The following is a 113,865-nucleotide window of genomic DNA, read 5'->3' on the forward strand; positions in this document are numbered from 1 at the left end:
CGGTCAGGCGGTCGCTCAAGGTGGTGCCCGACTTGTCGTCGGCGAGCGAACGCGTGTCCGACACCGTCAGCACGGCGATGTTGAGGGGAATGAAGCTCTTGCTCTCGTCGATCGCCATGAGCGCGTCTCCTACAGCGAACCGGCGCTGAACGTATTGCAGGCCTGCACCGTGCCCTGCTGATAGCCGACCATGAACCAGCGCTTGCGCTGCGCGGCAGAGCCATGGGTGAACGAATCCGGCACCACGCGTCCGGTCGCCTTCCGCTGCAGGGTGTCGTCGCCGATCGCCGAGGCCGTCGTCAGCGCGGCGTCGATGTCGCCATCCTCGAGGAAGCCCGGACGCTTCTTGGCCTCACGATTGACCCACACCCCGGACAGGCAATCGGCCTGCAGCTCGACCTTGACCTGCAGCGCGTTGGCTTCGGCCTTGTTGTCCGACTGCTGCTGCATCCGCGTGACGCGCGGCAAGATGCCGAGCAGGTTCTGGACGTGGTGTCCCGCCTCGTGGGCAATGATGTAGGCCGCGGTGAACTTGCAGGCGCTGCCCGAGCAGCCCCGGAAGCGCGTCTCGACCTCGCGGAAGAAGTTGGTGTCGAGGAAGATCTGCCGGTCCGGCGGACAGTAGAACGGCCCCATCGCCGACTGCGCCATGCCGCAGCGGCCGCCATTGGTGCTGTTGCGAAACAGCACGATCTTGGGCCCGGTATAATTCTGGCCGCTGGCCTGGAAGATCTCGCTCCAGCGGTCGTCGATCTCGCCGAGCACGCCGGAGATCATGTCACCCATCTCGTCCTTCGGCGCGCCGGTCTTGCCGGGCGACCGCCGGTCGGCCTGCTCCATCGGCGCGCCGCCACGGGTGATCATCTCGGCGCCGCCGATCAGGATACGCGGGTCGATGCCGAAGGCGTAGCCGATCAGGCCGAGCACGATGATGGTGCCAATGCCGAGCCCGCCGCCGCCGATCGGCAGACCCATACCGCCGCCCATCCCGCCGCCTTCGTCGCGACGGTCGTCGATGTCGTCGCTGCGACGGAAATCATCGTAACGCATGGCGGCCTTTCCTCACTGTCCTTGCGCGGCTCTGCGCGAAATGCCTAACGCGGCAAACAGGTAAAATTTCCACTGTGTTAATCAATAACCCGGCCGGCAAATTTTGCCTAGCGCGAGCCGAAAAATCCGGCATGTGCAACCTCCCCTCGCCGGGCGGCGGCGTGCGCGCGAAGCGAAAAAGCCCATCGCAATCGCCACGTTGCGCAGAGATCATCGCGCATCGACGAACGGCTCATCATCGTCGGTGCGCGTGATGAACGCGTGCGCATCGATGCGAAAAATTTTCCCGATTAAGTCCATTTTTACTTTGCCACGTCAATGTGTGGGCAGTCGGTTGTTAGGTCCCGCGTCGCCGACAGCGTCGCCTGAGTCAGAGTTCTTGAGTCATGGTAGAGTCGCGTCGCGGGGCGTCTGCAAAGGCGCCCCGCACTAAATTTCAGCCGCTTGAAGAGCAACGAATCATCGTCGGCGACTGCGTCGCCGAGATGTCGAAACTGCAGGCCGCATCCGTCGACCTGGTGTTCGCGGATCCTCCCTACAATCTGCAGCTCAAGGGCGAGCTCAAGCGTCCCGACGAATCGCAGGTCGATGCCGTCGACGACGATTGGGACAAGTTCTCCTCGTTCGCCGCCTATGACGACTTCACCCGCGCCTGGCTGCTCGCCGCGCGCCGCGCGATGAAGCCGAGCGCGACGATCTGGGTGATCGGCTCCTATCACAACATCTTCCGCGTCGGCGCGATCATGCAGGATCTCGGCTTCTGGATCCTCAACGACATCGTCTGGCGCAAGTCCAACCCGATGCCGAACTTCCGCGGCCGCCGCTTCACCAACGCGCACGAGACCATGATCTGGGCCGCGCGTGACGAGAAGGCGAAGGGCTACACGTTCAACTACGAAGTGCTGAAGGCCGCCAACGAGGACGTTCAGGCGCGCTCGGACTGGCTGATTCCGTTGTGCACCGGCGAGGAGCGGCTGAAGGACGGCGACGGCAAGAAGGTTCATCCGACGCAGAAGCCCGAGGGCCTGCTGGCGCGGGTGCTGCTGTCGTCATCGAAGCCCGGCGATCTCGTGATCGATCCGTTCAACGGCACCGGCACGACCGGGGCCGTGGCGAAACGCCTCGGCCGCCGCTACATCGGCTTCGAGCGCGACAAGGTCTATGCGAAAGCGGCAGAGCGGCGCATCGCCGCGGTCGAGCCGCTGCCCGAGGCCACGCTCGCACCGTTCATGACGGCGCGCGAAGCGCCGCGCGTCGCCTTCTCGGAGCTGATCGAGCGCGGCATGATCGCGCCCGGCACCAAGCTCGTCGACTCCAAGCGCCGCCACGGCGCGCTGGTGCGCGCCGATGGGGCCATCATGCTGGGCGACAAGGTCGGTTCGATCCACCGCATCGGCGCGGTGGCACAAGGTCTGCCGGCCTGCAACGGCTGGACCTTCTGGCATGTCGAGACGAAGGGCGGCCTCAGGCTGATCGACGAATTGCGCGCCGAGATTCGCTCCGAGATGTCCGTCGCCTGACGCTCACGAATTCCGGCGTTCCTGTCCGGAATAACGCGCCAGCAGGTCTTCGACCTCGTACTGCTCATCGTAGCGAGCGTCGTCGCGCGGCACGACCGAGACCTGCGCAGTCGACTGCGACGATTTACCCCTGCGTCCCGCCAGGGCCGGATAGTAGCTGTCCACCGGCGGCAGCTGCATGCGATCGAGCTCAGGCTCCGCCGGCCAACGCGTGACGCGCCGGGCGGCCGCCGGCTCGATGCGGAGCTGCCGCCTGCCCCGGGCGCGCGCAAACAGCACGCTGATCGAGAAGCCCGCAATCGCGACTGCGCCGAGGAAAGCGAACATCCGCGTCTTGGACGCATCGTCCCCGGACATGCCGATCGTCACGGCCGGCGACGCATCCGCAGCGGCCAGCGCCGGCGTCGCGGGAGCAGCCGCTTCCGCGGCGCTGGTGTCGCTGGCGGCAGCGAGCGTGTAGGAGGATGCGCGCGGCGCGCCGGGCTCCGCCGCTGCCTGCAGCGTGCCGGACTGGTCGGGCCAACGCGTCGCAACAGCAGATTCGTTCACAGCCGCGCCGACCGGGTCGGGCGCACCCGCCGACGCTGACGCGACGGGCGCCGGCGCGGCGACCGGTGCAGGCGCGGCCGGAAATGCAGCAACCGACGGAAACGCAGACGTCGCCGGCACAGACGCCGCAGCGGTCGGCGTCGAGGACACGACCTTCACCTCATCGGCGGCGTCCTTGGACGACGATTGGATCTCGGCACGTGCATTGGCCGCGGTCGACGAGAGCTGAGCCCGCTCCTTCTGCGAGGCGAGCTTGCGCGTGACCAGCGACGCGCCCTTCGCTTCGCGATCGTCGTCGCGCAGATACCAGCACTGCTTCTTGGTCGCGCGATCGATGCGATAGAACCAGTGCTTCCCCGCCGGCGTCCCCGCAGGCTTTGCAAGGCATTCGTCTGCAGCCGATGCCGGTGTAAACTCGATTGTCGTCGCAGCCGCTCCCGCCAGCACGGCGATAGCAACGCACGGCAACAAACTCGTCGTTCGATTCGTCATCAGACCTCCGACGATTCAACGCGCCCCCGTTGCGCCGTTTCGGCGATGACTTCGTTCGGAATAAGGCTGCGGAGGTTCCATTTGTCGAAACAATGTTAGAACAGCGGTGTCCTTTGGATGCGTTCTAATATTTTCGGGCTGTTTTGTCGCAGCAACAGTGGGATAGTCGATGCTGTGTCTCCCATCGTGCGTTATGTCGCTCACGACAAACACGCGGATGTGAGAAAACCCAAGACTGCAATCATGAATGCCAATCACCGCGACGCGCAAAGCCGACTTTGATGCGCGTGCGACTCATTTGATCTTCATCAATGCCTTCTCGACGACTTCGCGCGTGTACGGCTTCTGAATCACCGGCATGTCGGACAGCTCCACCGGAATCGGCGCACGCTCGCCATAGCCGGTCGCGAACATGAAGGGCACGCCGAGTTCCTTCAACCGGTGCCCGACCGGCAGGCTGCTCTCCGCGCCAAGGTTGATGTCGAGCAGCGCGAAGCTCGGCACCGCGCGCTCGATCGACTTCAACGCCTGATTGACGGAGGCCGCGGTGTCGATGTGCCGCGCACCCAGCTCGAGCAGAATCACTTCGGCGCCCATCGCGATGATCAGATTGTCCTCGACGATCAGCACCGTACCGGACAGCCGCGGCGTGTCCTCTTCCTTGAACTGATGACGGGAGGGAGCGCCTGTCATCGCCGGCACCATCTGGACGAAATTGGCAGGGATCACGAAACGCGCCTGCACGCCGAGCAGGTCGAAGCGGATCTCGGCGTCGCCCTTGAGGTCGAACGGCACCGAACGCTCGATGATGGTGGTGCCGAAGCCGCGCCGCGACGGCGGCTGCACAGGCGGGCCGCCGCTCTCCTTCCAGTCGATGACCAGGCTCGAGCCGGGATCGAGCCGCCAGATCACCTGCACCTGTCCGGTGGAGTCGGCCAGCGCGCCGTATTTCGCCGAGTTGGTCATCATCTCGTGCACGACGAGCGCGAGCGTTGCGAACGCCTTGGGGTCGAGCGCGACATCCGGCCCTTCCATCAGCACCCGCCCTGCCCGCGAACCGAGATAGGCCCCCGCTTCCGATTCGAGCAGTGCGCGCAACGCGACCGGCGCCCAATTGAGATTGGTGATCTGGTCGTGGGCGCGCGCCAGCGACTGGATGCGACCGCCGAGCACGGAAGCGAACTCCTCGACAGAGCTCGAGGTCTCCTTGCTGTGCGCGACCAGGCCGCGCACGAGGCTGAGGATGTTGCGGACGCGGTGATTCAGCTCCGCGATCATCAGCTCCTGCCGCTCCTGTGCGCCGCGGCGCTCGCGCGCGGCGAGCTCCGAAAGCTGCAGAATCACTTCAAGCAGAGTGATGCGCAGGCCCTCGGCGATGCGCAGGTCCGCCGAAGACCATGGCTTCGACTGGCCGGCCACCGTCTGCTGCCACAGCTCGAAGCTCTTGCGCGGCGTAAGGCGCGGCCCGAGCGGCCCCTCGGCATAGGTCTTGTTCGGATCGCCCGCCCAGTTGACCGAGCGCAACACCTCGCGGCGGAAGAAGATCAGGCAGTCGCGCGGCGTGCGCGAGATCGGGACGGCGAGGAAGCCGGCGGCGCGATCGCGGAATACCTCGCCGGCCGCGTACACCTTGGCAATCTCGGCGCTGGCGCAGATGCGGCCGGGGGAGGTCCGGTTGATGAAGCCGATGAGGTCCTGCACCTCCTCTTCGGTCGGCGTCTCGCCCTCGAGCGTGATCTCGTCGTCGGACCACACGGCGATGCCGTCGCACTCGATCATCTGCCGATAGTCGGCGACAAGGTCGAGGATCGCGCGCTTGCTGTGCGCCTGCGCAGCCGCGCGCTCGATCAGCCGTTCCTGGATCTGATGCGCACGCGCCTCATAGGCGACGTCGGTCTCGCGCTCGCGCGCCTCGAGCAGCCAGGAGTACATCTGGCCGAACAGCTCGGCCGCGGTACGCTTCTCGAACGACAGATGATGCGGCGCATAGTGATGGCAGGCGAACAGGCCCCACAGCTTGCCTTCGCGCAGAATCGAGACCGACATCGACGCGGCGACGCCCATGTTGCGGAGATACTCGATGTGAATGGGCGAGACCGCGCGCAGCACGCTCATCGACAGGTCGAGCAGTCCGGCATTGTGCGTAGGCGTCGACTGCAGCGGCGCAGGCGCGGCGTTGATGTCGGCGATGATCCGGAGCCAGTTGCGCTGATAGAGCTGCCGCGCCTGCTTGGGAATGTCCGAGGCCGGATAATGCAGCCCGAGGAACGGCTCCAGGCCGGAGCCCGCGACCTCGGCGATCACCTCGCCCGAGCCGTCGGGATGAAACCGATACACCATCACACGATCGAAGCCGGTCAACAGCTTGAGCTGGCGCGCCGCCTCCTGCGCCAGATCCATCATCCCCGTCGTCTTGCGGATGCGGCCGAGCATCAGCCGCACCAGTTCGCCGGAATTGACGCCGGGCTCGATCAGACTGGGCTCGGCCTCGACGACGAGATACGCACCGGAAAAGTGGATGGCGAGGTCGAAAAGCTTGCCACGACCCTGCAGATCGACGCCGAACACGCGCTCGACCGCATCCGGGCCGCTGAGATAGTCGACCCTGGCACGGATCGCGGCCGCGGCCGCCTCCGAGAGCACGGCATCGAGCGGCCGCTGCAGCAGCCACCCGAGGTCGCCGCCGAGAAAGTCCGGCGCGTTCTCCGAGGCCATGCATATGGTGAAGTCCGACACCAGCGCCAGCAGGAATCCGAACGGCTGCACCGTTCCGGGGACATGGATCGGCTCGCGATCGCAATTGGTGAGGTTGACCGGCTCGTTCATGCTGCTGCCATCGCCTTCGCAAACATCGCGAACGCTTCGCGTGCACTCATGATCACTCTGACATCGTCGCCGGGAGGAAGCGGCTCTTCCGCAAGCTGTGACAGGAAGCTGCGCCACAGCCCCTGCCCCGCGCCGTGACGCAGATAGCGCGTTGCCCGTCGCACGCGGGGGTCGGCCGAAGCCGCGACGATGCGCAGCAGATAGGCCGCCCCGAGACGCGAGCCTTCCAGAACATAGAGCGTGCCGAAGACGAAGGCACGATCGAGCGGCCGCGCCGGCAGGTCCATGGGAACGATACGGCCGTTGAGATCGGCAAGATCGGCGCGGATCGCCTCCGCGCGCCGCCGCCGGGTCCAGTCGCCGAGCATCGCGTCGGCGCCGGCACGGTCGAGCATCTGTTCCAGCGGCAACAGCACGGCCGCGCTCGCCTGCAGGAAGCGGCGATAATGCGCCGTCGTGGTCAGGTCGAAGCAGCTGAGGCGCTCGTCGAGGGCATGATGAGCCGCCGACGTGGCGGCCTTCAATCTGTCGCGAATGCCCTCGGTGCCGTCAGCGGGAATTGGATCATCGGAAATGGCAGCCAGCGACATCAAGGGGCTCAGAAAAAGGAGATGGGGCCGCACGGCGCGCCACGGCCTCATGCAACGTCACTGGAACGGGTGAGTTCCCGCTCCAAGCGACGTTTTTTCTGGCATCCCCGGGGGCCTTGGCATTCCTCAGGCCGAGACCTCGGCAAGCGCCTTCTTCACCGCCGGCCGTTCAGCCATGCGCTTGAAATGAGCGGCGACCTTCGGGAAGGCGTTGATGTCGACGCCGTCGCCCTCGAGCCATTGCGCGATCGTGAACAGATAGGGATCGCAGATCGTGTACTGCTCGCCCATCACCCAGGGACCGCGCAACATCTTCTGCTCGATCAGGGCGAAGCAGGCGCCCATCGTCTCCGGCACCTTCTTCTTCATGTCGGCGAAGGAGGATTCTTCGGTCGCCCAGCGATACCCGCGCATCTTGTGCGCGTGGGCGATGTGGACCGTCGAGCAGAGATAGCTGGTGAAGGACTGCACCTCGGCGAAGGCGAAGACGTCGTCGAGCGGCGCAAGACGAGCCTCCGGGAAGCGCTGCGCGATATAGGCGAGCATCGCCGGCGTCTCGGTCAGACCCCCCTGCTCGGTCACCAGCGCCGGAACGCGCCCCTTGGGATTGATCGCGAGATAGTCCGGGCTGTTCTGCTGGTTGGTCTTGAAGCTGAGCTTCTCGGCGACGTAGTCGGCGCCGGTCTCGGCCAGCGCGATGTGTGAAGCGAGCGCGCAGGTGCCTGGCGCCACATAGAGCTTGAGCATGGTGATCCCTGACAAGACGAGACCCAAAACCTAGCGGCGGCGGCATCGGCCGTCCATCCCGCTGTCGAGGGAACACGTCTGCGCAGCCAGCATGCGCCGGCGGTCGGGCAAACGGCAAGGCGGCCTCAGGTCACAGCGGCGCCACATCCATCGTGTGGACCGCCGTCGGGAAGTAGCGGAAGCCGTCACCGGCCTTGCCGATGTGCCCGATGCCCGGCCATGGGAAGTGATAACCGAGAATCCGCGTCCGGTTGGCGGCGAGCATGTCGAGCACGCGGACGCGGGTCTTGGCGGCCTGCTTCGGGTCGGTGTCATAGGCGAACTCGATCAGCGGCTTTTCGATCAGCAGCACCGGATGATGGGAGATGTCACCGATATAGGCGAGCTGATCCTTGCCCGACTGGATCAGGAAGATCGTATGCCCGACGGTGTGGCCGGGCGTGAACATCGCCTGGACGCCCGGCAGGAACTCCTGGCCGTCCTTGAAGAAGGTGATGCGGTCCTTGACAGGCACGAGATTGCGCACCGCCTGCTCGTAGAACGCCTTGTAGTTGGGGCCGACCTTGGCCTCGTCGGTCCAGAAGGTGAAGTCGGCTTCGGAGATGAACAGCTCGGCATTGGGGAAGCTCGGCTTGCCGTCCGGCCCGATGACGCCGCCGCAATGATCGATATGGGCATGCGTCATGACCAGCGCATCGACGTCCTTGGCCTCGATGCCGGCCTGCTTCAAGGTCGTCAGCATCTTGCCGGTGGTGTCGCCGAACAGCTTCGAGACGCCCATGCCGTTGTCGAAGATGATGATCTTGTCTCCCGTGTTGAGCACCAGGATGTTCTGCTCGAGGGTCGCGGCGCCTGTCGGCAGAAAGTTGCTCGTCAGCATTCCATCGAGATCACCGGGAGAAATGCCGAGGAACGCCGCATGGGGATCGCCGAGCGGCAACACGCCGTCGGAGATGATGGTGGCCTCGGCCGAGCCGAGCTTGAAGCGGAAGAACGTCGGCGCCTGCGTGTTCAGGAACGGGCCCTTGGCCAGGACGGGACTCGTGAGACCGTACAGCCCGGCCGCAGCGCCAAGGCCCAGCATCGAACGACGTGAAAATCCTGTTAGCTTTGTCATCTTTGCCTCCCCAAATCGATCTTATTCCTTGCTCGCGTTGGTCCGAGCTGCCGATCATGATGTTGTCACTTCAACAAGGTGCCGACGCTTTCCCCTTCTCGATCAGCACGCCCGTTCTCGATGAGCACGCCGCTCATGGTCATGTGCAGCACCGGTTTCCGCGCTCAACCCTCATGGTGAGGAAGCGCGCAGCGCCGTCTCCGGACGATGCTACGCATCGCCGGGAGAACCATGAGGCCCCAGGGTGGCCTCGCCCTTCGAGACGCCCGCCGTCGGCGGGCTCCTCAGGGTGAGGAGCAGCAGCTCGGAACAGGTCTGCGCGCTCAAAGAGCACGACCATCAAACACAATCTAAGATTATCTACATCTGCAATGCAGTCGCAACGTAAAAGACAAGCCAAGCGAAAGGATTCAGCGCTACAGTCGCGAAACTTGGCGCAGCATCGGCGGTTGCTTGCAGAATGATCGTTCCAGGCGACGCGACGCAGGGTCCATCGGCGCGGATCGGATGTCTGGCTATGCGAGTCAGGCACGCCCCTGCCATTGAGAAACAGTGTTCCTGTCGATCGATGGCGAAACACGACAGACGCGACCTCGCCGTCTCGCGGCGCGAAGCGCCCGAGCTGTTGCCGAGAAGGACCCTCGCAAAGAAGAGGGCGCAGGGAATGCCGGGTGCTGGCCGCAACCCATGGCCCGCCTGCAACAAAGAAAGCAGGCGGCAGTCACCACAGGTCCAGCCGGATCATCCGGCATTCCCTGCGCGATGGGCTTCCGTCTTATACGTGATCTCCCCGGGGACCGGCTGTCTTGCCCCCGTCACCGGCGGATCATCATCACCGCCCGCTTGGCATCAGCACCGGGATGCCAGGACCACACGATTTCAACGTCCGCGAAAGACCCCGCACCCGCTTCACGCCGGCGAGCCGACGCAGCGCTGCACGAGACCGGTCGACGTCGTTCGTCGGACGACGCCGTCGCAGCCACCGCATCCCGCCCCGCGTGTCGTGACGACGCGTACGCCCCTCCTGCCGGGACGGAACGGGTGGATAAGACACCTGATTTGGGGGGAGAGTCAAGAGGAATTCTGAAAAACGGAACTTGCGTCTGGATGACTGCCAGGGTTGGCCCGCTGCAGTTGCCTCGTCGCCTCCCGCTCGTCGGAGCCGGTTTTATGCAGCGTCACCGTAGCTCTGTAACTCTCCAATCCGCTCCCTGGGGCATGGATGCCGGCGTTCGCCGGAACGACGGCGGAGCGTGTCGGTACGGTCGCCGGAGCAAGATATCTCGGAACGTCCTGCGTATCCGGCAAGCTTGAGGTTATTTGGCGAGCGCCTTCGTCGCCTCGACCAGCCGGGCACTCGCGCTTGCGGTGGCGAGCAATACACCGGCATCGCCAGTGAGGCGTGCCTCCATGAAGGCTATCGTCCTGCCGAGTTGGAGCACCCGCGCCTCGCCGACGATCGGTCCAGGTTTTGCCGGCGCAAGAAAGTTGACGGTCATGCTGACGGTCGCCGTGTAGAGCCGGCCCTCGGTCTTGATGAAGACCGCAGGTCCCATCGTATCGTCGAGCATCGATGCGAGTATGCCACCCTGGATGAATCCGGCCGGGTTGCAGAACTCCGGCTTGCCGTCGAAGCCGATCTTGATCCAGCCGTCAGCCGGGCGGCCGTCGATCAGCCGCCAGCCGAGCAACATGGCGCAGGGCGGCGAAGCGAGCGTGTCGATTGCGGTTGCGATCATGGGTGCCTCCTCGTTGCGCCCAAGTTCTAAATGTCCGCTGCTGCCAGCCCTGTGTCAGCAGCCGAAGTCGCCATCGCCGAGCGCTGTCCAGGCGCGGCTGCCGGGCGCTGATCCAGGTCGTTGTTCGAGGCGTGAATCCGCTCTCTCTCACCCGGGCCCCTCACGCCGGCGCTTCCGCTCAAGCTTCGCGACCATGCGCGCGCCAAGCCTACGCGCAATCGATGGGAAGAGCCGAAGGCCGAGGACGGCCAGCCGGGCACGCCCACCCGGAACGATGAAATGCCGATCGCGCTGGATTCCCCGCAATGTATCCGCAACCACGAGGTCCAAGGGAGTTCTCGGGATGGTCAGCGTATGTCTCCGGTTCTCCAGTGTCCGATAGGAATCGAGCTCCGCGACCATCGGCGTCTCGAACTCTCCCGGGCAGACGAGATGAACCTTGATACCTTGGCGCAGCAGCTCGTAGTGCAGGCATTCGGTGAAGCCGACCAAGGCATGTTTCGCAGATCCATAGGCGGTGAAACCGAAAATGCCGGTTAAACCAGCGATCGATGCTATATTGATCAACCGCCCGCCAGTGGCGCCCAGATGGGGTAAAGCAGCCCTGGTGACGTTCACCACACCAAAGAAATTGGTTTGCATCACGTCCCGGAAGTCATTGTCGGTGAGGGTCTCGAACCGCCCCTCGCGCATCACGCCGGCATTGTTGAACACCATGTCGATCCCGCCTCGGCGACGAGCAACCTCCCCGATGGCCTGGAACGTCGCAATTGGATCGCCAACATCGACGGCCTGAACCTCGATATCGGCGCCGGCGTGTCGCCGACGAAGTTCCTGAGCCGCGAGGTCCAGATTATCGGTCCGCCGCGAGAGGAGCGTCAGCCGAGCGCCTTGAGGGGTAAGCGCGTTCGCTATCGCAAAGCCCAGGCCTGTCGCTCCCCCGGTGATGACAATGCTAAGTGAACGAAACATGTGAGAATCCTTGCTGAGCTTCCCAGGTGCCGTTGCTGAGCAGGACTTCGGACAAGCTCCCAGTGCTTGAAGCCTCCGGTGAGACCCCGCAGGGCGACGGCGCGTCGCCGCAAGGCATGACCACATCGTCTTCGTGCTGCCACATCCGAGCTATTCCGATCGGTATTTGAGCGACAGCGGACCGCATGCCGGGCTGCGGTCAATCGAGCGCAGCGGCGATGCGGTCGGCGAGGGCGAGCAGGGTTTCTGGTTTACCCATCGGCGCCTCCCCGTGGCCCTTCATCGGCACGTCAGCCCAGCGAGGTATGATGTGGAAATGCAGGTGGAAGACGGTCTGACCGCTGGCAGCCCCGTTCAACTGCACGATCAGGAAACCCTCGGGTGCGAGCGCCTTGACCACGGCCCGGGCGGTGCGTCGGGTGGCTACGGCCATCCGAGCGAGCACGTCCGGCTCCACGTCCAGCAGGGTGCGGGAGGTCGAGGTCTTCGAGATCACCAGGATGTGCCCCTCCGACTGCGGAAAGGCGTCCATGAACGCGAGGACGTGATCGTCCTCCCAGACCTTGGCGGCGGGAACTTCGCCGCGAAGGATTCGGCCAAAGATGTTGTTGGGGTCGTAGGGGGCGGTGAGGGTCATCTGGTGCTCCGGAGTATGGGAGAGGCTGCGGTGGGGCGTTTTGTGTGACGGCGCGGCGCTCCATCGGCCGAGGACGTGTGGTCCGCGGCACGGGGGCGCAATCGCTGAGGGGGTCTCGCGTGCCGGGCGCGGCGCGCGTGACACGGACCGTCGTCTCTTAGTCTGGCCGAGGCTGACCGGGTGCGTGTTGCAAGCGGGCTGTACCGTGTAGGCGGCATTTCCAGATGCCGGCCACGGCAAGAAGCCGCCACAACTCAACAGTCGCAATCAAGAGAGCGTTGGACATCATTTCCCCAAACAGATCTTTCCGCTATGGACGCCGCGTACGACAAGAGCTTGCGCGCCCAGGTCGCTGGATTGCGTCGGCGTGATCTTCTCGCAGCATAGACGTGTGGAGGAATGGTCGCTTGCCAGAATCGGCTACCAACTTCGACGAGAGAGCTTTGTTGTGCCTCTGGCCTCAGCGAATGATGTTCATCGGGCGTCCAGGTGCGCTGCCGCTGCACCGGCATCCAATATCGGTCTGCCTGGTGGCGCTTCAGGGGCCTCTGCGGATCGGCACCACAATGGCCGGGGAAAGCCTGACCTGCCTTACGGCCATCGTCCCCGCAGGCTTGTCGCATACCCTTGATCCAAGCGGGGCGCCGGTCGCCGTGATATACAACGATCCTGACGATCCTTACTATCGGCGCCTCTCGCCCCATCAGGGATGTGGCCTAAGCTCACTGGCCCCTGACGTCGAAAGCTCGCTTATCGTCGCTGTGCGGAATCTCTACGCGTTGCATCAGGCCGGTCATAGACTACGCTTCGACGATTTCGATTTCGCGGCTGAGCAGGCATTGGGGATCGAACCGCGTCCACCACGAGTCGATGCGCGGGTCGAACATATCGTGTCTATCATAAGGGCTGACATCGCCCGCAATCACTCGATCCAGGAACTGGCCCGGCGAGTCGACCTTTCCCCCAGCCGCCTGCAGCATCTGTTCGTCCAAGAGATTGGGGTGCCATTGAGGACGTTCAGGATTTGGATTCGTTTCCGGCACGCTGTGGAGCGTGTGGGAGGCGGCGACTCCATCACGTCGGCGGCCCTCGATGCAGGCTTTGCGAGCTCCAGCCATTTCAGCCACGCCTTCAAGGCAACCTTTGGCGCGACCGCGGCCAGCGTGCTCAAGGACGCTCCGTCCAGGGTCCAGATTCAATTGATCGGGTAGCTACAATGGCCGCCATGGGCGCGGCGGTCGAGCGTCGCGATCGGCCGAGATCAGGTAGGGTGAACAAAGCAGCCGCCCGCCAGGGCGGCAGCGTGCCTGCCGCGTCACCGCGCACCCAGAGACGGACGATGGGCACGGCGCGCGAAACAGCGCGGCCGTGGCGAGCTGTGGTGATGCGCACCTTTGCCCACTCTACGTCAGCTAGCCGGGTTCTTCAGCCTCCGTCACAGACGCATCCTCAATCACCCAACCCATGCGCCACCACCTTGCGCATCACGTTGGGCAGCGCCTCGCCGTCGAGCGTCGCGATCGGCACCCAGCGCATGCCGTCTGGCGCGCGCGTGCGGGCCGGCACGCGGGCCGCGTAGACCACGAGCTCCAGCGGAAAATGCGTGAAGACATGTGTGACGACGCCGAGCTTGCGGTGCCAGCCTTTCACACCGGCCAACTCTGGCGCCTGCGCCAGCGCGTCGGCGTCGTCCTGGCCGGCGCGCCACTCCGAGCCGGGGACCTCGGTCATCCCGCCGAGCAGGCCCTTCGAGGGACGCGAGCGCACCAGCAGCTCATCGCCCCTGACGACGACGAAGGCGGCGCCACGCCGCAGCGCGCCGGTCTTCTTGGCGCCTTTGCGCGGGAACGTCTCCTGGTCACCGCGCTCGCGCGCCGCGCAGTCGTCGTTCAGCGGGCACAGCGCGCAGGCCGGCTTCTTCGGCGTGCAGATGGTGGCGCCGAGGTCCATCAGCGCCTGCGCGCTGTCGCCGGCGCGGGACGGTCCGAGCAAGGTAGCGGCTAGCGCCTGGATCTGCGGCTTGGCCTGCGGCAATGCCTCCTCCACGGCGAATAGCCGCGAGACGACGCGCTCGATGTTGCCGTCGACCGGCATGGTCAGGCGATCGAACGCGATCGCGGCGATGGCCGCGGCAGTATAGGGACCGATGCCGGGCAGCGCGCGCAAGCCCTCCTCCGTGTCCGGGAAGGCGCCGTCATGCTCGCGCATCACGGTGACGGCGCAGGCATGCAGGTTGCGCGCCCGCGAATAATAGCCGAGCCCCGCCCACATCCGCAGCACGTCGTCGAGATCGGCGCTGCCGAGCGCAGTGACATCAGGCCAGCGGGCGACAAACTTCTCGAAATACGGCCCGACCGCCTTCACCGTGGTCTGCTGCAGCATGATCTCCGACAACCAGACCCGATACGGATCGGAGCGCTGTCCGGCTGGCGCACGCCATGGCAGCCGCCGGCGATGGCGGTCGTACCAGGCGAGAAGCTGTGCGGGACGCCCTGCTTCCCCGACAGCGATATCATGTTTGCGAGAAGCCTTGAGTTGAGCCACCCCTCCTCCATACGAGGAAACGAGCAACGAGACCAGAACCCTGATCCGGAAGTCCCCAACTCGTGGCAGAGCCAAATAGAATGCGCTCGCATTCTATAACGTCCCGCGTTATAAGTTCCGGATGATCCAGAGCTTCGCGGATCGCGAGACGGAGCTGATATGGAGCGGCCGACGGAGCCGGAGATTGCCGTCCGACATCCAGGATGTCGCGCTTCGCAAACTTCGTCTTTTGAATCAGGCGCGGGTTCTCGACGATCTCCGCGTGCCGCCGGGCAACCGTCTCGAAGCCTTGAAGGCTGACCGCGTCGGCCAGCATTCGATCAGGATCAACGATCAATGGCGAATTTGCTTCGTCTGGGATGATAGAGGACCGGCGCATGTCGAAATCGTCGACTACCACCGCTAGAAGCAACCTGCTGCACAATCCCCATCCCGGCGAAATCCTGCTGGAAGAGTTCCTCAAGCCGATGGGGCTGAGCCAGAACGCGCTGGCGCGTGCCGTTCACGTGCCGCCCCGGCGGATCAATGAAATCGTGCTGGGCAAGCGCGACATCACTGCCGACACCGACCTGCGCCTTGCCCGTTATTTCCGGATCTCGGAGGGCTTTTTCCTCGGTCTCCAGATGGATTATGATCTCATGCAGCGGCGCCGCGAGATTGCGCCGGACCTGAAGGCCATCCGGCCGCGTGCGGCCTGACGCCCGCGCCGTTGCGAGCATTGATCATGGCAAAGCCCGGCCGTCTCACCGCAAAGCCTCTCTCGCTGATGATGGGCGACGTGCTGACGGCCGCCTATGCCAAGCAGGGGTTTGCCGCACGTGAACTCGTGACACGCTGGCCGGAGATCGCGGGCCGCGACATCGCCGAGCATGCCCAGCCGTTGAAGATGCAATGGCCGCGGCCGGTCGAGGGCCAGCCGCAGGAGCCGGCCACCTTGATCCTGCGCGTCGAGGGGCCGATGGCGCTGGAGATCCAGCATTCCTCGGATGTGATCCTGGAGCGGGTCAACCGCTTCTTCGGCTGGCATGCCGTCGGCAAGCTGGCGCTGCGCCAGGGCCCGTTGACCCGGCCGCCGGTGAAGCACCGCCCGGCCCCGCCCGATCCGAAGACGGTGGCGAAAGTCGCGCAGACCCTGACCGCGATCGAGGACGACGCGCTGCGTGACGCGCTGGCCCGGCTGGGCGCGGCTATCAAGCGAAATTGACGTTCGCCGTTTGATCCCGGCTTGAGCGCCGGCATTGCCTCCAACTGGGTTTCAAGCTAGCGAAAAGCCACGTCACGAGTGTTTCAGGCGCGAGATGCGCCCATTTCGGAGCAGAGCCTTGATCATCACCCGCCGCGCCTTCACCGCAGCCTTGTCGCTGACCGGCCTCGCCGCCCTGGCGGGCCTGTCCCCGCTGCGGCTGATCTCGGACGCGATGGCGCAGAGCGCCGCCGATGTCGCCAAGCCCCAGTCCTTGCCCGACATGGCGATCGGGCCGGCAGACGCTGCGGTGACCATCACCGAATACGCCTCCATGACCTGCCCGCATTGCGCGGCGTTCAACGCCACCGTGTTCCCGAAGCTGAAGGCCGAATACATCGATACCGGCAAGATCCGCTACATCTTCCGCGAGTTCCCGCTCGACATCAAAGCCGCCGCGGGCTCGATGCTGACGCGCTGCATCGCCAATGGCGACGCACAGAAGTATTTTGCCGTCACCGACATGCTGTTCCGCTCGCAGAACGACTGGGTGGTGAAGAACACCACGGAGACCCTGACGCGGATCGGCAAGCAGGCCGGCCTCAGCCAGCAGCAGGTCGAGGCCTGCCTCAAGGACCAGGCGCTGCTCGACAAGATCGCCGCCGACCAGAAATACGCGAGCGACATTCTCAAGGTCGATTCGACGCCGACCTTCTTCATCAACGGCGAGAAGATCAAGGGCGAGGCTTCGATCGAGGAGTTTCAGAAGAAGATCAACCCGCTTCTGAAGAGCTGATTCGAGAGACTGAGTCCGACAAGACACAGCGCGGCCCCTTCGTGGGGCCGCTTCTGATTCGTGGGCCGTTCGCCGCGAGAAAGCCTTGGAAAAGCGGGGCCGCCGGGTTGCCCTCGCGGGCGGCCATCGCCATTGTCCGGCCCCTAGAATGGGGCGCAAAGGCGACTCAGTCCACATTGACATTGCCTTCCATGGTATTGTCGGGGTTGGGAGATTCGTCTCCCGCCAACAGAGAATCTGTGCATGAAACTCACGCGTCTTCGTCTTCACGGTTTCAAGACGTTCGTCGAACCGACTGACTTCGTGATCGAACCCGGTCTCACCGGCGTCGTCGGTCCGAACGGCTGCGGCAAGTCGAATCTGGTCGAGGCGCTGCGCTGGGCGATGGGCGAGACCTCGCACAAATCGCTGCGCGCGGCCGACATGGACGCCGTGATCTTCTCCGGCTCGAACACGCGGCCCTCGCGCAACCACGCCGAAGTGGTGATGACGATCGACAACAGCGATCGCACCGCGCCCGCCGCCGTGAACGACCGCGACATTCTCGAGATCTCGCGCCGCATCGAGCGCGAGGCCGGCTCGGTGTATCGCATCAACGGCCGCGACGTGCGCGCCCGCGACGTGCAGATCCTGTTCGCCGACGCCGCCACCGGCGCGCGTTCGCCGGCGCTGGTCCACCAGGGCAAGATCGGCGAGATCATTCAGGCCAAGCCCGAGCAGCGCCGCCGCGTGCTGGAAGACGCCGCCGGCGTCGCCGGCCTGCATGCGCGCCGCCACGAGGCCGAGCTGCGGCTGAAGGCGGCCGAGACCAATCTGCTGCGCGTCGAGGACGTCATCGGCCAGCTCTCCGGCCAGATGGAAGGCCTGCGCAAGCAGGCGCGGCAGGCGATCCGCTATCGCGAGGTCGCCGCCAAGGTGCGCAAGGCCGAAGCGACGCTCTATCATCTGCGCTGGATGGGCGCGCATGCCGACCTCAACGACGCCGCGCATGTGCACGATGTCGCAGTGCGCGAGATGGCCGAGCGGACCCGCGAGCAGGCCGAATCCGCCCGCATCCAGGCCATCCGCTCGTCGCATCTGCCGGCGCTGCGCGAGGCCGAGGCCCGCGCCGCCGCGACGATGCAGCGGCTGAAGAACGCCCGCGACCTGCTCGACCGCGAGGAGGTGCGCGCCAAGGAGCGCGTCGGCGAGCTCGACCGCCGCCTGATGCAGCTCACCGCCGACGTTGCGCGCGAGCAGCAGCAGAACCAGGATGCGCAGGTCGCGCTGCAGCGCCTGGAGACTGAAGACGCGGAGCTGAAGGAAGAGATCAAGGCGCGCGTCGAGATGCGCAGCGGCGTCGACGAGCGCGTCGCCGAAGCCGAGGCTGATCTGGCCGAGACCGAGCGCCAGTTCACCGAGCTGACGACGCAGCTCGCCGATCTCACCGCCCGCCGCAACCAGCTCGAGGCCAACGTCCGCAGCCATCGCGACCGTCTCGCCAGGCTCGACCAGGACATCGCCAATGTCCGCGCCGACGAGGAACGGCTGGCGCAGGAGACCGCCCATCTCGGCGATCTCGACACGCTCGCCGCTTCGCTCGAAGCGGCGGAGGAATCCGAGGCGCAGGCCGAGGCCGCCGTGCAGACCAACGAGTCGGCGCAGGCCAATGCGCGGCAGAAGCTCGAAGCCTCGCGCGCCCCGCTCGCCGAAGCCGAGAAACGCGTGCAGCGGCTCGAGACCGAGGCGCGCACCATCTCCAAGATGGTCAACAGCGAGACCAAGAACCTGTGGCCGCCGATCATCGACGGCGTCACCGTTGCCAAGGGCTTTGAGAAGGCGCTCGGCGCCGTGCTCGGCGACGATCTCGATGCCCCGGTCGATGCGTCCGCGCCGATGCACTGGACCGTCGCCGGCGCCGAGGTCACCGACCCCGCGCTACCCGACGGCGTCGAGCCGCTCGCCGCCTATGTGCAGGCGCCGCCGGAGCTGTCGCGCCGTCTCGCCCAGATCGGCGTGGTGTCGCGCGACCGCGGTGCCCAGCTGGTGTCGCAGCTGCGCACCGGCCAGCGGCTGGTGTCGCCGGAAGGCGACGTCTGGCGCTGGGACGGCTTCATCGCCGCCGCGCATGCGCCGACCGGCGCGGCCCGCCGGCTCGCCGAGCGCGCCCGCCTGATCGACATCGAGGCCGAGCTGGAGCAGGCGCGCATCGATGCCACGAACAAGCGCCAGGCGCTGGAGAGCGCCGAGGCCGAGGTGAAGGCTGCGACCGCCGCCGAGAGCGCCGCACGCGAAGCCTGGCGCGCCGCGCAGCGCGAGGTGAACTCCGCGCGCGAGCGCCACGCCAACGCCGAGCGCGAAATCAACCGCCATTCGGCGCGCAAATCGGCGCTGGTCGAGGCGTCCACGCGCCTCGCCCACGACCGCGCCGAGATCGCCGAGCTGCACCAGAATGCGCTGGAGGCGATCGAGGAGCTGCCGGCGACGACCGAGGCCGACGGCCGGCTGGCGGCCGTGCGCGCCGAGATCGAGACCAAGCGCCGCGCCGCCGCGCAGGTGCGCGCCGAAGCCCAGGCGCTGGCCCGCGAGGCCGAGCTCGCCGATCGCCGCGTGCAGGCGATCATCAGCGAGCGCAACGACTGGTTCAACCGCATCCGCGGCGCCGGCTCGCAGATCGCCACCATCGAGGCGCGCATCGCCGAGGTCCGGGACGAGCGCGCCGAACTCGACAACGCGCCGGAGATCTTTGCCGAGAAGCGCAGCGCGCTGATCGACGAGCTTGCGATTGCCGAGGAGGAGCGCCAGGTCGCGGCCGACGCGCTGGCCGAGGCCGAGACCGCGATGGGCGACACCGACCGCGCCGCCAAGGCGTCGCTGGAAGCGTTGTCGAAGTCGCGCGAGGCGGCTGCGCGCGCCGAGGAGCGGCTGGAGAGCGCCAAGCGCCGCATCGGCGACGTCGAGCGCGAGATCCACGACATGCTCGAATGCGAGCCGCAGGCTGTCGCGGCGATGGCCGAGATCGGTCCGGACACGCAACTGCCGCCGCTGCACGAGATCGAAGAGACCCTGGAGAAGCTGCGCCGCGACCGCGAGCGGCTCGGCGCCGTCAACCTGCGCGCCGAGGAGGAGCTCACCGAGGTCGAGGGCTCGCACACCGCGCTGACCACCGAGCGCGACGATCTGGTCGAGGCCATCAAGCGGCTGCGCCAGGGCATCCAGAGCCTGAACAAGGAGGCGCGCGAGCGCCTGCAGTCTTCGTTCGAGACCGTCAACGACCACTTCAAGCGTCTCTTCACCGAGCTGTTCGGTGGCGGCGAAGCGGCGCTGCACCTGATCGAGAGCGACGATCCGCTCGAGGCCGGCCTCGAGATCATCGCCAAGCCGCCGGGCAAGAAGCCGCAGACGCTGTCGCTCTTGTCGGGCGGCGAGCAGGCGCTGACGGCGATGGCGCTGATCTTCGCGGTGTTCCTGACCAACCCCTCGCCGATCTGCGTGCTGGACGAGGTCGACGCGCCGCTCGACGACCACAACGTCGAACGCTTCTGCAACCTGCTGCACGAGATGAAGGGCTCGACCGAGACCCGCTTCATCATCATCACCCACAACCCGATCACCATGGCGCGCATGAACCGGCTGTTCGGCGTCACCATGGCCGAGCGCGGCGTGTCGCAGCTCGTCTCGGTCGCGCTCGACGAGGCCGTGAAGATCCTCGACCAGCAGGTGGCGTGATCGTGCTTCCTCATTCCGGACCGCCGCTCGCGCGGCGCCCGGGATGACGCATGGAGAGGACGATGATCTCTCCCGATCTGCCCGCCGCGCTGAAGGCGTCCCTCGAAGCCAGGCTGCACGGGCAGTCGCGGCAGGATGCAGCGGCCCGAGCGGCCCGCATCTCGGCCGCCTATCGCAGCGGCGGCAATTCCGGAACGATCACGAGCGACGCCGACGCCATCGCCTATGCCACCGTGCGGATGCCGGCGACTTATGCCGCGATCGCGGCGAGCCTGAACGCCGTGATGCAGGCCTGCCCGGACTTCGCACCGGCCTCGCTGCTGGACGTCGGTGCCGGGCCAGCGACCGCGAGCTTCGCTGCGGCGGAAGCCTTTCCGTCGCTGACCTCGTTCAGCGCCGTCGATTCCAATCCAGCGTTGCGCGGGTTGGCGCTGACGCTCGCTGAGGACACGATGCGCCTCAGCGGCCTCTCTTATGCGCTGGGACCGGCGCGAGGGCTGCTCGATCGTGCCGGACGTGCCGATCTCGTCATCGCCAGCTACATGATCGGCGAGTTGGCGGACGCTGAACGCTCCGCGATCGTGGACGCGCTGTGGGCGACGACCGGCGATACGCTCCTCATCGTCGAGCCCGGCACGCCCGCCGGCTATCAGCGCATCATCGCGGCGCGCGACCGCCTGATCGCGGCCGGGGCTCATGTCGCGGCGCCCTGCCCGCACGCAGCCCCCTGCCCGCTGGTCGCACCGGACTGGTGCCACTTCGCGCAGCGGCTGGCGCGGTCCCGGGCGCATCGCGAGCTGAAGGGCGCCGACGTCCCGTTCGAGGACGAGAAGTTCAGCTTCATTGCCCTCACTCGCAAGCCAGCAACGCATCGGCCCGCCGCACGCGTGCTCGCGCCGCCGTCGGTCACCAAGGTCGCGACAGCCGCGAAGCTGTGCCAGGCGGATGGCGCTGCCCGCGTCGTCAGCATCCCGCGCCGCGACAAGCCCGCCTTCGCCGCCGCCCGGCGCTGGGACTGGGGCGACGGCGTCGAGCCGCCGCCGCGCCACTGAATACCTGCCCGGCCGCCGATGGTTAACGACAGGTCGAGTTTGTCTCTCATTTTCGCGATTTCGCGAAACCGGCGAGAAATCCGCGTTTGCTACGGTGAGCTGCAACGGGCGCTGACATGCGCTGCTCACAAGGGAATGCATTTCGATGTTCAGGACGATGACGATCGCTGCGATGCTGCTGGCTTCGGCAGGGACCGCCTTCGCGGGCGGCCATGGCGGCGAGTCCTCGGCGCCGCCGCCGGCTCCCAAGCAGGAAGGCCCGCCGGCCAGGGCGATCATCGGCAAGAACGGGCCGGTTCTGACGGACCCGAAAGGCATGACGCTGTACTATACCGAGCGCGACACGACCGGGAACAAATCGACCTGCGACGGCGACTGTGCCCAGAAGCGCCCCCCGCTGGCGGCGCCCGACAACGCGGTCGCGACCGGCGACTTCACCGTCATCACCCGCAGCGACGGCAAGAAGATGTGGGCCTACCGCTACCGGCCGCTCTACACCTCGCAGCTCGACAGCGCCCCCGGCGATATCAAGGGCAACGACCCCACGCAGCAATGGCGGGTCGCCCGTCCCTATTGAGCCTTGCGCGTCGTTGCCTCCGGTGCCAATTCGGCCGCTTGGGCGTCCATCGAACGGAGCGGTCAGGTTCAAGCGACTTGAACGGGCATCCACCCTGATGCGACCAATGCACGCCGGTCCACCTGCGGACCGGCGGCGCCGTCGCGTGTCGGCCGCCTCGTTCTCCCGCCCCCTCCCTCGGAGCCCGTCATGTCCGGCTGGATCGTCCTCGGCATCATCGTCATTCTCGTGCTGTTCGCCCTTGGCGCCTACAACCGGCTGGTCGCCCTCAGCCAGCGGGTCGGCCAGGCCTTTGCCGACATCGACGTCCAGCTCAAGCAGCGCCACGATCTGATCCCGAACCTGGTCGAGACCGTGAAGGGCTATGCCGCGCATGAGCGTGGTACGCTGGATGAGGTGATCAAGGCCCGCAATGCGGCCATGTCGGCCCAAGGCCCGGCGCAGATGTCGGCCGCCGAAGGCCAGCTCTCCGGCGCGCTCGGACGGCTGATTGCGCTGTCCGAGGCCTATCCGGATCTGAAGGCCAATGCGAACTTCCAGCAGCTCGCCAGCGAGCTGTCCGACATCGAGAACAAGATCGCCGCGAGCCGCCGCTTCTTCAACAATGCGGTCCAGGAGTACAACACCGGCATCCAGCAGATGCCCGCCGCACTGTTCGCCGGCACCTTCGGCTTCACCCGCAAGGAGTTCTTCGATCTCGGCGCCAGCCGGGCCGACGTCGAGGCCGCGCCGAGCGTCAAGTTCTGATCCCGCGCCTTCCGCGCTGAAGGGTCTGACGCCATGGCCGCCTACGGTCTCTACACCCACATCGCATCGAACAAGACCCGTTCGGTGCTGCTGCTCGGCGGCCTGTTCCTGCTGATCTATGTGCTGGTGTTCGCCGGTGCGCTGATCGCGGAGGTCATGATCAACGGCAATGGCAGCGTCGCCTATTACATGAACGCTGCCACCCGCGACCTGATCAAGGCGCTGCCCTGGGCCACGCTGGGCGCGGCGGCCTGGATCGTGATCGCCTATTTCTTCCACCAGACGATGATCGACGCCGTGACCGGCGGGACCGCGGTCACGCGTCAGGAGCAGCCGCGGCTGTACAATCTGCTCGAGAATCTCTGCATCTCGCGCGGCATCACCATGCCGAAGCTGAAGATCATGGACAGCCCAGCGCTGAATGCCTTCGCCACCGGCCTCAATCAGCGGCAATACGCCGTCACCGTCACGACCGGCCTGCTCGCTGCGCTCGATGACCAGGAGATCGAGGCGGTGCTGGGTCACGAGCTCACCCACATCCGCAACGGCGACGTGCAGCTGATGGTGGTGGCCGTCATCATCGCCGGCGTCGTCGGCTTCTTCGGCGAATTGTTCTTCCGCCTGTTCACCAACATGAGCTGGGGCGGCGGCTGGGGCCGCTCGTCGTCGTCCTCCTCCTCGTCCGACTCCGACCGCAAGGGCTCCGGCGGCGGGGCGATCATCGTCGTGATCATCGCGGTCGTGCTGATCGTGGTGGCCTGGCTGTTGTCCCAGGTGGTCAAGCTGGCGCTGTCGCGCACCCGCGAATACCTCGCCGATGCCGGGTCGGTCGAGCTGACCAAGAATCCGGACGCCATGATCAGCGCCCTGCGCAAGATCGAAGGGCGCGGCGAGCTGCCCGGCGCCACCTCCGCCGTCATGGAGTTGTGCGTCGACAATCCGCGCGAGGGCTTTGCCGACCTGTTCGCCACCCACCCTTCCGTCGATGCCCGGGTCCAGACGCTGATCAAGTTCGCCGGCGGCCACGATCCGGGCCCGCTGGCGCTGCCCACGGACGAGGCACCGCCGGACGACACCGGCGCCAACGCGACCGAAAGCGACGCTCCGCCACCGCTGCCGTCCGGCGGTCCCTGGGGCCAGGCCGATGGCCCGCCTACGCCATCCGGCCAGGGACAAGCCGCTCCCGAGGGACCTTGGAGCACACCCGCAACCGGTCCCTGGGGCCGGCACTAGACCCCTCCTTCGCAGCGGAATCGGGGGCGAATGCCGTGCGACGGGCAATCGTGCTGCCACTCGCTTGCAAGTGCTTCCTCGCCGGCACGAACGTTTGGCCGGAATGCCTCCGATTGCTCCGGCCCGCGGCGGCGAAGGCGCAAATTTCCCCGGTCCCGTGCTGCAATGAATTTGAATTCTCCAGCGTTTCTGCCATGTTCGCGCCCAAAGCAGAATGCAATGCGCCGGCCCCCTGGCCGGCCTCAGGGCTGAAGGACTTTCCATGGCGAAACCGGCAGTGGTTGTGGTGGGCGCGGACAAGGGCGGGGTCGGCAAGACCACGGTGTCGCGGACGTTGCTCGATTATTTCAGCGCCAACAACGTCCCCACCCGGGCGTTCGACACCGAGCATCCGCGCGGCACCCTGAAGCGCTTCCACCCGGAGATCACCGAGATCGTCGACATGAACTCGACGCCGGACCAGATGAAGATCTTCGACACATTGAGCGCGGTGGCGCCCTCGGTGACCGTGATCGACGTCCGCGCCGGCCTGATGTCGCCGACACTGGCCGCCTTGCGCGACATCGGCTTCCTCGACGCCGCCCGCTCCGGCCAGATCACCTTCGCGGTGTTCCACATCCTGGGCTCGTCGATCGCCTCGCTCGACGAGATCGCCGAGACCGCGAGCTACATGATCGGGGCGAAATATTTCCTGGTGAAGAACTTCATCAACAACACCAGCTTCTTCGAGTGGGACCAATCGACCTATAATTCCTACTTCCACCGCATCAAGGACGCGACCGAGCTGACCATCCCCAAGCTCAACGAGATGGCGTTCGAGCAGGTCGAGGTGGCGTCGGTGCCGTTCCTCAAATTCGTCGCCAACAAGGGGCCGCGCGACGAGGCCGCCAACTACTCCTTCGTGCTGCGCGGCTATGTCCGGCATTGGCTCGCCAATGTCTGGAGCGAGTACGACCGGATCAAGCTGACCGACATCGTCGGCTCGACCAAGGCGGCGGCGCCGCGGCCGGCCGGGGAAAAATAGCATTCCCGTGACTGATGGGACTTTATCGCAACCGCATTTGACCTGATATAGGTCGGATGCCCGCGACGCCCGTCTACATCGTCTGCTCGCCCCGGCCGCAATCCGGGAAGACGCTGCTTGCGCGGGTCCTGAGCGAGTTCCTGCTGCTCAAGAACGGCCAGGTGCTCGCCTTCGACGTCACCCTGCGCGAGCCGTCGCTGCTCGACTTCCTGCCGCAGATCACGGAAACCGCGACGATCGAGGACACCTACGGCAAGATCCAATTGATGGACCGGGTGATCCTCAACGACGGTATCCCCAAGGTGATCGACCTCGGCTACTACTCGTTCGACGAGTTCTTCAAAATGTCCGAACAGATCGGCTTTTTGAAGGAGGCCGCACGGCGGAACGTGGTCCCGATCGTGCTGTACTGCGCCGAGGGCGACCGCGTCTCGATGCGCGCCTATGACGCCCTGCGGCGGCAGATCCCGAAGGCACAGCTGATCGTGGTCGAGAACGACCACGTGCTGCGCGAGGAGCTCCCCGACCTCTACAGCCGCAGCAAGCATCTGCGCATTGCCGCCCTGCCCGCCTTCCTCCGAACCTACATCGAGCGCTTCTCGTTCTCCTTCACCGGCTATCTGCGCCAGGAGAAGGACCCCTCCACCGAGCTCTATCAATGGATCCGGCGCAACTATTATGCGCTGCGCGAGATCGAGAACGAGCTCCTGATGCAGCGGTCCTGACGCCGCCGCGCGCGTTTCAGTGCCCTTCGAACGAGATCAGCGTGCGCACGGGCACGTCGAGCGCGCGCAGCTTGGCGGCGCCGCCGAGATCCGGCAGGTCGATGATGAAGCAGGCCGCCACCACGGTCGCGCCGATCTGGCGCAGCAGCTTCACCGCGCCCTCGGCCGTGCCGCCGGTGGCGATGAGATCGTCGACCAGGATCACGCGCTCGCCGGGCTGCACCGCGTCGACATGCATCTCCATCTCGTCGGTGCCGTATTCCAGCGCGTAGGACATGCTGACCGTCTTGTGCGGCAGCTTGCCCTTCTTGCGGATCGGCACGAACCCGGCCGAGAGCTGATGCGCGACCGCGCCGCCGAGGATGAAGCCGCGGGCCTCGATGCCGGCGACCTTGTCGATCTTCGATCCGGCCCAGGGATGCACCAGCTCGTCCACCGCGCGGCGGAACGCGCGCGCGTCCGCCAACAGCGTCGTGATGTCCCGGAACAGGATGCCGGGCTTCGGATAGTCCGGAATGGTGCGGACCGTGTTCTTGATGTCCAGATCGAACGTCATCGTGCTCTCGCTACCTTGTTTTGCCGTGACCGCGAGGAATTCGTCATTGCGAGCGAAGCGAAGCAATCCAGGGCCGCGAAAACAACTCTGGATCGCTTCGTCGCTACGCTCCTCGCGATGACGGCGACCACCTGTTACGCCGGCTGCTTCAGCCGGAATGCATTCTCCACGATCCGCAAACCGACGGCATCGCCGAGCGACATCAGCGATTCCGGATGGAACTGCACGCCGCCGACCGGCAGCGTCTTGTGCTCGATCGCCATCGCCACGCCGTCCTCGGTTGCCGCCGTCACCGTCAGCACCTCGGGCATGCTGTCGCGCTCGACGAACAGCGAGTGATAGCGGCCGATCACGATCTCATTCGGCAGCCCCTGCATCAGGCGGCCGCCGCGCACCTGGACCCGCGAGGGCCTTCCATGCGCGGGCTGGGCGAGCTGGCCGAGCTGGCCGCCGAAATACTCTCCCATCGCCTGCACGCCGAGACAGACGCCGAAGATCGGCAGCTTCTTTTGAAGCGCGGCATCGATGGTGGTCGAGATCTTGAAGTCCTCGGGACGGCCCGGCCCCGGCGAGAGCACGATCAGATCCCAGCTGCGCTCGGCCAGCATCTTCAGTGCATGGACATAACGCACCACCGTGACGTTGGCGCCGACCTGGCGGAAATAGTCGGCCAGCATGTGCACGAACGAGTCGTCATGATCGATCAGCAGCACGTTCTTGCCGGAGCCTGTCGCGTCCGGCGCCGTCGACGACAGCGGCTTCGGCGGATCGCCGCGCAGCGCCTGGAACAGCGCCGCCGCCTTGACCTGGCACTCGCGATCCTCGGCCGCGGGGTCCGAATCGAACAAACAGGTGGCGCCAACGCGCACCTCGGCGAGCCCGTCCTTCATGCGGATGGTGCGGATGGTGAGGCCGGTGTTGATCGAGCCGTCGAAATTCACGGCGCCGATCGCGCCGGCGTACCAGCGCCGCGGCGAGCGCTCATTGTCCTCGACGAACTGCATCGCCCACAGCTTTGGCGCGCCGGTGACGGTCACGGCCCAGGCGTGGGTCAGGAACGCGTCGAGCGCGTCGAAGCCCGGCCGCAGCATGCCCTCGACGTGGTCGACGGTGTGGAACAGCTTCGAGTAGGTCTCGATCTGGCGGCGCGCCAGCACCTTGATGGTGCCGGGCACGCAGATGCGCGCCTTGTCGTTGCGGTCGACGTCGGTGCACATGTTGAGCTCGAACTCGTCCTTCTCCGAGTTCAGGAGCTGACGGATCTGCTCGGCATCGCCGATGGCGTCGCGGCCGCGCGCGATGGTGCCGGAGATCGGGCAGGTCTCGACGCGGCGGCCGTCGGAGCGGACGAACATCTCGGGCGACGCCGACACCAGGAACTCGCCGTCGCCGAGATTCATCAGCGCGCCATAGGGCGACGGGTTGATCCGGCAGAGCCGCTGGAACACTTCCGCCGGCGAGCGCTCGCACGGCTCGGCAAACAACTGGCCGGGCACCGCCTCGAACAGGTCGCCGCGGGCAAAGGCGGCGCGGGCCTTCTCGACCGTGGCCTGGTACTCGCCCGGCGCGTGGTCGGCAAAGCCCTGGCGCGGCTCCTTCAGATAGACGCTGGCGTCGGTGTCGCGCGGCAGGCCTGATGTCGACTGGCCGTTCCAGGAGAAATCATAAGACAGCACGACGCCGCGGCCGGTGGCGCGGTCATAGGCCAGGAGGCGATCGGGCACGTAGAGCACGATGTCGCGCTGGTCCTTTTCGCGCGGCCGCTTCTGCACGAGGTCCTCGATCTGGAAGACGAGGTCGTAGGCGAAGGCGCCGAACAGGCCGAGCAGCGGATCGTCATTGGCGGACAGCGCGGCGATCATCGCCCGCACCAGCGACATCACGCTGGCGCGGCGGGTGCGTTGGTCCTCCTCGACCGGGGCAGGCCCGCGGACGATGTGTCCGGCCAGCCGCGCCGGCGAAGCCGCAGTAATGACCACGCAGGGCTCGCGCAACGTGTCCTTCAGGAACGCGATCAGCACCTCGCCGCGGCGGTTGAGCGCCTGCAGGGTGAAGTCGGTGCCCTTGGTTTCCAGCACCAGCGGTGGGTCGGCGAAGCCGAGGTCAAAACTCTCGTAGCGGCCGGGCACGGTCGTGCCCGAGGACAGCACCACGCCGCGGCGGCGGTCGAGCAGGTCGATCAGGTCGTCGAGCCGGCTGGCATTGCCGGAAAACTGCTCGACGGCGCGCGTGATCGCGAGCCCGCTGGAGGTGCGGTAGTCGCTGCGGGCCGGAAGGGCGAAAACGGTCCTGTTCATGGGGTCCTCTTGGGCGTCCTCTTACGGAATTTGCCGAGGAAACGCCACACAGGACCAACCGGAAGCCGCCGCTGCGTGGCGGCCCTCTGCGATCGAATGTCAAATGAATCGCACCGGCCACCTCTTACAAGGTGCGCCACCAGAGACGGGCTGGGCGGACAAGGGTGCTCATGCGGCGGAACTGACCACGGGCGGCGGGCGGGGTCAAGGGGCGGCGGGGACACAGGTGGGGGTGGCGCTTACGTGTGCGCGTCTTTCTCCACCTCGTCATGGCCGGGCTTGTCCCGGCCATCCACGTCGTCCGGCATGCTGAGAACGATGTGGATGCCCGGGACAAGCCCACGGCTGTCCGGTTCAGGCAGGCTGGACAAGGCGCATGGCGTGGATTCTTCTGCGATCTTGAGCATCGCCAAATGTTCGAGACACACGAGGAGGATCCCGCCATGCGCCACCACAATACTGTATTTCACGGTCTGCAGAAGCTCGTTCCGTGGAGGGTTTTTGACCGGCTTGTGGAAACACATGGAGGAGACAAGCGGGTGCGCCGGCTCAGTACCCGGAATCAGTTTTGTGCTTTGCTCTATGCGCAACTGGCTCGCGCTGAGAGCCTGCGTGCCATTGAAGCTGCTTTCGAGAGCCACGCTGCACGGCTCTATCACGTAGGCGCCAAGGTGGTTTCGCGTTCGACGCTGGCCGATGCCAATGCAAAGCGACGGCCCGAGGTCTTTGCCGGTCTGTTGGCAGAGATGATGAAACGCTGTGAGCGGAAGCTGGCAAACGAGGTGGCGGATGCGGTCTACCTGGTCGATTCGACCAGATTTCCCCTGAACTCTCTCAGCGCCAGCTGGGCCAAGTTCAGCAGCGGCATCAACTGCTTCAAGCTGCACATCGTTTATAATCCGGATACCGGAAATCCGGTTACGGCCGACGTGACCGCGGGAAACGTCAACGACATCACCGCGGCAAAATCTCTTCCGATCCGCCCGGGCGCGACTTACGTCTTCGACCTCGGTTACTATGACTACGGCTGGTGGGCCAATCTCAACGAGCAGGGGTGCCGTCTCGTCACCCGTCTCAAGGCGAATACTAAACTCAGAGACGTGACTGAGAAGACAATCCCGGAGGGCTCGTCCGTGTTGTCCGATCGGATCGGCCTGCTGCCTGGCAGATTGGCTGTCTCGCGAAAGAACCCGTTCCAGGATCCCGTCCGTGAGGTCAGAGTTGCCACGGAAACCCGCAAGGTCCTGCGCATCATAACCAACGACCTCGACGCATCTGCCGACGAAATTGCCGACCTTTACAAGCGCCGCTGGCAGATCGAGCTGTTCTTTCGCTGGGTCAAGCACACGCTGAAGATCAGACACTTCCTCGGAACGTCCGAGAACGCCATACGCATCCAGATTGCAGTGGCGCTGATCGCTCATCTCCTGCTGCGCGCGGCCCATAAGCTGCAAAGCAGCGTGGAAAGCCTGCGGACCTTTACCGGCCTGGTCGCGCAAAACCTCATGCACCGCAGGAGGATCGATGGACTGCTCGATCCTCCACAGTCTCTCACCCGAGACGACCGCCAGCTGAGCCTTAGTATATGCTAAAACCTCAACCGGACAGCCGTGGGACAAGCCCGGGCATGACGGAGCAACTAGTCGGCAGGATAGTTCGCTGGGATAGCTCCGCATCTCCATATGCGACAGCCCTGCCCTGGAGTGCCCCTTGCAGGGAGCGGGGCTCACCGCTGTTGGGCGAGCGGCAACTCACAACTTGCGAAGCTGAGTACTCGCGCGGCAATTGCCCTATAGCAGCCCGCGCGCGGCTTGCTTGAGATGGGCGGCGATGGCGTCGCGGGCTTCGGGTGAGGCGACGCTGCGCGCCATGGTCACGCCGCCCGAGAGAAGCGCCATCAATGCCCAGGCCTTTTGCAGCCGCGCCTCGTCGGTCTTTCCCTGCAACCCTTTCGCGATCTGCCGGGCGACCCGTTCGAGCGCCGCGCCGTAGCTGGCCTTGATGGCCGCGCTGGCGCGCGTGACGTCCGGGGTCAGGCTCTGCAGGCCGCAGCTCGCATCCAGCGCGCAAGTGAGGCGCTCACCGAGATAGAAGGCGACGAACGTCTCGGCCCAGCGGGCGCCCTGCTCCGCCTGAAGGGCTGCAATGCCGGCTCTGAGTTCCTCGAGTCCGGCCAAGGCGGCGGATTCGAACGCGGCGTCCTTCGACTTGAAATGACCGTAGAATGCGCCGGAGGTGACCCCGGCCTCCTTGGCCAGACCATCGACGCCGATCCCGCCATAGCCGAGCCGGCGAAATCCGCGGCCTGCGGCCTCCAACAGTTTTGCCTTTGCTTCCAGCTTATGTTCGGCCTGATACCGCATCTGGCGCCTCTCATAGCGATCGTTATTTCATGATTTGACTCATAACGATCGTTATTCTATTAATACATCACGGTCGTTATATAATGGCCGCCATTCCCCGGACAACCGCCATAGCGCGGGCACAGGAGGACTCATGCCGATCAGTCTCACACTCACCGAAGGCGTCATCGCTGCCGACAAGGCGCCGATCGCCGTCGCGCGGATCACGGAAGCGTTCCTGAGACATCATGGTCTCGCGGGAAACAGGATCATGACGGCGAACGTCACAGCCCATCTGAACATCCTGCCGAAGGGCCAGACCTTCGCCGGTGGCACGCCTGTCGACGGAGCCTGGATCGAGACCAAGACGCCGTCCTTTGCGCTCGCCAGCCACGACATCCAGACGGCGTTCTTCGGCGAAGCCACCGACATTCTGCATGACCTCTCCGGCGGGGCGCTGGCGAGGGACCGGATCTGGTCCAACGGCGTCCACGCCGTCGACGGCACCTGGAATCTGCACGGCAGGCCGATGACCAACGAAGCGCTTGTGGGGGCCATCACCGCAGGCTGACCACGGCCATCGCGGCCGCTGCCGCATCGCGCGGCGGCGGCCGTGACCGAATGCCGAGCGCTCACGTCCCCGGCTTCACCAGCCCGAGCTCCGCAAACTTCTGCTCCGTGGCCACCACCGCGTTCTCATACACCTCGCCGCGCTCGACGAAGTAGTTGAAATAGCCGGCCGGCGTCTCCGGCTGGATCTCGACCAGCTCCACGGTCTTGTATTTGGGATCGGTGATGGCGCCGCTCGCGATCAGGTCGTTGATGCGCTTGAGCGCATCGACCTCGGCTTTGTAGCCGACCGAGAACCACATCTCGGTGGTCCAGTCCTGCACCTCGAACCAGTTGGCCGGCGCCTGGCCCTGCCACCCCTGGGCGAGCGGGCGGACGGCGAAGACGCGGTCGAAACCGTGCAGCTCGGAGATGATGCTGGCACGGTGATAGGCGCCGTCCATCTGTCCCTGCGGCAGCTTGGTGAAGCCGTAGAGCGACAACCACAGCGCGGCCTTGACCGCCTCCGGCGTGATCGGGCGGATGGCGCGCTCGGCCAGCACCTCGGAGGCGTAGCGCAGGTCGCGCTTCGCCGCCGATTGCCGCGCCTTGACGGCATGAGCATTGGGAACCGACTTCTCCGACGGCAGCAGCGCCCGCGCCGCCTCGTTGCCGTAGAGATAGCCGGTGCCGGTCTCGGGATCATAGGTGTTGAACACGACGCCGATCGGCGTGGCGTTGAGCGTCTCCGCCGCGTGCGCGAAGTCGGCCTCGCTGCGCACCGGGACATATTGCTGCGCCGGCCACAGCCGGTCGGCGAGGGCGTTGAACGGGCCGTCGCGCCAATCCGGCCAGGAGACGAGGCGCGCCAGCGCCTCGGCATAGGCGGGACGGAACACCCCGGGATAGCCGAACATCACCGTGCGCAACTGCGACGCCGGATCCCGGTGGCGGTCGGAGGACATCAGCTCGTTGCGCAGATCGAGACCCTGAAGCCACGCCGACAGCACCAGGATCTGGCCGGATGTCGCGGTGACGAGATCCGGCGTCACGCCCCAGGCGCGGGCCGTATCGAGGAAGCCGGCGCCATGGGCGTTCAAGCCGCCCAGCCCGGCCAGCGCAAAGGCCACACGCACGGCTTTCTCCATCAGCAGAGGGATCGGGGAATGCTACCTCAGATTGTTTCTGCGACGCAACCGGCGACGAGACGCGGCGAATTCGAACATCGAACGAAGCGACGCGTTTCGAACATGATCAACGCTCATATCCCGGCGAAACAACGGTGATTCGCGGAAACCTCGCAGCGCCAGGCGGCGGAAGGCTGCAGCCGGCGGCTGTGCGGCCCGTCACAACCTCATGTTGCGCGCGTGCATGAGGCCTCTCCTGTCGATCGGCGGTTGTCACAACCGCAAAAAGTTACATAACTTGACCGTGCGTGAGGGCAACACCTGTTGTCTATCTGCCATAGTATGGCAATGATTGGTTAACCATATTGAATTACCTTGGTTAACATGGCTCGCGGCAAACAGCCTTCTGTGTCGCATGCGCTTCCGAAGCAGCAGACGCTGCTCGATTGCTTCCTGGAAGCGCAGGCGAAGAGGACGAAGCGTCGACGGCGCTCCGCCGACGCGGCGACCAGCATCGATCCCGCCCGTCCCTTGGAGCCGACCGACGACGCCTCGTCCCGCGACGAGGCCGAACAGACGCCGGCCGAGATCAAGGCCGTCCGCGCGGTGTAAAGTCCGCGCGGCACCGCTTCGGACCGGTGCGCCCCTGCCCTCAGCTCAGCCGAGATGCTTGTGGAAGAACGCCGTGGCGCGGCCCCAGGCGAGCTCGGCGGCCGCGCGGTCGTGCACGGTCATGCGCTGCTCGTTCACGAAGGCATGCTCGGCGTCGTAGCGGTAGAGCTCGAGCGACTTGCCGGCGGCCTTCATCGCCGCCTCGAAGCCGTCCACCAGCGCCGGCGTGCACCAATCGTCCTTGTTGGCGAAATGGGCCTGCAGCGGAATCTTGACGTCGGCGGGCTTGGCTGCCTGCTCCGGCGGAATGCCGTAGAACACGACGCCCGCGGTCAGCTCAGCGATCCGGGTGGCGCCGATGATCGTCACCGCGCCGCCGAGACAGAAGCCGGTGAGGCCGACCTTGGCGCCGTTACGGGCGAGATATTGCGCGGCGCCGCGCACCGTCTGCGTGGTCGCGTCCATGAAATCGAGCGAGTTCATCTCGCGGCCTGCCGCATCCGTGTCGTGATACGGCACCACCGTGCCCTTGTAGAGATCCGGCGCCAGCGCGTTGAAGCCGGCCAGCGCGAACCGGTCGCACATGCCCTTGATCTGATCCTGCAGGCCCCACCATTCCTGGATGACGACGACGCCCGGCGCATTGCCCTGCGCCGCCTTGGCGAGATAGCCCTTGGCCTCCTGGCCGTCGGGGCGCTTGAAGCTGATGAGTGTGCCCATGATGGTCCTCCGCAATTTCTGTTTGGGACGTTGGGAATGCGGTTTACCGCAAATGCGCGTCCGGCGCGACGGGAGGGGATCGGGTTCGCTTCAACGTGACCGCCTTCGTAGCCGGATGTCGCCGCGCTCGGCCACGGGTCGCCGCGCTACACCGGCAGCGACCGTGGCGCGAACAGGATCACGGCCATGCCGGCGAGGCAGATCAGGGCGCCGGCGGCGTCCCACAGATCGGGGCGATGGTCTTCGACCAGCCAGCCCCACAGCAGCGCCGACGTGATGTAGATGCCGCCATAGGCGGCGTAGGCGCGGCCGGCGAGCGGGCTGTCGGCGAGGGTCAGCAGATAGGCGAAGCCGGCAAGCGCGACCATCCCCGGCAACAGCCATAGCGGCGAATGGCCGAGCCGCAGCCAAGCCCAGAACGCAAAGCAGCCGCCGATCTCGAGCACGGCGGCGCCTGCGAAGGCCAACAATGACGTCATTGCGTCCCCTCCTCTGCCGCGCCTCGTCAACGCTACGACGGCCAGAGCGGCCAAAAGCAAAAAAGCCCCCAGAGGGGGCTTTTTCAATCGCATGCGGCGATGGCTCGCGCTCCGCTCAATGCGCGGCGGCCCAGACCCGCTTCTTGGTGAAGTACATCAGGCCGGCGAAGATGATCAGGAAGATGAACACCTGATAGCCGAGGCGCTTGCGCGCTTCCATGTGCGGCTCGGCGGTCCACATCAGGAAGGTCGCGACGTCGTGGGCATACTGCTTCACGGTGGCCGGCGAGCCGTCGTCGAACGTCACCTGGCCGTCGGACAGCGGCGGCGGCATCTTGATCGCGTGGCCGGGGAAGTACTTGTTGTAGTACGAGCCCTCCGGGATGGTGACGCCGTGCGGCGGGGTCTCTTCATAGCCCTGCAGCAGCGCGTTGACGTAGTTCGGGCCCTGCTCCTGGAACTGGGTGAAGAAGTCGATCAGGAACCAGGGGAAGCCGCGCTTGTAGGAGCGCGCCTTGGCGATCAGCGACAGGTCCGGCGGCGCCGCACCGCCATTGGCCGCACGGGCCGCCTGCTCGTTCGGGAACGGCGCCGGGAAGTAGTCGGCGGGACGGCCCGGGCGCTCGAACATGTCGCCGGCGTCGTTCGGACCGTCCTTGATCTTGTACTCGGCGGCGAACGCGGCCGCCTGGGCGGGCGAGTAGCCCGGGCCGCCAGGCTCGGCCAGGTTGCGGAACGCCACATAGTTCAGCGAATGGCAGTTCGAGCAGACTTCCTTGTAGATCTTCAGGCCGCGCTGCACGGCGCCGCGATCGAAGGTGCCGAACGGACCTGCAAACGACCACTTCACCGACGGCGGGTTCTCCTGGCCTTCGCTGGCACGGGCATCGCCCATGCTGCCAGCGAGCAGCGACACCGCGGCGACCAGCGCAATCGCGGCCGAGGCCACCACCTTGCGGCCGGACTTCGCCAGCACGTCGTCGGCGATCGAGTTCGGCAGCGGCCGCGGCCGCTCGATGCGGGCGAGCAGCGGCAGCACGATCAGGAAGTAGGCGAAGTACAGCACGGTCAGGATACGGCCGAGCACGACGTAGACGCCCTCCGGCGGCTGCGCGCCGAGATAGCCGAGGCCGACGCAGACGACGACAAAGATCCAGAAGAACTGCTTGCCGAGCGGACGGTACTTGTTCGAGCGGGTCTTGGCCGAGTCGAGCCAGGGCAGGAACACCAGCACGATGATCGCCGCGAACATCGCGATCACGCCGGCGAGCTTGTTCGGCACCGAGCGCAGGATGGCGTAGAACGGCAGGTAGTACCATTCGGGCACGATGTGCGCCGGGGTCACCGCCGGGTTGGCCGGGATGTAGTTGTCGGCGTCGCCGAGATAGTTCGGCATGTAGAAGATGAACCAGGAATAGAAGATCAGGAAGCAGGCGACGCCGAAGAAGTCCTTGATCGTGGCATAGGGCGTGAACGGCACCATGTCCTTCTCGGTCTTCGGCTCGACGCCGGCCGGATTGTTCTGGCCAACCACGTGCAGCGCCCAGACGTGCAGCACGACCACGCCGGCGATCAGGAACGGCAGCAGGTAGTGGAGCGCGAAGAAGCGGTTCAGGGTGGGATTGCCGACGGAGTAGCCGCCCCACAGCAGGGTCACGATGCTCTCGCCGAAATAGGGCACCGCCGAGAACAAATTGGTGATGACGGTGGCGCCCCAGAAGCTCATCTGGCCCCACGGCAGCACGTAGCCCATGAAGCCCGTTGCCATCATCAGGAGATAAATGATGACGCCGAGGATCCAGAGCACCTCGCGCGGCGCCTTGTATGACCCGTAATACAGGCCGCGGAACATGTGGATGTAGACGGCAAGGAAAAACATCGACGCGCCGGAGGCATGCATGTTGCGCAGCAGCCAGCCGTAGTTCACGTCGCGCACGATCAGCTCGACCGACTTGAAGGCCATGTCGGCGTGCGGCGTGTAGTGCATCGCCAGGATGACGCCGGTGACGATCTGCACGCCCAGCATGATCGAAAGGATGGCGCCGAACGTCCACCAGTAGTTCAGGTTCCGCGGCGTCGGATAGGCAACGAAGGACGAGTGGACCAGGCCGATGATCGGAAGTCGTTGCTCGAGCCACTTCAAGGCGGGGTGGCTCGGCTGGTAGTCAGAAGGTCCACTCATGATGCGTTCCTGAAGAAATTATCTTGCACGATCGAGCGTGAGCTCAAGACAAACGTCTGCTCAGCCGATCTGGATCTTGGTGTCGGAAACGAACTGATAGGGCGGGACGGGAAGGTTGAGCGGCGCCGGTCCCTGGCGCACGCGGCCGGAAGCGTCGTACTGCGAGCCGTGGCACGGGCAGAAGAAGCCGTCGTAATTGCCTTCATGCGCGATCGGGATGCAGCCGAGATGGGTGCAGATGCCGATCACGACCAGCCACTGCTCGTGGCCGTCCTTGGTGCGGGACTGGTCGGTCGCCGGATCCGGCAGGCTCGACACCGGCACCGCGCGCACTTCCTCGACCTGCTTCTTGGTGCGGTGGGAGATGTAGATCGGCTTGCCGCGCCAGAACACCTTGATGTCCTGTCCTTCGGCGACGGGCGCGAGATCGACCTCGATCGGCGCACCGGCCGCGATGGTCGAGGCATCGGGGTTCATCTGGGAGATGAAGGGCCACAGGGCGAGCACACCGCCGACTGCCGCGGTAGCGCCCGTGGCGACGAAAAGAAAATCCCGGCGTGTCGGATGATCCGCAGTAGACGCTGTCACGATTCCAACCCTTTCTTCGTTGCAGCCGGTGGAACCGCCCCGCTCGACGTCTGACGATCTCGACCTGGGAGATCACGTGACCGGGAGATCCTGCCGGCGCCCGCGTCCCCCGCGGCGGCAGAAAACGGCTCGCTCCACCGCCCCTGGGGAACAAGCCGTCCAGAATCGTTCTATTGGCACCCTTGCGATACGAGCGCAAGCCCGCTATCGGCCCTGCAGCACGCCATGCACCAATTCCCGCTTCCGAAGCGGACTTTCAGCCTCAGTCTTAAGACCAATTCGCATGCAGATCGCGCTCTATCAGCCCGACATTCCGCAGAACACCGGAACGATTCTGCGCCTCTGCGCCTGCCTCGGGCTCGCGGCCCACATCATCGAGCCGGCGGGCTTTCCGGTGTCCGACCGCCAGTTCCGCCGCGCCGGCATGGACTATCTGGACCAGCTGAATTGGCGGCGGCACGATTCCTGGAGCGCGTTCGAGGCCTGGCGGTCCGGAGCGGGCCATCGCCTGCTGCTGCTGACGACCAGGGCCGCGACCTGCTATCTCGACGTCAGCTACCGGCCGGACGACATCCTGCTGCTCGGGCGCGAGAGCGCCGGCGTGCCGGACGGCGTGGCGGCAGCGGCCGATGCGCGGTTGCGGATTCCGCTCAAGCCCGGACTGCGCTCGCTGAACGTGGCGATGGCGGCGGCGATCGCCACCGGCGAGGCGCTGCGCCAGACCGGACAATTCGTCCAATTGCAGTCACAAGGAGCCGGAGCGTGAGCTACGCGGTGAAGGAAATCTTCATGACCCTGCAGGGCGAAGGCGCCCAGGCGGGCCGTGCCGCCGTGTTCTGCCGCTTCGCCGGCTGCAACCTGTGGAGCGGCCGCGAGGCCGACCGCGCAACCGCGACGTGCCGGTTCTGTGACACCGATTTCGTCGGCACCGACGGCACGCTAGGCGGCCGTTACGCCAATGCCGCCGACCTGGCCGCGGCCATCGCCGGGCAATGGACAGGCGGGGCGGCCGACCGCTATACGATCCTCACCGGCGGGGAGCCGCTGCTGCAGGTCGATGCCGACCTGATCGAAGCGCTCCACGCCCGCGGCTTCGCGGTCGGGGTCGAAACCAACGGTACGCTCATTCCGCCTGACGGGATCGACTGGATCTGCGTCAGCCCGAAGGCCGGCGCCGAGCTGAACCTGCGGCAGGGCCACGAGCTGAAGCTGGTCTATCCGCAGCAGGGAGCCGAGCCGGAGCGGTTCGACGGCCTCGCCTTCGAGCGCTTCTCGCTGCAGCCGATGGACGGGCCCGAGGCGGCAGCGAACACGGCGCGCGCCATCGATTACTGCCAGCATCATCCGCAATGGCGGCTCAGCCTGCAGACGCACAAGATGATCGGCATCAGATAGGACTGTGACTGACACGATGTGGGAATTGACCAAGTCGTTCACCTTCGAGGCCGCGCATACGCTGCCGATCACGACGCTCGGCGAAGCCAGCCAGGAGATCCACGGCCACTCCTTCCGCGCCGAGGTGACGTTGCGGGGCGATGCGACCAATCCCGAGACCGGCATGGTGGTGGATTTCGGCGTGCTGACGCAGCGCCTGGGCGAGATCCAGACCATGCTCGACCACAAGTTCCTGAACAAGATCGAGGCGATCGGGCTGCCGACGCTGGAGAACCTGTCGCGCTTCATCTATGAGCGCGTCCGCTCCATCGGCCATGTCACCAAGGTCAGCGTCCACCGCGACAGCTGCCGCGAGACCTGCACCTATTTCGGTCCGCAGGCCTGATCGATTGTGGTAGGACCGAACCGTAGCGACAACAGCGCTGTCACCTCCGGCTGTCATGGACTCTTGACGGCGGGGTGACCGCCAATGTGCCAGGGGGGAGCGTCCATGACCATCGCCGCCATCGAGGATCGCAAGGCCCGCGCCCGCGCCTGGTTCGAGAGCCTGCGCGACCAGATCTGCGCGGCGTTCGAGCGGCTCGAGGACGAGGCGCCGGCTGCGCTCTATCCGCGCGCACCGAGCCGGTTCGTGCGCACGCCGTGGGAGCGCACCGACCATGGCGGCGGGCATGGCGGCGGCGGCGTCATGAGCATGATGCACGGCCGGCTGTTCGAGAAGGTCGGCGTGCACTGCTCGACCGTGCATGGCGAGTTCGCCCCGGAATTCCGCAGCCAGATTCCCGGCGCCTCGGAAGACCCGCGGTTCTGGGCCTCCGGCATCTCGCTGATCGCGCATCTGTGGTCGCCGCACGTGCCGGCGGTGCACATGAACACGCGCTTCGTCGTCACGACAAAAGCCTGGTTCGGCGGCGGCGCCGATCTGACGCCGGTGCTGGACCGCCGCCGCACCCAGGAGGACCCTGACACGGTCGCCTTCCACGCCGCGATGAGAGGTGCCTGCGACGCGCACGCGGCTGTCGCCTCCTATGACAAGTACAAGCGCTGGTGCGACGAGTACTTCTACCTGCCCCACCGCAAGGAGCCGCGCGGCATCGGCGGCATCTTCTACGACCATCACGATTCCGGCGACTGGGAGGCCGACCTGGCCTTCACCCAGGACGTCGGCCGCGCCTTTCTCGCCATCTATCCCGAGCTGGTCCGGCGCAATTTTGCCGCCCCCTGGACCGAGGCGGACCGCGAGGAGCAGCTGATCCGGCGCGGCCGCTATGTGGAATTCAACCTGCTTTATGACCGCGGCACCACATTTGGGCTGAAAACCGGTGGCAATGTGGAGTCCATTCTGTCGTCGATGCCGCCTGAAGTGAAATGGCCCTGAAACCCTTGTTTGATTGACCCGTAAGCTCATTATGACCGCCGCCCTGCCCCGCGCCATGCTGATCGACATGGATGACACCATCCTGTCGGCCTATGGCCGTCCCGAGATCGCCTGGAACATCGTCGCCACCGAGTTCGCCGACGAACTCGCGCCGCATACGCCGCAGGCCGTGGCCGCCGCGATCCTGGCCTCGGCCCGCAGCTTCTGGTCGGTCGCGGGCGCGGAGTGGCGGATGAAGCTGATCCAGGCGCGGCAGGAGGTGGTGAAGGGCGGCTTCGCGGCGCTGACCAGCGCCGGCGCCGCCCTGCCGACCGAGCTCGCGATCCGCATCGCCGACCGCTTCACCGGCTATCGCGACGAGCAGATGTTCGTCTTCCCCGGGGCGCACGAGGCGATCGACGCATTCAAGGCGCGCGGCGTCAGGCTGGCGCTCGTCACCAACGGCGAGGCCGGGCAGCAGCGCGCCAAGATCGAGCGCTTCGCGCTGGCGCATCGCTTCGACCACATCCAGATCGAGGGCGAGCACGGCTTCGGCAAGCCCGAGGAGCGCGCCTATTGGCATGCGATGGAGCGGCTCGGCGTCGGCCCGGACGACACCTGGATGATCGGCGACAATCTCGAATGGGAGATCGTCGCGCCGCAGCGGCTCGGCATCTATTCGATCTGGATCGACGTCCATGGCGACGGCCTGCCCGAAGGCACCGACGTCAAGCCCGACCGCATCATCCGCTCGCTGACCGAGCTGGTGCCGGCCTGAGCGTTAGCCCGTCGTTCACCTTGACGGGACACGCGCCTTTAACCGCGCGCGCCGTTCGTGCCCTCCCCCGGTGACCTGCGGCCTGCCCGTAACCGAATCGAAATTCGCACAAGCGTCTATTCGCTGCGGGGCTTGGAGGGGAATAGGCGCCAGTCCTTGCGCGCCGCTTCGACCGATCGCAAGCCGGTTCGAGCAGCGTCGGTGTCATGGCTCTCAATCTGCCGCAGATCTCCCTGGGCGTGTCGATCAAGAACTCGCTCCTGACGTCCGTCTTCCTGCTGCTGGCGATCCTCGCCGGCGTGTCGGTCATGGCGACGATGCGGCTGTCGGCGCTGCAGGACGCGATCGAGAACATCAACCGCGACCGGCTGCCGAAGATTCACACCCTGGGTGATCTCAACGTCAGCATCGCCCACACCCATCTCGTCGCGATCCGCGCAGCCCTCTCCACCGCGGCCGAGCCACGCGCCGCGTCCGAGCAGGAGCTGAGACGCCGTACCACCGACGTCGATGCGAAGATCGCGCGCTTCCAGGACACGATCGGCACCGACGCGCCGTTGAAGATGGCGTTCGACGAGTTCGTCAACAAATGGGACCTGTACCAGAAGCAGCAGGCGGTGATGCTCGAGCCGGAGGTCGGGGCGAGCCGCGACCGCCTGGAGCATGTCGTCAACATCGAAACGCCGCCGGTCTTCCAGGCCGTGGTCGATGCAATCGGACACGGCATCAGGCTCGCCGACCATCGCGCCGACAGCGCGATCGAGAGCGCGACGCTGGATGCCCAGGTGTTTCGCCTGGTGCTGTGGTCGGTCAACGGCGTCAGCGTGCTGATCGGGCTGGCGACGCTGCTGTTCGTCGTCCACGATGTCTCGATGCCGATCTTCCGCATCACCCGCAGCATGGAGGCGATCGCCAGGGGCGAGCTGCAGACCGAGATTCCCTATGCCGGCCACAGCAACGAGCTCGGCATGATGGCGCGGGCGCTGGCCGTGTTCCGCAAGAGCCTGGTCGAGAACGAACGCCTGAACGCGGCGACACGAACCCTCTCGGAGCTCAGCGAATGGCTGCAGTCGGCCAAGTCCGAGAGCGAGCTCTACGGAATGATCTCGACCGTGCTCGGCGGACTGATGCCGGAATGCACGGGCGCGCTCTACATCTACGCCGACAGCCGCGACGTGCTCGAACTGGCCGCCGAATGGAACGGCACGCTGCCCACCCGGACCCTGCACCCCGACGATTGCTGGAGCCTGCGCCGCGGCCATGTCTACGTCCATGGCACGAGCGAGGTCGAATTCCGCTGCGACCACGTGCACCACGAGACCAATGAGAACTACTGCTGCATCCCGATCCTGGCCCATGGCGAGACCGTCGGACTGCTGCACGTCGCCTACAATTTCGACGACCGCGACACCGCGGCCGAGGCCAAGGCGCGCTTCGCCGATCGGGCTCGTCTCGCGCTCGCCTGCGCCGAGCACCTGTCGATTGCCATCGCCAACATGAAGCTGCGCGAAGGCCTGCGTGACCAGTCGCTACGCGATACGCTGACCGGGCTGAACAATCGCCGCTATCTGATCGAGACGGCACGCCGCGAACTGCTGCGCGCCGCGCGCAATCAGACGCCGCTGAGCGTGGTGACCTTGGACATCGACCACTTCAAGTCGTTCAACGACAATCACGGTCACGAAGCCGGCGACACCGTGCTGCGCCATGTCGGAGAGATCCTCAAGACCACGTTCCGCGGCGACGACGTGCCCTGCCGCCTCGGCGGCGAGGAGTTCGTCGTCATGCTGCCGAACTGCGGAATCGAGGAGGCCGCGCTGCGCGCGGAGGAGCTGCGCGCCCGCGTCGAGGCGCTCAACATCAGCTATGGCGAGGGCATGCTGCCGCGAGTGACGATCTCGGTCGGCGTCGCCGCCTATCCCGAGGCCGGCCTCGACCTGACGGAGATCCTGCGCGTCGCCGACGGCGCGCTGTACCGCGCCAAGCACAAGGGCCGCAACCGGGTCGAGCTCGCCTCCGGCGGCATGGTGCCGCCGCTCGACGAGGTGACGAACCGGGCCGTCGCCGCGCTCGATGCCATCGTGGCACGTGCGGAGACCGACACCATCACGCCATCCGATCGGGAGACGGGCCAGCAGGTGGCCTGACGCCGGAAAGCTACCCCGCCGGCAGCAGGTGTCGCAGCGCCGACGCGATCATCACGCCGCCGCCGGTGATGACGGCGGCATCGAGGATGGCCGCGTGGATGTGCACCGGCATGCGGGCGACGAAGGCCTTGGCAAGGAACGCGCCGGGCACCGCGACCGCGCCGATCAGCAGCGCGAAGGCCAGCACTTGCGCCGTGACGACGCCTGCCAAACCGAACACCGAGATCTTGATGACGCCCGTCGCGACCGAGATCATCGCGTCGGTGGCGATGACCGCGGCGCCTTCGAGGCCGGCGGCCATCAGCAGCGACAGCAGGATCACGCCGGAGCCGGAGGTGCCGCCGACCAGCACGCCATAACCGACCGCGCCGGCAGCAAGCCCGCCATTGCCGATCCTGACCTCGCGCTTGCGCAGGATCCGCCGCAGCGGAACGCTCATGATCAGCATCGTGCCGATCACGAAGGCCGCGCCGGCATTGGTCAGCCGGGTGTAGCCGTAGGCGCCGAGCGCCGTCGTGAGCGCGGCTGCCGCGATCACGATTCCGGCGCGGGTACGGTCGGCATGGCTGACATAGGCGACGACACGGCTGAGATTGGTGAGAATCGCCGAGATCGCGATGATCGGCACCACCGGCTCGGCCCCGACCATCGGCACCAGCACGAGCGGCATGAGGGCGCCCGTGCCGTAGCCGGCAAGACCGCCGATGATGGAAGCGAACAGAGCGACGGAAGCGACGAGCAGGAGTTGCAGCAGCGAAATGTCGGCAAAGCCTGCCAGAAAATTCATGAACGTCCGTCGCGGTTGACGCGCGCCGCCGCCTGGTCGGCGATCGCGTTCAGAGATGCCTCGTCGAGCGGAAAGTCCGCCGCGAGCCAGGCATCTTCTGCGAGGGTGAGCACATGACCAAGAAGCGGTCCCTCCGCAACCCCTCGCGCGATGAAATCGGCCGCCTTCAACGGCAATTTCGGCGGCGTGAAGCGCTGCGGCAACAGCGCACGCTCGCGCCAGCGCCGGTCGTCGCGATCGCGCGCCCGCGCCCAGCCGAGCATCAGCCGGTCGCGATAGACGGTCTCGCCGAGACGATACAGCAGACGCCGGACCCGCGCCTCGTCGGCGGAAGCGAACCGCCACCAGCGATGGCCCATGCCGTCGAGCGCCTTGGTCTCGGCATTGGAGAGCTTCAGTCTGACGCCGAGACGGCGCGCATCCTCGGTCACGGCGACCGCAAGCGCAGCGAGACGGCGGACCGCGTTCGGCGGCAGCTCCAGCTCGCGCTCGATGCCGATCATCGCGGCGAACGGACCGAGATAGGCGACACCGCCGAGGATCGCCGTCAGCAACCCGCCATCCGCCATCGCCGTGACCGCGCCGACCGCGCCGTCGGTGACGAGCAGCTTCAGCATCTCCATGCGCACGCGCTCGGCCGACAGGGAGGCGAACCCGGCACGGCCGGCGATGCAGGCCAGATAGCCGTCGCGATCAGGGGCGCCATGACCGAATGCCGAATGGATGCGGAAGAAGCGCAGGATGCGTAAGTAATCCTCGGCGATGCGCTGGGCGGGATCGCCGATGAAGCGCACGCGGCGCTGGGCGATGTCGGCGAGGCCGCCGACGTGATCATGCACCACGCCATCGGGCCCGACGGACAGCGCATTGATGGTGAAGTCGCGCCGGTGCGCGTCGCCGACCCAGTCGCGGCCGAACTCGACCTTGGCCTTGCGGCCGAAGGTCTCGGTGTCCTCGCGCAGGGTGGTGACCTCGAACGGATGCCCCTCGAGCACGAGGGTCACGGTGCCATGGTCGATGCCGGTCGGCACGCTCTTGATCGACGCCGCCTTGGCGCGCCGGAGCACCTCCGCCGGCAGCGCCGTGGTCGCGATGTCGATGTCGCCGATGGCGATGCCGAGCAGCGCATTGCGCACGGCGCCGCCGACCACCCGCGCCTCCTCGCCGTCGCAATTGAGCAGCGCAAGCACGCGCGCGGCGGGACCAGACGAGAGCCAGGGCGCGTGCAGCACCCGCGCGCCGGTCATTTCTCGACCCCTGGAACGAGCCTGCCGTTCTCGACATGAGCGGGGACGTAGGTCGAACGCGGCGGCGCGCCGGAGAATTCGGCGACCAGGACCAGACTTGCAATCACCAACACCAGCGCCGCCACCGTCAATTTTGTGATCAGATGAAAGGGCCAGCTGGCCGGCACCAACAGCCCCGATTTGGTCGCGAGCAAGAACAACACATAAACCGCAAAAGGAATGAGGAAAATTCCGATTTCCGTCAACACGCCACGGATCATGGCCGGCATATCCGTTCGTACAAGACCCGAAGGATGCCGGCTGTGGCGCCCCATATGTAGCGCTCGGCGAACGGCATCGCGTAATACGAGCGCTCCATGCCGCGAAACTCCTTGGAATGCAGCTGATGATTGGCGGGGTCCATCAGGAAGGCCAGCGGCACCTCGAAGGCGTCGTCGACCTCGCCCTCGTTGATCTTGAGCGTGAATCCGGGCCGCACCCGCGCCACCGTGGGCAGGATGCGGAAGCCGAAGGCGGTGCCGTAGACGTCGAGATAGCCGATCGGGTCGACGAAGCTGCGGTCGAGCCCGACCTCCTCCTCGGCCTCGCGCAGGGCGGCATCGAGCGGCGAGGCATCGGTGACGTCGATCTTGCCGCCGGGAAAGGCGATCTGTCCGGCATGGCTCGAGAGGTTCGGCGAGCGCTGGGTCAAAAGGACCGTCGGCTCGGGATGGTCGACCACCGGGATCAGCACTGCCGCGGGGCGGATCGGCTGCTCGCGGGAGATGATCTCGAGCATGCGGTCGGTGCCGGAATCTCCGCTGGCCGGAATGACATCGGGATCGAGCAGGGCCTGCGGAACGTCGAAGCCCAGCCGCGCGCGGCCCCGCGCGAAGAAATCCGCTGAATTGAGCACAGCGGCGGCCCCGTTCCTCACCATGGGCTGGTTCAAAGCGCCGCCCTCACCTCTTCTGCATCGGCCATGGGGAAGAACGCGCCGCCGGACCCCACGCCGAACATGACACGCCCATCGATCATCCGCTCCTCACCCATGTCAACAAGCTCGTAGTAGAGCGCCCGCGTCACCTTGGCCCAGAGATCGGCTCGCACATGCAGATAGGGCGTCAGGCCGCCGCTCTCGCCGGGCTCGAAGCGCAGGCGGTGCTCGGCATCGCACCCGACCCAGTCGTCGACATTGGTGCGGAAATGCAGCGACGGCCCGCGCGCATCGCTCTCCGTCCGCATTTCTACGGCCGTGAAGGGGACATCATCGACGCGGATGCCGACCTTCTCCACCGGCGTGACCAGGAAATAGCGATCACCCTCGCGCTTGAGGATCGTCGAGAACAGTCGCACCAGCGCCGGCCGACCGATTGGCGTGCCCATGTAGTACCAGCTACCATCACCGCCGATTCGCATGTCGAGATCGCCGCAGAATGGCGGATTCCACAAATGCACCGGCGGCAGTCCTCTTGCGGATGTGCCAGCCTGCGTTGCCGCCGACGTCAGCCGATCGAGTCCGTTGACGGTGCCGAGTGCGTTGTCGGTGGTCTGCCCTTGCTTCGCCATGGTTTGCCTTGAGTTTGCGTCCACCTTGGCACGATTGGTGCAAGATTCCATCGCCGTCGTCTGTGCAAAAGTTCCTGGCGGCCCTGCAGGTCATGTAAGGTCGCCATAACGTGATGCCGTCAATACCCCGTAATGCCGATAATATGGGGATAGTTTAACTCAACGAATACAGCGCCTTCGCATAGATTGGCATCCGCTTCCCCGGCAAACTGGAGCGGAACGTCCGTCCGAAAGTCGAAGACGCGGGGCAGAAGGAGCGACGGGAATGGCTGAGAGTGCCGAGAAGCTCGAGGATGCGATCGTCCGGTCGGCCGAACAGGTCTCCGGCCAGATCCGAGCGGCAAAGGATGCGATCTCCAGCGTCATCTTCGGCCAGGACCGCGTGGTGGAAAACACGCTGGTGACCATCCTGTCCGGCGGCCACGCGCTGCTGATCGGCGTCCCCGGCCTTGCCAAGACCAAGCTGGTCGAGACCCTGGGCGTCACGCTCGGCCTCGATGCCAAGCGCATCCAGTTCACGCCCGACCTGATGCCGTCGGACATCCTCGGCGCCGAGGTGCTCGACGAGAGTGCCGGCGGCAAGCGCTCGTTCCGCTTCATCGCCGGCCCGGTGTTCGCGCAACTCCTGATGGCGGACGAGATCAACCGCGCCAGCCCGCGCACGCAGTCGGCGTTGCTGCAAGCCATGCAGGAGCAGCACATCACGGTTGCAGGCGCCCGCCATGACCTGCCCAAGCCCTTCCACGTCCTCGCGACCCAGAATCCGCTGGAGCAGGAAGGAACCTATCCGCTGCCCGAGGCTCAGCTCGACCGCTTCCTGATGGAGATCGACGTCGACTATCCCGATCGTGACGCCGAGCGCCGCATCCTGTTCGAGACCACCGGCGCCGAGGAGAGTGCCGCCAAGGGCGCGATGACGGCGGACGCACTGATTGCGGCGCAGCGGCTGGTGCGGCGGCTGCCGGTCGGCGATTCCGTCGTCGAGGCGATCCTGTCGCTGGTCCGCTCGGCGCGTCCCGGTCCGGAGGCCGGCGAGGCCGGCAAGCTGATCGCCTGGGGCCCCGGTCCGCGCGCCAGCCAATCGCTGATGCTCGCGGTGCGCGCGCGCGCGCTGCTCGACGGCCGCCTCGCGCCCTCGATCGACGACGTGCTCGATCTCGCCGAGCCCGTGCTGAAGCACCGCATGGCGCTGACCTTCCCGGCGCGCGCCGAGGGACGCACCATTCCGGACGTGATCCGGCAACTGAAGAGCCGGATTGGCTGATGGCCGCAGCGACAGGGCACGCCGACAAGGAGATTCTCGCGATACGGCGTGCCGATGGCGAAAGCCGAACGCTCGCGGCGTCACTGCCGCGGCTGGTGCTGGAAGCGCGCCAGATCGCCGCCAATGTGATCCACGGCCTGCATGGACGGCGGCGTGCCGGCTCCGGCGAAAGCTTCTGGCAATATCGCCGCTTCGTTTCCGGCGAGCCGTCGCAGCGCGTCGACTGGCGCCGCTCCGCGCGCGACGATCATCTCTATGTCCGCGAGCAGGAATGGGAGGCGGCGCACACGGTGTGGATCTGGCCGGACCGCTCGCCCTCGATGGCCTTCGCGTCGAAGGGCGCGCGCGACAGCAAGCTCGAGCGCGCCCTGATCGTGACCTTCGCCCTGGCCGAACTGCTGGTCGCCGGCGGCGAGCGCGTCGGTATTCCCGGCCTGATCAATCCGACCGCGAGCCGCAACGTGATCGACCGCATCGCGCAAGCGATGCTGCACGATGAGACGGTCAGGCCGAGCCTGCCGCCGTCCTTCGTCCCCTCGGCGCTCGCCGAGATCGTCGTGCTGTCGGACTTCTGGTCGCCGATCTCGGAGATCAGCACCATGCTGGCCGGCCTGTCCGCATCGGGCGCACACGGCACGATGGTCCAGGTGGTCGATCCCGCCGAGGAGACCTTCCCCTATTCCGGCCGCGTCGAGTTCGTCGAGCCGGAAGGCGGCGAGGTGATCACCGCCGGCCGCGCCGAGAGCTGGGCGCAGGACTACGTCGCCCGCGTGGCGCTGCATCGCGACCAGATCCGCGCCGAGACCGGCAGGCTCGACTGGCTGTTCACCACCCACACCACCAGCCGCTCGGCCGCCGAGCTGCTGCTGTTCCTGCACGCCGGCATGACGACCGCGAAGGTCGGCGCGCGCGGCGGCGTCAAAGTGGGCGCTGGCCCCGGAGGGCTCGGCGCATGATGGGCCTGCCGCTGTCGTTCGCCGAACCGCTGCTGCTGACCGGCCTCGTCAGCCTGCCGGTGCTGTGGTGGCTGCTGCGGGTGATGCCGCCGCGGCCGCGCCGGATCGAGTTTCCGCCGACCCGCCTCCTGTTCGACATCACGCCCAAGGAAGAGACACCGTCGCGCTCGCCCTGGTGGCTGACCCTGCTGCGGCTGATCGCGGCGGCGCTGGTGATCTTCGCCGCGGCCGGTCCGATCTGGAATCCGCGCACCGAGGCCGTCGGCAGCAAGGCGCCGCTGGTGCTGCTGCTCGACGACAGCTGGAGCGCGGCCGCAAGCTGGGACACCCGCATCAGGGCCGCCGACGAGATCATCGCCAATGCCGATGCCGACCGCCGCGGCGTCGCGCTGCTGCCGCTGTCGGAGCCCGCGCGTGACCTCACCTTGATGGCGGCCGGCGCGGCGCGCGTCGCGCTGCGCCAGATCACGCCCAAGGCCTACACGACCGAGCGCGCCGATGCGCTGCCGCAGCTCGATCGCTTCCTGAAGGCGACCGGCGATGCCGAGATCATGTGGTTCTCCGACGGCGTCGATCCCGGCCGCGGCAGCGAGTTCGTGACGGGTCTCGCCAAGACCATCGGCGACCGCAGCCTGACGGTGTTCGAAGGCGGCACGCCCTCGCCGCTGGCGCTCGCCGGTGCTGAGAACGCCGCCGCCAAGATGACGGTGAAGGTGCTGCGCGCCGATCTCTCCGTTCCCGGTGGCATCGTCCGCGCGCTCGATGCCAAGGGCTCGCCGCTCGGCGAGGCACAATTCAGCTTCGCCGCCGGCGCGCACGACGCCGAGGCGAGCTTCGACCTGCCCGTCGAGCTGCGCAACGACATCACCCGGCTGGAGATTGCGGGCGAGCGCTCGGCCGGAGCCGTGCAGTTGCTCGACAAGCGCTGGCGCCGCCGCGCCGTCGGCATCGTCTCCGGCGCCACCAGCGACACCGCGCAGCCGCTGCTCGCCCCGACCTTCTACCTCACCCGCGCGCTGTCGCCGTTCGCCGATCTCCGGCTCGGCGACCGCGGTGCGCCGCAGCAGGTCATCACGCAATTCCTCGACCAGAAGGTGCCGATGATCGTGATGGCCGATGTCGGCACGCTGTCTCCGGAGCTGCGCGACCGGCTCAATGGCTGGATCGAGAACGGCGGCGTGCTGGTCCGTTTCGCCGGACCGCGCCTCGCGCAAGGCGACGACGATCTCGTGCCGGTCAAGCTGCGCCGCGGCGGCCGCACGCTCGGCGGCAGCCTGACCTGGGAGAAGCCGCAGCATCTGGCAGCGTTTGCTGCCGACGGCCCGTTCGCCGGCATCACTGTCCCGAGGGACGTCACCGTCAACCGCCAGGTCCTCGCCGAGCCCGACGCCGTGCTGGCGACCAAGAGCTGGGCATCGCTGGAGGACGGCACGCCGCTCGTCACCGGCGAGCATCGCGGCAAAGGCGTGATCGCGCTGTTCCACGTCAGCGCGGACATGCGCTGGTCCGATCTGCCGATGTCCGGCGCGATGGTCGAGATGCTCCGCCGCATCGTCGACATGTCCGGCTACACCTCGACGCCGGGACCGGGTCCCGCTGGCGAGACCGCCAAGGCCACGCTGGCACCGCTGCACATCCTCGACGGCTTCGGCGCCTTCGGACCGCCGCCTTCGACCGCCAAGCCGCTGCCGGCCGATTTCAACGACCGGGCTTCGCTGGATCATCCGCCCGGATTCTATGGCCCAGCCGAGGGACCCACCGCAGTGAACACGCTGAGCCCCGCCGATCGCATTCTTCAGCTCGACACGTCGGCGCTGCGCGCCAACCGCGCCAGCTACACCACCGCCGAGCCGCGCGATCTCCGGGGCATCCTGCTGTCGACCGCACTGCTGCTGTTCCTGATCGACGCGGTCATCGTCGCTCTCCTCGGCGGCGCGCTGGCCTCGCTCGCACGGCGGCGACGCGCGGCACCCGCGTCCATCGCGCTTGCGGTGCTTGCAACCGGCGCCCTGCTCGCCGTCGCAATGCCGACCACCGCGCGCGCCGATGCGGCAAGCGATGATTTCGCGATGCGCGCGGTGTCGCAGACGCGGCTTGCCTATGTCGTGACCGGCAATGCCGACGTCGATTCCATCGTCAAGGCCGGGCTGACCGGACTGACCTTGTTCCTGGCGCAGCGAACGGCGCTCGAAGCCGGCGATCCCGTCGGCGTCGATCCCGCCCATGACGAGCTTGCCTTCTTCCCGCTGATCTACTGGCCGATCGTGCCGGGCGTGCCGAAGCCGCCGCAGGACGCGATCAACAAGATCGATGCCTACATGAAGCAGGGCGGCACAGTGATCTTCGATACCCGCGACGCGGTCGAGGCGCCCCCCGGCGAGAACGGCGCGCAGCAGACCCCGGGCATGCAGTCGCTGCGCGAGATCCTGTCGTCGCTCGATGTGCCCGAGCTCGAGCCGGTGCCGCGCGAGCACGTGCTGACCAAGACGTTCTACCTGCTGCGCGACTTCCCCGGCCGCTTCACCACAGGACAGACCTGGGTCGAGGCGCTGCCGAAGGACGAGGACGAGGACAGCGCCTCGCGCCCGGCGCGCGGCGGCGACGGTGTCTCGCCGATCATCATCACCTCCAACGATCTGGCCGGTGCCTGGGCCATCCGCCCCGACGGCCAGGCCATGCTGCCGATGGTTCCGGGCGAGCCGCGGCAGCGCGAATTCGCCTTCCGCGCCGGCGTCAACATCGTGATGTACACGCTGACCGGCAACTACAAGGCTGATCAGGTGCACGCACCGGCGCTGATCGAACGGCTCGGGCAATGATGCCAGTTATGCGCGTTGATCGCGCCAAAACCTCCACCATCATGCCCGGGCTTGTCCCGCCTGCGCGGCCGAAGCCGCTTCGGCGCGGCGAAGGCCCGGGCATCCACGTCCAACCTTTCATGCGGCTCGACGTGGATGGCCGGGACAAGCCCGGCCATGACGAAGCCAGCGAGTTTGCCTCATGAACTACGGCATCGCGTTCACACCTCTGGTCCCGCCGATCGTGCTGTGGCTCGCGATCGGCGCGATCGTCGTCATCGCGGCGCTGCTGTTGCTCGGCCGCTCGCGTTCGGCCTGGATCCGCGTCACCGCGCTGGCCTTGATCGCGCTCGCGCTGGCCAATCCGCAGTTCACGCGCGAGGACCGCGAGCCGCTGAGCTCGGTCGCCGCCGTCGTGGTCGACAAGAGCCCGAGCCAGAATTTCGGTGACCGCAACAAGCAGACCCAGGCGGCCCAGGAGTCGCTGGTCGACAGCCTGAAGAAGATCAAGGGCCTCGAGGTCCGCGTGGTCGATGCCGGCCAGGCGGACGGCGAGACCGACGGCACGCATCTGTTCAGCGCGCTGACATCGGCCCTGTCGGACGTCCCCGTCGATCGGGTCGCGGGCGCCTTCATGATCACTGATGGCCGCGTGCACGACATTCCCGGCAACCTCGCCGCGCTCGGCTTCCAGGCTCCGCTGCAGGCCCTGATCACGGGCCAGAAGGCCGAGCGTGACCGCCGCGTCGCGATCACCGCGGCCCCTCGTTTCGGCATCGTCGGCCAGCCCCAGACCATCAGCTTCCGGCTCGATGATCAGGGCATCGCGGGCGCCAGCGCGAAGGTCGTGATCCGCCGCGACGGCGAGGTCATCAGCGAGCGCACCTTGACCAGCGGCCAGGCTGCCAATGTCGACGTCGACGTCAAGCACGAAGGTCAGAACATCGTCGAGATCGAAGCCTCGCCGCTCGACAACGAGCTGACCCTCGTCAACAACCGCGCGGTGGTCTCGATCGATGGCGTCCGCGACAAGCTGCGCGTGCTGCTGGTGTCGGGCGAGCCGCATTCGGGCGAGCGTACCTGGCGCAACCTGTTGAAGTCAGACGCCAGCATCGATCTCGTCCACTTCACGATCCTCCGGCCACCGGAGAAGCAGGACGGCACCCCGATCAACGAGCTGTCGCTGATCGCGTTTCCGACCCGCGAGCTGTTTCAGCAGAAGATCAACGAATTCCAGCTGATCATCTTCGACCGCTATGCCCGCCAGGGCGTGCTGCCGGTCGCCTATTTCGACAACATCGCGCGCTACGTGCGCAATGGCGGCGCGGTGCTGGTCTCGGCCGGCCCGGACTACGCCTCCAACACCAGCATCTGGCGCACACCGCTCGACTCGGTGCTGCCCGCCGAGCCGGTCGGCGTCACCGAGAAGCCGTTCTATGCGCATCTGTCCGACGCCGGCAAACGGCATCCGGTGACGCGCGGCCTCGAAGGCTCGGGCTCCGAACCGCCGCGCTGGAGCCGCTTCTTCCGCACCGTCGAGACGCGCAATGCGGTCAGCCCGCCGGTGATGACCGGCGCCGACGGCAAGCCGCTCTTGCTGCTGTCGCGCTTCGGCGCCGGCCGCGTCGCGCTGCTGCTATCCGACCACATCTGGCTGTGGGCGCGCGGCTACGAGGGCGGCGGTCCGCATCTCGACCTGCTCCGACGCACGTCGCACTGGCTGATGCAGCAGCCTGACCTGGATGAGGAGGCGCTGCGACTCCAGATCCAGGGCAAGGATCTCGCCGTCATCCGCCAGACCATGGGCGACACCGTGCCGCCGGTCACCGTGACTTCGCCGTCCGGCCAGACGCGTGAGCTGACGTTGAGCCAGGGCGATCCCGGCGAATGGCGCGCGACCTTGCCGGCCAACGAGCTCGGCCTGTGGCAGGCCACGGACGGCACCTTGAAGGCGCTCATCAATGTCGGCCCGACCAATCCGAAGGAATTCTCCGAGGTCACTTCGACCACCGAGACGCTGAAGCCGCTGGCACAGGCCACCGGCGGCGACGCCCGCCGCATCGCCGACGGATCCGGCATCGACATGCCGCGCATCGTCCCCGTCAGGTCATCGACGCTGTTCAGCGGCGACGGCTGGATGGGCGTGCGGATGCGCGACGCCAGCGTCGTCAAGGGCGTCGGCGTGCTGCCGATGTTCGCCGGCGTGATCGGCCTGTTGCTGCTGCTCGGCGCGCTCGCCGCCACCTGGGTGCGCGAGGGTCGCTGACACAACGACACGAGCACGCGCCACCGCCTCGTGCGACGTGGCGCGAAGGGCACAGCGACGGGGATTCCACCCGCCGTCGCAGTGCGCTGATTGACAGGTGTGAAGCCCCCTTGCGATGTTACATTGTAACAACGGCTGATCATCCTCCCAGCCGAACGGGGTGGCCTATTCACATGAGGCCGATTTACATGAGCCAGAGCTGGCGATGAGCTGGTTTCGCGCGAACATCAAGGATGTCTCGCGGCTGGCGCTGTTTGCGCTGGTGCTGCAATTCGCGCTCGCGTTCGGCCACGTTCATTGGCTCTCCGCGCAGGCGCTGGGCGGCGGCCGTCTCACGACGGCGCAGGCCCATACCGGCTCCTCTCCCGCAAGCCAGGACCCCGACCAGCAGCCATCCGCTGACGGCTGCGCCATCTGCGCCGTCATGGCGATGGCGCAGTCGATCCTGCTGTCACCGGCGCCCGTTCTGACGCCTCCTGAAGCGGTCGCATTCCGGCTGCCCGATGCGATCACCGCCACTGTCGCGGCCGTCGTCGTCGACACCGCCTTCCAGCCGCGCGCTCCTCCCACCGCCTGATCTGAGCCGCTCGAAACGCTGCCCCGCTGCGCGAGCGCACGGCGGCCGCGTGCAGGAATGGGTCCGTCGCAACCCGACGGCAGGCGCATCCCGCCAGCAACGAAAGACGTGGGACGCCTGATCAGGATCAGGAATTGAAAGATGTTGTCGAGAGCCTTGATGTCGGGCTGCAGCGCCGCAGCCATGTTGTGCGTTTTGAGTGCGCCCGCGCGCGCTGACGATCCGGCGAAGCCGGCGGCCGAACTGCCCGAGGTCACAGTGACCGCACCGAGCCCGATCCGTGCCCGCAAGCCGGTGGTGCCGCGGCCCAATCCCACCGCGCGCGTGGCGCGCAGCGGCCCACGCACGCCGGCGCCCGCGCGCGAGGCACAGACCGCGCCGCCCCCGCCGCAGCAGGGCGTGACGCCCATCATCACCGACCAGTTCGCGACCGTCACGGTGGTGCCGAACGAGGAGCTGCGCCGCTCCGGCGCGGCAACGCTCGGCGATCTCCTGAATTCCAAGCCGGGCATCACCGGCTCGAGCTTCGCGCCGGGCGCATCGAGCCGGCCGATCATCCGCGGCCTCGACGTCAACCGCGTCGGCATCGTCGAGAACGGCATCGGCGGCGGCGGTGCGTCCGATCTCGGCGAAGATCATTTCGTGCCGATCGATCCGCTCACCAGCGACCAGATCGAGGTCGTCCGCGGCCCCGCGGCGCTGCGCTACGGCTCGACCTCGATCGGCGGCGTCGTGAGCGCCACCAACAACCGCATTCCCAATGCGGTGCCGACCTGTTCGACAGCGCCGTTCCAAACCTATGGCCTGCCGGCGAGCGCGCCGGCCGTGGGCAGCGCGCCTTGCGTCACCGCGGAAACGCGCACCTCGTTCAGCTCGGTCGACCGCGGCGTCGAGGGCGGCGTGCTGCTCGATGCCGGCGGCGGCAATTTCGCTGTCCATGCCGATGCCTACGGCCGCAAGACCGGCGACTACTCCATTCCCGGCTACCCCTATCTGTTCGACCAGACCCGCCCGGTGAACGGCCGGCAGCCGAACTCCGCCGTGCAGAACGATGGCGCCTCGCTCGGCGGCAGCTACTTCTTCTCAGGCGGCTTCGTCGGCGCTGCGATCACGCAGACCGATGCGCTCTACCATATCCCCGGCATCGACGGCGCCGACAGCCGGACCCGGATCGACGCGCACCAGACCAAGATCACCGCCAAGGGCGAGTACCGCCCGGACTCCGCGGCGATCGATGCCATCCGCTTCTGGGCCGGTGCGACCGACTATCGGCACAACGAGATCGGTCTCGCCGATGTCACCGATCCGACCACCGACGGCGTGCGGCAGACCTTCACCAATCGCGAGCAGGAAGCGCGCGTCGAGATGCAGATGATGCCAGTCAATCTGCGCTTCGCGACGCTCACGACCGCCTACGGCGTGCAGGCCGGACACCAGGAGCTGAATGCGCCGAGCCCCGACAATCCCGGCTCGGTGTTCAACGGACTGTTCGGCCCCAACACCAACAACCGCGTCGCCGGCTACGTCTTCAACGAGTTCGCCTTCACACCGGCGACCAAGGCGCAGGTCGCAGCCCGCATCGAGCACGTCTCATTGAACGGCTCCACGCCGAACTTCCCGGTCGACTATCTGCCGGACGGCACGCCACAGGCCAACATCGCCCGCAATCCGTCGTACACGCCGAAGAGCGCCAGCGTCGGCCTGTTGCAGAACCTGCCGGGCGATCTCGTGGCGAGCGTCACCGCGCAATATGTCGAGCGCGCGCCGAAGCCAGCCGAGTTGTTCTCGCGCGGCGGCCATGATGCGACCGCAACCTTCGACATCGGCAATCCGAACCTGACCATCGAGACGGCCAAAACCGTCGAGGCCGGACTGCGCAAGGCCACCGGCCCTTTCCGCTTCGAGGCCACCGCCTACTACACGCAGTTCAGCAACTTCATCTATCGGCGGCTGACCGGCGTGATGTGCGGCGACGATTTTGCCTCCTGCGGCACCACCGGCACCGAGCTGAACCAGGCGGTCTACTCGCAGCGCAACGCGCTGTTCCGCGGCTTCGAGTTCCAGAGCCAGTTCGATGTCGCTTCGCTCGGCACCGGCATCTGGGGCATCGAGAACCAGCTCGACGTCGTCCGCGCCACCTTCGCGGACGGCACCAATGTGCCGCGGATTCCGCCGATGCGCGTCGGCGGCGGCCTGTTCTGGCGCGATGCCAACTGGCTGACCCGCATCAATCTGCTGCACGCCTTCGCGCAGAACGATATCGCGCCGATCGCGGAGACGCCGACGCCAGGCTACAACCTGCTCAAGGCCGAGGTCAGCTACCGGACCAAGCTCAACCCGAACATGTTCGGCGCGCGCGAGATGCTGGTCGGCCTCGTCGGCAACAATCTGCTCAACGAGAAGATCCGCAACTCGGTCTCCTACACCAAGGACGAGGTGCTGCTGCCCGGCATCGGCGTGCGGATCTTTGCCAATCTGAAGTTCTGATTGCGAATTCGGTGGGGCGTGGAGGAAAGCAACCTGCGCTCCCCCTCGTCATTGCGAGGACCGAAGCGACGAAGCAATCCAGATTTCCGTCGGGAGTCTGGGTTGCGTCGCTTCGCTCGCAATGACGGAAAACGTCAGCGCGCGTAATCCCAATCGGGCCGGATCGCGCCCTCGACGCCCTCGAACGCGCCCTCGATCAGCTCGTTCACCAGCAGCCGGTTGTAGTCCACCGGTCCCGGCATGATCGCCCTGCCCTTCGGCACCGGCTTGAAGCCGACGCGCGTGTAGTAGGCCGCGTCCCCCACCAGCAGTATCAAGCGGTGGCCCTGCGCCCGCGCGTCCGCGACCGAACGCTCCATCAGCATGCGGCCGATGCCGTGCTTGCGGAACGGCGGCTCGACCGTCAGCGGCCCGAGCATCAGCGCCTTGGTGTCGCCGACGCAGATCGGCAGTTGCCGCACCGAGCCGACCAGCAAAGTGCCGATATGAGCGGTGAACGACAATGCGAGCAGATGATCGACATGCTCGCGTAAGCGGTAGGCGCTCAGCACGAAGCGGCCGGGGCCGAAGGTGCGCTCATGCAGCCGCTCGATCGCCTGCGCGTCGCCCGGCTTTTCGGCGGAGATCGTAATGGACAGGTCACTCATGTGGGGTGGCGAGATAGCATTCTGGAGCGGCGCGGTCCATGGGCGGGCCGTCCACGTGTTGACAGCATTCTCCCGCTCCGGGGGGCACCGATGCTAATTTTCTGAGCATTCGCGCGGCATGACCGAAGATTGTGCTAAGATGTCAAGTTTCCGGAGCTGCCCTCGCTTAACCTGTCCCAGGTCATGAGCGTTGTGGTCGCCGTCGCGGCCGCTTGGACCGCTCTCACGAGCAGCAGGTCGAAGATGACGGGTGCGTTCAGGTCGCGCCATCGCGGCGAAACTCATGTGTTCGATGATCTCAAGACGCTGCTGGCCTGCGCCTCGCCGCGCCGGTCCGGCGATGAGCTGGCTGGCATCGCAGCCGACAGTGCCGCGCGGCGGGTTGCGGCGCGGATGGCGCTCGCCGACGTGCCGCTGCGGCGTTTCCTCGACGAGCCGCTGATTCCCTATGAGAGCGACGAGGTCACGCGCCTCATCCTCGACAGCCACGATGCCGCCGCATTCGCGCCCGTCGCATCGCTGACCGTCGGCGAATTGCGCGAATGGCTGATGTCCTGGGAGGCGGATGCCGGCCGGCTGGCCGCCCTCGCGCCGGGACTGACGCCGGAGATGGTGGCCGCGGTCTCCAAGCTCTGCGGCAATGGCGATCTCGTCGCCGTCGCCGCCAAATGCCGGGTCGTGACCCGCTTCCGCTCCACGATCGGCCTGGAGGGGCGGCTGTCGTCGCGGCTGCAGCCGAACGATCCGACCGACGATCCCCAGGCGATCGCCGCCGGCACGCTCGACGGCCTGCTGTTCGGCATGGGCGATGCCGTGATCGGCATCAATCCCGCGACCGACAATGTCGAGGCCTGCATCCGCCTGCTCACGATGCTCGATGATCTCAGGCTCAAATTCGAGGTGCCGACGCAGTCCTGCGTGCTGAGCCACGTCACGACCTCGATCCAGGCGATCGAGAAAGGCGCGCCGCTCGATCTCGTCTTCCAGTCGATCGCCGGCACCGAGGCGGCCAATGCCGGCTTCGGTGTGACCCTGAAGCTGCTGGCCGAGGCCCAGGACGCAGCCTTGTCGCTGAAGCGCGGCACGGTCGGCAACAACGTCATGTATTTCGAGACCGGCCAAGGCGCGGCCCTGTCCGCCGATGCGCATCACGGCCTCGATCAGCAGACCGTCGAGGCCCGCGCCTATGCCGTCGCGCGCGCCTTCTCGCCACTGCTGGTCAACACCGTCGTCGGCTTCATCGGTCCTGAATATCTCTACGACGCGAAGGAGATCATCCGCGCCGGCCTCGAGGATCATTTCTGCGCCAAGCTGCTCGGCGTGCCGATGGGCTGCGATGTCTGCTACACCAACCATGCCGAAGCCGATCAGGACGACATGGACGACCTGGCGCTGCTGCTTGCGGCGGCGAACGTCAACTTCCTGATCGCGGTGCCCGGCGCCGACGACATCATGCTCAACTATCAGAGCCTGTCGCATCACGACGTGATGCGGCTGCGGCATCTGCTCGGCCGCCGCCCGGCGCCGGAGTTCGAGGCGTGGCTAGCGCGGATGGGTCTCCTCGACCACAGCGGCCGCGTGCCGCCATTGCCGGGCAGCGCGCCTTCCGTAGCCCGGCTGATCGGCCAGGGGGCGCGGGCATGAGGGACGATCCGTTCGACCTGCTGCGCAGGATGACGCGTGCCCGCGTCGCGCTCGGCCGCGCCGGCGACGGGCTTCCGACGGCGGCGAAGCTGGAATTCCAGATGGCGCATGCGCGCGCGCGCGATGCCGTATGGGGCAAGGTCGATTTCGACGGCATCGCCGGCGCGCTCGCGCCGCGCGAGGTGATCAAGGTCGCGAGCGCAGCGCCGGACCGCGCCAGCTATCTGCGCCGGCCAGATCTTGGCCGCCGTCTCGCCACGGGCGAAGCGTCGCGGCTGCCATCAGGCCCATACGATCTCGTCTTCATCATTGCTGACGGGCTGTCGGCGGATGCGGTCGAAAGCCATGCCGCCGCTGTCGTGATCGCCACCGAGGCTCGTCTGACGGGCCTGTCCATCGGACCGATCGTGCTGGCTTCGCAGGCGCGCGTGGCGCTGGGTGACGATGTCGGTGCCGCGATGCGCGCCCGGCTCGTGGCGGTCCTGATCGGCGAGCGTCCGGGTCTGTCGGCCGCGGATTCCCTCGGTGTGTATCTGACGCTGCACCCGGCCCCAGGCCTGCGCGACAGCGCCCGCAACTGCATGTCCAACATTCACGGCCACGGGCTCTCCGCCGAGCGCGCCGCCGACAAGCTGGCCTGGCTGGTGCGCGAGGCGCTGCGGATCGGCGTCACCGGCATCGGCCTCAAGGAGGCGGCGCCGGACGCCGCGATCGCGACGACACAACCAACAACACAAATCACCCATCACAAGCCGACAGGAGCGAATGGACATGAGTGACGAGGCCAAGCCGACGCTTTCGAAGAGCCTGACCGGACTCCATCTGTGGGGCATCGCGGTCGGGCTGGTGATCTCCGGCGAATATTTCGGCTGGAGCTACGGCTGGGACAAGGCCGGCACGCTCGGCTTCCTCATCACCACGATCTTCATCGCGGTGATGTATACGACCTTCATCTTCTCCTTCACCGAGCTCACCACCGCAATCCCCCATGCCGGCGGTCCGTTTGCCTATTCCTACCGAGCCTTCGGCCCGCTCGGCGGCTTCGTCGCCGGCTTCGCGACGCTGATCGAGTTCGTGTTCGCACCGCCTGCCATCGCGCTCGCCATCGGCGCCTATCTCAACGTCCAGTTTCCGGCGCTGTCGCCAAAGACCGCCGCGCTCGGCGCCTATCTGGTGTTCATGGCCCTCAACATCGCAGGCGTATCGATCGCCGCAACATTCGAGCTGTTCGTCACCGTGCTGGCGATCGCCGAGCTCCTGGTGTTCATGGGCGTCGTGTCGCCCGGCTTCTCCTTCGCCAATTTCGCCGCCAACGGCTGGGCCGGCGAGAATTCATTCTCGCTGGCGAGCATCGGCGGCATCGTCGCCGCGATCCCGTTCGCGATCTGGTTCTTCCTGGCGATCGAAGGCGCCGCCATGGCCGCGGAAGAGACCAAGAATCCGACCAAGACGATTCCGCTCGCCTACATCGCGGGGATTCTGACGCTCGTCGTGCTCGCCTTCGGCACCATGATCATGGCCGGCGGCGTCGGCGACTGGTCGAAGCTCGCCAACATCAATGATCCGCTGCCGCAGGCGATGAAGATCGTGGTCGGCGAGAACTCCGGCTGGCTGCACATGCTGGTGTGGATCGGCCTGTTCGGGCTGATCGCCTCGTTCCACGGCATCATCATGGGCTACTCGCGGCAGATCTTCGCGCTGTCGCGCGCCGGTTTCCTGCCGGCCAAGCTCGCCGCGCTGCATCCGACCTGCCGCACGCCGCATTGGGCCATCCTTGCCGGCGGCGTGATCGGCATCGCCGCGATCTACTCCGACGAGCTGATTCAGTTCGCCGGACAGACGCTGACGGCGAACATCGTGACGATGAGCGTATTCGGCGCGCTCGTGATGTACATCATGAGCATGGCCGCTCTCTTCCGCCTGCGGGCCACCGAGCCCCATCTCATCAGGCCGTTCAAGGCGCCAATCTATCCCGTGCTTCCGGCCGTGGCGCTGGTCTGTGCGACGCTCTCGCTGCTCACGATGATTTGGTTCAATCTGCAGGTGTTCGCGGCCTTCGTGGTGCTGTTCGCGGCCGGCCTGCTGCTCTATCGTCTGACCGCCGGCAAGCGCAGCATGGCGGCGAACGACAGCCTGCTCGACATCGCCTTGACCGAAGCCCGCGCCATGGCCGACTGATCCGGCCGGATCGCGACAGTCTCGATCGAGGGCCCTCCGCGCCATGTGCTTGCGCGGAGGGGTCATGAATGGCCGCTCCGGCAGGCACGTGACTTGCATAACTACGAGGTGTGAAACAACGGCGCATTTCCTCAAAGGTGAGGATTTCATGGCACAGCATCCGACAGCCGAAAGCCAGCATCCGCGCGATCGGAGCCGCAACATTCTGGCCGCCGCGGCCACCGGCGTCGCTGATTTCATCGCCCAGACAGGCGGCCGTCCGGAAGCGGTGTTCGAGCGGATCGGCATCGATGCCAGCTGCCTCGGCGAGACCCGCCGCGCGCTCGACCTCGCCGACTATGTCGCGATGATGGAAGACGCCGCACAGGAGACCGGCAACGACAATTTCGGCCTTTGGTTCGGCCAACGCTACCAGCCGCGGATGCTCGGCCTGATCGGCGAGATCGCGCTGGCGGCGCCGACGCTGGGCTCGGCGATCGAGCATCTCGCGCTGTGGTTTCCCTGGCATCAGCAGGCGACCGAAACCCGCCTGACGCGCCACGACGGCTTGCTGCGGCTCGAATATCGCATTCTCGACGGCTCGATCGTCGATCGCCGGCAGGATGCCGAATTGACCATGGGCATGTTCGCGAACGTCTTCCGTGCGTGCCTGCCATCGGGCTGGGCGCCTGACATGGTGCTGTTCGAACACGCCCGGCCGGCGGCCTGGCGCGATCATGAGGCAGCCTTCGATGCCGACGTCGGCTGGTCGCAAGGCACCAATGCGCTGGTGTTTCGCGATCGCGGCCTGGACCGGGCGATGCCGGGGGCGGATCTTCCACGCCTGCAGCGGCTGACGACGGATCTTGCCGGTGTCGCCGGCTCCTGCGGCACGCCGGCGTTCCTCGATCTGGTCCGTGGCGAGATCCGGCGGCGGTTGTCGGCCGGCGCGCTTCATCTCGAGGAGGTCGCCGATGCGCTGTCGACAACGTCGTGGACGTTGCAGCGCCGGCTTGCCGAGTTCGGCGCCACCTTCTCCGACCTGGTCGAGGCGACGCGGCTCGACCTCGCCCGCCACTATCTGCGCCAAGCGCATCTGCCGCTCGGCGACGTCGCCTTCCTGCTCGGCTATTCCGAAGCCTCAGCCTTCTCCCGCGCGTTCTCGCGCTGGACCGGCTGCAGCCCGCGGCATTGGCGCCAACGGTCATTGCAGGCGACGGCTCGCAGCTAAAGCCGCGCCACCGGCATCAATCTGCCGGCATCGTCTTCTCGACCAGCCGCACCCAATAGGAGGCGCCATGGCCGAGGATGTTGTCGTTGAAGCGATAGGCCGGATGGTGGCAGTCCTTGCCGTCGCCCATGCCGAGGAAGACGAAGGCGCCGGGGCGGGCCTGCAGCATGAAGGCGAAGTCCTCGGCGCCCATCAGCGGCGGCGCATTGTCGACCACCCGCTCCGCACCGACGACGTCGCGGGCGACATCGGCGGCGACCCCGGTCTCGCGCGCATGGTTCATCGTAATCGGGTAGAGCCGCGTGTATTTCGTCGTCGCCTCACCGCCATAGGTGCGGGCGATGCCGTCGGCGACCTCGGCAATGCGGCGCTCCACCAGGTCCTGCACCTCGGGATCGAGCGTGCGCACGGTCCCCTTCAGTTCGACGGTCTCCGGAATGACGTTCATCGCCGTGCCGGCCTCGACGACGCAGATCGAGATGACCGCCGACTTGATCGGATCGACGTTGCGCGACACGATCGACTGCAGCGCGGTGATGATGTGCGCGGCGATCAGCACGCTGTCGACCGCCTTGTGGACCCCGGCACCGGCATGCCCGCCCTTGCCGCGGACGGTGATCTCGAGCTGGTCCGACGACGCCAGCATCGGGCCCGGCCGCAGCGCGAAGACGCCTTCGGGCACGCCCGGCGCGTTGTGCAGGCCGTAGACCTCCTGGATGCCCCAGCGGGTCATCAGCCCGTCGTCGACCATCGCCTTGCCGCCGGCGCCGCCCTCCTCGGCCGGCTGGAAGATCACGATCGCCGTGCCGTCGAAATTGCGCGTGTCCGCGAGATGCTTGGCGGCCCCCAGCAGCATCGCGGTATGGCCGTCATGGCCGCAGGCATGCATCAGGCCCGGCGTCTTCGACGCGTAGGGCACGCCCGAGGCTTCCTCGATCGGCAGCGCGTCCATGTCGGCGCGCAGGCCGATGGTGCGACCTGAGCTGGTCCGACGGCCGCGGATGACACCGACCACGCCGGTGCGTCCGATGCCGGTCACCACCTCGTCACAACCGAATTCGCGCAAGCGCTCGGCGACGATGCCGGCGGTGCGGTGCACCTCGTACATCAGCTCGGGATGTTCATGGAAATCATGGCGCCAGGCGGCCATGTCGTCGGTGAGCGCGGCGATGCTGTTCAGGATGGGCATGGAGGCGGTGTTCTCGTTCGGGAGGGTGATGCCCGAACCATGACCGGAACGGCGGATGGACACAAGCTCTCGCCCGCATCAGCCCTCGATCGGTGCGTGTGACAGGTACGCCAGCAGCTTCATCTCGCGGCGGCCGCGGGTGACGGTGTCGAGCACGAGGCCCGAGGAGGCCGACAGCAGCGCCATGATCATCAGGCCCATCGAGAGCACCGCGGTCGGCAGCCGCGGCACCAGCCCGGTCTCGATATAGGTGACGAAGATGGGAATCGCGAAGCCGATCGAGACCAGCGCGAGGAAGATGCCGATCGCACTGAAGAAGCGCAGCGGCTTCTCCGAACGATAGAGCTTCAGGATCGTGCCGAGGATGCGGAAGCCGTCGCGCCAGGTGTTGAGCTTGGAGACGGAGCCTTCGGGCCGCGCGTAGTATGGCGTCGCGAGCTCGGCGACCGGCAGCGCCAGCTCCAGCGCATGCACGGTCAGCTCGGTCTCGATCTCGAAGCCGTCGGAGAGGACGGGGAAGGATTTGACGAAGCGGCGCGAGAACACGCGGTAGCCGGACAGGATGTCCTTGAAGGCCTGGCCGAATACCTCGGCAAGGAAGCTCGTCAGCATCCAGTTGCCGGTGCGATGGCCCATGCGGTAGGCCGCCTGCTCCTGGTCGACGCGCAGGCCCACCACCATGTCGAGCCGCTCGCTCAGGAGACGCGCGACCATGCCGGGCGCGCTCGGCGCGTCATAGGTCGCGTCACCGTCGACCAGCACGTAGATGTCGGCATCGACATCGGCGAACATGCGCCGGACGACGTGGCCCTTGCCCTGCCGCCGCTCGCTGCGCACCTCGGCGCCGGCCGTGCGCGCGACCTCGATGGTGCGGTCCTTGGAATTGTTGTCATAGACGTAGACGGTGGCCGTCGGCAGCGCCTGCTTGAAATCGCGGACCACGGTGGCGACCGCGGCCTCCTCATTGTAGCAGGGCACCAGCACGGCGATCCGCATCGAAGCTGAACTCATCGACCCCTCTCCCCCAGGGACGGGAGACTGCCCTCATTCGGTGCAGAAATTCATAATGATCCGGCGACAACGCGCTGTTCCGGCCGCCAGGTGGGAATGACCTTAACGCCGTCCAGCACCTCCCGCAGGCGGGACCGCGTGCCGAGCGTGGTTCCCTCCGGCAGCGCGTCCGGTGCGAAGAAGCCGGTCTCCACGATCTCGAGGTTCGGTTCCGGCGGCCGGTCCTGCGTGAACCTTTTGATAACGAAGACGGCAACGTGGTCGCGCGGCGAGACGTGGCTGTTGAGGAAGATGCCGTGCAGCTCCGGCTCGCCTTCGAGCGCGATCCGGCCCTCCTCGAACAGCTCCCGCGTCAGCGCCTCGATGAACGTCTCGCCGACCTCGACGCCGCCGCCCGGCAGGTGCCAGCCCGAGACATAGCCATGCCGGACCAGGAACACGCGGTTCTCGGCATCCAGCACCACGCCGCGGACGCCCAGCGTCATGCCGCGGGCGAAGCGCCAATAGAGGTGGAAGCCGCGCCGGAGCACCGGCTCGAACCGGATCCGCAGCCGGCTCAGATGTGTCGTCATCGCTGTCGTCGTCCTGGTTGTTCTTGCGCTCGCAGGCGGGGCTTGTCATGAGAGCCGGGACATCACGAGGGATAGCACGAGATGACATCTGCTGGGCGCGCCTGCATCCGCCATCGGCACCGAGGGGCGTAATGGCTGCCTTCACCCTCGCCCACCTGTCCGACCCGCACCTCGCTCCCCAGCACAAGCCGCGCCTGTCGGAGCTCGCCGGCAAGCGCGCGCTCGGCTATCTCAACTGGACGCGCAATCGCTACAAATATCACCGCCGCGACATCCTCGATCTGCTCATCTCCGATCTGCATGCGCAGATGCCGGACCAGATCGCCGTCACCGGCGATCTGGTCAATTTCGCCCTCGAATCCGAATTCCCGCTCGCCCAGGCCTGGCTGCGGACGGTGGGGCCGCCGGACAAGGTCACCGCGATTCCCGGCAATCACGACGCCTATGTGCGCTCGACGCGGCTGCGCTTCGCCGAGAGCTTTGCCGACTATTTCGGCGGCGATGCCGAGGGACCGGCTACGTTCCCGTCGCTGCGCCGGCGCGGGCCGCTCGCGTTGATCAGCCTGTCCTCGGCCGTGCCGTCGGCGCCGTTCATGGCGACGGGACGGCTCGGCAGCGCACAGCTCGCCGCGCTGGAGCAGATGCTCGAATCGCTGGCCCACGAGCAGCTGTTCCGCGTGCTGCTGGTGCATCATCCGCTGCGCTCGGCCCACCGGATGAAGCGGCTGACCGACGCCGGGAAGCTGATCGCGCTGCTCGCGCGCCACGGCGTCGAGCTGATCCTGCACGGCCACGACCACGTGCATTCGACGATCTGGATCGACGGCCCGGAGCGCAAGATCCCGGTCGTCGGCGTGCCCTCGGCGTCGTCGATGGCGCATGGCCACTATCCGGCCGCGGCCTACAACATGTTTGCCATCAGCAGCGACGGCAATCACTGGCGCTGCGACATGACCGTGCGCGCGGTCAACGAGGCGCTGCGGGTGCGCGAGATCCGCGAGGTCCGCCTGCTTTGAGGCGCGGCCACGCCGTCAGATCTGCTGTAGGCTCGCATAGAATGCGACGCCGAACAGCGACAGCGCGCCGAGCACGAAGCCGAGCACGAACGGCCAGACCCCACCGCGCCGCCGCGGCGCCTTGGCGCTCGTCTTCGCCTGAGCCCTTGCGACGCTGAAGGCGCGCTCGCGCTCGACCATGCGGCGGGCGACGTAGTCGGTGACGGCCTTCACGATCGCCGCGATGTCGTGCGACTCGGCGAGCACGACGCGGCCGTTTCGGGTGTCCTGCACGAAGCGATACTGCCGCTTGTCACGCCCCATCACGACGTGGGCGACGACGTCGATCCACAGCCGCGGCGTCTCGCCCTGGCTGATGCCGCGATCGAACAGATCGAGCTGGATCGGGATATCCGCGAACAGCGGGTCGAGCGCGTCGTTGAGGATCTCCAGCCGCGCCACCTCGGCGTCGCGCAGATCAACCACCACGCCCGTTCGGTCTGCGGCCTCGATCCGGGCCTGGCGCAGCGCCTCGCGCAGGCGCACGGGGCGGGCTTCAGTGCTGCTGTCGGCGGCCTCGGACATCGGTCACGCTTTCACGGTTCGGCCCTGGTTTCGCCAGGTTCCCACCGTGTTAACGTAGCAGTAACCCAGTATTCTGCAATCCCCTTTCATCTTCAATGGGTTATAAGCACGCTGGCGTAACCACGAAACGGACGTGGGCGGCCTCCTCCGGCATGACCCGGCTGAGACCGCCCCGTCCTTGGGCTCTTTCCTCGAGCTTAATCAAATACCCGGCAATGCATTCCTTCCCAGCGATCAGGCCGCCGGCGCGCGCTGCGGCTCCTCGACGATCGAGAAGCGGACGCCGGCCTTGTGGCGGTTCTCCTCGGACACCTCGCGCCAGCAGTCCTCGGCCTCCTTGCGCGACTTGAACGGCCCCTTCACCTGGGCCGAGCCTTCCACCAGCTTGTGGAAATTCATCGAGCCGAACTCGCCGCCGATCACCCAGAAATTGCTGGTCATGAGACCCTCCTTCAACCGTCACAACTTTGACAGTGCATTGCGAATTGCGTGACAGGAGATAAACGCGAAACTGGCAGCTTCGTATAGAGGCCTTGTTTTCGAATGGTGATGTCATGTAACATCATCACTTGTCATAAATGTCATTTTGTCAATTTTGTCACAATCCGAGGGCCGGTCGGCCATGAGGGGATCGCGATGCCCGGTGAGTCCGGAAAGAAGCTGTTCGTCGGGCCCCGCTTCCGGCGCATCCGCCAGCAGCTCGGGCTGTCCCAGACCCAGCTCGCCGAGGGCCTCGGCATCTCGCCGAGCTATGTCAACCTGATCGAGCGCAACCAGCGCCCGGTCTCGGCCCAGATCCTGCTGCGGCTGGCCGAGGCCTATGATCTCGATCTGCGCGATCTCGCCACCGCGGACGAGGACCGCTTCTTCGCCGAGCTCAACGAGATCTTCTCCGATCCGCTGTTCCGGCAGATCGAGCTGCCCAAGCAGGAACTGCGCGACCTTGCCGAGCTCTGCCCCGGCGTCACCCATGCGCTGCAGCGGCTGTACGCGGCCTACGCCGAGGCCCGGCGCGGCGAGACCCTGGTGGCGGCGCAGATGGCCGACCGCAACGACGGCGCCCGCTTCGAAGCCAACCCGATCGAGCGGGTGCGCGACCTGATCGAGGCCAACCGCAATTATTTCGCCGAGCTCGAGCAGCAGGCCGAAGCCTTGCGCGACGCGCTCGACGTCCCGGCCGAAGGACTCTATGCCGCGCTCGCCGCGCGGCTGCGCGAAAAACATTCGGTGCAGACCCGTGTGATGCCGGTCGACGTCATGCGCGAGACCTTGCGCCGCTACGACCGCCATCGGCGTCAGCTGCTGATCTCCGAGCTGGTCGACGGGCCCGGCCGCACCTTCCAGCTCGCAGTCCAACTCGGCATGGCCGAATGCCTCCCACAGTTCGAGATCATCATCGGCCGCGCCGGCGCGCTCGACGACACCTCGCGCCGGCTCTACCGCATGACACTCGCGAGCTATTTCGCCGCCGCCGTGATGATGCCCTACGCACCGTTTCTCACTGCTGCCGAGGCGCTCAGCTACGACATCAACGTGCTGGCGCAGCGCTTCAACACCGGCTTCGAGCAGGTCTGTCACCGCCTCACCACGCTGTCGCGCCCGAACGCGCGCGGCATTCCGTTCTTCATGCTGCGCGTCGACAATGCCGGCAACGTCTCCAAGCGCTTCTCGTCGGGCACCTTCCCGTTCTCCAAGTTCGGCGGCACCTGCCCGCTGTGGAACGTGCACTCGACCTTCGACACGCCGGACCGGCTGCTGAAGCAGATCATCGAGCTGCCCGACGGCTCGCGCTATTTCTCGATCGCCCAGATGGTCCGCCGGCCGGTGGCGCCGCATCCGCTGCCGCAGCCACGCTTCGCGATCGGCCTGGGCTGCGAGATCCGCCACGCGTCGCGCCTCGTCTACGCCGCCGGCATGGATCTCGAGACGGCCGAGGGCACCCCGATCGGGGTCAACTGCCGTCTCTGCGAGCGCGAGAACTGCGCCCAGCGCGCCGAGCCGCCGATCACGCGGACGCTGATTTTGGATGAGACCACCCGGCGCGTCAGCTCGTTCGCGTTCAGCAATGCGAGGGAGTTGTGAGGGCTCCACTCTCGCCTCCGTCATTCCGGGGGCGGAGTGTGTAGCCCCGCTCTCGCAATGACACTGAAAAAACAACGCACGGACGCGAGCACACGTCACGCGGAGACACGTGAAGCTCGGATATCCGGTGCGGAGAGACATGCAGTCACCTCCTCGCGGCGCATCTGCGCCCGAGCTTTTCTGTTAGTTTGCCCCCTTTGAACACAGAGGGCGCAGGGAAGACCGGGAGCTCGCCGCCCCCATGGCCCCCGTGCGGAAAAAATGCACGGGGCAGGAACCACAGGTTCGGCTGGGACATCCCGGCCTTCCCCGCGCGATGGCTTTACGGCTTACTCCGTGCTCTCCCCAGGGACCGGCTGTCTTGCCCCTGTCATCAGCGCCATCGCAGGCGCAAACTTGATCTCAGCACCGGGAGATCAGGACCACACGGCTTGACCGTGCGCATCGAACCGTTCGTCGGCACGATCGCTCGCGCTGCAGTTCGATACGCCCATCGCATCCCGCACCCAACGCTCGTGACGACCGCGAAACGCCCCTCAGATCGAGGCGGGACAAGCGGAGTGAACATCAAATTCTGAAAAATGGAAACAGCAATATTTTTGCCGATAGGACTGGACACGAGTGATCCAGCTGAACTCGCTGACGAAATCAGTCCATCGGCGCACACGGAATTGACAGCTCGACAGGCCATGAGCCGGTAGCGCGCGCCGCAAATCCAACAAATATGCGCGGCCGATTTGCCCGACGGGCGGGCGGGGGTCGCGTAACAAGAGACGCGAGGGGAGGAGACCAGATCGCGCTGGAGCTGAACGTGATCAAGAACTCGGTATCGATAAGGCCTCCAGCTCCTCGATGCCGACAGGAGGCCTGCTTCGCCACCCCATGATGAAAGCGCGCTTGGCCAGGCCGTCCTGAACACGAGCGATCTGGGTCCGCTCTCTGGCAATCCGCGCTTGCAGCAGGGGATCGCGAGTTCCGGAGGCGGCGAGGCATTTGTTGATCACCCAACCGAACGGCTCGATGCCGGCGCGCCGCAGGTCCTCTTGGAGAGCGGCGGCCTCCGAAACGGGCGTCGTTTCCGGCAGGGTCACCAGGATGATCTGCGTGTAGCTGGAATCCTGCAATCGCATCAGCGGCGTGATCAGCCGGCCGGCGGCGCTCGGCTCCAATTGGCTCGTCATCTGGCGATGATAGGCCCCGGTCGCATCGAGCAGGAGCAGAGTATGACCGGTCGGCGCCGTATCGAGCACCACAAAGGCGCTCCGGGCTTCCGCAACCACGTGCGAGAAGGCATGGAAAACGGCGACTTCCTCCGTGCAGGGCGAAGCCAGGTCCTCAAGCAGGAGCGCCTTGCCCTGCTCATCCAGGTCGCGGCCACGGCTCGCCAGTATCTTCGCGACATAGCGCTCCGTCTCGCGCCGAGGATCGATCCGATCCACCGTCAGCCCGGGCATCGCGGCATCAACGACATCCGTGACGTGGGCCGCTGGATCGGTCGTGCTGAGATGGACGGCATGTCCGCGTCTCGCAAGGCCGACAGCGATGGCAGCGGCAACCGTCGTCTTCCCGACGCCGCCCTTGCCCATGACCATGATGAGGCCGCTATTGCGGTGAGCAATGTCATCGACCAAACGGTCGAGGCCCTGCAGGCCGACCGGCACTCCGACTTGCTCGCCAGTCGACGTCTCAAGCCGTGGACTGGACGACGACGACAACACGGCCCTGAGCGCCGCGAGACCCACAATGTCGAACCCAACCAATGGGACGTCGTCCCGCGGCAGCTTTCGCAGCGAATCCGGCATCGAGGCGAGCGCCTCATCCTGATCCCGCTCGAGTGCGCTTGCGACCGCGTCGGCAGGGTCAGTGGCGTGAAAGCGTCCGTTCACGACGAGTGTCTGATTGGAGAGGTTGAGTGCATCAAGTTCGCTCGACGTTCGCGCCGCCTCCCGGATTGCACTCCGGTCGGCGCGGGTCACCAGGACCACGGTCGTCCGCCGAGGATCGCCCAGCGCTTGAAGCGCTTGTCGAAAACGATCCTCCTGCATCTTCAAACCCGAATGTGGGCCGAGGCACGATGCTCCGCGGTCGTTGTCCTTCAGGAAACCAATCCAAGCCTTCGGCAGGCTCAGAAGCCGCAAGGTGTGGCCGGTCGGGGCCGTATCGAAGATGATATGGTCGTAACCCGCTCTGTCCCCGTCCAGCAATCCGACGAACTCGTCGAATGCGGCAATCTCGGTGGTGCATGCGCCGGAAAGCTGCTCGCGTATGGTCGATCTCTCCTGATCCGTCACCGTGGTCTCGAGCTGTTCGAGCACGCGAGATCGGTAGCTCTCGGCTGCGGCCTCAGGGTCGATATTCATCGCGAAGAGCCTTGCCGCGTTCGGCACCGGCACCGGGCTGTCAGTTAGTTCAACTTCCAACATCTCGTCGAGGTTCGACGCAGGATCGGTGCTGACCAGAAGGACACGCAATCCACGGTCCGCGAGACTGATGGCGGTCGCACAAGCGAGCGACGTCTTGCCCACACCGCCCTTGCCAGTGAAAAAGAGAAAGGGCGTCGGAGCGTTCAGCGCGCGCAATCGAAGCATTCAAATCCCTTCCAGGTGATCGTGTGCGGCATTGCCGACCCGGGAGTCGGTAAGATTTTTCTCGCCGGCGTTCGCTCGATTCGGTGCATGAACTTGGCGCGGAGTGCTAAACCGACTTCGACGTCCTTTCGGGTCACCAATCATGGTCCCTTTTCGTGCCTTGATCGGTTGCCGCAGACCAGTTGATTCGTAGAGCCCCGGCTGGAAACCTTGTTGCGATGGATCAATAATCGTGTTGCAGGAGCGCACCCATCGTCGGCATTGCGGCAGCCGCCGTGTGCGAGTCAGGACGTGGAAGATCCCAGCCCTGGATGTAGCCCCGCACCTTCCGGCGTAAGACACGAGAAGCAAAATTGCTGTGGCTGACGCGAGCAGGTCGAATGCTCACGTCTCGGCTCCATGTCCGTCACGCGGGACCGTCGCTCACGCTGCGTTCAGAACGCCGCGCACATGCTCTGCACGCGCCGGACGGATCGCCGTTGGCGCATTCAGCAGGTCGGAACTCCAAAGCCGCCTCTTGTTGGCTTGCGGTGGAACCGCAGGCCTCCAGAAGGGTTGCTCCGCAGTTCCACGCAACAGAGTGAGAATAAGTTGCATCGCCGTCAGTTCATTCAATCTGCGGCTGCGATCCCGGTCGCCGCGTCCCTGGCGCGGAGCGCGTCCGCAGCGCCGCCTGCGGCTCAGCCGTTCAGTGCAGCCACCGTGCGCGACCTCGCACGCGCCCTCGCGGCCAAGCCATTCGCCGCGCCGGACGACAAGCTGCCGGACGCGCTGGCGAAGCTCGACTACGATGCCTATCGTTCGATCCGCTTCCTGCCGGACCACGCGCTATGGCGCGGCGACGACCTGCCGTTCCAGGCGCAGTTCTTCCATCGCGGCTCGATCTACAAGGACCGGGTCGACATCTACGAGGTTGCGGACGGACAGGCCAGGCCCGTGGCCTATCGTCCCGAGGACTTCGCATTCGGCCAGCAGGTCGCGGCGTTCCCGGCGGCCGACCTCGGCTTCGCCGGCTTCCGCATCCATGCGCCGATGAACCGGCCGGACTACTATGACGAGGTCTGCGTGTTCCTCGGCGCGAGCTATTTTCGCGCGGTGGCCAAGGGTGAGATCTATGGTCTCTCCGCGCGGGGACTTTCCATCGACACCGGCGAGGCGAAGGGCGAGGAATTCCCCGTCTTCAAGGCGTTCTGGCTGGAGAAGCCGACGCCGGGCGCCACCGCGATGGTGGTGCACGCGCTGCTCGACAGCAAGAGCGCGACCGGTTCCTACCGCTTCACCATTCGTCCCGGCGAGACCACCGTGTTCGACGTCGAGGCCTCGCTGTACCCGCGCGTCGAGATCGGCCATGCCGGGCTGGCGCCGATGACCAGCATGTTCTTCTTCGGACCGAACGACCGCAACGAGGCCGACGACTTCCGACCCGCGGTGCATGATTCCGACGGGCTTGCGATGTTCAACGGCAAGGGCGAGCAGCTGTGGCGTCCTTTGAGCAATCCGCGCGACCTGCAAGTCAGCGTGTTCAACGACCTCAATCCGCGCGGCTTCGGCCTGATGCAGCGCGAGCGCAGCTATGCCGCCTATCAGGATCTGGAATCGCATTTCGAACGGCGGCCGAGCCTGTGGATCGAGCCGATCGGCGACTGGGGCGAAGGCGCCGTGGTGCTGTTCGAGATTCCGACCAAGCAGGAGATCCACGACAACATCGCCGCATTCTGGCGGCCGAAGACGCCGCTCGCCGCCAAGGGCGAGCACAACATGACCTATCGCCTGCATTGGGGACAGGACGCGCCGAAGCCGCACGCGCTGGCGCGCTTCACCCGCACCGGCGTCGGCGTTCACGGCGACGGCCGGCTGTTCGTGCTGGAGCTCGAGGGCGACGCCCTTAAAGGGCTCGATCCGGCGCAGGTCAAGGGCGTGGTGAGCGCCGACAAGGCCGAGGTGACCAACATCGTCACGCAGCCCAATCCCGAGACGGGCGGATGGCGGCTGAGCTTCCAATGCGCCGTCAATGGCGCACCGGTCGAGTTGCGCGCGGAGCTGACCGCCAACGACAAGCTCGTCTCCGAAAGCTGGATCTACCGATGGACGCCGTAGCCGCAGAGACGATGCGCGCGCCTCGTCGCGCGGAGATCAACGGCCTGCTGCCCCCAGAAGCGCCGCTCGCGATGCAGCCGTCGCCGCTCCATCATGTTCCGGCGGCGACGCAGGCGATCACGAGCGGGCCACGCATCGCGTTCCGACGCATGCTGATCTTCGCCGGCACGGCCGCGCTGACGCTGGCCGGCTGCACCAGGATGTACGAGGTGGTCGAGGTCGGCGGCGTGACCGTGCTGGAAGGCATGGTGCTGGTGCTGTTCTCGACCCTGCTCGCCTGGATCGCCTTTGCTTTCGTGTCGGCCCTGGCCGGCTTCTGCGCGATGTTCGCGCGCCGCCGCGATACGATCGCGATCGATGTCGAAGGTCCGCTGCCCGGGCTCTCGAGCCGCACGGCGATGCTGCTGCCGACCTACAACGAGGAGCCGCACGCGGTGATGGTGCGCTTGCGCGCCATGATCGAGTCCGTGGCGGAGACCGGCCAGGCCGAGCGCTTCGACTGGTTTCTTCTCAGCGACACCACCGATCCCGACATCTGGATCGGCGAGGAGGCCGCGTTCCTGGCGCTGCGCGAGGCGTGCGGCACCGATCGCGTGTTCTACCGGCACCGCGCCGACAATGTCGCCCGCAAGGCCGGCAACATCGCCGAGTGGGTGCGACGCTTCGGCGCGGCCTATGATCACATGATCATCCTCGACGCCGACAGCCTGATGAGCGGCGCGACGGTGGTGCGGCTGGCGCATGCCATGGAGCACGCCCCTCAGGCGGCGCTGATCCAGACCCTGCCCGTGATCGTCAACGGCACCAGCCTGTTCGCGCGATTGCAGCAATTCGCCGGCCGGCTCTACGGACCTGTCATCGCCGCCGGCAATGCCTGGTGGTACGGCGCGGAAGGTAATTACTGGGGCCACAACGCCATCATCCGCATCGCCGCCTTCGCGCAGGACGCGGCCTTGCCGGAGTTGCGCGGGCGAAAACCATTCGGCGGGCATATTCTCAGCCACGACTTCATCGAGGCCGCGCTGATGCGCCGCGCCGGCTGGGGAATCTACATGACGGTCGACCTCGACGGCAGCTACGAGGAAGTGCCGCCATCGCTGATCGATCACGCCGCGCGCGACCGGCGCTGGTGCCAGGGCAATCTGCAGCATCTGGCGGTGCTGCCGGCGCGCGGCCTGCACTGGGTGTCGCGGCTGCACCTGTTGATCGGCATCGGCGCCTACATCACCGCGCCGCTCTGGTTCACGTTCCTCGTGCTCGGCATCCTGATTTCGCTGCAGGCCAATTTCGTCCGTCCGGAATATTTCCCGAAAGGCTTTGCGCTGTTCCCGAGCTGGCCGGCGCAGGATCCGGTGCTCGCCGCCCAGGTCTTTGCCGCGACCCTCGGGCTCTTGATGGTGCCGAAGCTGCTCGCCTGCCTCGCGGCCCTGTTCACGCCGGCGCGGCGCCGCGGCTTCGGCGGCGGGCTGCGCCTCTGCGTCGCGGTGTTGGCTGAGACCGTGCTGGCGGCGCTGATCGCGCCATCGATGATGATCTTCCAGTCGGTCGCCGTGATCGAGATCCTGCTCGGGCGCGACGCCGGGTGGCAGGTGCAGCGCCGCAGCGACGGCGGCGTGAGCCGGCAGGAGATCTATCGCAAGTTCGCGCTGCCCACCCTGTGCGGCCTCGCCATGGCTGCCAGCGCCTATGCGGTGTCGCTGCCCCTGCTCGCCTGGATGTCGCCGGTCATCGCCGGCCTCGTGCTGTCGATTCCGATCGGCCTTCTGACGGGCGGCCGCGGCACCGGCGCCGGCCTGTTCGTGACGCCCGAGGACCGGACGCCGCCGCGCGTGCTGATCCGCGCCCGGGAGCTTGCCGGTGAGCCCGAGCCTCGCCGCGAGGCCGCGCTGGTCGCGCTGCAGCGGAATGCCGAGCTGCGGCGACAGCATGTCGATGCCCTGCCCGCGCCACGGCGCCGCGAGCCGGGTGACATCGATGTCGAGCTGACGACGGCGAAGGCCAGGATTGCCGACGCGGCCTGCTTCAGGGACGCGATCGACTTCCTCTCCCGCCGCGAAACGCTCGCCGTGCTCAACGATCGCACCACGCTCGAGCGGCTTGTCAAGCTGCCGGCCGCCGAGGCCTGAGACTGAGCTACTTGGTCAGATGCGCCGAGGCGATGGCCTGCTGGAACAGCGCAGTCAGCGCGGCGCCGATGCTGCCGCTGGAATCCACCTCGTAGTAGTAGCCGGGGCTGGCGCAAGACTTCATGATGTTGCCGATGTCGCTGCGCCACGGGGCGATGTAGGTCGTGTACCAGCTGTTGTTGGTGATCGCGAGATAGGTGGTGTAGAGCACCGCGATCTTGATGCCGCGCGCCTTCAGGGAGGTGCAGGTCGCGGTGTTCAGCGGCTCCTGGCAGCGTCCGCCGGAGAGCACGGTCTTGCTGCACGTCGTCGGGTAGGAGTAGTCGGCGACGCCGTCGGCGACGAAGAACAGCCATTTCTGCGGGCTCGTCGACGAGCCGTCGCCCTGCGTCGGGATCACGCCGTTCATGGCCGACATCGCGCCGTCGTAGTCGGTGCACATGTCGTTGTTGTAGCCGCTATAGGGGATCGTCATCAGGTCCAGCGAGCCGACCGACGACTTCACCGACGACATGCTCGACGACAGGCTGGCGATGGTCGTGAGGCCGAGCGAGCCGCAATCGCTGCCCAGGCTGTAGACCGCCATGCGGTACTGGTTGCTGACGACCTGGCTGGCGGTCGCGGTGTCCGTGAGCGACTGCGTCGCCGACCTGACGACGTCGATCCGCATCGTCACGCCCTTCTTCTTGGCGATGGAATAATAGCTGTTGGTCTGCAGCGTCTTCTTCGAGCTCGACGTATAGGTGTCGTGGCAGGCGAAAGCGCACTTGTCGGACGTCGCATTCTGCAGCGTCGTCATGTCGGCCGTGGTTGCGCCGAGGCCCTGCGACGGCGAGTTGTCGAGCAGAACGTAGAAGTCCATGTAGGTCGGGAACGAGGCCGAAGCCGACGACGAGGCCGAGACCGTCATGGTCGGGTAGCCGAACATGTGCATGAAGGCCGTCTTGACCACCACGCTGGCGCTGCCGGTCACGGTCCGGGCGGTGACGCTATCGCTGATATCGATGTTCAGCGAGTCCGCCGCCAGATTATGCGCCGCCATCTGGCCGTTGAACATGTTGGTCGCCGCCGTCTTGGCGTCCGACGCGGCGCCGCGCATCGCGGTGTAGCCGGTCGCAGCCAGCATCGCGGCGTCCATCGAAGCCGACAGCTTCGCCTTGGCGCGCACGGCCATCGAATAGTCGATCGCCGAGCCGACGAAGGCGAGGATCGGGAGCAGGGCAAGCGCGAAGATGATCGCGATGTTGCCGCTCTGGTCGCGACGGAACAGCGACAATAGTCTGAGGTATCTATTTCCGGCCAGCACGGCCACACTCCAACAAACACGGTGATGTTGCCGAAGATGTTGCGGATCAACCGTTGCATTGGAATTGATGGAATTGCCGAGAATTCGTTACGTTGCGTTTCCGATTGTCGTAAGCGGTGTCGATGCACCACTCGAAGCGACATGACCGCTATGCGGACGGTTTTCGTGGGCCGGCACGACACCGAATGACGGACGGGTCTCGTCCGCCCGCCCGCCCGATCTGCGTGGCGCCCCTCCTCTGGTACCCCGATTGCAAAGCGGCTGCGCCGATTGCATAGTCCGCGCGGTTTGCAGCGCCGGGGCGCGCTGATTCTCTGGGGGAGTTGGGGACGACGATGGCGGATGCCGATCTTGATGCCGTGATCCGGCAACTGGCCAAGCAGCAGAACAAGGCCATTCTGGCCGCGGCGAAAAAGCGCAAGGACCGCTTCAACGGCATGGCCGTCAAGGCCAAGGACAAGGATGCCAAGGAGCGCTTCAAGCTGCTCGCGCGCGAGGCGGTCGAGCAGGCCAATGCCGCCGCCCGACGGCTCCTGATCTCCGCCGACAACGTCGCGGACAGCTACGCCCGCGCGATGCGCCAGGCCGCCGCCGCGGAGCTGCCCAGGAAGCCGGAGACCAAGCAGCCGGAGAAGAAGGCCGACGGTGCGGCGGCCAAGCCGCAAGGCGGCAAGGCGACGAGCAAGGCGGCCGGGAACGATCCAGCCAAGCCCACACCGAAGAAGGCCGCGCCGAAGAAGGCCGCCAAGAAGGCTTGAGCCGGGCTCCGAACGTGGGAGCCTCCCTCCGCAAGATTGCGCCCTCGACAACAACCTTCGCCGGGCCTTTCGACTTGCCTCCGCAACAATCTGTCCGGATGACTGCATGAAGGTGCTGGTTTGGCATGTGCCAAGCAGATGTTCATGCTCATCGTGAAGCTACGGCTTCAGGACGACAGAGAACAGGCGAAAGCCCGCGATCTTCGGAAACGCCTCCGCGGCCTCGGGCGAGACCAGGGCCACCACGGCCGCGCTCACCTCGCCATTGTTCAACCGGGTGATCGCGGTGGCCTGCCCTTCCAGCAGCAGCACCTCCGTCGCACCGGCCGCATTCATGGCCGCGGTGATCTTCGCGTTGGACTTGGCATAGCGCTCGTCGATCGCGATCACCTTGCCGCTGAGATCGCCTACGCCACGCACGGTGGGACGCGCCAGCAGCACAGCGACGAGAGGACTTTCGCCGGGTCCTTCGGGGACACGCAGCGCGGTCATCCGCTCGGCGAGCTCGGCGGCCACCGTCACCGCAGCCACCATGACGTCGTTCTGGACCTTGGCCGGACTCGGCGTGTCCGTCGTGGCGGCGGGGGTCTTGATCACCGGCGAAGGTGCTCCGTCAGCCGGCGCAGGCGAACCGGGCCGCGGCGTTCGCGCCGGCGCCGCGAGCGGCTTCTCGATCGGTTTGTCAACCGGCCTTTCAGTCGGCTTCTCAGCCGGCTTGGCGGTGACGATTTGCGACTTGACCCGGCGCTTTGCGGCACGGGCGTGCTTGCGCTGCAGAGCCGCGCGGCGCGCGACCGCAGGCTTGTGGATCGTGGTGATAGGCTCCAATGATTGCGGCGACTGGTCGGCGACGGGACCGTCCACGCATGGCCTTCCGCTCAGATCGACGCAAGACGATGCCACCTGCGGCGTGACCTGGTGGCTGCAGCCGGCCAGCGCCAAGGTTGAAACGACGGCCAACGCGCCGAGACAAAGCGCTCTCACTTTTCCGCTCCTGACGACTCTCCCGCGCACGAGACGCGCCTCTGCTCTGGCCTGCTATTTCAAGGGTCATCGGTTAAACTCAGGCTTAAGCGCCGGTCCCGGCACGCGGACTCAGTGAGGCGTGGTTAATGTCGCGCGCACAAGGCGGCGACATTGGCCGGCCTCGACCGCGCGACTCAAGCATTCCCCCAGCCGACATCAAATAGGCTTCACGGACAGCGATCTTCGGGGGCTGCGATTGAGGGGCGCGCTTGCGGACCACGGACATGCGGGGATGGGCCAATGAATGTCGACAGCACGGCATCTGCCGTGTGCGTTGCCGTGGGTCTGGGCCTCGGCACAGCCAGCGATCGGGGCGGTTCACGGCGCTCGCCGGCCGCTCCGTGAGCTTCACCGCCAAGCTGGTCGGGCCGGAACGTCCGATCTACGAGCTGACGGATTGACGCAGCCGGCCGGTGCGGCACGCTGCGCCCGGCACGAATTCCGTTGATCGGATCGCCGCGCGCCGCCATGTTGCGGCAGGCTCGTCGCGACGCGCCGCGTTCCCTGCGCCCGCCGCGGCGGAACGAAGCGCCGCCGCAGATGTTTCTCGAACTTGCGAAGGATGCTCCATGGCCAAGACAGACCCCGCAGCCGGCAAGCCGATCGCCAATGCTGCGCTCGCCAACATTCCGCGGCTGATCACGGCCTATTATGCGCTGAAGCCCGACCCGCACGAGCCGACCCAGCGCGTCGCGTTCGGCACGTCGGGGCATCGCGGCTCGTCGTTGAAGACCGGCTTCAACGAGAACCACATTCTCGCCACCAGCCAGGCGCTCTGCGACTACCGCCGCCAGCAGGGCCTCGACGGCCCCCTCTTCGTCGGCATCGACACCCACGCGCTGGCCGAGCCCGCGCTGGCCAGCGCGCTCGAAGTGTTCGGCGCCAATGGCGTCGAGGTGATGATCGACAAGGACGGCGGCTACACACCGACACCGGTGATCTCGCACGCCATCATCTCCTACAACAAGGGCCGCACGGCGCATCTCGCCGACGGCGTCGTCATCACGCCGTCGCACAATCCGCCGGAGGATGGCGGCTACAAATACAATCCGCCGCATGGCGGCCCCGCCGACACCGATGCGACGGGCGAGATCGAGCGGCAGGCCAATGTCTATCTGGCCAACGACCTCGATGGCGTATCGCGCATCAGCTACAGCCGGGCCAAGCAGAGCGGCTCGGTGCACACCTACGACTACATCACGCCCTACGTCGCCGATCTCGCCAACACCGTCGATCTCGAGGCCGTCAAGTCCGCGGGCATCAAGATCGGCATCGATCCGCTCGGCGGCGCGGCGATTGCCTATTGGGCGCCGATCATCGAGCGCTACGGCCTCAATGCCACCATCGTCAACGATCTCGTCGATCCGACCTTCCGGTTCATGACCGCGGACTGGGACGGCAAGATCCGCATGGACTGCTCGTCGCCCTATGCGATGGCGAGCCTGATCGGCATGCGCGAGCGCTTCGACGTCGCGTTTGCCAACGACACCGACGCCGACCGCCATGGCATCGTCACGCGCTCGGGCGGGCTGATGAATCCGAACCACTATCTGGCGACCGCGATCTCCTATCTGTTCGCGCACCGGCCCGACTGGCGCAGCGACGCCGCCATCGGCAAGACCATCGTGTCGAGCTCGCTGATCGATCGCGTCGCGCAGAAGCTCGGCCGCAAGCTGGTGGAGACGCCGGTCGGCTTCAAATGGTTCGTCGAAGGGCTCGGCTCCGGAAGCTTCGGCTTCGCCGGCGAGGAGAGCGCGGGCGCCTCGTTCCTGAAGCGCGACGGCACGGTGTGGACCACCGACAAGGACGGCCTGATCCTCGGGCTGCTCGCGGCCGAGATCATGGCCAGGCGCGGCCGCGACCCGAGCGAGCTCTACAAGGAGCTGACGGCAGAGCTCGGCGCGCCGGTCTATGAGCGCATCGACGTGCCGGCGAGCCCGCCGGCAAAGGCGGCGCTGAAGGCGCTGACGCCGGAAATGCTGAACCTGAAGGAGCTCGCCGGCGATCCCGTCCGCATGGTGCATACCAAGGCTCCGGGCAACGGCCAGTCGTTCGGCGGCATCAAGGTCGAGACCGACTACGGCTGGTTCGCGGCGCGCCCCTCCGGCACCGAGGACGTCAACAAGCTCTATGCCGAGAGTTTTCGCGACGCCGAGCATCTCAAGCGGATCCAGAGCGAGGCCCAGGCGGCGCTGGCGAAGGTTGGGTGAAGAGGGCGAGTAGCGAATGGGGGCTTCCTCATCCCCTATTCGCTACTCCCTATTCGCCATTCGCCCCTTTCCACCATTCGCTTCCCCCTCGCCTTTTCCTTTCCCTCCGTATCGGATATCGATGGATGGACAAGGAATTAGACAGCCATCGGTGAGACCGGATGCGAAGCTCTTCGACTGCCTTGCGCGTCACCTTCAGCGCGCTCGCAACCTCGTTCATGCTGGTTGTCAGCGCCACCGCGCAAATGGCGCCGGAGGCTGCGGCGCCGCGGCCCAAGCCGGCGCCATCGATGCGCGCCGCGGCCTGCCATAACGGCCAGAGCTTCGACCGGTTTCTCGCCGAGCTGAAGCAGCGTGCCATTGCCGAAGGCGTGTCTCAGAGCGCGATCGCGGCCGCCTCGCCCTACCTCACCTACAACCAGGGCATCGTCAATCGCGACCGCGGCCAGCGCGTGTTCGGTCAACTGTTCACCGAGTTCGCCGGCCGGATGGCCGCGCCCTACCGGATGCAGAACGGCCAGCAGCACATCAAGGCGCACGCGGCAGCGTTCGCGCGCGCCGAGAAGGAGTATGGCGTGCCCCCGGCGGTCATCGCCGCGTTCTGGGGTCTGGAGAGCGATTTCGGCGCCAACATGGGCAATTTGCCGGTGCTGCCGTCACTGGTGTCGCTGGCCTATGACTGCCGCCGCAGCGAGCGCTTCCAGAACGAGACCATCGCCGCATTGAAGGTCATCGACCGCGGCGATCTCACGCCGTCAGAGATGATCGGCTCCTGGGCTGGCGAGCTCGGCCAGACCCAGTTCCTGCCGACCCACTACGTCACCTATGCCGTCGACTATGACGGCGACGGCCGCCGCGATCTCCTGCGCAGCGCGCCCGACGTGATCGGCTCGACCGCCAACTACATCGCGACCGGACTGAAATGGCGCCGCGGCGAGCCGTGGCTGGAGGAGATCCGCGTGCCGCAGACGTTTCCCTGGGAGCAGGCCGACCTCACCGTCAAGGCGCCGCGCAGCAAATGGACCGCCCTCGGCGTGACCTATGCCGATGGCCGGCCGCTGCCGAACGATGCGCTCGAAGGCTCGGTGCTGCTGCCGATGGGCCGCAACGGCCCGGCGTTCCTGGCCTACGCCAATTTCGCCGCCTACACCGAGTGGAACAACTCGCTGATCTATTCGACCACGGCGGCCTATCTCGCCACCCGCATCGCGGGCGCAGCGCCGATGCGCAAGCCAGCCGGTCCCGTCGCGCAACTGCCGTTCAACGAGATCAAGGAGCTGCAGCAACTCCTGGTGAAGGCCGGCTTCGACGTCGGCAAGGTCGACGGCGTGCTGGGACAGCAGAGCCGGACGGCGGTCAAGACGATGCAGCTGCGGCTCGGGCTGCCGGCGGATTCCTGGCCAACGGCGGAGCTGCTCGTACGCATGCGCGGCGCGCCGCGCGCGCAGGCCGCACCAGCTTCGGCAACAGCAACGCGCTAGGTGAACCCACATCGGCGCGCGATGTCGGGCGTCGCCCAAGAGCCAAATGATCGCTCCGGATCACGACCTGTCGTCCGTCATGTCGGCCCTAGCTAGTCCGGACAGTGGACTCCCAAGGCCGGGATGCCAGGCGGCTGCCTTGGGCCAACAAGAGACATGGTAGCCGCAAGCACGGTCTTACTCGTGCCGCCAGACCTTTACCGCTGAGATCACCAAAATCGCGGCAAGTCCCGGCAGGAGAATTGCGCTCGGCACAGAGCCAAGAAGGAAGGCGCCGATGAACGTGCCAAGCATTGATCCCGCGGCCATAGCGAGCATGAACGGCCAATTGGCGCGCAGTGCTGAAAAGCTTTGGTCGCGGCTGTAGCGCGCGAAACCCACCACCATCGTCGGAAGGCTTACCGCAAGCGAAAGGCTGCCCGCCAGCTTCACGTCGGCACCGAACAACAGGATCAGCGTGGGGATTAGAAACTCTCCCCCGGCAACGCCAAGCAACGACGCGACAACACCAATGGCGAAGCCCGCGACCGCGCCCGCGATAATCAAGTATGCACCGGTCAGCGGCGGCATGGTGGCCGTTGTGGCATCGTGCGCGAACAGCAGCACGCCAGCAATCACGACCAACAGAACGGCAATGATTTTGTAGAGCGTTTCGGACTTGAGGCGTGTGGCCCAAGATGCCCCGACATATGCGCCGATGAGGCTGCCAGCCAGCAAGTTGAGGATGATCGGCCAATGCGCACCAATCGCGGCGAACGGTACGGAGCGAGCCCGGAACGGCAGTGCGGTCGCCACCACGACGAGGCTGGTCGCCTTATTCAAAATCACAGCTTCGAGACCGCGAAACTTGAACGCGCTGATGAGCAGCGGCAGACGAAACTCGGCACCGCCGAGGCCGATAAGGCCGCCTATGGTGCCAATGGCTGCACCGCTGCCGAAAGCGGCGGGATTGCTTCTCATGGGAACACGACCGAAAGGGCGCCAGAATGCGCCAAGCCTCACTTGCCCATGTTCCGTCGTGGCGGGGAGCTTCACACCTGCTTACGGCAGGGCGTGGGGCTTACGGACACTAAGCCAAGTCCGAGGTGTTGGCAAACACAGTGGCCCCCAAAGTCCGTTGCCATGAGTTGGTCAATGAGGTCTCTCCGTCGGACATGCGGCCGTCCATTCCGAACGGTCGGCGGCTCGTTCGCATGCCCGCGCCCCCCGTTCTCGCGGATATCCCCCCTTCCATGCGAGTGGTCGACAGAGCGGAGCTCTCGCAGGCCGCCAAGGTGAAGCGCGCGGCGGCCCCAAAATGCGAGAAAGATGCAGTTGCATTCTCTTGAACGCCGCCCCATCTCCGAGGGCGCGCGCTTTCGTCGCGACGTCTCCTGCCAAGAGAGAGCATCACATGTCCTTCTACGATTCGACCGTCCCGGCCTACCTCCAGATCCTCGGCAGCCTGTCCGGCCTGCTCAGCAAGGCCGAGGCCCATTGCGAAGCCAGGAAGATCGCCCCCGAGGTGCTGCTCGGCGCACGCCTGTATCCGGACATGCTGCCGCTCTCCAAGCAGATCCAGCTCGCCTGCGACTTCGCCGCCAAGGGGTGCGCGCGGCTGTCCCACAGCGAGATCCCCAGCACGCCCGACACCGAGACGACATTCGCCGAGCTCCGCCAGCGGCTCGCCAAGACCGTCGATTACCTCAAGGCGTTCACGCCGGCGCAGTTCGACGGGGCCGATAGCCGCGACGTGACCTTTCCCAGCGGGCCCAACACCACCCTGACCCTGAAGGGGCAGGACTTCGTTAACCGCGTCTCGTTTCCCAACTTCTATTTCCACGCTGCGATCGCTCACGGCATTCTCCGCCACAACGGCGTCGACATCGGCAAGCGGGACTTCCTGGGCGTGGCCTGATCCCCTTTCGTGGACTGCGACAGGCTGTCCAGCGGACGGCCAGTCGCGGCCGCTCCATCGCGCGGCTCGTCTGCGCCGGACGGATACCTCCCGGCATTGCGCTGTTCGCGGCAATGCACAACTGACCTGAACCCCCTCCTCCTCCCTCCTGGAAAGACCCCGATGAGTGCATCCAAACTGTTCGAGCCGTACCAGCTCGGTCCGATCACCCTCGCCAACCGCGTCGTGATGGCGCCGCTGACGCGCAACCGCGCCGTTGAAGGCCTCGCCGCTGGTCCGCTGACGGCCGAGTACTACGCCCAGCGCGCCTCGGCCGGCCTCCTGATCTCCGAGGCGAGCCAGGTCTCGCAGCAGGGTCAGGGCTATCAGGACACGCCCGGCATCTATTCCAAGGCGCAGATCGCCGGCTGGCGCAAGGTGACCGACGCGGTGCACGCCAAGGGCGGCCGCATCTTCATCCAGCTCTGGCATGTCGGCCGTATCTCCCATGTCTCGCTGCAGCCGAACGGAGGCGCGCCGGTCGCGCCCTCGGCCGTCGCCGCCAAGACCAAGACCTTCGTCGGCGGCGCCTTCACCGACGTCTCGGCGCCACGCGCGCTCGAACTCGCGGAAATTCCCGGCATCGTCGCGGCGTTCAAGCAGGCCGCATTGAATGCCGTCGAGGCCGGATTCGACGGCGTCGAGATCCACGGCGCCAACGGCTATCTGCTCGACCAGTTCGCCAAGGACGGCGCCAACAAGCGCACCGACGCCTATGGCGGCTCGATCGAGAACCGCGCAAAGCTGATGCTCGAGGTCGCCAAGGCCGTCTCGGAGGCGATCGGCGCCGACAAGACCGGCATCCGTCTGTCGCCGGTGACGCCGGCCAACGACATCTCGGATTCCAATCCGCAGGCGCTGTTCGACTACATCGTCGACCAGCTCGCGGCACTGAATCTGGTCTACATCCACGTGATCGAGGGGGCGACCGGCGGCCCGCGCGACGTTGCACCGTTCGACTACGCCTCGCTGCGCAAGCGCTTCAACGGCACCTACATCGCCAACAACGGCTATGACCTCGCGCTCGCGAACAAGCAGCTCGATGCCAACGCGGCCGACCTGATCGCCTTCGGTCGGCCGTTCATCGCCAATCCCGACTTGGTCGAGCGGCTCAAGACGGGCGCAGCTCTCAACGAGCTCGACCGCGCCACCCTCTATGGCGGCGGCGAAAAGGGCTACACCGACTATCCGACGCTGAAAGCGGCGCAAGCGGCGGAGTAATCGTCATCTCGTAGGGTGGGCAAAGCGCTGCCGCCAGGCGGCGCGTGCCCACCGTGCATCCGCGCAAGCGGAGGGAATGGTGGGCACGGCGCGCAAGAGACCGCGTCTGACGCAGCATGTCGCTTGCGCGCCTTTGCCTACCCTACAGCCCTGCGATCCAGCACATCCCCACCTACATCATGCTGCCCGGCAGGAAGCAGCGCACATCGATGCGCAGGCCCGTATTCAGCTCGCGATAATACACGGGCCATACCATCGTCCGGCCGGCGCGATTGGGCTCAGTCACCACGGCCTCTTCCGGAACGACCCACCATTGGCCTTCAATGCGGACACGATAGCGGCCATCCTTCGTGTCCCAATCCGTGTCCGAGAGCGCGGTGCCATCCGCATCCGAGCAGCACGGCCCCCTGCCCGAACGCAAACTCTCGAACCAGCCCTTGAGCGGAGAATTGGCATAACGCCCGTCGAGATCGCGCGCCGTCGCATCGCCAAGCAGCAGAGAATGCGCACCTATACCGCCGGCGAGAGTCGCGACCGAGATCGTCGCTCGTACCCAACGGCGGACGTGGGGCCGGCGAACGGCATCCACCAATAATGAGACGATCGATACAAGGCTTGAAGATCTACGACTCATGTGCACACCTCGCTGCTCGATACGATGCGCAATAGCTGGTCGGCTTCTGTGGCGGAAGTTCGTAGTTGACGGAGGCCAGCAGCAACTAATCGCGATGCTTCGTAAATTCCAAGAGCAGGCAACGATCCCGCTCACGAGGCCAGCGGGATAATTGCCCGAGACCCGGCGTGAGCAGGCCCCTCGACGATTCATGCAGGCTGCGTAGGGTGGGCAAAGCGGCCGCCCCGCAGGCGTCGCGTGCCCACCGTGCACCCGCGCAACCGGAGGGAATGGTGGGCACGGTGCGCGATGGAGTTCAGCTCGCGGCATGCAGTGTCGCGCGCGCCTTTGTTCACCCCACGGCAGCGGAGACGCGTCGCGCCGCGCGCTGCGACGATGCAGCGACAAAAAGGCCGGGATTGCTCCCGGCCTCTTCGACGTCGTGCTTCGCAGGCTCTGCCAAAGGCGGACTCTTCAGAACTCCGCCCGCACCTTCAGCACCGCCGACTGCTCGAGATACTGGCTGCCGACCACGGCGTTGTAGCCCAGCGAGATCGACTGACGCTCGCCGAATGCCACCAGCTTGAGCGCGGCGCCCAGCTCGGCCAGGTTGCGTTCGGGCGACGGTCCGACGGCGAAGAAGGTCGCGCCGCCGCCGGCGAAGCTTGCGGTCACGTTCTGCGCGGTGTTGCCGAACTCGTGCCGCCATGCCGCCAGCGTCTCCAGGCCGAAGCCGTAGGTCGAGGTCACCAGCAACGGAACCGAGGCGCGGAGGCCGAGGTTCGAGCGCACCGAATTGGTGGTCTGCTTGGCGATCGCGAGCGCAGCACCTGCGGTGCTGGTCTCGGTGTAGGCCTGCTGATCGAGGCGGGCATAGGTCACGCCGGCAAACGGCGTCAGCACGGCCTGATCCACCTTCACGGGCAGACCGAATTCACCGCGGAGCAGCGTCAGCCACCCCTTGTGGCTGCCGGAGGCGGTATCGGTGAAGCCCGCGAAGTTGATGCGGCGCGTGGTGGTGTAGTCGACCAGCGCGACGCCGGCGGAGCCGTTGACGTACCAGGACGGCTGGACATAGGCACCGTACACCGTGCCCTGATAGTGCTGCATCCCGACCGCATCGCCGGCGGCGGTCCGATCGTCCATCGCGCTGGTGGCATAGCCGAACGCGGCACCGACGCGGAAGGCACCATCGATCCGCTGATCGATGCCGGCAACGAGCCCCCCGGTATTGCCGCTGTAGCCGGCAACACCGGCCACGTCGCGCTGCGACGCATTGGTGCCGATCAGGCTGCCCCAGACGGTGCGTTCCGGTTCGGGCGCGATGGCCGGAGCCAGCGCTGCCTTCACCGTCGGACGGGCCTTGGTCGCATTGAAGGCCATCAGCATCGAGGTGAGCGGATCGGTGTCGTCGGCGAACGCCGAGGCGACGCGCGAATTGGGCGATGCGGCCGCGGCCGTCAGCCGGTTGTCGATCTGGTTCTGGAACAGCGATGCGGTGCTGAGCGGCACCTGGACCTGGGCGCCGTTCACGAACGGACGCAACTGATCGCCGGCGCTGCGCACCTCCCTGTCGGTGCCGAGGCTCTGCACCGCGCCGCCGAGCGCCTGCACCTGCGCGTTGCTGCCGCTGTAGCCAAGCAATCCGTTCAGCGCGGCGAGGCTGGAGGGCGAGATGCCGGCGATGGTCGCGGGCGACCGCACGGATGCATTCAGCAGCAGAGCCCCGGTGGACGTATCGGCCGTGAAACCGACCAGCGCGCCGGAGAAATCGACGTCGAGCGGCGTCGCCGACACCACCGTCGCGACGCGGTAGACATCGCCATGGCGCACAATGCCCTGAAGCGTCGGCGCGACCGTGCCCGCGCCCGCAAAGGTCACCGCGCCCGTGATGTTGCCGATCCTGGTCGACGGCGCCGCCGCGGTGCCGCCAGATCCGAAGATCGTGGTCCGCAGCACGGCGCCATCGACGAACTGCACGCCGGCCCCGCCGCTCACGGCGACCTGCGACTTCATCAGGTCCAGCATGCCGAAATTGACGATGCTGGCGAGGCTTGTCACGCCGTCGAGCGTCAGCGAATTGCTGCCGAGGCCGTTCTGCGCGACGACGTTGCCGCTGAAGCCGGTGCCCTTGAGCAGGATGGCATTCGTGGCGCCATCCTCGTCGTTGATGGTGATGTCTCCGCCGAGCGTGCCCGTGTTAACCAGATTGAATGTGCGGGCGCCGAAGAACGTCGCCGCCTGGTTGTTGCTGGCGGCGCAGAGCGGGTCCGTGGTGTTGGTGCCGGCCGTCGGACAGGCGTTGCCGTTGGCATCCATGCCCGAGCCGGAACTGCTATAGGTGCCGGCGACGGTACCCGCGGTCGCCTTGGCAAAGGAGCCGCGCGAGGCGCTCTGGTCGACCGAGATCGATCCCGAGATCGTGCCGCTGTTGGTGATGTCATGCTCGCCCGAGCCGAGATAGAGGTTACCCTGGATCAGGCCGGCATTGGCGATGACGCTGTCGCGCGGGCCAGAGTTTGAGCCGCTGCCGGTCAGCGGGAAGGTCGATCCTGCGGCGAGACCGGCGGCGGTGGTCAGCGGATTGGTATCGAGCGCCAGGATGTCGCCCTTGATCACGCCGCTGGCATTGTTGGTCAGCGTCAGCGCCTTGGTCTCCGTCACCGTCACGTTGCCGCTGGAGTCGAACTTGTAGAGCGGCGAATCCGGATTGCTGCCGGGGACGGTATCGAACTCGGCGCCGGCGAACGCTGCGATCGCCCAGTGACCGTCGTAGAAGCGGCTCGCCGCCGTCCAGCTCGTGTTGGCGATGGTGCCGGAGTTGGTGATCGAGGTGTCGGCCCGGCCGTAATAGGCAGCGGCATAGTTGCCGGTCGCCGAGATCGTACCGCCGGCGCGGTTGTTCACCACGAAGCTGTTGGTGTTGTCGTCGGAATAGAGCGCCGAGATGACCGCGAGGTTGGTGCCGTTGTACCGGCCTGTCGCCGTAGCGCCGATCGAAACGCTCAGCTTGCTCGCATCGAACGCGCCGAAGACATTCTGGGTGACGGCGAGCGTCCCGGTGTTGTTGACGGTGAACTTGTTGACCTGGCTGTCGGCGACGACGACGTGAAGCCGGCCGGCGCTGAGCTGGCTGGTGGTGAGGCTCAGCCAGCCGGCATTGTTGATGATGACGTTGTTGACCGCCGGATCCTCGGCATTGGAGAAATTGGCCGCGATCATGCCGCGATCGGCCAGGCCGGTCTGGGTGTTCGTAGTGAGATTGCGAACGGCCGTGGAGTCCAGCGTGACGATCGTCGTGGGAGGGTTGGGATTGTAGCCGGTCGCTGGAAAGACCGGGTTCGCCGGCGTATAAGAATTGCTGCCGCTCGAGGGCGTCGCTGTCGCCGCAGCGGCGTCGTACACGGTGATCGCGGAGGAGATGCTCCCGCTGCAGGTGACCGTGACACCCGGCGTCGTGCACTCGGCCCTTGCCTCGCCGACGACCATCCATGTCGACAACAACACGAAACTAGCGGCAGCCGCCTCGCTGCGCTTTTTGCTTTTTGATTTCACCTGACGCCCCACGTTACGCAATACACGGCTTCTTGTTGATGACCGATTGTATCGAAACGTTGGCAGGAACCAGCAAGGCGAACTTTTCTATGAACGCACGGGACATTGTCCAACTAACAGCGGAATTAGTCCCATAGTAATTCGATTAATCATCATAAGCGGCTTCGCTTGAAGCACCGCTCTCCCGCCAGATCTGAAACTTGACGACGAGGACGGCAGACCGCTCCACCGCGAAGGACATCGCAGAGATGAACTCCGCGCTCGTGGTTCCGGCACCTGCAAGACCCCGACCAGCAAATGAAAAGGCCGGGATTTCTCCCGGCCTTCTTGCCACGGTGGGGGCTGCCGTGGCGCGGCGCGGATGCGCCTATGCGTCGCTGGTGGTCCGTGGCTAAGGCTCAGAACTTCGCCCGGATGCCGGCATAGGCCGCGAGCGGCATTCCCGGCACCATGCTGCGGGGATCGTTCAACGCGAACGCCGTTCCGCCGCCGGCGGTGTTGAAGCCGGCAGGGTCGAACACGGTGCCCGCCGAGTAGTAGCGCTGGTTGAACAGGTTCTGGATCAGGCCGAACACCTCGACGTTCTTGGTCACCTGATAGGACGTGTTGACGTTCACGACCCAGTAGGCCGGAACCTTCGGATAGACGTTGGTTTCGTCGTGCAACAGGTACTGGCTGCCGACATAGTTGACGCTGGCGCCGACCTTCCAGGCGTCGGTCACGGCATATTCCGCGCCGAGCTTCAGGCGATGCGCCGGAATGCCGGGAATGTGGTTGCCGGAGACGACACCGACCGGCGCCCCGAGGAACGGATCGTTGACGTCGAAAGCACTGCGGAAGGTGGCGTCGATGAAAGTATAGTTGGCGTATGCGGTCCAGCGATTCCAAGCGAGATCGAGCTTGGCCTCGACACCCTGGCGGAGGGTGGTGCCGGCGTTCTTGAAGTAGCCGCGCACCGGGTTGGCCGGGTCGACGACCTGGATGATGTCGTCGGAATTCTCGGTCCGGAACAGGCTGAGGCCCCAGCGCAGCCGCCAGCCGTCATCAACCGCCACCGACTTGATCGGCGCCTTGCGATAGGCCGGCAGATCGGCGGCGTAGGCCGAGCGGCCGCCGGAGATCTCGCCGCGCAGGCCGCCTTCGACGGTGCGCGACACCACCTGCTTGAGCGGCGGATCGGCGATCAGGAAGTTGTCGATCAGGCAGGGATTGGCCGGATCGGAGCAGCCGAGCTCGAGCGGCGTCGGCGCGCGGTTGGCCTCGGAGTAGCCGGCGTAAGCGGTCATATCAGGCGTGATCTTGTAGGTCAGGCCGACCACCGGGTTGAAGCGCTGGAAGTTGTTGTCGCTGTTCAGCAGCGGCGCGAAGCCGGTCTGGTCGCGCAGATTGATCTGCGCCCAGTTGAAGCGGCCGCCGGCCGTCAAGGCGAGCTGCGAGGTGATGTCGAAGGTGTTGGTCGCGTAGACGCCGAGATAGGTGTTCTTGGCGTTCAGGTTGACCGGGGCGAGGCCGGCATTGGGCTGATCGACGTAGACGCCGAGGCCGGTGACGAACAGATTGTTGTCGATGGTGCCGAGCTCGGAGGTGGCCTGGAAGTTGGTATTGCCGTGATCGACGCTGGCGCCGACGACGAAATGGTTGTCATGGCCGAAGAGCTGCGTCGTCGAGGTCGCCTGCAGCGAGCCGCCATAGCTGTCGGTCTTGACGGTGTTGCGGTCGATCTGGCCGAGCGCCGCATCGCCCGCCAGCGTGTTGACGGTCGGACCGTTGCGGTTCATCTGGAACTCGGTGCCGGCGGCATCGCTGAGACAGAATTCGCCGGGGAACGCGCCCGCAGGGTCGCAGGCCGCAACCTCGGTGCCGTTGCCGTCGATGCGCGCGGATTTGTAGTTGCGGTAGTAGCCGTTGGCCTGGATCGAGAGCGTGTCGGTCGGCGCCCACTTCATGCTGGCCTGCACCATCTGCATCTGCAGGCGCAGCGACTGCGGCCAGGTGTAGACGCTGGACCAGCGCTGATTCAGCATCTCGATCGGCGTCGCCGCGACCGAGCCGAGCTTGTTGTCGGCGCCGGTGAAGGAGAGGTGGAATTCGGTGTTGTCGCCGCGCGCGCCGAAATCGGCATACATGCGCCGGATCTGCGAGGCCGACGAATAGTCGCGCCAGCCGCGGTCATAGGCGCCTTCCGCGGCAATGTATGTCGAATAGGTGCCATTGTTCCAGCCGTATTGCGCGCCCGACTGGATCCGGCCGAACGAGCCGCCGAACAGCTGCGCTTCGCCGCCCTGGTAGTTGAAGCCGTTCTTCATCTCGATCGAGAGCGCGCCGCCGGTGGCGTTGAGGCCGAACAGCGGATTGTTCGGCATCAGCGTCATGCGCGCGATCGCCATTTCCGGGATCAGGTCCCAGTTCACGACGTCGCCGAAGGCCTCGTTGATGCGGGTGCCGTTCTGGTAGACGGCGATGCCCTGCGGCGTGCCGAGCACCGGCGAGGCGGTCTGGCCGCGGTAGTTCAGGTCGCGCTGAAACGCGTTGCCGGTCTGGTCGCTGAGCGAGACCCCGGGCACCGATTGCAGGATACCGTCGAGCAGCGTCGGCGCGCGGCTGTGGTCGAGCTCCCGCGCCCCGATGGTTTCGACATTGGATGGAATCTTGTCCTTCGCAATCTCGCTGCCCTGAACGGGCGAGACGCCGACCACCTCGATGGTCTGCAGGGTTTGCTGCGCGAACGCAGCCGTAGGCAGCAACGCACACGTCGCGAGAAGCGCGCTCTTCAGCGCCGACAGTCTGGTCAAGACGTCCCCCAGTTTCTTGTCGACCGGTTCCGGCAACAGCCCACGCCCCTGAGCCCCACCCGCACCAAAACTGGTCGATTTACCCGTTTACGAACCTTAACATTCGTAAACAGCCCTCCAGTTCGTCGCAACGGGCAATATTCTTCGGCCCCTAGGGACAATCTTCCCGGATCCGGAAAGTGGCGATCAATTCGCCGAGCTATCTCCCAGCCTCGGCCGCACTGTTGCACCCGATCCTGGTTTGCAAGGGAACTCACATGGTAGAGGAAGCATCGGCGCCGTCGGCGCCATAGGGACAAGACCTTCATCGGATGTATCGCGTTCTGCTCGTCGATGACCACCCGGTCGTGATCACGGCCTGCCGCTGGCTGCTGAACGAAGCCGGGATCCGCGCGCTGTCCGAGGCACACGATGCCGACAGCGGATACCAAGCCTATGTCCGTGACCGGCCGGATGTCGCGATCGTCGATCTGCGCCTGCACGGGCAGGAGCTCGGCGGCATCAATCTGATCGAACGCATGCGGTCGCACGATCCCCGCGCCCGGATCCTGGTCTTCAGCATGCATGCCGATCCGCGCATCGTCCGCTCGGCGATCGACGCCGGCGCCAGCGGCTATCTGCTCAAGGACGCGCCGCCGCACGAGCTGCCCAAGGCGTTGGAGCAGGTTCGGGCCGGCGGCACCTATCTCGATCCGCAACTCGCCACCCGCATCGCCCTGCTCCGCGCCGACCCGGACGGCATGGCGGCCCCTGCGCTGACCCCGCGCGAGCGCCAGGCCCTTGCGCTGCTGGCCGAGGCGAAATCCTATCAGGCGATCGCCGACCATCTCGGCATCAGCTACAAGACCGTCATCAACCTGACCTACCGGCTGCGTCAGAAGCTCGGGGCCCGCAGCCTGCCCGACTTGGTTCGTCTCGCAGTGGAAATGTCCCGCCCAAGCATGTGAGGGCCAATCGCCTTCCTGCCGGCCCGCCACGAGCATCTGCCTGAAAGACGAGGGCCTGCGACGGTCTCCCGTCACAGGCCCTCCGGCTCATGTCTATGTCGCGTCGGTCCAGTGCGGACCGATGTCTCACTTCAGCAGCTTGGCCACCGACTTCAGCTCTTTGGAATCGAGCGTGCCGTCACCGTCCGGATCGGCCGCCTTGAAGCGGCCTTCCACCAGCGCAAGATACTCGTCCTTGGTCAGCGTGCCGTCATTGTCGGGATCAGCGGCCTTGAGATCCTTGGCCGAAACGCGGCCGCGCAGCTCCTTGGCGTCGAGCGTGCCGTCATGGTCGCGATCGAGACGATCGAACAGCGCGCCGGCGGCCGTGCGGACCTCGCTCATGTCGGCGGTGCCGTCCTTGTCGGGGTCGATCGCGGTCAGCAGCTTGGAAGGGGCCGGTGCACTGACAGCCATCGTCGACGTGCCGACGATCGCGGCCATGCCGACGGCAGCGGCTGTCATCATCAGTTTCCAATTCATCGAATTGATCCTTTGTCTCCGCCGTCCGAGGGGCGGCGATGAAGGGCACGAAAACAACGTATGCGAGCGTCGCTGGTTTCATCGGCAACGCGCCACACATCGCTTTGACGTATGGGAGGCCCTGTCATTTCGCAAGTGCAAGAACGCGACGCCCGGGAAATTCCCGCAAGAGCGTCGGGACTAGAACCTCGGTCCGTGCAGGAAATATCTCCCCGGACGGTCGCGACGCGGACCGCTATCGTGGTCGAAGGTGCCTCCCTCCGCCTCGGCCCGGGCGTTGGCGACGTGGCGTCTGCGCTTGGCGACATGCCTTGCGGTTTTGGCATCGCTCCCCGACAACGCGTGTTGGGCTTGCCCAACCTGACTTCTCTTGCCGGCGTGGGTTTGACTCCACCAGGCTTCCAATTGGTCCCGCAGCGTCTCCTCCGCGAAGGCGCGTCCGTCCGGCAGCAGCGTGGACAGGAGGAGCGCAACTATCAGCCCGAGCGGCATCGGCTGAGCGGACAAGCGGCGGCGATGACCGGGTGTGTGAAGCACGGGCGTGTCCATTCTCTGGCTGATCCGGCGATCAGCAATGCATGCTGCAACCGATGTTTTCCTCGCTCTATGACCTCAATGTGTTTGCAACACGCCACATTCATCACCGTGTTGAGATTCACTCGCGAAATGGCCGCCATATTGTCTCGGTCAAAATGTCCCGTTCGACTTGCCAAAACATCCCTATTCCTCACCGAAACAGGAAAGGCCGGAGCAAATGCGGCATTCAACGACTGATCGTTTCCCGATCGCGTCATCTTTCAGCCGACAGGCCCGCATGTTTTCGCCCCGCCGACTCGCTAGCTCATCAGTTGAAGGGAGCGCGGGGACATGCAGCCGAACGGCATCGCCAGGAGTGCAAAAAGACGATCGCGATTGTACATGGCTGCCGGTGCTCTCGTGCTCGCGCCCTTCGGTGCAGCGGCCGAGGAGATCCAGGGCAATGACCCGGCCTCGCCCGGACATTTCCAGGTCGAGCAGCGCTTCGGCTATCTGACCACCTTCAATCCGCAACAGAACGGCGGACGCCGCGTGCCGCAGCGTGCGGTCACCGGCGAGACCGAGATCGGCTACTCGCCGACCGAATGGTACGAGATCGCGTTGACCTCGCCCTACGCCTTTGCCCGCACCAATGTGCCGATGGCGCTGGGCAACGTGATGGACAATGGCGTGCCCGGCTATTCATTCCAATCCGGCGGTGTCACCATTCGCCAGACCTTCATCCAGGGCGACCGGCTCGAGCGCACCGTCTTCCTCGGCCTGGTGTCACGCACCATCCTGGCGCCGCAGGGCGGCCTGACGCCCGATCTGTGGGTCGCCAACAAGGCCGGCGCCGGCCAGCCCGGCGCGCCGCGCTTCGTGCAGGAGGCCACGCCGCGGGTGGCGCAGATGTTCACGCCGATCATCGGCGTCAACCTGCCCAACGACTATCAGCTCATCTTCAACGCCAACATGACCTTCGGCATCGACGGCGCCGGCTCGGCGTTCGAGCCGTCGGTGCGCTTCGTCAAGCGCCTCAGCGACCGCTGGACCGTCGGCATCGAGCATTTCTCCAATCTCGGACCGTTCGGCTACATCCTGCCCTGGAATCAGCAGATGCAGACGCTCTACGCAGTCGCCGACACCCGCTTCAAGGGCTTCGAGCTCAGCTTCGGCCTCGGCTACGGCCTGACCAACGCCTCGCGTGGCCTCGCCGTCAAGACCAGCATCGGCAAGGATTTCTGATCCGCGCGCCTTCATCCCGTGACCAATCATAAGAAAAGGACACTCGTCATGCGTCGCCTCGTCACCGCCTGCGCGCTTCTCATGCTGGCCGGCTCCGCCGCGTCCGCCGAGGACGGCCCGCGCTTTCTCAATCGCACCGGCCAGACCATCGTGAAGATGTACCTGGCGGCCGCGGGCACCAAGACCTGGGGCGCCGACCAGTGCAAGAACGACGACGAGGGCATGGTCGACCACAACGAGCGCATGACCTTGGTCGGCGTGAAGTCCGGCCGCTACGACATCAAGCTGTCCGAAAAGGGCGGCCGCACCTGCGTCGCCAAGAACATCGAGCTCAAGGAAGGCGCGCAGTTCGTCGTGCGCGATACGGATCTGACCGAGTGCAGCAAATAGCGGGACGGAGCGCCACCGGACGTAGCTCCGGATGGCGCCGCGTTCAGCGCGGCCTCAGATGCAGCGGCACCGTGCGCGAGACCTGCGTCTGCGCCATCGCCGGCGGAAAGCGCGGAAACGGCGCGGCGCGTTCGATGATGCCCAGCGCCGCGCGGTCCAGCGCCGGTGAGCCCGAGCTGCCGGCGAGCCGTCGCGACAGCAGACGTCCGTTACGATCGATCACGACGTTCAGCATGACGGTGCCGCTCGCGCCATTGCCGTCGGAGGGATAGGCCGCGGCGCGGCGGATCTGCGCCACCACCTCGGCGTTCCAACTGGCCTGGCCCTCGCGCGCCCCGACGCTGTCCTCGCCGGGATTGGGCGCCGACGCGACCCGTGAAGGCCGGGCCGCCGGCGCCGCAGCCGGCTTCGGCGGTGCGGACTTCCTCTCGGCCCGCTCCTTCGTTTCCTTCTTCTCGACCGGCTTGCGCTCGACACGCTCGGGCACGGGAACGGGCTTCGGCTCCGGCGGCTTCGCCTCGATCGGTTTTGGTGGTGGCGGCGGCGGCAGAACGACATCGTCCGCACGCGGCGGCTCGGGCGCGAGGGCGACCTGGGGCGCGGGCTCCGGCGAGGGAATGACATCCGGCTCCAGGTCAGGCTGGGCCACGACCTGCGGCTCCGGCTCGGAGGGAGCCGGCGGGACAGGCTCAGCGACGGCCTCACGCGCGACCGGCTCGTCCTTCACCTGCTCTTCCTTCGGCGGCTCCGCCGGCGGCGGCTCGGACGCCGGCGCATCCTGCGCCGTCGGCGCCGGCTCGCTCACCACCGCCGGGGTGAACACGACGTCGAAGGCCGGCGCCTGGGCACGCCCCTGCGGCGCGGGGCGCAGCAGCAGATAGCCGACGGCGAGCCCGACATGCAGCGCGGCCACCACCAGCGCGGCGATGGTCCACAGCGTCCGCTCACGGCGCTGCTCGTGTTCGAACGGATCGAGCGTCAGGACGCTCACTGCGCGCCCCGGTCTTCCAGTGCGACGAGTGCGACCTTGGTATAGCCGGCGCGGCGCAACGTGTTCATCAGCGCCATCACCTCGCCATAGGGCAGCGTCTGATCGGCGCGCAGCAGCACGCGCTGCTCATGATCGGACTTGGTGGCGGCATCGAGCGAGGCGGCGATGTCGGCCTGCGCCACGCTCCGGTCGCCGACGGCGAGCGAGCGGTCGGCCTTGAAGGTGACGAAGACCGGCGTCTCCGCGCGCGGCTGCGGCTCGGCCGAGATCGCCGGCAGGTTGACCGGGACGTCGACCGTGGCGAGCGGCGCGGCGACCATGAAGATGATCAGGAGCACCAGCATGACGTCGATGAACGGCGTCACGTTGATGTCGTGCGTCTCCTCGAACTCGTCGGTGCGCCGGGCGAGCTTGACGGCCATGGCTCACTCCGCCGGATTGGCGATCGACAGCATCGGCGCCTCGACCGCGCGGATGGCGCTGCGCCGCGCCTCGGCGGGCCCCGCATGCTGCCGGTCGAGATCGCGGCTGAGCAGCCGCATCACCGCCACCGATGCATCGGCGATGACGGCGCGATAGCCGCCGGTGGCGCGCGCGAACAGGTTGTAGATCACGACCGCGGGAATCGCGGCGGCGAGGCCGAAGGCGGTCGCGAGCAGCGCTTCCGCGATGCCCGGCGCCACCACCGCGAGGTTGGTCGTATGCGCATGCGAGATGCCGATGAAGCTGTTCATGATGCCCCAGACCGTGCCGAACAGGCCGACGAACGGGCCGACGGCGCCGACGGTGGCGAGAATGCCGATGCCGCGGCCGATGCGCGCCACTGCCGCCGCCTCGATCCGCTCGAACTGCCAGGAGACGCGCTCCTTGATGCCGTCGGCAGGCAGGCCGCGCGACTTGTCGATCTCGTCGTCGGCCAGGGCGAGAAGTCGGCCGACGACACCCTCATCGGCCGAAATGCGTCCTGTCGCATCGGCCAAGGAGCGGGCCGCCATGGTGATGCCGAGCGCGCCGCGGGCCGTGCGCAGCGCCGAGCGGAGCTGAATGGTCTTGACGACCAGCACCGTCCAGGTTGCCACCGAGGCCAACGCCAAGCCGATCATCACCGACTTCACGACGATGTCGGCCTGCATGAACATGGTCCAGGGCGACAACGCCTCCGGCAGCGTGCTCGCGATATTGGCGATGTGCGCCTGATCCATGGCCGTACTCCCTGTAAGGGACCTTGGGGGTCCTCGATGCAGCCGCGGAGCCCCGTGCCGTCCACCGTTCTCCCCGGAGGGCTCTTGGTTTTGATACCCGGGCAGAGCTGCAATGGAACGGCTGCACTGTTCGCAAGCCGAGAGTGCCGCCTGTTCTCGGCAGCTTCAAGACACTTGCCTCATGGAATATGTCCCCAGGCCGATGGGAAGAATTCCCGGATGGAACGGGCGCGAGCGGTTGCTGCGCTACGGTGGTGCGCATCGGCCTCAAGTTCGCCCAGCTCGAGCCGGCGAGGGCACCGCTCGCATCACCGCGGACGATGAGTCCGGAGCCGGCACCCGAGTTCAGTTGTCCGGCCCGACCGTATATGATCGTGAATATGAGCGAAACCACCGAAGAGATCGCGCGACGCGCCACGGCCGCCTTCAACGCAGGGCGCGCGGCAGAGGCGCAACGGCTGTGCGAAACGGGCTTGAAGCAAAGTCCAGACGAACCGATGTTGAGCCATCTGCTTGCCGCAGTGCTGTTCGCGGTCGAGGACAACGCCGCAGCACGGTTGCGCATCGAGGCCAGTCTGGCCCGCCGGCCGGACCATGCCGCAGCTCGGCTGCTTGCGGCGCGTATCGCGCGGGTGGGGAAGGATTTCGAGCGCGCGCTCGCCCATGTCGACCGCGCCATCGCGCTGTCACCCCGCCGCGATGTCTTCATCGAAAAAGCGCGCATTCTCGATCAGGCAGGAATGGCAGCCCAGGCGCGGGCAGCTTGGCTGGCGATTCTCAAGGTCATACCGGAGCACGACGAAGCGCTAGCGCGGCTCGGACGTCTTTCCTGGGAGAACGGCGACTTCGATACGGCACGGACCGTCCTCGAACGGGCAGCCAACCCGGCTGCGCCGGCCTCGGTCTGGTTCGATCTCGGCCTCGTGCGACAGGATGTTGCGGATCTCGCGGGAGCTGCCGCAGCCTATCGCCGCGTGCTGGCGATAAGGCCGGATCACGCCGAAGCGGCGCTCAATCTCGGCATCGTCCTGCAGGAGAGCGGCGACCCCGACGCGGCAATGCAGGCCTATGCTTGTGCCTATCGGCTTCGCCCACAGATGTTCGGTGCCATCGCCATGGCGCTCACCTCGGCTCCGCATGGCCGACTTTGGATCGACCCTGCCGCGTTGAAGCGCGCCCTGAACTCAGCTGGTTAGGCGGCCGCGGCGTGCGCGAAATTTCTTGCGGTACACGTTTGGTGTCGCGAGCACCTCGGCGACCGTCCCGGCATACGTATCCCGCTGCGCGTCGTCGAGCGGCTCGAACACGAGCTGCGGCGGCTCGCGCAATACTGCAAAGCATTGCGCCACCGGCGTTCCCCTGGCCAGGATGCCGGTGAAATCTGGATCGAGCCAGAGCGCCGGAAAATTGATGCCGCCGTCGTGGAAGCGATCCGCATCGACCAGGCCCGACAGGGTCCGGAACGGCAGGTCCTCGCGGTTGATCGGATGCGTCGCGAACAGCGACCACCCGGCTTCGCACTCGATCGTCCAGAAGGAATTGAACTTGATGGCCGCCTGCTTGTCCGACGCAAACGGCGCACCGGCCAATTGGGCTGCGACATGAAAGCTCAACGGCGCACGCGGATGTCCCTTGGTCGCCGGCGCCGGAATGTCCCATTCCCAGGCGAATGCGCCGCGCTCGACCCTGACGTCGCAGGGCAGCAGAATCGTCACGCCATAGGCCATCGCGTCGACAAAGGGAGGACACTGCTTGACCGTGCGGATGTCGCGCCCGTGAAGCTCCGAATGCGCCGAGGCCGGCATCTGGCGCAACCATTCCGGCAGCATGGTTCGGGCCGGCACCGGTCGCAGCAGGTGATCCGCAAGGACGGGGTCGCAGCGAAAGATCATGCGCATCGCAAATTCCAGAGCTCGACCCGGTCTCATCCGGGCCACTGGCATCCAGATCCGAACTCGCACGACCGAACAAGTCAACGAAAAAGAAGAAGGCCGGGATTGCTCCCGCCCTTCCAAACTCCCCGGGGACGACCGACCTGTCGCCGGTCGTCCGAAGGAGAGGTTGCTATTTCGCCTCGGCGCGCTTCGGAGGCGACGCCGGCCACGACTTGATCAGCGTGTCGTAGTCGATCGTCTCGCCCTTCGGCTTCTCGTTCGCGAGCTTGCGCTGCGGAGCGATGTTGCCGTCCTTCGCCGACTTGTTGAACCAGTACTCGGCCGACTCCTTCTTGTTCAGCTTCGGCCCGCAGTCGCCCTGGACCTTGGACTTCTCAAGACGCTCGAGCACGGAGTCCTGCGCGGCTGCGAGTGCGTCCATCGCCTGCTGCGGCGTCTTCGCACCGGACGACGCATCGCCGATGTTCTGCCACCACAGCTGCGCGAGCTTCGGATAGTCGGGCACGTTGTTGCCGGTCGGGGTCCACTGCACGCGCGCGGGCGAGCGGTAGAACTCGATCAAGCCGCCGAGCTTCGGCGCGCGCTCGGTGAACGACTTGTCCCAGATGTCCGATTCACGGATGAAGGTCAGACCGACATGGCTCTTCTTCAAGGACACCGTCTTCGAGACGATGAACTGCAGATAGAGCCAGGCCGCCTTGCGGCGATCGACCGGCGTGGACTTCAGGAGCGTCAACGATCCCACGTCCTGATAGCCGAGCTTCATGCCGTCCTTCCAGTAGGAGCCGTGCGGCGACGGAGCCATGCGCCACTTCGGCGTTCCGTCGGCGTTCATCACCGGCAGGCCGGGCTTGACCATGTCGGCGGTGAAGGCGGTGTACCAGAAGATCTGCTGAGCGATGTTGCCCTGCGACGGCACCGGGCCGGATTCCGAGAAGGTCATGCCTTGGGCCTGCGGCGGAGCATACTTCTTCATCCAGTCGAGATACTTGACGATCGAATAGACTGCGGCAGGTCCGTTGACGTCGCCGCCGCGCTCGACCGAGGAGCCGACCGGACGGCAACCTTCCATGCGGATACCCCATTCGTCGACCGGCAGGCCGTTCGGGAGGCCCTTGTCGCCGTTACCGGCCATCGACAGCCAGGCGTCGGTGAAACGCCAGCCGAGCGAGGGATCCTTCTTGCCGTAGTCCATGTGGCCATAGACTCGGACGCCGTTGATCTCCTTGATGTCGTTGGTGAAGAACTCGGCGATGTCCTCGTAGGCCGACCAGTTCACCGGCACGCCGAGGTCGTAGCCATACTTGGCCTTGAACTTGGCCTTGTAGTCCGGGTTGGTGAACCAGTCGTAGCGGAACCAATACAGGTTGGCGAACTGCTGGTCGGGCAGCTGATACAAATGGCCGTTGGGCGCGGTGGTGAAGGACTTGCCGATGAAGTCGTTGACGTCGAGCATCGGATCGGTGACGTCCTTGGCGTCCTTCGCCATCCAGTCCGTCAGGTCGACGGCCTGGCCGTAGCGGAAGTGGGTGCCGATGAAATCGGAGTCGTTGATCCAGCCGTCATAGACGTTCTTGCCGGACTGCATCTGGGTCTGGATCTTCTCGACGACGTCACCTTCCTGGATGATGTCGTGCTTGACCTTGATGCCGGTGATCTCTTCGAACGCCTTTGCCAGAGTCTTGGACTCGTATTCGTGGGTTGTCAGCGTCTCGGAGACAACGTTGATCTCCATGCCCTTGAAGGGTTCAGCGGCCTTCATGAACCACTGCATTTCCTTCATCTGGTCGTCCTTCGAGAGCGTCGACGGCTGGAACTCGCTGTCGATCCACTTCTTTGCGGCGGCCTCGTCGGCCTTTGCCGGAACGGACATCGTCATGCCCGCGGCAAACAGCGCTGCGGCGCTGGTCATCGCGAGGTAGCGGGCCTTGGTCAAGTGATGCTTCCTAGGCTTCAAGTGTCGCATGCTTTCCTCCTTGAGCGACAATATTCCAGGTCCGGGTTGCCCCCGGATCTGCCCCTTTTCACTTGCGTCAGACGGTGCGAAAGATCGCAACGGCGGACGCAAGCGAAATTGCGGTTGCGAGCCACAGGCTCGAAACCTCAAACCCTTCCTCGCCGATCGGCAAGGTCGTAATCGTGTCGGTGCCGACCAGGCCGATCCAGGCAAGATGGATGATCGCCGCCAAGATCAGCGAGATGAACAGACGATCGCCGCGCGTGGTCGGAATGCGCAGCACTCCGACCCGCTCGGCCTCGGGGTAGCGGGCCGCGAGCCAGGTCATGACGACCAGCGTGCAGGCCAGCGCGGCGAAGAAGATTGCTGTCGGCAGGGTCCATGCCATCCATGCGATGTTGTCCATGGCTCAGTGACTCCAGGCGGTAGCGGCCCCCCTCCCCCGCTTGCGGGGGAGGGTTGGGGTGGGGGCGCCGCGAGTCGAACTGCCCGAGAGGACAGAGGTCCCCACCCGCATCGCATCTGACGATGCGACGCGACCTCCCCCGCAGGCGGGAGAGGTGGAGCGGAGACTGCGGCGACATGAAATCATCATCACACCCGTCCCAGCGCGAAGCCGCGCGCGATGTAGTTGCGGACGAACCAGATCACGAGCGCGCCGGGGATGATGGTCAGCACGCCGGCGGCGGCGAGCAGGCCCCAGTCCATGCCGGCGGCAGACACGGTTCGCGTCATGATCGCCGAGATCGGCTTGGCTTCGGTCGCCGTCAGCGTGCGCGCCAACAGGAGTTCGACCCAGGAGAACATGAAGCAGAAGAACGCCGCCACGCCGATGCCGCTGGCGATCAGCGGCACCAGGATCTTGATGAAGAAGCGCGGAAACGAGTAGCCGTCCAGAAACGCCGTCTCGTCGATCTCGCGCGGCACGGACGAGACGAAGCCCTCGAGAATCCAGACCGCGAGCGGGATGTTGAAGATGCAATGGGCCAGCGCCACCGCCCAGGGCGTATCGAACAGCCCGATCGCCGAGTAGAGATTGAAGAACGGCAGCGCATAGACCGCGGCCGGCGCCATGCGGTTCGACAGCAGCCAGAAGAACAGATGCTTGTCGCCGAGGAAGCGGTAGCGCGCAAAGGCGTAGGCCGCCGGCAGCGCTACGGCAATCGAGATCACCGTGTTGATGACGACGTATTTCAACGAGTTGATGTAGCCGGAATACCAGCTCTCGTCGGTGAAGATGCGCATGTAGTTCGCGATGGTCGGCTGATGCGGCCACAGCGTCATGGTCGAGACGATCTCGGTGTTGGTCTTGAAGCTCATGTTGACGAGCCAATAGATCGGCAACAGCAGGAAGACCAGGAACAGCGAGATGATGATTCGGCGGCCCGGAATCGTGTTCATCACGCGCCCCCTTCCACCGGCCGGCGCTCGGCGCCGGCATTGGTCATGATGGTGTAAAACACCCAGCAGACGATCAGGATGATCAGATTGTAGACCAGCGACAGCGCCGCGGCCTTGCCGAGGTCGAACTGGCCGAGCGCGATCTTGACCAGCTCGATCGAGATGAAGGTGGTGGAATTGCCCGGGCCGCCGCCGGTGACCACGAACGGCTCGGTATAGATCATGAAGCTGTCCATGAAGCGCAGCAGCACGGCGATCAGCAGCACGCGGTGCATCTTCGGCAGCTGGATCGCGGTGAACACCGCCCAGCGCGAGGCGCCGTCGATCTGGGCCGCCTGGTAGTAGGCGTCCGGGATCGATTTGAGGCCGGAGTAGCATAGGAGCGCCACCAGGCTGGTCCAGTGCCAGACATCCATCAGGATGACGGTGAACCAGGCGTCAGCCTCGTTGGAGACGTAGTTGTAGTCGAGGCCGATGGCGTTGAGCACATAGCCGAGCAGGCCGATGTCGGGACGCCCGAAGATCTGCCAGATGGTTCCGACAACGTTCCACGGAATCAACAGCGGCAATGCCAGCACGACCAGTGCGAACGCCACGGTCCAGCCCTGCCGCGGCATCGCCAGCGCGATCACGATGCCGAGCGGGACCTCGATGGCGAGAATTGCGCCGGAAAAGATCAGGTTGCGCCACAGCGAGGCGAGGAAGCGGCCGCCGAGATCGGTCGAGGGATCGAGCAGCTCCTTGAACCAGCCGACACCGTTCCAGAAGAACTGGTTGTTGCCGAAGGTGTCCTGCATCGAATAGTTCACCACCGTCATCAGCGGCAGAATGGCGGAGAACGCCACCAGCAGGAACACCGGCAGCACCAGGAACCAGGCCTTGTTGTTGATGGTCTTGTCCATCACTCAGGCTCCCTCGACGAGACGGCTGTCGGCATAGACGTGGACATAGGCCGGATTGAACTTCAGCCCGATCGCGGAGCCCTGCGGCGAGAAGCCGGCCGGCAGTCGCGCGGCGAACTTGACGTCGCCGACACGGACGCGCGCGAAGCGGATGCGGCCGAGATCGTCGACGCGCTCGATATTGGCATCGAGCAGGCCGGGTCCGGGCTGCGCGACATCGACGAATTCCGGACGGACGCCGATCTCGATCTTGGCTCCGGCCGGCAGCGCGTCGTAGCTGCGCGACAGCGTCAGCGTGTGACCGTCGATGCGGGCCTCGCGTCCCTTCACCTCGGCGGAGAGGATGTTCATGCCCGGCGAGCCGATGAAGTAGCCGACGAAGGTATGCGCCGGCTTGTCGAACAGCTCTGCCGGCGTGCCGCTCTGCACCACGCGGCCGTCATGCATGACGACGACGGTGTCGGCGAAGGTCAGCGCCTCGGTCTGGTCGTGGGTGACGTAGATCATCGTCAGGTCGAGCTCACGATGCAGCGCCTTCAGTTTCGAACGCAGCTGCCATTTCAGCTCGGGATCGATCACGGTCAGCGGCTCGTCGAACAAGACGGCGGCGACATCGGAGCGCACCAGGCCGCGGCCGAGCGAGATCTTCTGCTTGGCGTCGGCGGTGAGCCGTGTCGCCTTGCGGTTGAGGTCCGGAGTCAGATCGAGGAGACGCGCGATCTCGGCGACGCGCTTGTCGATCTCGGCCTTGGGCACGCCGCGGTTCTTGAGCGGAAAGGCGAGGTTCTCGCCGACCGTCATCGTGTCGTAGATCACCGGGAACTGGAACACCTGCGCGATATTGCGCTCACGGGTCGAGGCTTTGGTGATGTCGGTGCTGTCGAACAGTATCTTGCCGTGCGAGGGCGTGAGAATGCCCGAGATCAGGTTGAGCAAGGTGGTCTTGCCGCAGCCGGACGGACCGAGCAGCGCATAGGCGCCGCCCTGGCGCCAGGTCATCGTCACCGGCTTCAGCGCGTAGCTCTCGATATCGCCGCTGTTGCCGTTGTAGGCGTGGGCGAGATCGACGAGGTCAATGCGGGCCATGCGGCATCTCCCTCAGATCGCCGGCGCGGCGACCAGGCGGTCGCCGGCGTCGAACACGAACACATTGGACGGATCGAGCACCGCGTCGAGGATCTCGCCGGGCTCATATTCATGGACGCCGTGCAGCACGGCGACCCAGTTCATGCCGTCGCGCGTCAGATGCACGAAGCTCTCCGATCCCGTGATCTCGGTGACCGAGACGATCGCGGGAAAGGCATGGCGGCCGTGGCTGCCATCGCCTTTGCCAAGCCCGAGCTGATGCGGGCGGAAGCCCACGCGGTAGGCGCCATCGGACAGATCGGCATAGAGGCCGACCGCCGGCGCCTTGACCCCGCCGGCATACTCCACGCTCTCGCCGCGCTTCTGGATCTCGACCGTGTTCATCGGCGGGTCCGAGAACACCTGGCCGACACGCAAGGTATCGGGTCGGCGATACACGGCCGCGGTATCGCCGGCCTGCAGCGCCTGCCCTTCCCACATGCAGATGGTGCGGCCGCCGAGCAGCAGCGCCTCCGACGGCTCGGTGGTGGCGTAGACGAAGATCGCGCCCGAGGCTTCGAAGATGCGCGGCAGCTCGGTGCGCAGCTCCTCGCGCAGCTTGTAATCGAGATTGGCGAGCGGCTCGTCCAGCAGCACGAGGTCGGCCCCCTTGACCAGGGCGCGCGCGATCGCGGTGCGCTGCTGCTGGCCGCCGGAGAGCTGCAGCGGCGTGCGCTTCAGATAGGGCTCGAGCCGGAGCAGCCGCGCCGCTTCCGCCACGCGCTTCTCGATTTCCTGGCGCGACTTGCCCTGCACGCGCAGCGGCGAGGCGATGTTCTCATAGACCGTCAGCGAGGGATAGTTGATGAATTGCTGATAGACCATCGCGACCGAGCGCTGCCGCACATCGGCGCCGGTGACGTCCTTGCCGTCGACCAGCACGCGGCCGGTGGTCGGCTTGTCGAGGCCGGCGAGCAGCCGCATGATCGAGGTCTTGCCGGACAGCGTCGGCCCGAGCAGCACGCTCAGCGTGCCGCGCTGCAAGGTCAGCGAGACGTCGCGAATGGTGGTCACACCGTCGACAATTCGGGAGACGTGATCGAGCGTGACGCTCATGCGCGTCCTCCCGCCTCACGCGCCGGCAAGGTGGAGCGCTCGCGATTGGCTGTGATCCACGCCTCGAGGGCGGCGATCTCAGCCGCAGACATCCGCAACCCCAGCTTCGATCGACGCCACACGATGTCCTCGGCCGTCAACGCCCACTCGTCCGTCATCAGGTACCTGACTTCACGCTCCGTCAAGGTGCCACCGAAGTCCTGGCCGAGATCGGCCAAAGATGTCGCACCGGCGAGCATGGCCGCAGCCCGCGTGCCGTAGGCATGGGCGATGCGCTTCGCATGTGCATCCGACAGGAACGGAAAGGTCTTGCAGAGATCCGCAATCAACGGCCCGACGGCCGAGACCTTCATGTCGCCGCCGGGCAGCGGCGCCTTGCCGGTCCAGCCTTCCTCCGCGTCGCCCCCTTTCAGATAGGGCGCAAGACGCTCCAGCGCCTCTTCCGACAGGCGCCGGTAGGTGGTGATCTTGCCACCATAGATCGACAGCAGCGGCAAGCCGCCGGGCGTATCGAGCTCGAATACGTAGTCGCGGGTCGCTGCCTTGGCCTCGCTGGCGCCGTCATCATAGAGCGGCCGCACGCCGGAATAGCTCCACACAACGTCGGCCGGCGTCACCGGCTTGGCGAGATATTCCCCGAGCGCGGCGCAGAGATAGGCGATCTCCTCGTCGGTCGCCTTCACCTTGGCCGGATCACCCTGATAGTCGCGATCGGTGGTGCCGATCAGCGTGAAATCCTGCTGATAGGGAATGGCGAAGATGATGCGGCCGTCGGCGTTCTGGAAGATGTAGGCGCGGTCGTGATCGTAGAGCTTGCGCACCACGATGTGCGAGCCCTGCACCAGCCGCACTTTCGCTTTCGCATTGACGCCGGCGCCGGTCGCCAGCACCTGCTCGACCCAGGGACCGGCGGCATTGACCAGCGCGCGCGCCTTGATGGTCTCGCGCTCGCCGGTCTGGGTGTTCTCGGTGGTGACCAGCCAGTGGCTGCCATCCTGATGGATCTCGGTCGCACGCGTGCGGGTGCGGATGACGGCGCCGCGATCGGCGGCATCCCGAGCGGTCAGCACGACCAGGCGCGCATCGTCGACGAAGCAGTCGGAATATTCGAAGCCCTTGCTGTAGCGCCCGGGGATCAAGGGGCGGCCGACCTCGTCGCTGCGCAGGTTCACCGACCGCGTCGCCGGCAGCAGCTTGCGGCCGCCGAGATGGTCATAGAGGAACAGGCCGAGGCGCAGCAGCCAGGCCGGGCGCAGCCCCGAATGATGCGGCAGCACGAAGCGCAGCGGACGGATGATATGGGGCGCGATCTGCCACAGGACTTCGCGCTCGATCAGCGCCTCGCGGACCAGCCGGAACTCGTAATATTCGAGATAGCGCAGGCCGCCATGCACGAGCTTGGTCGACCAGGACGAGGTTCCGCTCGCCAGATCGTTCATTTCACACAGGAAAACGGAATTTCCGCGTCCGGCCGCATCGCGCGCGATGCCGCAACCGTTCACGCCGCCTCCGACAATGGCGAGGTCGTAGATCCGCTCCAACAGACGCATCCCCCGGCAATCGCCTTGACTGCGGCGATTTCACTTTCGGTTTCGAGTTAAACACAAACGAAAGTGAAAGCAAATCGAAATTCGCATGTTGGGCCGCGGTTGGGCAAAAGCTGCCCAAACCGGGATCAAGGAGCCTGCGAGAGTGGCGGAAAGTCAGGCGCGGCGGAGCACGGCGGACCCCGCCGTTTCGGTTGCCTCTGCGGCGTCGTCGGCATCGTCGGCGGGCATCGCCGAGACCACCTCGATGCCGCGGCTATGGCAGAGGCTCGCCAGTCCGTCCGGCAGGGGGCGGTCGGTGACGAAGGTCTGGATCTGGCTGAGATGGGCGATGCGCACCGGCGCGCTGCGGTGGAGCTTGGTGGAATCGGCGACCAGCATCACGCTGCGGGCATTGGCGATGATCGCCTGCGCAACCTGGACCTCGCGATAGTCGAAGTCGAGCAGCGCGCCCTCCTCGTCGATCGCGGACGCGCCGATGATCGCGTAGTCGACCTTGAACTGGCCGATCAGTTGCGTCGCGGTCGATCCGATGACGCCGCCGTCCGAGCGCCGCACGGTGCCGCCGGCCACGATCACCTCGATGCGCGGATGCGGATAGAGCAGCATCGCGACGTTGAGATTGTTGGTGATGACGAGCAGGTCCTGGTGCGACGACAGCGCGCTCGCCACCTCCTCCGTCGTGGTGCCGATATTGATGAACAGCGAGGAGCCGTTCGGAATCCGCGCGGCTGCGACCGCACCGATCGCCTTCTTCTCGTCGGCAGCGACGAAGCGCCGCGCCTCGTAGGCGAGATTCTCGACCCCGGAGGCGATGATGGCCCCGCCATGAATGCGCGTCAGCGCGCGCTGCTCGCACAGATCGTTGAGATCCTTGCGGATGGTCTGGGCCGAGACCTCGAAGCGGCGCGCGAGATCCTCCACCATGACGCGGCCGGAGGCGCGGGCGATGTTGAGGATGTCGGTCTGGCGTTGGGACAGGACGGCCATGGCAAGCTTTCAGGACAAGCTGCACCATGGTGATGCTGATCGAGTCAAGCGTCAATCGGCGAAGCATTGGGCGCATCGCAGCAATCGCTCGCCCCGGAGCAGCTCAGACGCGGCCTTGGTCCGGCCTACGTCCACGTGCGCCGAGCTCGCTCAGGCGGCTGCGCTCAGCTCACCGGTCACGAGCCGAATCGCGGCGCGTTCGGCTTCGCGGGCATTGCGAAACACCTGGCCCTCGAGGGCATTGAAGCGATGGGACGCCGCGAAGAAGCGAAAGCCGCCGCGGTCGCGGATGACGATCCCCGCCGCCTGGGAGCTGACCTCGATGATATAGGTTTCGGACATTGCGCAATCCCGTCGTTCATTCCGGGGCGTATAACCGAGCTCCATGACGAATGTTCCGTGCAGGGAGCCCCGGCTATTCCGACGTGAATGCAAACAGGAAATTGTGTGGATGTTATGTTGGCTGCGCTGCACGCCCTCACGCCGTGACGCCTTGCCGAATCAGTGCGGATCATCCGGGACGAGCGTCGCCTTGTGCAGCGATGCATCGGCTCCGCCGAGACAGTGTTGATGCCGACCGAGCAACTGATAGATCGTGCGCAGATCCCTCAACACCTCGACGTGATGTTCACGAAACGCGCTGAGCTGATGCTCGTAGACGCCAATCCTGCGCTCGGCATGGAGGAGCCGCTGCTGCAGCTTCTTCAGCACCTGCAAGGTCAGTTTCTCGTCGACGTCCGACATGGACTTCCTCCCACCCTGTTCGCGCAACATGCCCCCACCATTTCCCCTGTGCCGGCAATTTTTTCCGGCTGGCATTTTTTGCCTTGTTGGTCGGAAACGGACTGTCGTGATTGCTGTCCGTCCGGCGGCGCGCCACTCGAAGCGCGCAATACGGCAGAGACGCGGCAACGCGCATTCAAGCAACCAGAACTTGCAAACATCGTAAAGACGCCTGCCCTGTGGACAGGACGTAGATCGCGCGAGATTGATCGGCGCAGTCGTCGCGCGAACGTGCGCGAATAAACGCGCACCGCCGGATGCCGGTTCCTATGCCGACCGAGCGGCATATGCCGCGCATTAACGGAGGTTATTTGCGGCCGCCGACGGCGAATGTGATCAGGTCGCGATCACGCCATCACGCTGGATCGGCTGCGGCCGGCCGCCGTCATCGATCGAGACGTAGGTGAAATTGCCGTCGGTGACGAGGATCGGCTGCTCTTCCTTGCGGCGAAGCACCCAGGCTTCGAGCCGCACCGTCATCGACGTGCGGCCGACGCGGACGAGATGTGCGTAGACCGACACGAGATCGCCGACATAGACCGCCTTGCGGAAGTTCATCGCCTCGATCGCGACCGTGACCGTGCGCGACTTCGCGACCTTGGCGGCGAACACGCCGCCGCCGACGTCCATCTGGCTGAGCAGCCAGCCGCCGAAGATGTCGCCATTGGCGTTGGTGTCGGCCGGCATCGCCAGGGTGCGGATGCAGAGATCGCCGCGAGGTTCGGTCGGCGCGGCTTGGACGGTCGCTTCGGTCACGTCGGATGGTCTCCAGTTGCGGGAGCGTTCAAGAAGGCGCCAAGCAGGGCCGTCAGTCCGGCCTCGCCATTTCGAACATCGCCTCCTGCATGATCTCGAAATAGTCGCCGCGACGGCCGGCGCGGACGATCGGATGCGCGAGCGCTGTCTGGTAGACACCGTCCTTGATCAGCGTCTTGTCGATATGCACGCCGACCACCTCGCCGAGCGTCAGCCAGGCCTGGGCCTTGGTGCCGTCGGCGCCCTGCAGCTGGATGATCTGCGTCACCTTGCACTCGAACGCGACGGGGCTTTCGCCGACCCGCGGCACGTTGACGAACTTGCAAGCGACCGGCGTCACGCCCGCGAGCTTGAACTCGTCGACCTCGCGCGCGACATGCGCGGCGGTCGCATTCATCTGCGTCGCAAGGTCGCGCGTCACCAGGTTCCAGACGAACTCGCCGGTGTCCTGGATGTTGGCGACCGAATCCTTCCACTGCGTCGAGGAGAAGCCGATGATCGGCGGCGTGTAGTTGAACGCATTGAAAAAGCTGTAGGGCGCAAGGTTGACGTGCCCATCAGGATCACGCGACGAGATCCAGCCGATCGGACGCGGCGCGACGATGGCGTTGAAGGGATCGTGGCGCAGGCCGTGGCCGTTCTTCGGTTCGTAGAAATGCAAGTCGCGTTCGATCACGCCGTCGTCTCCTAAGCAGCAGTCATTCCGGGGCGCCTCGCGCGACAAAAATGGCGAAGCCACTTTGATCGGAAGAGGCGAACCCGAAATCTCGAGATTCCGGGTTCGATGCTTCGCATCGCCCCGGAATGACTGCAACCTAGACCGCAGCGCCCCTGGAACCAAGCCCTGCCAGCACGAAATCGATCATCTCGTCGATCGTCGGGCCCGGCTTGGTCGCGCATTGCGCGATCATCTGCGGATGGAAGAAGCGCATCATCGCGGTCGTCGCACATTTTGCCGCCAGCGTCAGGTCGGTGACCGCGAATTCGCCGGACGCCGCGCCCTGCCCGATCACGCGGCCGATGATCTCGGTGATCAGCAGCATGTGCGCCTCGCAGACGTCCCAGCTCTCCTCCATCGCCACCGCGACCATCTCGTGCAGCTTGTTGTCGCCGACATAGCGCTCGGTGTTCATGCGATGGATCGTGCCGAGCAGCTCGCGCAGCCGCGGTGCCGCCGGACCGGGCCGCTCCGCGATCGCGATGGCGGCCGCCTCGACCTGGGCCATCAGCGTGCGGGCGACCCCCCGGTGGATCGCCTTCTTCGAGTCGAAGAACCGGTAGACATTCGCCGGGCTCATGCGGAGCTCCTTGGCGATGTCGGCGACGGTCGTCTTCTGGTAGCCGATCTGTCGAAACAGGCGCTCAGCAACGACGAGAATGCGCTCGTGCGTGTCGGATTCGATATGGTCGGAAACCAGGGTCATCATGCCTGCGATCTTGTTGATCCTTCATTCGGCGGCCTCGGCCAGAGGAAGCGAAGGCCTCGGCACGTCAACGTGCTGCGCTGCGGAATGATCCGCGTCTTTCGCTCCGCGCTCGTCCAGACTCTTGCGGAACCATAGGGCATACAATCCAGGCAAGTACAGCAGCGTCAGGAAGGTTGCAACGAACAACCCGCCCATGATGGTGATCGCCATCGGGCCCCAGAACGCCGAGCGCGACAGCGGGATCATGGCCAGGATCGCCGCCAGCGCGGTCAGCACCACGGGGCGGGCGCGGCGCACCGTGGCCTCGATGATCGCGTCCTTGCGGGTCAGGCCATGGGCGACGTCGGTCTCGATCTGATCGACCAGGATCACCGCGTTGCGCATGATCATGCCGGCGAGGGCGATCAGGCCGAGCAGCGCGACGAAGCCGAACGGCGCGTTGGCGACATTCAGTCCGAGTGACGCTCCGACGATGCCGAGCGGCGCGGTCAGGAACACCAGGATCAGCCGCGAGAAGCTCTGAAGCTGGATCATCAGCAAGGTCAGCATCACGATGACCATCAGCGGAAACAGCACGAAGATCGAGGCATTGCCCTTCGCTGATTCCTCGAACGCGCCGCCGGCCTCGATCCGGTAGGCGGGCTCGAGGTGGTTGCGGATATCCTGCAGTTTCGGCGAGATCTGGTTGGTGACATCAGGCGCCTGCACGCCATCGGCCACGTCGGCGCGCACCGTAATCGCCATGTCGCGGTTGCGCCGCCACAGGATCGGCTCCTCGTGGGAATATTCGATCTTGGCGATCTGCTGCAGCGGCACCGCCACGCCGTTCTTCGAGGTGATGGTGAGGTCGCCGACATGGGCGAGATCCAGCCGTTCGGACGGCGCAGCGCGGGCGACGACGCCGACCTTCTCGATGCCGTCACGAATGGTCGTGACCTGCACGCCGGAGATCAGCATCGCCAGCGACTGCGACACGTCCTGCGGGGTCAGGCCGAGCGCACGGGCACGATCCTGGTCGACGACCAGCTTGAGGTAAGGCGACTGCTCGTTCCAATCGAGCTGCGGATCCCTGACATTCGGGTTCTGGCGCATGACGTCACGCACCTGATGGGCGATCTCGCGCACCTTGGCCGCATCGGGACCGATGACGCGGAACTGGACGGGGAAGCCGACCGGCGGACCGAAATTAAAGCGATCGACGCGGACGCGCGCTTCGTTCAGCTCGCCGTTCGCAGCCGCGGTCTCGATCTTGGCCTTGATGCGCTCGCGCGCGGCGACGTCCTTGGCGACGATCACGATCTCGGCGAAGGCCTCGTTCGGCAGTTGCGGGTTGAGGCCGAGCCAGAAGCGCGGCGAGCCCTGCCCGACATAGGCGGTGTAGGTCTCGATGTCCTTGTCGTCCTTCAGCAGCGCCTCGGCCTCGCGCGCCGCCTTCTCGGTGACACCGAACGCGGTGCCCTCCGGCAGCCGCAACTGCAGGAACAGCTCGGGGCGTTCCGACAGC

General features: G+C 66.0%; 102 protein-coding genes (2 of these 102 running past the window's edge). 45 read left to right on the plus strand and 57 right to left on the minus strand.

Annotated elements, in window-relative coordinates:
* Window positions 1–118, minus strand: the 5' portion of a protein-coding gene (moaB, locus tag ACQR1H_RS17055; protein WP_315802818.1) for a molybdenum cofactor biosynthesis protein B. It extends 443 nt beyond the left edge of the window; 118 of the gene's 561 nt are visible here — the first part of the coding sequence; its start codon is at window positions 116–118; its stop codon lies beyond the left edge, outside the window.
* Between the two features lie 11 nt (window positions 119–129).
* Window positions 130–1,050 (minus strand): KPN_02809 family neutral zinc metallopeptidase, encoded by a 921-nt coding sequence (gene ypfJ, locus ACQR1H_RS17060; RefSeq protein ID WP_315802817.1) that lies wholly within the window; start codon window positions 1,048–1,050, stop codon window positions 130–132.
* A gap of 386 nt (window positions 1,051–1,436) precedes the next feature.
* Between ypfJ and ACQR1H_RS17065 the strand changes: the two genes are divergently transcribed.
* Entirely contained in the window at window positions 1,437–2,570 is a 1,134-nt protein-coding gene (locus ACQR1H_RS17065; RefSeq protein WP_316178181.1) for a site-specific DNA-methyltransferase, read from the plus strand.
* Window positions 2,571–2,573: 3 nt separating this feature from the next.
* Here the strand turns inward: ACQR1H_RS17065 and ACQR1H_RS17070 are convergent, their stop codons facing one another.
* From ACQR1H_RS17070 to ACQR1H_RS17105, 8 genes are all read right to left on the minus strand, one after another.
* Entirely contained in the window at window positions 2,574–3,611 is a 1,038-nt protein-coding gene (locus tag ACQR1H_RS17070; RefSeq protein WP_315802815.1) for a hypothetical protein, read from the minus strand.
* A 294-nt stretch (window positions 3,612–3,905) separates the two neighbouring features.
* A complete protein-coding gene (locus tag ACQR1H_RS17075; RefSeq protein ID WP_434886880.1) occupies window positions 3,906–6,437 on the minus strand; it encodes an HWE histidine kinase domain-containing protein in 2,532 nt (843 codons plus the stop codon).
* On the minus strand, window positions 6,434–7,027 hold the full coding sequence (locus ACQR1H_RS17080; RefSeq protein ID WP_316178176.1) for a biliverdin-producing heme oxygenase: 594 nt from the start codon (window positions 7,025–7,027) through the stop codon (window positions 6,434–6,436). Before ACQR1H_RS17080 ends, ACQR1H_RS17075 begins: the two co-directional genes overlap by 4 nt.
* 126 nt (window positions 7,028–7,153) lie before the next feature.
* Complete coding sequence (locus tag ACQR1H_RS17085) at window positions 7,154–7,774, minus strand: glutathione S-transferase family protein (protein WP_434907895.1); 621 nt, start codon at window positions 7,772–7,774, stop codon at window positions 7,154–7,156.
* Window positions 7,775–7,904: 130 nt separating this feature from the next.
* Window positions 7,905–8,891 (minus strand): MBL fold metallo-hydrolase, encoded by a 987-nt coding sequence (locus ACQR1H_RS17090; protein WP_434840459.1) that lies wholly within the window; start codon window positions 8,889–8,891, stop codon window positions 7,905–7,907.
* A gap of 1,316 nt (window positions 8,892–10,207) precedes the next feature.
* Window positions 10,208–10,630, minus strand: coding sequence for a PaaI family thioesterase (locus ACQR1H_RS17095; protein WP_434882520.1), 423 nt, complete (start codon window positions 10,628–10,630; stop codon window positions 10,208–10,210).
* A 147-nt stretch (window positions 10,631–10,777) separates the two neighbouring features.
* Window positions 10,778–11,602 (minus strand): SDR family NAD(P)-dependent oxidoreductase, encoded by an 825-nt coding sequence (locus tag ACQR1H_RS17100; RefSeq protein WP_434907896.1) that lies wholly within the window; start codon window positions 11,600–11,602, stop codon window positions 10,778–10,780.
* Window positions 11,603–11,801: 199 nt separating this feature from the next.
* On the minus strand, window positions 11,802–12,239 hold the full coding sequence (locus ACQR1H_RS17105; protein WP_315802805.1) for an HIT family protein: 438 nt from the start codon (window positions 12,237–12,239) through the stop codon (window positions 11,802–11,804).
* Window positions 12,240–12,706: 467 nt separating this feature from the next.
* On the opposite strand from ACQR1H_RS17105, the gene ACQR1H_RS17110 reads away from it, so the two are divergent.
* Window positions 12,707–13,450, plus strand: coding sequence for a helix-turn-helix domain-containing protein (locus ACQR1H_RS17110; protein ID WP_434882522.1), 744 nt, complete (start codon window positions 12,707–12,709; stop codon window positions 13,448–13,450).
* Window positions 13,451–13,688: 238 nt separating this feature from the next.
* Here ACQR1H_RS17110 and mutY read toward each other — a convergent pair whose 3' ends face one another.
* Window positions 13,689–14,783, minus strand: coding sequence for an A/G-specific adenine glycosylase (mutY, locus tag ACQR1H_RS17115; protein WP_410051434.1), 1,095 nt, complete (start codon window positions 14,781–14,783; stop codon window positions 13,689–13,691).
* 121 nt (window positions 14,784–14,904) lie between these two features.
* Here mutY and ACQR1H_RS17120 point away from each other — a divergent pair, with 121 nt between their 5' ends.
* From ACQR1H_RS17120 to ACQR1H_RS17170, 11 genes are all read left to right on the plus strand, one after another.
* On the plus strand, window positions 14,905–15,189 hold the full coding sequence (locus ACQR1H_RS17120; RefSeq protein WP_315802801.1) for a type II toxin-antitoxin system RelE/ParE family toxin: 285 nt from the start codon (window positions 14,905–14,907) through the stop codon (window positions 15,187–15,189).
* Window positions 15,161–15,481 (plus strand): HigA family addiction module antitoxin, encoded by a 321-nt coding sequence (locus ACQR1H_RS17125; RefSeq protein ID WP_315802800.1) that lies wholly within the window; start codon window positions 15,161–15,163, stop codon window positions 15,479–15,481. The genes ACQR1H_RS17120 and ACQR1H_RS17125 overlap by 29 nt, the downstream gene beginning before the upstream one ends.
* Before the next feature lie 26 nt (window positions 15,482–15,507).
* The gene (locus ACQR1H_RS17130) at window positions 15,508–15,987 is read left to right on the plus strand and encodes a DUF721 domain-containing protein (RefSeq protein WP_434907897.1); all 480 of its coding nucleotides are present in this window, start codon (window positions 15,508–15,510) and stop codon (window positions 15,985–15,987) included.
* Window positions 15,988–16,105: 118 nt separating this feature from the next.
* Window positions 16,106–16,762 (plus strand): DsbA family protein, encoded by a 657-nt coding sequence (locus ACQR1H_RS17135; protein ID WP_315802798.1) that lies wholly within the window; start codon window positions 16,106–16,108, stop codon window positions 16,760–16,762.
* Window positions 16,763–17,005: 243 nt separating this feature from the next.
* Window positions 17,006–20,470 (plus strand): chromosome segregation protein SMC, encoded by a 3,465-nt coding sequence (gene smc, locus ACQR1H_RS17140; RefSeq protein WP_315802797.1) that lies wholly within the window; start codon window positions 17,006–17,008, stop codon window positions 20,468–20,470.
* A 62-nt stretch (window positions 20,471–20,532) separates the two neighbouring features.
* A complete protein-coding gene (locus ACQR1H_RS17145; RefSeq protein WP_316178162.1) occupies window positions 20,533–21,522 on the plus strand; it encodes a small ribosomal subunit Rsm22 family protein in 990 nt (329 codons plus the stop codon).
* Between the two features lie 145 nt (window positions 21,523–21,667).
* Entirely contained in the window at window positions 21,668–22,099 is a 432-nt protein-coding gene (locus ACQR1H_RS17150) for a COG4315 family predicted lipoprotein (RefSeq protein WP_316178160.1), read from the plus strand.
* A gap of 189 nt (window positions 22,100–22,288) precedes the next feature.
* Window positions 22,289–22,846, plus strand: coding sequence for a LemA family protein (locus tag ACQR1H_RS17155; RefSeq protein ID WP_434907898.1), 558 nt, complete (start codon window positions 22,289–22,291; stop codon window positions 22,844–22,846).
* A 33-nt stretch (window positions 22,847–22,879) separates the two neighbouring features.
* The gene (locus ACQR1H_RS17160; protein WP_434907899.1) at window positions 22,880–24,079 is read left to right on the plus strand and encodes a M48 family metalloprotease; all 1,200 of its coding nucleotides are present in this window, start codon (window positions 22,880–22,882) and stop codon (window positions 24,077–24,079) included.
* A gap of 262 nt (window positions 24,080–24,341) precedes the next feature.
* On the plus strand, window positions 24,342–25,103 hold the full coding sequence (locus tag ACQR1H_RS17165) for a hypothetical protein (RefSeq protein WP_009025709.1): 762 nt from the start codon (window positions 24,342–24,344) through the stop codon (window positions 25,101–25,103).
* Between the two features lie 56 nt (window positions 25,104–25,159).
* A complete protein-coding gene (locus ACQR1H_RS17170) occupies window positions 25,160–25,828 on the plus strand; it encodes a hypothetical protein (protein WP_315802792.1) in 669 nt (222 codons plus the stop codon).
* Between the two features lie 16 nt (window positions 25,829–25,844).
* On the opposite strand, the gene ACQR1H_RS17175 is transcribed toward ACQR1H_RS17170, so the two are convergent.
* The 3 genes from ACQR1H_RS17175 to ACQR1H_RS17185 form a co-directional block, all read right to left on the minus strand.
* Window positions 25,845–26,384, minus strand: coding sequence for an adenine phosphoribosyltransferase (locus ACQR1H_RS17175; RefSeq protein WP_315802791.1), 540 nt, complete (start codon window positions 26,382–26,384; stop codon window positions 25,845–25,847).
* Between the two features lie 134 nt (window positions 26,385–26,518).
* Window positions 26,519–28,681: an anthranilate synthase component I gene (locus ACQR1H_RS17180; protein ID WP_315802790.1), complete on the minus strand. Its 2,163-nt coding sequence runs from the start codon at window positions 28,679–28,681 to the stop codon at window positions 26,519–26,521.
* 239 nt (window positions 28,682–28,920) lie between these two features.
* Window positions 28,921–29,151: a hypothetical protein gene (locus ACQR1H_RS17185; protein WP_434907900.1), complete on the minus strand. Its 231-nt coding sequence runs from the start codon at window positions 29,149–29,151 to the stop codon at window positions 28,921–28,923.
* Here ACQR1H_RS17185 and ACQR1H_RS17190 point away from each other — a divergent pair.
* The gene (locus ACQR1H_RS17190; protein WP_316182801.1) at window positions 29,125–30,273 is read left to right on the plus strand and encodes an IS4 family transposase; all 1,149 of its coding nucleotides are present in this window, start codon (window positions 29,125–29,127) and stop codon (window positions 30,271–30,273) included. The genes ACQR1H_RS17185 and ACQR1H_RS17190 overlap by 27 nt on opposite strands.
* Before the next feature lie 198 nt (window positions 30,274–30,471).
* Here the strand turns inward: ACQR1H_RS17190 and ACQR1H_RS17195 are convergent, their stop codons facing one another.
* Window positions 30,472–31,044, minus strand: coding sequence for a TetR/AcrR family transcriptional regulator (locus ACQR1H_RS17195; RefSeq protein ID WP_315802789.1), 573 nt, complete (start codon window positions 31,042–31,044; stop codon window positions 30,472–30,474).
* Window positions 31,045–31,177: 133 nt separating this feature from the next.
* On the opposite strand from ACQR1H_RS17195, the gene ACQR1H_RS17200 reads away from it, so the two are divergent.
* Window positions 31,178–31,594 carry a 4-oxalocrotonate tautomerase gene (locus tag ACQR1H_RS17200; protein WP_316238228.1) on the plus strand — a complete coding sequence of 139 codons (417 nt, stop codon included), beginning with the start codon at window positions 31,178–31,180 and terminating at the stop codon, window positions 31,592–31,594.
* A 61-nt stretch (window positions 31,595–31,655) separates the two neighbouring features.
* On the opposite strand, the gene ACQR1H_RS17205 is transcribed toward ACQR1H_RS17200, so the two are convergent.
* A complete protein-coding gene (locus tag ACQR1H_RS17205) occupies window positions 31,656–32,708 on the minus strand; it encodes a hypothetical protein (RefSeq protein WP_316217325.1) in 1,053 nt (350 codons plus the stop codon).
* 399 nt (window positions 32,709–33,107) lie between these two features.
* On the opposite strand from ACQR1H_RS17205, the gene ACQR1H_RS17210 reads away from it, so the two are divergent.
* Window positions 33,108–33,311 (plus strand): hypothetical protein, encoded by a 204-nt coding sequence (locus ACQR1H_RS17210; RefSeq protein WP_434907901.1) that lies wholly within the window; start codon window positions 33,108–33,110, stop codon window positions 33,309–33,311.
* A gap of 45 nt (window positions 33,312–33,356) precedes the next feature.
* Here the strand turns inward: ACQR1H_RS17210 and ACQR1H_RS17215 are convergent, their stop codons facing one another.
* The 4 genes from ACQR1H_RS17215 to petA form a co-directional block, all read right to left on the minus strand.
* Window positions 33,357–34,031 carry a dienelactone hydrolase family protein gene (locus tag ACQR1H_RS17215; RefSeq protein WP_315802785.1) on the minus strand — a complete coding sequence of 225 codons (675 nt, stop codon included), beginning with the start codon at window positions 34,029–34,031 and terminating at the stop codon, window positions 33,357–33,359.
* Between the two features lie 146 nt (window positions 34,032–34,177).
* A complete protein-coding gene (locus tag ACQR1H_RS17220; protein WP_434840525.1) occupies window positions 34,178–34,510 on the minus strand; it encodes a YnfA family protein in 333 nt (110 codons plus the stop codon).
* A 115-nt stretch (window positions 34,511–34,625) separates the two neighbouring features.
* The gene (locus ACQR1H_RS17225; RefSeq protein ID WP_434890989.1) at window positions 34,626–36,692 is read right to left on the minus strand and encodes a cytochrome c1; all 2,067 of its coding nucleotides are present in this window, start codon (window positions 36,690–36,692) and stop codon (window positions 34,626–34,628) included.
* A 60-nt stretch (window positions 36,693–36,752) separates the two neighbouring features.
* A complete protein-coding gene (gene petA, locus ACQR1H_RS17230) occupies window positions 36,753–37,283 on the minus strand; it encodes a ubiquinol-cytochrome c reductase iron-sulfur subunit (RefSeq protein ID WP_315802877.1) in 531 nt (176 codons plus the stop codon).
* 280 nt (window positions 37,284–37,563) lie between these two features.
* Between petA and ACQR1H_RS17235 the strand changes: the two genes are divergently transcribed.
* From ACQR1H_RS17235 to ACQR1H_RS17260, 6 genes are all read left to right on the plus strand, one after another.
* Complete coding sequence (locus tag ACQR1H_RS17235; protein WP_316178147.1) at window positions 37,564–38,046, plus strand: tRNA (cytidine(34)-2'-O)-methyltransferase; 483 nt, start codon at window positions 37,564–37,566, stop codon at window positions 38,044–38,046.
* Entirely contained in the window at window positions 38,043–38,675 is a 633-nt protein-coding gene (gene queE, locus ACQR1H_RS17240) for a 7-carboxy-7-deazaguanine synthase (RefSeq protein WP_315802781.1), read from the plus strand. The genes ACQR1H_RS17235 and queE overlap by 4 nt, the downstream gene beginning before the upstream one ends.
* A 16-nt stretch (window positions 38,676–38,691) precedes the next feature.
* A complete protein-coding gene (locus tag ACQR1H_RS17245; protein ID WP_434907995.1) occupies window positions 38,692–39,060 on the plus strand; it encodes a 6-pyruvoyl trahydropterin synthase family protein in 369 nt (122 codons plus the stop codon).
* Between the two features lie 105 nt (window positions 39,061–39,165).
* Window positions 39,166–40,053 carry an oxygen-dependent coproporphyrinogen oxidase gene (gene hemF, locus ACQR1H_RS17250; protein ID WP_434907902.1) on the plus strand — a complete coding sequence of 296 codons (888 nt, stop codon included), beginning with the start codon at window positions 39,166–39,168 and terminating at the stop codon, window positions 40,051–40,053.
* A gap of 31 nt (window positions 40,054–40,084) precedes the next feature.
* Window positions 40,085–40,810, plus strand: coding sequence for an HAD family hydrolase (locus ACQR1H_RS17255; protein WP_434890988.1), 726 nt, complete (start codon window positions 40,085–40,087; stop codon window positions 40,808–40,810).
* Between the two features lie 206 nt (window positions 40,811–41,016).
* Window positions 41,017–42,957 (plus strand): diguanylate cyclase, encoded by a 1,941-nt coding sequence (locus ACQR1H_RS17260; RefSeq protein ID WP_434907903.1) that lies wholly within the window; start codon window positions 41,017–41,019, stop codon window positions 42,955–42,957.
* Between the two features lie 10 nt (window positions 42,958–42,967).
* Here the strand turns inward: ACQR1H_RS17260 and ACQR1H_RS17265 are convergent, their stop codons facing one another.
* Genes ACQR1H_RS17265 through ACQR1H_RS17285 form a run of 5 tightly spaced genes read right to left on the minus strand, consistent with a single transcriptional unit; the run spans window position 42,968 to window position 46,539 of the window.
* Window positions 42,968–43,744 (minus strand): TSUP family transporter, encoded by a 777-nt coding sequence (locus tag ACQR1H_RS17265; RefSeq protein WP_434894219.1) that lies wholly within the window; start codon window positions 43,742–43,744, stop codon window positions 42,968–42,970.
* Complete coding sequence (locus ACQR1H_RS17270) at window positions 43,741–44,991, minus strand: CCA tRNA nucleotidyltransferase (protein ID WP_434887425.1); 1,251 nt, start codon at window positions 44,989–44,991, stop codon at window positions 43,741–43,743. Before ACQR1H_RS17270 ends, ACQR1H_RS17265 begins: the two co-directional genes overlap by 4 nt.
* Window positions 44,988–45,251, minus strand: coding sequence for a DUF6111 family protein (locus ACQR1H_RS17275; protein ID WP_434887424.1), 264 nt, complete (start codon window positions 45,249–45,251; stop codon window positions 44,988–44,990). The genes ACQR1H_RS17270 and ACQR1H_RS17275 overlap by 4 nt, the downstream gene beginning before the upstream one ends.
* Window positions 45,248–45,910 (minus strand): CoA pyrophosphatase, encoded by a 663-nt coding sequence (locus ACQR1H_RS17280; protein ID WP_434887423.1) that lies wholly within the window; start codon window positions 45,908–45,910, stop codon window positions 45,248–45,250. The genes ACQR1H_RS17275 and ACQR1H_RS17280 overlap by 4 nt, the downstream gene beginning before the upstream one ends.
* An 8-nt stretch (window positions 45,911–45,918) precedes the next feature.
* Entirely contained in the window at window positions 45,919–46,539 is a 621-nt protein-coding gene (locus ACQR1H_RS17285; protein WP_434887422.1) for a DUF1285 domain-containing protein, read from the minus strand.
* 265 nt (window positions 46,540–46,804) lie between these two features.
* Here ACQR1H_RS17285 and ACQR1H_RS17290 point away from each other — a divergent pair, with 265 nt between their 5' ends.
* From ACQR1H_RS17290 to ACQR1H_RS17315, 6 genes are all read left to right on the plus strand, one after another.
* On the plus strand, window positions 46,805–47,803 hold the full coding sequence (locus ACQR1H_RS17290; RefSeq protein WP_315802772.1) for an AAA family ATPase: 999 nt from the start codon (window positions 46,805–46,807) through the stop codon (window positions 47,801–47,803).
* Window positions 47,803–48,759, plus strand: a complete 957-nt coding sequence (locus ACQR1H_RS17295; protein ID WP_434887421.1) for a DUF58 domain-containing protein — start codon at window positions 47,803–47,805, stop codon at window positions 48,757–48,759. The genes ACQR1H_RS17290 and ACQR1H_RS17295 overlap by 1 nt, the downstream gene beginning before the upstream one ends.
* Window positions 48,756–51,578, plus strand: a complete 2,823-nt coding sequence (locus ACQR1H_RS17300) for a DUF4159 domain-containing protein (protein ID WP_316217334.1) — start codon at window positions 48,756–48,758, stop codon at window positions 51,576–51,578. The genes ACQR1H_RS17295 and ACQR1H_RS17300 overlap by 4 nt, the downstream gene beginning before the upstream one ends.
* A 181-nt stretch (window positions 51,579–51,759) precedes the next feature.
* Entirely contained in the window at window positions 51,760–53,823 is a 2,064-nt protein-coding gene (locus ACQR1H_RS17305) for a hypothetical protein (protein ID WP_316238219.1), read from the plus strand.
* A gap of 205 nt (window positions 53,824–54,028) precedes the next feature.
* Window positions 54,029–54,400 carry a DUF2946 family protein gene (locus ACQR1H_RS17310; protein WP_315802768.1) on the plus strand — a complete coding sequence of 124 codons (372 nt, stop codon included), beginning with the start codon at window positions 54,029–54,031 and terminating at the stop codon, window positions 54,398–54,400.
* Window positions 54,401–54,559: 159 nt separating this feature from the next.
* The gene (locus ACQR1H_RS17315; RefSeq protein WP_434907996.1) at window positions 54,560–56,887 is read left to right on the plus strand and encodes a TonB-dependent receptor domain-containing protein; all 2,328 of its coding nucleotides are present in this window, start codon (window positions 54,560–54,562) and stop codon (window positions 56,885–56,887) included.
* 134 nt (window positions 56,888–57,021) lie between these two features.
* Here the strand turns inward: ACQR1H_RS17315 and ACQR1H_RS17320 are convergent, their stop codons facing one another.
* Window positions 57,022–57,534, minus strand: coding sequence for a GNAT family N-acetyltransferase (locus ACQR1H_RS17320; protein ID WP_315802767.1), 513 nt, complete (start codon window positions 57,532–57,534; stop codon window positions 57,022–57,024).
* A gap of 243 nt (window positions 57,535–57,777) precedes the next feature.
* Between ACQR1H_RS17320 and ACQR1H_RS17325 the strand changes: the two genes are divergently transcribed.
* The 4 genes from ACQR1H_RS17325 (at window position 57,778) to qhpR (ending at window position 62,566) form a co-directional block, all read left to right on the plus strand.
* Entirely contained in the window at window positions 57,778–59,178 is a 1,401-nt protein-coding gene (locus ACQR1H_RS17325; RefSeq protein ID WP_316178110.1) for an ethanolamine ammonia-lyase subunit EutB, read from the plus strand.
* Complete coding sequence (eutC, locus tag ACQR1H_RS17330; protein ID WP_315802765.1) at window positions 59,175–59,957, plus strand: ethanolamine ammonia-lyase subunit EutC; 783 nt, start codon at window positions 59,175–59,177, stop codon at window positions 59,955–59,957. The genes ACQR1H_RS17325 and eutC overlap by 4 nt, the downstream gene beginning before the upstream one ends.
* Window positions 59,950–61,356, plus strand: coding sequence for an ethanolamine permease (gene eat, locus ACQR1H_RS17335; protein ID WP_315802764.1), 1,407 nt, complete (start codon window positions 59,950–59,952; stop codon window positions 61,354–61,356). Before eutC ends, eat begins: the two co-directional genes overlap by 8 nt.
* A 148-nt stretch (window positions 61,357–61,504) precedes the next feature.
* Window positions 61,505–62,566 (plus strand): AraC-like transcriptional regulator QhpR, encoded by a 1,062-nt coding sequence (gene qhpR / locus ACQR1H_RS17340; protein ID WP_316217337.1) that lies wholly within the window; start codon window positions 61,505–61,507, stop codon window positions 62,564–62,566.
* Window positions 62,567–62,582: 16 nt separating this feature from the next.
* Here the strand turns inward: qhpR and ACQR1H_RS17345 are convergent, their stop codons facing one another.
* The 3 genes from ACQR1H_RS17345 to ACQR1H_RS17355 all read right to left on the minus strand — a co-directional run bounded on the left by ACQR1H_RS17345 (window position 62,583) and on the right by ACQR1H_RS17355 (window position 65,338).
* On the minus strand, window positions 62,583–63,755 hold the full coding sequence (locus ACQR1H_RS17345) for a M20 aminoacylase family protein (RefSeq protein WP_315802762.1): 1,173 nt from the start codon (window positions 63,753–63,755) through the stop codon (window positions 62,583–62,585).
* A gap of 78 nt (window positions 63,756–63,833) precedes the next feature.
* Window positions 63,834–64,766 (minus strand): glycosyltransferase family 2 protein, encoded by a 933-nt coding sequence (locus ACQR1H_RS17350; RefSeq protein ID WP_434890979.1) that lies wholly within the window; start codon window positions 64,764–64,766, stop codon window positions 63,834–63,836.
* 50 nt (window positions 64,767–64,816) lie between these two features.
* Entirely contained in the window at window positions 64,817–65,338 is a 522-nt protein-coding gene (locus ACQR1H_RS17355; RefSeq protein WP_316178103.1) for an NUDIX domain-containing protein, read from the minus strand.
* Window positions 65,339–65,469: 131 nt separating this feature from the next.
* Between ACQR1H_RS17355 and ACQR1H_RS17360 the strand changes: the two genes are divergently transcribed.
* Window positions 65,470–66,354 carry a metallophosphoesterase family protein gene (locus ACQR1H_RS17360; protein WP_316178101.1) on the plus strand — a complete coding sequence of 295 codons (885 nt, stop codon included), beginning with the start codon at window positions 65,470–65,472 and terminating at the stop codon, window positions 66,352–66,354.
* Between the two features lie 15 nt (window positions 66,355–66,369).
* On the opposite strand, the gene ACQR1H_RS17365 is transcribed toward ACQR1H_RS17360, so the two are convergent.
* On the minus strand, window positions 66,370–66,918 hold the full coding sequence (locus ACQR1H_RS17365) for a hypothetical protein (protein WP_434882536.1): 549 nt from the start codon (window positions 66,916–66,918) through the stop codon (window positions 66,370–66,372).
* A gap of 234 nt (window positions 66,919–67,152) precedes the next feature.
* Window positions 67,153–67,359, minus strand: a complete 207-nt coding sequence (locus tag ACQR1H_RS17370; RefSeq protein ID WP_006612464.1) for a DUF4170 domain-containing protein — start codon at window positions 67,357–67,359, stop codon at window positions 67,153–67,155.
* 195 nt (window positions 67,360–67,554) lie between these two features.
* Between ACQR1H_RS17370 and ACQR1H_RS17375 the strand changes: the two genes are divergently transcribed.
* Entirely contained in the window at window positions 67,555–69,000 is a 1,446-nt protein-coding gene (locus ACQR1H_RS17375; protein WP_315802757.1) for a helix-turn-helix domain-containing protein, read from the plus strand.
* A gap of 815 nt (window positions 69,001–69,815) precedes the next feature.
* Here the strand turns inward: ACQR1H_RS17375 and arsA are convergent.
* Window positions 69,816–71,588, minus strand: coding sequence for an arsenical pump-driving ATPase (gene arsA, locus ACQR1H_RS17380; protein WP_434907904.1), 1,773 nt, complete (start codon window positions 71,586–71,588; stop codon window positions 69,816–69,818).
* A 591-nt stretch (window positions 71,589–72,179) separates the two neighbouring features.
* Here arsA and ACQR1H_RS17385 point away from each other — a divergent pair.
* The gene (locus ACQR1H_RS17385) at window positions 72,180–73,685 is read left to right on the plus strand and encodes a glucan biosynthesis protein G (protein WP_434907905.1); all 1,506 of its coding nucleotides are present in this window, start codon (window positions 72,180–72,182) and stop codon (window positions 73,683–73,685) included.
* Window positions 73,673–75,811, plus strand: a complete 2,139-nt coding sequence (gene mdoH, locus ACQR1H_RS17390; protein ID WP_434907906.1) for a glucans biosynthesis glucosyltransferase MdoH — start codon at window positions 73,673–73,675, stop codon at window positions 75,809–75,811. The genes ACQR1H_RS17385 and mdoH overlap by 13 nt, the downstream gene beginning before the upstream one ends.
* A 7-nt stretch (window positions 75,812–75,818) precedes the next feature.
* Here mdoH and ACQR1H_RS17395 read toward each other — a convergent pair whose 3' ends face one another.
* Entirely contained in the window at window positions 75,819–77,117 is a 1,299-nt protein-coding gene (locus ACQR1H_RS17395) for a TadE/TadG family type IV pilus assembly protein (RefSeq protein WP_434907907.1), read from the minus strand.
* 335 nt (window positions 77,118–77,452) lie between these two features.
* Between ACQR1H_RS17395 and ACQR1H_RS17400 the strand changes: the two genes are divergently transcribed.
* The gene (locus ACQR1H_RS17400) at window positions 77,453–77,875 is read left to right on the plus strand and encodes a hypothetical protein (RefSeq protein ID WP_316217346.1); all 423 of its coding nucleotides are present in this window, start codon (window positions 77,453–77,455) and stop codon (window positions 77,873–77,875) included.
* 159 nt (window positions 77,876–78,034) lie between these two features.
* Here the strand turns inward: ACQR1H_RS17400 and ACQR1H_RS17405 are convergent, their stop codons facing one another.
* Window positions 78,035–78,739 carry a hypothetical protein gene (locus ACQR1H_RS17405; RefSeq protein ID WP_434874658.1) on the minus strand — a complete coding sequence of 235 codons (705 nt, stop codon included), beginning with the start codon at window positions 78,737–78,739 and terminating at the stop codon, window positions 78,035–78,037.
* 731 nt (window positions 78,740–79,470) lie between these two features.
* On the opposite strand from ACQR1H_RS17405, the gene pgm reads away from it, so the two are divergent.
* Both pgm and ACQR1H_RS17415 read left to right on the plus strand, forming a co-directional pair.
* The gene (pgm, locus tag ACQR1H_RS17410) at window positions 79,471–81,111 is read left to right on the plus strand and encodes a phosphoglucomutase (alpha-D-glucose-1,6-bisphosphate-dependent) (RefSeq protein WP_434907908.1); all 1,641 of its coding nucleotides are present in this window, start codon (window positions 79,471–79,473) and stop codon (window positions 81,109–81,111) included.
* A 245-nt stretch (window positions 81,112–81,356) separates the two neighbouring features.
* On the plus strand, window positions 81,357–82,592 hold the full coding sequence (locus tag ACQR1H_RS17415) for a lytic murein transglycosylase (RefSeq protein ID WP_434907997.1): 1,236 nt from the start codon (window positions 81,357–81,359) through the stop codon (window positions 82,590–82,592).
* Window positions 82,593–82,769: 177 nt separating this feature from the next.
* On the opposite strand, the gene ACQR1H_RS17420 is transcribed toward ACQR1H_RS17415, so the two are convergent.
* Window positions 82,770–83,552, minus strand: a complete 783-nt coding sequence (locus ACQR1H_RS17420; RefSeq protein ID WP_434907909.1) for a sulfite exporter TauE/SafE family protein — start codon at window positions 83,550–83,552, stop codon at window positions 82,770–82,772.
* Window positions 83,553–83,985: 433 nt separating this feature from the next.
* Between ACQR1H_RS17420 and ACQR1H_RS17425 the strand changes: the two genes are divergently transcribed.
* Complete coding sequence (locus ACQR1H_RS17425) at window positions 83,986–84,489, plus strand: DUF1993 domain-containing protein (RefSeq protein WP_316178084.1); 504 nt, start codon at window positions 83,986–83,988, stop codon at window positions 84,487–84,489.
* 162 nt (window positions 84,490–84,651) lie between these two features.
* A complete protein-coding gene (locus ACQR1H_RS17430; RefSeq protein WP_434907910.1) occupies window positions 84,652–85,749 on the plus strand; it encodes an alkene reductase in 1,098 nt (365 codons plus the stop codon).
* A gap of 172 nt (window positions 85,750–85,921) precedes the next feature.
* Here the strand turns inward: ACQR1H_RS17430 and ACQR1H_RS17435 are convergent, their stop codons facing one another.
* From ACQR1H_RS17435 to ACQR1H_RS17445, 3 genes are all read right to left on the minus strand, one after another.
* Window positions 85,922–86,290, minus strand: a complete 369-nt coding sequence (locus ACQR1H_RS17435; protein ID WP_409997934.1) for a hypothetical protein — start codon at window positions 86,288–86,290, stop codon at window positions 85,922–85,924.
* A 546-nt stretch (window positions 86,291–86,836) separates the two neighbouring features.
* A complete protein-coding gene (locus tag ACQR1H_RS17440) occupies window positions 86,837–89,917 on the minus strand; it encodes an autotransporter domain-containing protein (RefSeq protein ID WP_434907911.1) in 3,081 nt (1,026 codons plus the stop codon).
* Window positions 89,918–90,315: 398 nt separating this feature from the next.
* Window positions 90,316–92,709 carry a TonB-dependent receptor gene (locus ACQR1H_RS17445; protein ID WP_434907912.1) on the minus strand — a complete coding sequence of 798 codons (2,394 nt, stop codon included), beginning with the start codon at window positions 92,707–92,709 and terminating at the stop codon, window positions 90,316–90,318.
* A gap of 311 nt (window positions 92,710–93,020) precedes the next feature.
* Here ACQR1H_RS17445 and ACQR1H_RS17450 point away from each other — a divergent pair, with 311 nt between their 5' ends.
* A complete protein-coding gene (locus ACQR1H_RS17450; RefSeq protein ID WP_434874664.1) occupies window positions 93,021–93,656 on the plus strand; it encodes a response regulator transcription factor in 636 nt (211 codons plus the stop codon).
* Between the two features lie 126 nt (window positions 93,657–93,782).
* Here ACQR1H_RS17450 and ACQR1H_RS17455 read toward each other — a convergent pair whose 3' ends face one another.
* Window positions 93,783–94,139 (minus strand): EF-hand domain-containing protein, encoded by a 357-nt coding sequence (locus ACQR1H_RS17455; protein WP_434874681.1) that lies wholly within the window; start codon window positions 94,137–94,139, stop codon window positions 93,783–93,785.
* 957 nt (window positions 94,140–95,096) lie between these two features.
* On the opposite strand from ACQR1H_RS17455, the gene ACQR1H_RS17460 reads away from it, so the two are divergent.
* Both ACQR1H_RS17460 and ACQR1H_RS17465 read left to right on the plus strand, forming a co-directional pair.
* Entirely contained in the window at window positions 95,097–95,939 is an 843-nt protein-coding gene (locus tag ACQR1H_RS17460; RefSeq protein WP_316217355.1) for a hypothetical protein, read from the plus strand.
* A gap of 48 nt (window positions 95,940–95,987) precedes the next feature.
* Window positions 95,988–96,329, plus strand: a complete 342-nt coding sequence (locus tag ACQR1H_RS17465) for a hypothetical protein (protein WP_434907913.1) — start codon at window positions 95,988–95,990, stop codon at window positions 96,327–96,329.
* A gap of 43 nt (window positions 96,330–96,372) precedes the next feature.
* Here ACQR1H_RS17465 and ACQR1H_RS17470 read toward each other — a convergent pair whose 3' ends face one another.
* Genes ACQR1H_RS17470 through exbB form a run of 3 tightly spaced genes read right to left on the minus strand, consistent with a single transcriptional unit; the run spans window position 96,373 to window position 98,522 of the window.
* The gene (locus ACQR1H_RS17470; protein WP_434907914.1) at window positions 96,373–97,320 is read right to left on the minus strand and encodes a TonB family protein; all 948 of its coding nucleotides are present in this window, start codon (window positions 97,318–97,320) and stop codon (window positions 96,373–96,375) included.
* Window positions 97,317–97,742, minus strand: a complete 426-nt coding sequence (gene exbD / locus ACQR1H_RS17475; RefSeq protein WP_434892986.1) for a TonB system transport protein ExbD — start codon at window positions 97,740–97,742, stop codon at window positions 97,317–97,319. The genes ACQR1H_RS17470 and exbD overlap by 4 nt, the downstream gene beginning before the upstream one ends.
* A 3-nt stretch (window positions 97,743–97,745) precedes the next feature.
* Window positions 97,746–98,522, minus strand: coding sequence for a tonB-system energizer ExbB (gene exbB, locus ACQR1H_RS17480; protein ID WP_315802738.1), 777 nt, complete (start codon window positions 98,520–98,522; stop codon window positions 97,746–97,748).
* 380 nt (window positions 98,523–98,902) lie between these two features.
* Between exbB and ACQR1H_RS17485 the strand changes: the two genes are divergently transcribed.
* Entirely contained in the window at window positions 98,903–99,718 is an 816-nt protein-coding gene (locus ACQR1H_RS17485; protein WP_316217360.1) for a tetratricopeptide repeat protein, read from the plus strand.
* Here ACQR1H_RS17485 and ACQR1H_RS17490 read toward each other — a convergent pair.
* The 15 genes from ACQR1H_RS17490 to ACQR1H_RS17560 form a co-directional block, all read right to left on the minus strand.
* Window positions 99,707–100,420 carry a hypothetical protein gene (locus ACQR1H_RS17490; protein WP_315802872.1) on the minus strand — a complete coding sequence of 238 codons (714 nt, stop codon included), beginning with the start codon at window positions 100,418–100,420 and terminating at the stop codon, window positions 99,707–99,709. The two genes, ACQR1H_RS17485 and ACQR1H_RS17490, sit on opposite strands and share 12 nt — an antisense overlap.
* A 166-nt stretch (window positions 100,421–100,586) precedes the next feature.
* Complete coding sequence (locus ACQR1H_RS17495) at window positions 100,587–102,383, minus strand: ABC transporter substrate-binding protein (protein WP_315802736.1); 1,797 nt, start codon at window positions 102,381–102,383, stop codon at window positions 100,587–100,589.
* A gap of 67 nt (window positions 102,384–102,450) precedes the next feature.
* On the minus strand, window positions 102,451–102,780 hold the full coding sequence (locus ACQR1H_RS17500) for a DUF2160 domain-containing protein (protein ID WP_315802735.1): 330 nt from the start codon (window positions 102,778–102,780) through the stop codon (window positions 102,451–102,453).
* 188 nt (window positions 102,781–102,968) lie between these two features.
* Window positions 102,969–103,775, minus strand: a complete 807-nt coding sequence (locus tag ACQR1H_RS17505; protein ID WP_315802734.1) for a carbohydrate ABC transporter permease — start codon at window positions 103,773–103,775, stop codon at window positions 102,969–102,971.
* A complete protein-coding gene (locus ACQR1H_RS17510; RefSeq protein WP_315802733.1) occupies window positions 103,775–104,677 on the minus strand; it encodes a carbohydrate ABC transporter permease in 903 nt (300 codons plus the stop codon). Before ACQR1H_RS17510 ends, ACQR1H_RS17505 begins: the two co-directional genes overlap by 1 nt.
* Before the next feature lie 3 nt (window positions 104,678–104,680).
* A complete protein-coding gene (locus ACQR1H_RS17515; protein WP_434907915.1) occupies window positions 104,681–105,763 on the minus strand; it encodes an ABC transporter ATP-binding protein in 1,083 nt (360 codons plus the stop codon).
* A gap of 12 nt (window positions 105,764–105,775) precedes the next feature.
* Window positions 105,776–106,858, minus strand: a complete 1,083-nt coding sequence (locus ACQR1H_RS17520; protein WP_315802731.1) for an ABC transporter ATP-binding protein — start codon at window positions 106,856–106,858, stop codon at window positions 105,776–105,778.
* Window positions 106,855–108,408 carry a glycerol-3-phosphate dehydrogenase gene (glpD, locus tag ACQR1H_RS17525; RefSeq protein ID WP_434907916.1) on the minus strand — a complete coding sequence of 518 codons (1,554 nt, stop codon included), beginning with the start codon at window positions 108,406–108,408 and terminating at the stop codon, window positions 106,855–106,857. Before glpD ends, ACQR1H_RS17520 begins: the two co-directional genes overlap by 4 nt.
* Window positions 108,409–108,561: 153 nt before the next feature.
* Window positions 108,562–109,395 carry a DeoR/GlpR family DNA-binding transcription regulator gene (locus ACQR1H_RS17530; RefSeq protein ID WP_316178064.1) on the minus strand — a complete coding sequence of 278 codons (834 nt, stop codon included), beginning with the start codon at window positions 109,393–109,395 and terminating at the stop codon, window positions 108,562–108,564.
* A gap of 150 nt (window positions 109,396–109,545) precedes the next feature.
* Window positions 109,546–109,737: a hypothetical protein gene (locus tag ACQR1H_RS17535; protein WP_315802729.1), complete on the minus strand. Its 192-nt coding sequence runs from the start codon at window positions 109,735–109,737 to the stop codon at window positions 109,546–109,548.
* Window positions 109,738–109,896: 159 nt separating this feature from the next.
* Window positions 109,897–110,139, minus strand: a complete 243-nt coding sequence (locus tag ACQR1H_RS17540; protein WP_315802728.1) for a hypothetical protein — start codon at window positions 110,137–110,139, stop codon at window positions 109,897–109,899.
* A 375-nt stretch (window positions 110,140–110,514) separates the two neighbouring features.
* Complete coding sequence (locus tag ACQR1H_RS17545; RefSeq protein ID WP_316217371.1) at window positions 110,515–110,934, minus strand: acyl-CoA thioesterase; 420 nt, start codon at window positions 110,932–110,934, stop codon at window positions 110,515–110,517.
* A gap of 52 nt (window positions 110,935–110,986) precedes the next feature.
* On the minus strand, window positions 110,987–111,610 hold the full coding sequence (locus tag ACQR1H_RS17550) for a flavin reductase family protein (protein ID WP_434882551.1): 624 nt from the start codon (window positions 111,608–111,610) through the stop codon (window positions 110,987–110,989).
* A 139-nt stretch (window positions 111,611–111,749) separates the two neighbouring features.
* Window positions 111,750–112,358, minus strand: coding sequence for a TetR/AcrR family transcriptional regulator (locus tag ACQR1H_RS17555; RefSeq protein ID WP_315802870.1), 609 nt, complete (start codon window positions 112,356–112,358; stop codon window positions 111,750–111,752).
* Between the two features lie 24 nt (window positions 112,359–112,382).
* Window positions 112,383–113,865: the end of an efflux RND transporter permease subunit gene (locus ACQR1H_RS17560; RefSeq protein ID WP_315802725.1), read on the minus strand. The gene runs 1,658 nt beyond the window's last position; only the last 1,483 of its 3,141 coding nucleotides appear in the window; its start codon lies off the right edge, out of view — the gene reads right to left on this strand; its stop codon occupies window positions 112,383–112,385.

It is taken from the genome of Bradyrhizobium sp. HKCCYLRH2015, from assembly GCF_051168215.1.
Classification (GTDB): Bacteria; Pseudomonadota; Alphaproteobacteria; order Rhizobiales; family Xanthobacteraceae; genus Bradyrhizobium.

What these genes read in the sequence shown, in the direction of transcription:
- ACQR1H_RS17220 (WP_434840525.1), bottom strand. Translation starts at nt 34,510, where the DNA reads ATGACGTCATTGTTGGCCTTCGCAGGCGCCGCCGTGCTCGAGATCGGC.
- ACQR1H_RS17415 (WP_434907997.1), top strand. Translation starts at nt 81,357, where the DNA reads ATGGCGCCGGAGGCTGCGGCGCCGCGGCCCAAGCCGGCGCCATCGATG.
- ACQR1H_RS17500 (WP_315802735.1), bottom strand. Translation starts at nt 102,780, where the DNA reads ATGGACAACATCGCATGGATGGCATGGACCCTGCCGACAGCAATCTTC.
- ACQR1H_RS17490 (WP_315802872.1), bottom strand. Translation starts at nt 100,420, where the DNA reads ATGCGCATGATCTTTCGCTGCGACCCCGTCCTTGCGGATCACCTGCTG.
- ACQR1H_RS17175 (WP_315802791.1), bottom strand. Translation starts at nt 26,384, where the DNA reads ATGACGTTCGATCTGGACATCAAGAACACGGTCCGCACCATTCCGGAC.
- ACQR1H_RS17465 (WP_434907913.1), top strand. Translation starts at nt 95,988, where the DNA reads ATGCGTCGCCTCGTCACCGCCTGCGCGCTTCTCATGCTGGCCGGCTCC.
- ACQR1H_RS17145 (WP_316178162.1), top strand. Translation starts at nt 20,533, where the DNA reads ATGATCTCTCCCGATCTGCCCGCCGCGCTGAAGGCGTCCCTCGAAGCC.
- ACQR1H_RS17130 (WP_434907897.1), top strand. Translation starts at nt 15,508, where the DNA reads ATGGCAAAGCCCGGCCGTCTCACCGCAAAGCCTCTCTCGCTGATGATG.
- eat (WP_315802764.1), top strand. Translation starts at nt 59,950, where the DNA reads ATGAGTGACGAGGCCAAGCCGACGCTTTCGAAGAGCCTGACCGGACTC.
- ACQR1H_RS17080 (WP_316178176.1), bottom strand. Translation starts at nt 7,027, where the DNA reads ATGTCGCTGGCTGCCATTTCCGATGATCCAATTCCCGCTGACGGCACC.
- ACQR1H_RS17360 (WP_316178101.1), top strand. Translation starts at nt 65,470, where the DNA reads ATGGCTGCCTTCACCCTCGCCCACCTGTCCGACCCGCACCTCGCTCCC.
- qhpR (WP_316217337.1), top strand. Translation starts at nt 61,505, where the DNA reads ATGGCACAGCATCCGACAGCCGAAAGCCAGCATCCGCGCGATCGGAGC.
- ACQR1H_RS17150 (WP_316178160.1), top strand. Translation starts at nt 21,668, where the DNA reads ATGTTCAGGACGATGACGATCGCTGCGATGCTGCTGGCTTCGGCAGGG.
- ACQR1H_RS17520 (WP_315802731.1), bottom strand. Translation starts at nt 106,858, where the DNA reads ATGAGCGTCACGCTCGATCACGTCTCCCGAATTGTCGACGGTGTGACC.
- mdoH (WP_434907906.1), top strand. Translation starts at nt 73,673, where the DNA reads ATGGACGCCGTAGCCGCAGAGACGATGCGCGCGCCTCGTCGCGCGGAG.
- ACQR1H_RS17495 (WP_315802736.1), bottom strand. Translation starts at nt 102,383, where the DNA reads ATGCGACACTTGAAGCCTAGGAAGCATCACTTGACCAAGGCCCGCTAC.
- ACQR1H_RS17160 (WP_434907899.1), top strand. Translation starts at nt 22,880, where the DNA reads ATGGCCGCCTACGGTCTCTACACCCACATCGCATCGAACAAGACCCGT.
- eutC (WP_315802765.1), top strand. Translation starts at nt 59,175, where the DNA reads ATGAGGGACGATCCGTTCGACCTGCTGCGCAGGATGACGCGTGCCCGC.
- ACQR1H_RS17070 (WP_315802815.1), bottom strand. Translation starts at nt 3,611, where the DNA reads ATGACGAATCGAACGACGAGTTTGTTGCCGTGCGTTGCTATCGCCGTG.
- ACQR1H_RS17190 (WP_316182801.1), top strand. Translation starts at nt 29,125, where the DNA reads ATGCGCCACCACAATACTGTATTTCACGGTCTGCAGAAGCTCGTTCCG.
- ACQR1H_RS17300 (WP_316217334.1), top strand. Translation starts at nt 48,756, where the DNA reads ATGATGGGCCTGCCGCTGTCGTTCGCCGAACCGCTGCTGCTGACCGGC.
- ACQR1H_RS17270 (WP_434887425.1), bottom strand. Translation starts at nt 44,991, where the DNA reads ATGACCGGCGCGCGGGTGCTGCACGCGCCCTGGCTCTCGTCTGGTCCC.
- ACQR1H_RS17260 (WP_434907903.1), top strand. Translation starts at nt 41,017, where the DNA reads ATGGCTCTCAATCTGCCGCAGATCTCCCTGGGCGTGTCGATCAAGAAC.
- hemF (WP_434907902.1), top strand. Translation starts at nt 39,166, where the DNA reads ATGACCATCGCCGCCATCGAGGATCGCAAGGCCCGCGCCCGCGCCTGG.
- ACQR1H_RS17235 (WP_316178147.1), top strand. Translation starts at nt 37,564, where the DNA reads ATGCAGATCGCGCTCTATCAGCCCGACATTCCGCAGAACACCGGAACG.
- ACQR1H_RS17075 (WP_434886880.1), bottom strand. Translation starts at nt 6,437, where the DNA reads ATGAACGAGCCGGTCAACCTCACCAATTGCGATCGCGAGCCGATCCAT.
- ACQR1H_RS17325 (WP_316178110.1), top strand. Translation starts at nt 57,778, where the DNA reads ATGACGGGTGCGTTCAGGTCGCGCCATCGCGGCGAAACTCATGTGTTC.
- ACQR1H_RS17215 (WP_315802785.1), bottom strand. Translation starts at nt 34,031, where the DNA reads ATGGGCACACTCATCAGCTTCAAGCGCCCCGACGGCCAGGAGGCCAAG.
- ACQR1H_RS17420 (WP_434907909.1), bottom strand. Translation starts at nt 83,552, where the DNA reads ATGAGAAGCAATCCCGCCGCTTTCGGCAGCGGTGCAGCCATTGGCACC.
- ACQR1H_RS17355 (WP_316178103.1), bottom strand. Translation starts at nt 65,338, where the DNA reads ATGACGACACATCTGAGCCGGCTGCGGATCCGGTTCGAGCCGGTGCTC.
- ACQR1H_RS17255 (WP_434890988.1), top strand. Translation starts at nt 40,085, where the DNA reads ATGACCGCCGCCCTGCCCCGCGCCATGCTGATCGACATGGATGACACC.
- ACQR1H_RS17555 (WP_315802870.1), bottom strand. Translation starts at nt 112,358, where the DNA reads ATGACCCTGGTTTCCGACCATATCGAATCCGACACGCACGAGCGCATT.
- ACQR1H_RS17155 (WP_434907898.1), top strand. Translation starts at nt 22,289, where the DNA reads ATGTCCGGCTGGATCGTCCTCGGCATCATCGTCATTCTCGTGCTGTTC.
- ACQR1H_RS17485 (WP_316217360.1), top strand. Translation starts at nt 98,903, where the DNA reads ATGAGCGAAACCACCGAAGAGATCGCGCGACGCGCCACGGCCGCCTTC.
- ACQR1H_RS17505 (WP_315802734.1), bottom strand. Translation starts at nt 103,775, where the DNA reads ATGAACACGATTCCGGGCCGCCGAATCATCATCTCGCTGTTCCTGGTC.
- ACQR1H_RS17245 (WP_434907995.1), top strand. Translation starts at nt 38,692, where the DNA reads ATGTGGGAATTGACCAAGTCGTTCACCTTCGAGGCCGCGCATACGCTG.
- ACQR1H_RS17535 (WP_315802729.1), bottom strand. Translation starts at nt 109,737, where the DNA reads ATGTCCGAAACCTATATCATCGAGGTCAGCTCCCAGGCGGCGGGGATC.
- smc (WP_315802797.1), top strand. Translation starts at nt 17,006, where the DNA reads ATGAAACTCACGCGTCTTCGTCTTCACGGTTTCAAGACGTTCGTCGAA.
- ACQR1H_RS17180 (WP_315802790.1), bottom strand. Translation starts at nt 28,681, where the DNA reads ATGAACAGGACCGTTTTCGCCCTTCCGGCCCGCAGCGACTACCGCACC.
- ACQR1H_RS17315 (WP_434907996.1), top strand. Translation starts at nt 54,560, where the DNA reads ATGTCGGGCTGCAGCGCCGCAGCCATGTTGTGCGTTTTGAGTGCGCCC.
- ACQR1H_RS17110 (WP_434882522.1), top strand. Translation starts at nt 12,707, where the DNA reads ATGATGTTCATCGGGCGTCCAGGTGCGCTGCCGCTGCACCGGCATCCA.
- exbB (WP_315802738.1), bottom strand. Translation starts at nt 98,522, where the DNA reads ATGGATCAGGCGCACATCGCCAATATCGCGAGCACGCTGCCGGAGGCG.
- ACQR1H_RS17345 (WP_315802762.1), bottom strand. Translation starts at nt 63,755, where the DNA reads ATGCCCATCCTGAACAGCATCGCCGCGCTCACCGACGACATGGCCGCC.
- arsA (WP_434907904.1), bottom strand. Translation starts at nt 71,588, where the DNA reads ATGCTTCGATTGCGCGCGCTGAACGCTCCGACGCCCTTTCTCTTTTTC.
- ACQR1H_RS17450 (WP_434874664.1), top strand. Translation starts at nt 93,021, where the DNA reads ATGTATCGCGTTCTGCTCGTCGATGACCACCCGGTCGTGATCACGGCC.
- ACQR1H_RS17540 (WP_315802728.1), bottom strand. Translation starts at nt 110,139, where the DNA reads ATGTCGGACGTCGACGAGAAACTGACCTTGCAGGTGCTGAAGAAGCTG.
- ACQR1H_RS17200 (WP_316238228.1), top strand. Translation starts at nt 31,178, where the DNA reads ATGCCGATCAGTCTCACACTCACCGAAGGCGTCATCGCTGCCGACAAG.
- ACQR1H_RS17165 (WP_009025709.1), top strand. Translation starts at nt 24,342, where the DNA reads ATGGCGAAACCGGCAGTGGTTGTGGTGGGCGCGGACAAGGGCGGGGTC.
- ACQR1H_RS17100 (WP_434907896.1), bottom strand. Translation starts at nt 11,602, where the DNA reads ATGTTTCGTTCACTTAGCATTGTCATCACCGGGGGAGCGACAGGCCTG.
- ACQR1H_RS17320 (WP_315802767.1), bottom strand. Translation starts at nt 57,534, where the DNA reads ATGAGTGACCTGTCCATTACGATCTCCGCCGAAAAGCCGGGCGACGCG.
- ACQR1H_RS17430 (WP_434907910.1), top strand. Translation starts at nt 84,652, where the DNA reads ATGAGTGCATCCAAACTGTTCGAGCCGTACCAGCTCGGTCCGATCACC.
- ACQR1H_RS17460 (WP_316217355.1), top strand. Translation starts at nt 95,097, where the DNA reads ATGGCTGCCGGTGCTCTCGTGCTCGCGCCCTTCGGTGCAGCGGCCGAG.
- ACQR1H_RS17295 (WP_434887421.1), top strand. Translation starts at nt 47,803, where the DNA reads ATGGCCGCAGCGACAGGGCACGCCGACAAGGAGATTCTCGCGATACGG.
- ACQR1H_RS17265 (WP_434894219.1), bottom strand. Translation starts at nt 43,744, where the DNA reads ATGAATTTTCTGGCAGGCTTTGCCGACATTTCGCTGCTGCAACTCCTG.
- ACQR1H_RS17530 (WP_316178064.1), bottom strand. Translation starts at nt 109,395, where the DNA reads ATGGCCGTCCTGTCCCAACGCCAGACCGACATCCTCAACATCGCCCGC.
- ACQR1H_RS17290 (WP_315802772.1), top strand. Translation starts at nt 46,805, where the DNA reads ATGGCTGAGAGTGCCGAGAAGCTCGAGGATGCGATCGTCCGGTCGGCC.
- ACQR1H_RS17310 (WP_315802768.1), top strand. Translation starts at nt 54,029, where the DNA reads ATGAGCTGGTTTCGCGCGAACATCAAGGATGTCTCGCGGCTGGCGCTG.
- pgm (WP_434907908.1), top strand. Translation starts at nt 79,471, where the DNA reads ATGGCCAAGACAGACCCCGCAGCCGGCAAGCCGATCGCCAATGCTGCG.
- ACQR1H_RS17375 (WP_315802757.1), top strand. Translation starts at nt 67,555, where the DNA reads ATGCCCGGTGAGTCCGGAAAGAAGCTGTTCGTCGGGCCCCGCTTCCGG.
- exbD (WP_434892986.1), bottom strand. Translation starts at nt 97,742, where the DNA reads ATGGCCGTCAAGCTCGCCCGGCGCACCGACGAGTTCGAGGAGACGCAC.
- ypfJ (WP_315802817.1), bottom strand. Translation starts at nt 1,050, where the DNA reads ATGCGTTACGATGATTTCCGTCGCAGCGACGACATCGACGACCGTCGC.
- ACQR1H_RS17510 (WP_315802733.1), bottom strand. Translation starts at nt 104,677, where the DNA reads ATGGACAAGACCATCAACAACAAGGCCTGGTTCCTGGTGCTGCCGGTG.
- ACQR1H_RS17280 (WP_434887423.1), bottom strand. Translation starts at nt 45,910, where the DNA reads ATGGTGAGGAACGGGGCCGCCGCTGTGCTCAATTCAGCGGATTTCTTC.
- ACQR1H_RS17455 (WP_434874681.1), bottom strand. Translation starts at nt 94,139, where the DNA reads ATGGCCGCGATCGTCGGCACGTCGACGATGGCTGTCAGTGCACCGGCC.
- ACQR1H_RS17305 (WP_316238219.1), top strand. Translation starts at nt 51,760, where the DNA reads ATGAACTACGGCATCGCGTTCACACCTCTGGTCCCGCCGATCGTGCTG.
- ACQR1H_RS17065 (WP_316178181.1), top strand. Translation starts at nt 1,437, where the DNA reads ATGGTAGAGTCGCGTCGCGGGGCGTCTGCAAAGGCGCCCCGCACTAAA.
- ACQR1H_RS17365 (WP_434882536.1), bottom strand. Translation starts at nt 66,918, where the DNA reads ATGTCCGAGGCCGCCGACAGCAGCACTGAAGCCCGCCCCGTGCGCCTG.
- ACQR1H_RS17170 (WP_315802792.1), top strand. Translation starts at nt 25,160, where the DNA reads ATGCCCGCGACGCCCGTCTACATCGTCTGCTCGCCCCGGCCGCAATCC.
- ACQR1H_RS17425 (WP_316178084.1), top strand. Translation starts at nt 83,986, where the DNA reads ATGTCCTTCTACGATTCGACCGTCCCGGCCTACCTCCAGATCCTCGGC.
- ACQR1H_RS17195 (WP_315802789.1), bottom strand. Translation starts at nt 31,044, where the DNA reads ATGCGGTATCAGGCCGAACATAAGCTGGAAGCAAAGGCAAAACTGTTG.
- ACQR1H_RS17285 (WP_434887422.1), bottom strand. Translation starts at nt 46,539, where the DNA reads ATGGCGAAGCAAGGGCAGACCACCGACAACGCACTCGGCACCGTCAAC.
- ACQR1H_RS17120 (WP_315802801.1), top strand. Translation starts at nt 14,905, where the DNA reads ATGATCCAGAGCTTCGCGGATCGCGAGACGGAGCTGATATGGAGCGGC.
- ACQR1H_RS17400 (WP_316217346.1), top strand. Translation starts at nt 77,453, where the DNA reads ATGGCGGATGCCGATCTTGATGCCGTGATCCGGCAACTGGCCAAGCAG.
- ACQR1H_RS17370 (WP_006612464.1), bottom strand. Translation starts at nt 67,359, where the DNA reads ATGACCAGCAATTTCTGGGTGATCGGCGGCGAGTTCGGCTCGATGAAT.
- ACQR1H_RS17090 (WP_434840459.1), bottom strand. Translation starts at nt 8,891, where the DNA reads ATGACAAAGCTAACAGGATTTTCACGTCGTTCGATGCTGGGCCTTGGC.
- ACQR1H_RS17105 (WP_315802805.1), bottom strand. Translation starts at nt 12,239, where the DNA reads ATGACCCTCACCGCCCCCTACGACCCCAACAACATCTTTGGCCGAATC.
- ACQR1H_RS17095 (WP_434882520.1), bottom strand. Translation starts at nt 10,630, where the DNA reads ATGATCGCAACCGCAATCGACACGCTCGCTTCGCCGCCCTGCGCCATG.
- ACQR1H_RS17350 (WP_434890979.1), bottom strand. Translation starts at nt 64,766, where the DNA reads ATGAGTTCAGCTTCGATGCGGATCGCCGTGCTGGTGCCCTGCTACAAT.
- glpD (WP_434907916.1), bottom strand. Translation starts at nt 108,408, where the DNA reads ATGCGTCTGTTGGAGCGGATCTACGACCTCGCCATTGTCGGAGGCGGC.
- ACQR1H_RS17225 (WP_434890989.1), bottom strand. Translation starts at nt 36,692, where the DNA reads ATGAGTGGACCTTCTGACTACCAGCCGAGCCACCCCGCCTTGAAGTGG.
- ACQR1H_RS17125 (WP_315802800.1), top strand. Translation starts at nt 15,161, where the DNA reads ATGTCGAAATCGTCGACTACCACCGCTAGAAGCAACCTGCTGCACAAT.
- ACQR1H_RS17515 (WP_434907915.1), bottom strand. Translation starts at nt 105,763, where the DNA reads ATGGCCCGCATTGACCTCGTCGATCTCGCCCACGCCTACAACGGCAAC.
- ACQR1H_RS17275 (WP_434887424.1), bottom strand. Translation starts at nt 45,251, where the DNA reads ATGATCCGTGGCGTGTTGACGGAAATCGGAATTTTCCTCATTCCTTTT.
- ACQR1H_RS17085 (WP_434907895.1), bottom strand. Translation starts at nt 7,774, where the DNA reads ATGCTCAAGCTCTATGTGGCGCCAGGCACCTGCGCGCTCGCTTCACAC.